The 115343-nt window shown below is 39.2% G+C and carries 114 protein-coding genes and 2 tRNA genes (1 of these 116 only partly in view); 57 read left to right on the forward strand and 59 right to left on the reverse strand.

The features are described 5' to 3' along the window. Nucleotides 1-610, forward strand: the 3' portion of a protein-coding gene (locus tag B7E04_RS03315; protein ID WP_080777363.1) for a phosphoglycerate kinase. It extends 581 nt beyond the left edge of the window; 610 of the gene's 1191 nt are visible here — the last part of the coding sequence; the start codon falls outside the window, past its left edge; the stop codon is at nucleotides 608-610. Nucleotides 611-1098: 488 nt separating this feature from the next. Here B7E04_RS03315 and B7E04_RS03320 read toward each other — a convergent pair whose 3' ends face one another. The 6 genes from B7E04_RS03320 to B7E04_RS03345 form a co-directional block, all read right to left on the reverse strand. Continuing rightward, a complete protein-coding gene (locus B7E04_RS03320) occupies nucleotides 1099-1920 on the reverse strand; it encodes a class I SAM-dependent methyltransferase (protein WP_080777364.1) in 822 nt (273 codons plus the stop codon). A gap of 117 nt (nucleotides 1921-2037) precedes the next feature. Beyond that, a complete protein-coding gene (gene mnmG, locus B7E04_RS03325) occupies nucleotides 2038-3900 on the reverse strand; it encodes a tRNA uridine-5-carboxymethylaminomethyl(34) synthesis enzyme MnmG (protein WP_080777365.1) in 1863 nt (620 codons plus the stop codon). A gap of 148 nt (nucleotides 3901-4048) precedes the next feature. Then, nucleotides 4049-4468 carry an rRNA maturation RNase YbeY gene (ybeY, locus tag B7E04_RS03330; RefSeq protein WP_080777366.1) on the reverse strand — a complete coding sequence of 140 codons (420 nt, stop codon included), beginning with the start codon at nucleotides 4466-4468 and terminating at the stop codon, nucleotides 4049-4051. Between the two features lie 4 nt (nucleotides 4469-4472). Then, nucleotides 4473-6629 carry a patatin-like phospholipase family protein gene (locus B7E04_RS03335; protein ID WP_080777367.1) on the reverse strand — a complete coding sequence of 719 codons (2157 nt, stop codon included), beginning with the start codon at nucleotides 6627-6629 and terminating at the stop codon, nucleotides 4473-4475. A gap of 2 nt (nucleotides 6630-6631) precedes the next feature. After that, nucleotides 6632-9079, reverse strand: coding sequence for a bifunctional UDP-N-acetylmuramoyl-tripeptide:D-alanyl-D-alanine ligase/alanine racemase (locus B7E04_RS03340; protein WP_080777368.1), 2448 nt, complete (start codon nucleotides 9077-9079; stop codon nucleotides 6632-6634). Between the two features lie 83 nt (nucleotides 9080-9162). Continuing rightward, nucleotides 9163-9753, reverse strand: a complete 591-nt coding sequence (locus B7E04_RS03345) for a thymidine kinase (RefSeq protein ID WP_034701111.1) — start codon at nucleotides 9751-9753, stop codon at nucleotides 9163-9165. Nucleotides 9754-9814: 61 nt separating this feature from the next. Here B7E04_RS03345 and B7E04_RS03350 point away from each other — a divergent pair, with 61 nt between their 5' ends. The 4 genes from B7E04_RS03350 to fabG all read left to right on the forward strand — a co-directional run bounded on the left by B7E04_RS03350 (nucleotide 9815) and on the right by fabG (nucleotide 14412). Next, nucleotides 9815-11308, forward strand: a complete 1494-nt coding sequence (locus B7E04_RS03350) for a hypothetical protein (RefSeq protein ID WP_080777369.1) — start codon at nucleotides 9815-9817, stop codon at nucleotides 11306-11308. 2 nt (nucleotides 11309-11310) lie between these two features. Next, nucleotides 11311-11985, forward strand: a complete 675-nt coding sequence (gene rsmI / locus B7E04_RS03355; RefSeq protein WP_080777370.1) for a 16S rRNA (cytidine(1402)-2'-O)-methyltransferase — start codon at nucleotides 11311-11313, stop codon at nucleotides 11983-11985. A gap of 5 nt (nucleotides 11986-11990) precedes the next feature. Then, entirely contained in the window at nucleotides 11991-13496 is a 1506-nt protein-coding gene (locus B7E04_RS03360) for a WG repeat-containing protein (protein WP_139785328.1), read from the forward strand. Between the two features lie 172 nt (nucleotides 13497-13668). Next, nucleotides 13669-14412, forward strand: coding sequence for a 3-oxoacyl-[acyl-carrier-protein] reductase (gene fabG / locus B7E04_RS03365; RefSeq protein ID WP_080777372.1), 744 nt, complete (start codon nucleotides 13669-13671; stop codon nucleotides 14410-14412). 88 nt (nucleotides 14413-14500) lie between these two features. Here the strand turns inward: fabG and B7E04_RS03370 are convergent, their stop codons facing one another. From B7E04_RS03370 to surE, 3 genes are all read right to left on the reverse strand, one after another. Continuing rightward, on the reverse strand, nucleotides 14501-15541 hold the full coding sequence (locus B7E04_RS03370) for a GMP reductase (RefSeq protein ID WP_080777373.1): 1041 nt from the start codon (nucleotides 15539-15541) through the stop codon (nucleotides 14501-14503). A gap of 467 nt (nucleotides 15542-16008) precedes the next feature. Next, nucleotides 16009-16674: a GNAT family N-acetyltransferase gene (locus B7E04_RS03375; protein ID WP_080777374.1), complete on the reverse strand. Its 666-nt coding sequence runs from the start codon at nucleotides 16672-16674 to the stop codon at nucleotides 16009-16011. Beyond that, nucleotides 16674-17444: a 5'/3'-nucleotidase SurE gene (surE, locus tag B7E04_RS03380; protein ID WP_080777375.1), complete on the reverse strand. Its 771-nt coding sequence runs from the start codon at nucleotides 17442-17444 to the stop codon at nucleotides 16674-16676. Before surE ends, B7E04_RS03375 begins: the two co-directional genes overlap by 1 nt. Nucleotides 17445-17848: 404 nt before the next feature. Between surE and B7E04_RS03385 the strand changes: the two genes are divergently transcribed. The 4 genes from B7E04_RS03385 (at nucleotide 17849) to B7E04_RS03400 (ending at nucleotide 22281) form a co-directional block, all read left to right on the forward strand. Next, nucleotides 17849-18979: an MBL fold metallo-hydrolase gene (locus B7E04_RS03385; RefSeq protein ID WP_080777376.1), complete on the forward strand. Its 1131-nt coding sequence runs from the start codon at nucleotides 17849-17851 to the stop codon at nucleotides 18977-18979. A 396-nt stretch (nucleotides 18980-19375) separates the two neighbouring features. Further along, nucleotides 19376-21505: a carboxy terminal-processing peptidase gene (locus B7E04_RS03390; RefSeq protein ID WP_080777377.1), complete on the forward strand. Its 2130-nt coding sequence runs from the start codon at nucleotides 19376-19378 to the stop codon at nucleotides 21503-21505. A 159-nt stretch (nucleotides 21506-21664) separates the two neighbouring features. Then, nucleotides 21665-21946, forward strand: coding sequence for a type II toxin-antitoxin system RelE/ParE family toxin (locus B7E04_RS03395; RefSeq protein ID WP_394334767.1), 282 nt, complete (start codon nucleotides 21665-21667; stop codon nucleotides 21944-21946). Nucleotides 21947-21948: 2 nt separating this feature from the next. Further along, nucleotides 21949-22281 (forward strand): helix-turn-helix domain-containing protein, encoded by a 333-nt coding sequence (locus B7E04_RS03400; protein ID WP_185117062.1) that lies wholly within the window; start codon nucleotides 21949-21951, stop codon nucleotides 22279-22281. 57 nt (nucleotides 22282-22338) lie between these two features. Here B7E04_RS03400 and B7E04_RS03405 read toward each other — a convergent pair whose 3' ends face one another. Next, complete coding sequence (locus B7E04_RS03405) at nucleotides 22339-22842, reverse strand: superoxide dismutase family protein (protein WP_080777379.1); 504 nt, start codon at nucleotides 22840-22842, stop codon at nucleotides 22339-22341. 188 nt (nucleotides 22843-23030) lie between these two features. Between B7E04_RS03405 and B7E04_RS03410 the strand changes: the two genes are divergently transcribed. The 8 genes from B7E04_RS03410 (at nucleotide 23031) to B7E04_RS03445 (ending at nucleotide 30359) form a co-directional block, all read left to right on the forward strand. Further along, nucleotides 23031-25274 (forward strand): TonB-dependent receptor, encoded by a 2244-nt coding sequence (locus tag B7E04_RS03410; protein ID WP_080777949.1) that lies wholly within the window; start codon nucleotides 23031-23033, stop codon nucleotides 25272-25274. 82 nt (nucleotides 25275-25356) lie between these two features. After that, nucleotides 25357-26007, forward strand: coding sequence for a hypothetical protein (locus B7E04_RS03415; RefSeq protein ID WP_080777380.1), 651 nt, complete (start codon nucleotides 25357-25359; stop codon nucleotides 26005-26007). Between the two features lie 132 nt (nucleotides 26008-26139). Beyond that, nucleotides 26140-27459 (forward strand): 2TM domain-containing protein, encoded by a 1320-nt coding sequence (locus tag B7E04_RS03420; protein ID WP_080777381.1) that lies wholly within the window; start codon nucleotides 26140-26142, stop codon nucleotides 27457-27459. After that, nucleotides 27459-27761 carry a 2TM domain-containing protein gene (locus B7E04_RS03425; protein ID WP_080777382.1) on the forward strand — a complete coding sequence of 101 codons (303 nt, stop codon included), beginning with the start codon at nucleotides 27459-27461 and terminating at the stop codon, nucleotides 27759-27761. Before B7E04_RS03420 ends, B7E04_RS03425 begins: the two co-directional genes overlap by 1 nt. Nucleotides 27762-27949: 188 nt before the next feature. Continuing rightward, entirely contained in the window at nucleotides 27950-28519 is a 570-nt protein-coding gene (locus B7E04_RS03430) for a methyltransferase family protein (RefSeq protein WP_080777383.1), read from the forward strand. 450 nt (nucleotides 28520-28969) lie between these two features. After that, nucleotides 28970-29266, forward strand: a complete 297-nt coding sequence (locus tag B7E04_RS03435) for a 2TM domain-containing protein (RefSeq protein ID WP_080777384.1) — start codon at nucleotides 28970-28972, stop codon at nucleotides 29264-29266. Between the two features lie 24 nt (nucleotides 29267-29290). Further along, entirely contained in the window at nucleotides 29291-29566 is a 276-nt protein-coding gene (locus tag B7E04_RS03440) for a 2TM domain-containing protein (protein WP_062651805.1), read from the forward strand. 49 nt (nucleotides 29567-29615) lie between these two features. Then, nucleotides 29616-30359, forward strand: coding sequence for a LytR/AlgR family response regulator transcription factor (locus B7E04_RS03445; RefSeq protein WP_080777385.1), 744 nt, complete (start codon nucleotides 29616-29618; stop codon nucleotides 30357-30359). 159 nt (nucleotides 30360-30518) lie between these two features. Here B7E04_RS03445 and B7E04_RS03450 read toward each other — a convergent pair whose 3' ends face one another. Further along, a complete protein-coding gene (locus B7E04_RS03450; RefSeq protein ID WP_080777386.1) occupies nucleotides 30519-31415 on the reverse strand; it encodes a hypothetical protein in 897 nt (298 codons plus the stop codon). Nucleotides 31416-31529: 114 nt separating this feature from the next. Between B7E04_RS03450 and B7E04_RS03455 the strand changes: the two genes are divergently transcribed. Continuing rightward, entirely contained in the window at nucleotides 31530-32285 is a 756-nt protein-coding gene (locus B7E04_RS03455; RefSeq protein ID WP_080777387.1) for a glycine-rich domain-containing protein, read from the forward strand. A 15-nt stretch (nucleotides 32286-32300) separates the two neighbouring features. Further along, nucleotides 32301-32654 (forward strand): hypothetical protein, encoded by a 354-nt coding sequence (locus tag B7E04_RS03460; RefSeq protein ID WP_080777388.1) that lies wholly within the window; start codon nucleotides 32301-32303, stop codon nucleotides 32652-32654. Between the two features lie 133 nt (nucleotides 32655-32787). On the opposite strand, the gene mnmA is transcribed toward B7E04_RS03460, so the two are convergent. Then, nucleotides 32788-33975 (reverse strand): tRNA 2-thiouridine(34) synthase MnmA, encoded by a 1188-nt coding sequence (gene mnmA, locus B7E04_RS03465; RefSeq protein ID WP_080777389.1) that lies wholly within the window; start codon nucleotides 33973-33975, stop codon nucleotides 32788-32790. Between the two features lie 117 nt (nucleotides 33976-34092). Here mnmA and B7E04_RS03470 point away from each other — a divergent pair, with 117 nt between their 5' ends. Then, nucleotides 34093-34620, forward strand: coding sequence for a hypothetical protein (locus B7E04_RS03470; protein WP_080777390.1), 528 nt, complete (start codon nucleotides 34093-34095; stop codon nucleotides 34618-34620). Between the two features lie 369 nt (nucleotides 34621-34989). On the opposite strand, the gene B7E04_RS03475 is transcribed toward B7E04_RS03470, so the two are convergent. Continuing rightward, entirely contained in the window at nucleotides 34990-37524 is a 2535-nt protein-coding gene (locus B7E04_RS03475; RefSeq protein WP_080777950.1) for an ATP-dependent Clp protease ATP-binding subunit, read from the reverse strand. Between the two features lie 151 nt (nucleotides 37525-37675). Here B7E04_RS03475 and B7E04_RS03480 point away from each other — a divergent pair, with 151 nt between their 5' ends. From B7E04_RS03480 to B7E04_RS03500, 5 genes are read left to right on the forward strand one after another with little or no spacing between them, the layout of a single operon-like run. After that, a complete protein-coding gene (locus tag B7E04_RS03480; protein WP_062651796.1) occupies nucleotides 37676-37900 on the forward strand; it encodes a hypothetical protein in 225 nt (74 codons plus the stop codon). Beyond that, on the forward strand, nucleotides 37900-38994 hold the full coding sequence (locus B7E04_RS03485) for a glycosyltransferase (protein ID WP_080777391.1): 1095 nt from the start codon (nucleotides 37900-37902) through the stop codon (nucleotides 38992-38994). The genes B7E04_RS03480 and B7E04_RS03485 overlap by 1 nt, the downstream gene beginning before the upstream one ends. A gap of 49 nt (nucleotides 38995-39043) precedes the next feature. Beyond that, nucleotides 39044-39463, forward strand: coding sequence for a SufE family protein (locus tag B7E04_RS03490; RefSeq protein ID WP_062651795.1), 420 nt, complete (start codon nucleotides 39044-39046; stop codon nucleotides 39461-39463). A gap of 50 nt (nucleotides 39464-39513) precedes the next feature. Beyond that, the gene (locus B7E04_RS03495) at nucleotides 39514-40437 is read left to right on the forward strand and encodes a glycosyltransferase family 9 protein (RefSeq protein ID WP_080777392.1); all 924 of its coding nucleotides are present in this window, start codon (nucleotides 39514-39516) and stop codon (nucleotides 40435-40437) included. Then, on the forward strand, nucleotides 40437-41330 hold the full coding sequence (locus B7E04_RS03500) for a glycosyltransferase family 2 protein (RefSeq protein ID WP_080777393.1): 894 nt from the start codon (nucleotides 40437-40439) through the stop codon (nucleotides 41328-41330). Before B7E04_RS03495 ends, B7E04_RS03500 begins: the two co-directional genes overlap by 1 nt. 58 nt (nucleotides 41331-41388) lie before the next feature. On the opposite strand, the gene B7E04_RS03505 is transcribed toward B7E04_RS03500, so the two are convergent. The 3 genes from B7E04_RS03505 to B7E04_RS03515 all read right to left on the reverse strand — a co-directional run bounded on the left by B7E04_RS03505 (nucleotide 41389) and on the right by B7E04_RS03515 (nucleotide 42860). After that, nucleotides 41389-41463 (reverse strand) — tRNA-Val (locus B7E04_RS03505). A gap of 35 nt (nucleotides 41464-41498) precedes the next feature. Next, nucleotides 41499-41573 (reverse strand) — tRNA-Val (locus B7E04_RS03510). Nucleotides 41574-41615: 42 nt separating this feature from the next. Next, the gene (locus B7E04_RS03515) at nucleotides 41616-42860 is read right to left on the reverse strand and encodes a bifunctional folylpolyglutamate synthase/dihydrofolate synthase (RefSeq protein ID WP_080777394.1); all 1245 of its coding nucleotides are present in this window, start codon (nucleotides 42858-42860) and stop codon (nucleotides 41616-41618) included. Between the two features lie 96 nt (nucleotides 42861-42956). Here B7E04_RS03515 and B7E04_RS03520 point away from each other — a divergent pair, with 96 nt between their 5' ends. The 5 genes from B7E04_RS03520 to B7E04_RS03540 are packed head-to-tail and all read left to right on the forward strand — an operon-like array spanning nucleotide 42957 to nucleotide 47167. Further along, a complete protein-coding gene (locus tag B7E04_RS03520; protein WP_080777395.1) occupies nucleotides 42957-44294 on the forward strand; it encodes a TolC family protein in 1338 nt (445 codons plus the stop codon). 1 nt (nucleotide 44295) lies between these two features. Continuing rightward, nucleotides 44296-44895 (forward strand): SprT-like domain-containing protein, encoded by a 600-nt coding sequence (locus B7E04_RS03525; RefSeq protein WP_080777396.1) that lies wholly within the window; start codon nucleotides 44296-44298, stop codon nucleotides 44893-44895. Further along, entirely contained in the window at nucleotides 44889-45971 is a 1083-nt protein-coding gene (locus B7E04_RS03530) for a mannose-1-phosphate guanylyltransferase (RefSeq protein WP_228439803.1), read from the forward strand. Before B7E04_RS03525 ends, B7E04_RS03530 begins: the two co-directional genes overlap by 7 nt. Nucleotides 45972-46002: 31 nt before the next feature. Then, the gene (locus B7E04_RS03535) at nucleotides 46003-46665 is read left to right on the forward strand and encodes a hypothetical protein (protein WP_080777397.1); all 663 of its coding nucleotides are present in this window, start codon (nucleotides 46003-46005) and stop codon (nucleotides 46663-46665) included. After that, nucleotides 46634-47167: a GNAT family N-acetyltransferase gene (locus tag B7E04_RS03540; protein WP_080777398.1), complete on the forward strand. Its 534-nt coding sequence runs from the start codon at nucleotides 46634-46636 to the stop codon at nucleotides 47165-47167. The genes B7E04_RS03535 and B7E04_RS03540 overlap by 32 nt, the downstream gene beginning before the upstream one ends. A 37-nt stretch (nucleotides 47168-47204) precedes the next feature. Here B7E04_RS03540 and bcp read toward each other — a convergent pair whose 3' ends face one another. After that, nucleotides 47205-47654 (reverse strand): thioredoxin-dependent thiol peroxidase, encoded by a 450-nt coding sequence (gene bcp, locus B7E04_RS03545; protein ID WP_080777399.1) that lies wholly within the window; start codon nucleotides 47652-47654, stop codon nucleotides 47205-47207. Nucleotides 47655-47687: 33 nt separating this feature from the next. Here bcp and B7E04_RS03550 point away from each other — a divergent pair, with 33 nt between their 5' ends. Further along, nucleotides 47688-48308, forward strand: a complete 621-nt coding sequence (locus B7E04_RS03550) for an endonuclease III domain-containing protein (RefSeq protein WP_080777400.1) — start codon at nucleotides 47688-47690, stop codon at nucleotides 48306-48308. Between the two features lie 89 nt (nucleotides 48309-48397). Here the strand turns inward: B7E04_RS03550 and B7E04_RS03555 are convergent, their stop codons facing one another. The 3 genes from B7E04_RS03555 to B7E04_RS03565 all read right to left on the reverse strand — a co-directional run bounded on the left by B7E04_RS03555 (nucleotide 48398) and on the right by B7E04_RS03565 (nucleotide 51307). Further along, nucleotides 48398-48844 (reverse strand): DinB family protein, encoded by a 447-nt coding sequence (locus B7E04_RS03555; RefSeq protein WP_185117063.1) that lies wholly within the window; start codon nucleotides 48842-48844, stop codon nucleotides 48398-48400. Between the two features lie 3 nt (nucleotides 48845-48847). Continuing rightward, entirely contained in the window at nucleotides 48848-49411 is a 564-nt protein-coding gene (locus B7E04_RS03560) for a hypothetical protein (RefSeq protein ID WP_139785329.1), read from the reverse strand. 99 nt (nucleotides 49412-49510) lie between these two features. Then, nucleotides 49511-51307, reverse strand: coding sequence for a DUF885 domain-containing protein (locus B7E04_RS03565; protein WP_080777402.1), 1797 nt, complete (start codon nucleotides 51305-51307; stop codon nucleotides 49511-49513). A 166-nt stretch (nucleotides 51308-51473) separates the two neighbouring features. Between B7E04_RS03565 and B7E04_RS03570 the strand changes: the two genes are divergently transcribed. From B7E04_RS03570 to B7E04_RS03585, 4 genes are all read left to right on the forward strand, one after another. Then, nucleotides 51474-51935 (forward strand): hypothetical protein, encoded by a 462-nt coding sequence (locus tag B7E04_RS03570; protein ID WP_080777403.1) that lies wholly within the window; start codon nucleotides 51474-51476, stop codon nucleotides 51933-51935. A gap of 169 nt (nucleotides 51936-52104) precedes the next feature. After that, nucleotides 52105-52809, forward strand: coding sequence for a MotA/TolQ/ExbB proton channel family protein (locus tag B7E04_RS03575; RefSeq protein WP_080777404.1), 705 nt, complete (start codon nucleotides 52105-52107; stop codon nucleotides 52807-52809). 67 nt (nucleotides 52810-52876) lie between these two features. Further along, nucleotides 52877-53275 (forward strand): ExbD/TolR family protein, encoded by a 399-nt coding sequence (locus B7E04_RS03580; RefSeq protein ID WP_080777405.1) that lies wholly within the window; start codon nucleotides 52877-52879, stop codon nucleotides 53273-53275. Nucleotides 53276-53310: 35 nt separating this feature from the next. Beyond that, nucleotides 53311-54198 (forward strand): ferric siderophore ABC transporter substrate-binding protein, encoded by an 888-nt coding sequence (locus B7E04_RS03585; RefSeq protein WP_080777953.1) that lies wholly within the window; start codon nucleotides 53311-53313, stop codon nucleotides 54196-54198. A gap of 15 nt (nucleotides 54199-54213) precedes the next feature. On the opposite strand, the gene B7E04_RS03590 is transcribed toward B7E04_RS03585, so the two are convergent. The 10 genes from B7E04_RS03590 to B7E04_RS03635 form a co-directional block, all read right to left on the reverse strand. Continuing rightward, complete coding sequence (locus B7E04_RS03590; RefSeq protein ID WP_080777406.1) at nucleotides 54214-54606, reverse strand: hypothetical protein; 393 nt, start codon at nucleotides 54604-54606, stop codon at nucleotides 54214-54216. 52 nt (nucleotides 54607-54658) lie between these two features. Beyond that, the gene (locus B7E04_RS03595; protein ID WP_080777954.1) at nucleotides 54659-55024 is read right to left on the reverse strand and encodes a four helix bundle protein; all 366 of its coding nucleotides are present in this window, start codon (nucleotides 55022-55024) and stop codon (nucleotides 54659-54661) included. A 64-nt stretch (nucleotides 55025-55088) separates the two neighbouring features. Continuing rightward, a complete protein-coding gene (locus tag B7E04_RS03600) occupies nucleotides 55089-56492 on the reverse strand; it encodes a nucleoside recognition domain-containing protein (RefSeq protein WP_080777407.1) in 1404 nt (467 codons plus the stop codon). A 195-nt stretch (nucleotides 56493-56687) separates the two neighbouring features. Further along, nucleotides 56688-57197: a DUF6973 domain-containing protein gene (locus B7E04_RS03605; protein WP_080777408.1), complete on the reverse strand. Its 510-nt coding sequence runs from the start codon at nucleotides 57195-57197 to the stop codon at nucleotides 56688-56690. A 55-nt stretch (nucleotides 57198-57252) separates the two neighbouring features. Next, the gene (gene accD / locus B7E04_RS03610; protein WP_062651758.1) at nucleotides 57253-58107 is read right to left on the reverse strand and encodes an acetyl-CoA carboxylase, carboxyltransferase subunit beta; all 855 of its coding nucleotides are present in this window, start codon (nucleotides 58105-58107) and stop codon (nucleotides 57253-57255) included. Between the two features lie 89 nt (nucleotides 58108-58196). Then, complete coding sequence (fbaA, locus tag B7E04_RS03615) at nucleotides 58197-59267, reverse strand: class II fructose-bisphosphate aldolase (protein WP_062651756.1); 1071 nt, start codon at nucleotides 59265-59267, stop codon at nucleotides 58197-58199. Nucleotides 59268-59338: 71 nt separating this feature from the next. Continuing rightward, nucleotides 59339-60205, reverse strand: coding sequence for an NAD kinase (locus tag B7E04_RS03620; protein WP_062651754.1), 867 nt, complete (start codon nucleotides 60203-60205; stop codon nucleotides 59339-59341). 1 nt (nucleotide 60206) lies between these two features. Beyond that, nucleotides 60207-60857, reverse strand: coding sequence for a CBS domain-containing protein (locus tag B7E04_RS03625; protein WP_080777409.1), 651 nt, complete (start codon nucleotides 60855-60857; stop codon nucleotides 60207-60209). A 187-nt stretch (nucleotides 60858-61044) separates the two neighbouring features. Then, nucleotides 61045-61575 (reverse strand): RNA methyltransferase, encoded by a 531-nt coding sequence (locus tag B7E04_RS03630; protein ID WP_080777410.1) that lies wholly within the window; start codon nucleotides 61573-61575, stop codon nucleotides 61045-61047. Nucleotides 61576-61580: 5 nt separating this feature from the next. Beyond that, nucleotides 61581-62201, reverse strand: coding sequence for a toxin-antitoxin system YwqK family antitoxin (locus tag B7E04_RS03635; RefSeq protein ID WP_080777955.1), 621 nt, complete (start codon nucleotides 62199-62201; stop codon nucleotides 61581-61583). 55 nt (nucleotides 62202-62256) lie between these two features. Between B7E04_RS03635 and B7E04_RS03640 the strand changes: the two genes are divergently transcribed. Further along, nucleotides 62257-62856, forward strand: coding sequence for a hypothetical protein (locus B7E04_RS03640; protein ID WP_080777411.1), 600 nt, complete (start codon nucleotides 62257-62259; stop codon nucleotides 62854-62856). 10 nt (nucleotides 62857-62866) lie between these two features. On the opposite strand, the gene B7E04_RS03645 is transcribed toward B7E04_RS03640, so the two are convergent. After that, a complete protein-coding gene (locus tag B7E04_RS03645) occupies nucleotides 62867-63748 on the reverse strand; it encodes a bestrophin family protein (protein WP_080777412.1) in 882 nt (293 codons plus the stop codon). A gap of 443 nt (nucleotides 63749-64191) precedes the next feature. On the opposite strand from B7E04_RS03645, the gene B7E04_RS03650 reads away from it, so the two are divergent. Next, the gene (locus B7E04_RS03650; RefSeq protein ID WP_080777413.1) at nucleotides 64192-65073 is read left to right on the forward strand and encodes a cupin-like domain-containing protein; all 882 of its coding nucleotides are present in this window, start codon (nucleotides 64192-64194) and stop codon (nucleotides 65071-65073) included. A 151-nt stretch (nucleotides 65074-65224) separates the two neighbouring features. On the opposite strand, the gene B7E04_RS03655 is transcribed toward B7E04_RS03650, so the two are convergent. Next, on the reverse strand, nucleotides 65225-65755 hold the full coding sequence (locus tag B7E04_RS03655; RefSeq protein ID WP_080777414.1) for a GNAT family N-acetyltransferase: 531 nt from the start codon (nucleotides 65753-65755) through the stop codon (nucleotides 65225-65227). A 143-nt stretch (nucleotides 65756-65898) separates the two neighbouring features. On the opposite strand from B7E04_RS03655, the gene mutS reads away from it, so the two are divergent. Next, nucleotides 65899-68490 (forward strand): DNA mismatch repair protein MutS, encoded by a 2592-nt coding sequence (gene mutS, locus B7E04_RS03660; protein ID WP_080777415.1) that lies wholly within the window; start codon nucleotides 65899-65901, stop codon nucleotides 68488-68490. A gap of 34 nt (nucleotides 68491-68524) precedes the next feature. Here the strand turns inward: mutS and B7E04_RS22075 are convergent, their stop codons facing one another. Together B7E04_RS22075 and B7E04_RS21895 are read right to left on the reverse strand one after the other, a co-directional pair. Then, nucleotides 68525-68686: a hypothetical protein gene (locus B7E04_RS22075; RefSeq protein ID WP_157884418.1), complete on the reverse strand. Its 162-nt coding sequence runs from the start codon at nucleotides 68684-68686 to the stop codon at nucleotides 68525-68527. Nucleotides 68687-68708: 22 nt separating this feature from the next. Continuing rightward, nucleotides 68709-68873, reverse strand: a complete 165-nt coding sequence (locus B7E04_RS21895; protein ID WP_139785330.1) for a bacteriocin — start codon at nucleotides 68871-68873, stop codon at nucleotides 68709-68711. Nucleotides 68874-69022: 149 nt separating this feature from the next. Here B7E04_RS21895 and B7E04_RS03665 point away from each other — a divergent pair, with 149 nt between their 5' ends. From B7E04_RS03665 to B7E04_RS03675, 3 genes are all read left to right on the forward strand, one after another. Further along, nucleotides 69023-69511 carry a TlpA family protein disulfide reductase gene (locus B7E04_RS03665; RefSeq protein ID WP_080777416.1) on the forward strand — a complete coding sequence of 163 codons (489 nt, stop codon included), beginning with the start codon at nucleotides 69023-69025 and terminating at the stop codon, nucleotides 69509-69511. A 5-nt stretch (nucleotides 69512-69516) separates the two neighbouring features. Then, nucleotides 69517-70173, forward strand: a complete 657-nt coding sequence (locus B7E04_RS03670) for a thioredoxin family protein (RefSeq protein ID WP_080777417.1) — start codon at nucleotides 69517-69519, stop codon at nucleotides 70171-70173. A 172-nt stretch (nucleotides 70174-70345) separates the two neighbouring features. Beyond that, nucleotides 70346-70744, forward strand: coding sequence for a ribosomal maturation YjgA family protein (locus tag B7E04_RS03675; RefSeq protein ID WP_080777418.1), 399 nt, complete (start codon nucleotides 70346-70348; stop codon nucleotides 70742-70744). On the opposite strand, the gene B7E04_RS03680 is transcribed toward B7E04_RS03675, so the two are convergent. From B7E04_RS03680 to B7E04_RS03700, 5 genes are all read right to left on the reverse strand, one after another. Next, on the reverse strand, nucleotides 70731-71144 hold the full coding sequence (locus B7E04_RS03680) for an energy transducer TonB (protein WP_080777419.1): 414 nt from the start codon (nucleotides 71142-71144) through the stop codon (nucleotides 70731-70733). The genes B7E04_RS03675 and B7E04_RS03680 overlap by 14 nt on opposite strands. Before the next feature lie 156 nt (nucleotides 71145-71300). Next, on the reverse strand, nucleotides 71301-72221 hold the full coding sequence (locus B7E04_RS03685) for a YARHG domain-containing protein (protein ID WP_080777420.1): 921 nt from the start codon (nucleotides 72219-72221) through the stop codon (nucleotides 71301-71303). Further along, nucleotides 72218-72856 carry a DUF2306 domain-containing protein gene (locus tag B7E04_RS03690; protein ID WP_080777421.1) on the reverse strand — a complete coding sequence of 213 codons (639 nt, stop codon included), beginning with the start codon at nucleotides 72854-72856 and terminating at the stop codon, nucleotides 72218-72220. Before B7E04_RS03690 ends, B7E04_RS03685 begins: the two co-directional genes overlap by 4 nt. Further along, the gene (locus B7E04_RS03695) at nucleotides 72857-73273 is read right to left on the reverse strand and encodes an energy transducer TonB (RefSeq protein ID WP_080777422.1); all 417 of its coding nucleotides are present in this window, start codon (nucleotides 73271-73273) and stop codon (nucleotides 72857-72859) included. Further along, on the reverse strand, nucleotides 73270-74475 hold the full coding sequence (locus B7E04_RS03700) for a BaiN/RdsA family NAD(P)/FAD-dependent oxidoreductase (protein WP_080777423.1): 1206 nt from the start codon (nucleotides 74473-74475) through the stop codon (nucleotides 73270-73272). The genes B7E04_RS03695 and B7E04_RS03700 overlap by 4 nt, the downstream gene beginning before the upstream one ends. A 323-nt stretch (nucleotides 74476-74798) precedes the next feature. On the opposite strand from B7E04_RS03700, the gene B7E04_RS03705 reads away from it, so the two are divergent. The 5 genes from B7E04_RS03705 to B7E04_RS03725 all read left to right on the forward strand — a co-directional run bounded on the left by B7E04_RS03705 (nucleotide 74799) and on the right by B7E04_RS03725 (nucleotide 79728). Then, nucleotides 74799-75293: an acyl-CoA thioesterase gene (locus tag B7E04_RS03705; protein WP_080777424.1), complete on the forward strand. Its 495-nt coding sequence runs from the start codon at nucleotides 74799-74801 to the stop codon at nucleotides 75291-75293. Between the two features lie 81 nt (nucleotides 75294-75374). Then, nucleotides 75375-76439: a thiamine-phosphate kinase gene (gene thiL / locus B7E04_RS03710; protein WP_080777425.1), complete on the forward strand. Its 1065-nt coding sequence runs from the start codon at nucleotides 75375-75377 to the stop codon at nucleotides 76437-76439. Between the two features lie 90 nt (nucleotides 76440-76529). Next, entirely contained in the window at nucleotides 76530-77348 is an 819-nt protein-coding gene (locus B7E04_RS03715) for a helix-turn-helix domain-containing protein (protein ID WP_080777426.1), read from the forward strand. A gap of 124 nt (nucleotides 77349-77472) precedes the next feature. Beyond that, nucleotides 77473-78696, forward strand: a complete 1224-nt coding sequence (locus B7E04_RS03720) for a multidrug effflux MFS transporter (protein WP_080777427.1) — start codon at nucleotides 77473-77475, stop codon at nucleotides 78694-78696. 129 nt (nucleotides 78697-78825) lie between these two features. Beyond that, the gene (locus B7E04_RS03725; RefSeq protein WP_080777428.1) at nucleotides 78826-79728 is read left to right on the forward strand and encodes a DUF6268 family outer membrane beta-barrel protein; all 903 of its coding nucleotides are present in this window, start codon (nucleotides 78826-78828) and stop codon (nucleotides 79726-79728) included. Nucleotides 79729-79810: 82 nt separating this feature from the next. On the opposite strand, the gene B7E04_RS03730 is transcribed toward B7E04_RS03725, so the two are convergent. The 6 genes from B7E04_RS03730 to pepT all read right to left on the reverse strand — a co-directional run bounded on the left by B7E04_RS03730 (nucleotide 79811) and on the right by pepT (nucleotide 84645). Next, entirely contained in the window at nucleotides 79811-80542 is a 732-nt protein-coding gene (locus B7E04_RS03730) for a LytR/AlgR family response regulator transcription factor (protein ID WP_080777429.1), read from the reverse strand. Continuing rightward, nucleotides 80526-81389 (reverse strand): sensor histidine kinase, encoded by an 864-nt coding sequence (locus B7E04_RS03735; protein WP_228439807.1) that lies wholly within the window; start codon nucleotides 81387-81389, stop codon nucleotides 80526-80528. Before B7E04_RS03735 ends, B7E04_RS03730 begins: the two co-directional genes overlap by 17 nt. Nucleotides 81390-81669: 280 nt before the next feature. After that, nucleotides 81670-82266 carry a porin family protein gene (locus B7E04_RS03740; RefSeq protein ID WP_080777431.1) on the reverse strand — a complete coding sequence of 199 codons (597 nt, stop codon included), beginning with the start codon at nucleotides 82264-82266 and terminating at the stop codon, nucleotides 81670-81672. Nucleotides 82267-82416: 150 nt separating this feature from the next. Next, nucleotides 82417-82650, reverse strand: coding sequence for a hypothetical protein (locus B7E04_RS03745; RefSeq protein WP_131797301.1), 234 nt, complete (start codon nucleotides 82648-82650; stop codon nucleotides 82417-82419). Nucleotides 82651-82817: 167 nt separating this feature from the next. Further along, nucleotides 82818-83387 (reverse strand): energy transducer TonB, encoded by a 570-nt coding sequence (locus B7E04_RS03750; protein ID WP_080777433.1) that lies wholly within the window; start codon nucleotides 83385-83387, stop codon nucleotides 82818-82820. Between the two features lie 10 nt (nucleotides 83388-83397). Continuing rightward, a complete protein-coding gene (pepT, locus tag B7E04_RS03755; RefSeq protein WP_080777434.1) occupies nucleotides 83398-84645 on the reverse strand; it encodes a peptidase T in 1248 nt (415 codons plus the stop codon). A gap of 144 nt (nucleotides 84646-84789) precedes the next feature. Between pepT and B7E04_RS03760 the strand changes: the two genes are divergently transcribed. The 11 genes from B7E04_RS03760 (at nucleotide 84790) to B7E04_RS03810 (ending at nucleotide 99133) form a co-directional block, all read left to right on the forward strand. Then, nucleotides 84790-85206, forward strand: coding sequence for an RrF2 family transcriptional regulator (locus B7E04_RS03760; protein WP_080777435.1), 417 nt, complete (start codon nucleotides 84790-84792; stop codon nucleotides 85204-85206). A gap of 84 nt (nucleotides 85207-85290) precedes the next feature. Continuing rightward, nucleotides 85291-86004, forward strand: coding sequence for a phosphoadenylyl-sulfate reductase (locus tag B7E04_RS03765; RefSeq protein WP_080777436.1), 714 nt, complete (start codon nucleotides 85291-85293; stop codon nucleotides 86002-86004). A gap of 11 nt (nucleotides 86005-86015) precedes the next feature. Continuing rightward, nucleotides 86016-86924, forward strand: coding sequence for a sulfate adenylyltransferase subunit CysD (gene cysD, locus B7E04_RS03770; RefSeq protein ID WP_080777437.1), 909 nt, complete (start codon nucleotides 86016-86018; stop codon nucleotides 86922-86924). 122 nt (nucleotides 86925-87046) lie between these two features. Further along, the gene (locus B7E04_RS03775) at nucleotides 87047-88285 is read left to right on the forward strand and encodes a sulfate adenylyltransferase subunit 1 (protein ID WP_080777438.1); all 1239 of its coding nucleotides are present in this window, start codon (nucleotides 87047-87049) and stop codon (nucleotides 88283-88285) included. Between the two features lie 2 nt (nucleotides 88286-88287). Further along, on the forward strand, nucleotides 88288-89118 hold the full coding sequence (epsC, locus tag B7E04_RS03780; RefSeq protein ID WP_080777956.1) for a serine O-acetyltransferase EpsC: 831 nt from the start codon (nucleotides 88288-88290) through the stop codon (nucleotides 89116-89118). Between the two features lie 156 nt (nucleotides 89119-89274). Next, nucleotides 89275-90186 carry a cysteine synthase A gene (cysK, locus tag B7E04_RS03785; RefSeq protein WP_080777439.1) on the forward strand — a complete coding sequence of 304 codons (912 nt, stop codon included), beginning with the start codon at nucleotides 89275-89277 and terminating at the stop codon, nucleotides 90184-90186. Between the two features lie 24 nt (nucleotides 90187-90210). Next, nucleotides 90211-91056, forward strand: a complete 846-nt coding sequence (gene cobA, locus B7E04_RS03790; protein ID WP_080777440.1) for a uroporphyrinogen-III C-methyltransferase — start codon at nucleotides 90211-90213, stop codon at nucleotides 91054-91056. Beyond that, complete coding sequence (locus B7E04_RS03795; protein WP_080777441.1) at nucleotides 91046-92755, forward strand: diflavin oxidoreductase; 1710 nt, start codon at nucleotides 91046-91048, stop codon at nucleotides 92753-92755. Before cobA ends, B7E04_RS03795 begins: the two co-directional genes overlap by 11 nt. A gap of 18 nt (nucleotides 92756-92773) precedes the next feature. Continuing rightward, nucleotides 92774-94444, forward strand: coding sequence for an NADPH-dependent assimilatory sulfite reductase hemoprotein subunit (locus tag B7E04_RS03800; protein WP_080777442.1), 1671 nt, complete (start codon nucleotides 92774-92776; stop codon nucleotides 94442-94444). A gap of 358 nt (nucleotides 94445-94802) precedes the next feature. After that, nucleotides 94803-97601, forward strand: a complete 2799-nt coding sequence (locus B7E04_RS03805; protein WP_394334768.1) for a TonB-dependent receptor — start codon at nucleotides 94803-94805, stop codon at nucleotides 97599-97601. Between the two features lie 5 nt (nucleotides 97602-97606). Continuing rightward, nucleotides 97607-99133: a TSUP family transporter gene (locus tag B7E04_RS03810; protein ID WP_080777444.1), complete on the forward strand. Its 1527-nt coding sequence runs from the start codon at nucleotides 97607-97609 to the stop codon at nucleotides 99131-99133. A gap of 6 nt (nucleotides 99134-99139) precedes the next feature. Here B7E04_RS03810 and B7E04_RS03815 read toward each other — a convergent pair whose 3' ends face one another. The 14 genes from B7E04_RS03815 to B7E04_RS03880 all read right to left on the reverse strand — a co-directional run bounded on the left by B7E04_RS03815 (nucleotide 99140) and on the right by B7E04_RS03880 (nucleotide 115008). Beyond that, nucleotides 99140-100465, reverse strand: a complete 1326-nt coding sequence (locus B7E04_RS03815) for a condensation domain-containing protein (protein ID WP_080777445.1) — start codon at nucleotides 100463-100465, stop codon at nucleotides 99140-99142. Nucleotides 100466-100469: 4 nt separating this feature from the next. Continuing rightward, nucleotides 100470-100997, reverse strand: a complete 528-nt coding sequence (locus B7E04_RS03820; RefSeq protein ID WP_080777446.1) for a hypothetical protein — start codon at nucleotides 100995-100997, stop codon at nucleotides 100470-100472. After that, nucleotides 100981-101877 carry a DUF6734 family protein gene (locus tag B7E04_RS03825; RefSeq protein WP_080777447.1) on the reverse strand — a complete coding sequence of 299 codons (897 nt, stop codon included), beginning with the start codon at nucleotides 101875-101877 and terminating at the stop codon, nucleotides 100981-100983. Before B7E04_RS03825 ends, B7E04_RS03820 begins: the two co-directional genes overlap by 17 nt. Beyond that, nucleotides 101843-103492 carry an ABC transporter ATP-binding protein gene (locus B7E04_RS03830; protein ID WP_080777448.1) on the reverse strand — a complete coding sequence of 550 codons (1650 nt, stop codon included), beginning with the start codon at nucleotides 103490-103492 and terminating at the stop codon, nucleotides 101843-101845. Before B7E04_RS03830 ends, B7E04_RS03825 begins: the two co-directional genes overlap by 35 nt. After that, entirely contained in the window at nucleotides 103493-105070 is a 1578-nt protein-coding gene (locus tag B7E04_RS03835; protein ID WP_080777449.1) for a glycosyltransferase family 9 protein, read from the reverse strand. Between the two features lie 14 nt (nucleotides 105071-105084). Next, nucleotides 105085-105453, reverse strand: a complete 369-nt coding sequence (locus B7E04_RS03840) for a hypothetical protein (RefSeq protein ID WP_080777450.1) — start codon at nucleotides 105451-105453, stop codon at nucleotides 105085-105087. Next, complete coding sequence (locus B7E04_RS03845; RefSeq protein WP_080777451.1) at nucleotides 105450-107810, reverse strand: outer membrane beta-barrel family protein; 2361 nt, start codon at nucleotides 107808-107810, stop codon at nucleotides 105450-105452. The genes B7E04_RS03840 and B7E04_RS03845 overlap by 4 nt, the downstream gene beginning before the upstream one ends. Next, entirely contained in the window at nucleotides 107794-108054 is a 261-nt protein-coding gene (locus B7E04_RS03850; protein ID WP_062651666.1) for a hypothetical protein, read from the reverse strand. The genes B7E04_RS03845 and B7E04_RS03850 overlap by 17 nt, the downstream gene beginning before the upstream one ends. Then, entirely contained in the window at nucleotides 108051-108614 is a 564-nt protein-coding gene (locus B7E04_RS03855; protein ID WP_080777452.1) for a FlmC family 2OG-Fe(II) oxygenase, read from the reverse strand. The genes B7E04_RS03850 and B7E04_RS03855 overlap by 4 nt, the downstream gene beginning before the upstream one ends. Next, on the reverse strand, nucleotides 108611-109426 hold the full coding sequence (locus tag B7E04_RS03860; protein WP_080777453.1) for a JmjC domain-containing protein: 816 nt from the start codon (nucleotides 109424-109426) through the stop codon (nucleotides 108611-108613). Before B7E04_RS03860 ends, B7E04_RS03855 begins: the two co-directional genes overlap by 4 nt. A 5-nt stretch (nucleotides 109427-109431) precedes the next feature. After that, the gene (locus B7E04_RS03865) at nucleotides 109432-111306 is read right to left on the reverse strand and encodes a S8 family peptidase (protein WP_080777454.1); all 1875 of its coding nucleotides are present in this window, start codon (nucleotides 111304-111306) and stop codon (nucleotides 109432-109434) included. Nucleotides 111307-111321: 15 nt separating this feature from the next. Beyond that, the gene (locus B7E04_RS03870) at nucleotides 111322-112785 is read right to left on the reverse strand and encodes a FlmE/OhkG family radical SAM/SPASM peptide maturase (RefSeq protein ID WP_080777455.1); all 1464 of its coding nucleotides are present in this window, start codon (nucleotides 112783-112785) and stop codon (nucleotides 111322-111324) included. A gap of 262 nt (nucleotides 112786-113047) precedes the next feature. Continuing rightward, nucleotides 113048-113245: a FlmA family RiPP peptide gene (locus B7E04_RS03875; protein ID WP_080777456.1), complete on the reverse strand. Its 198-nt coding sequence runs from the start codon at nucleotides 113243-113245 to the stop codon at nucleotides 113048-113050. Nucleotides 113246-113283: 38 nt separating this feature from the next. Next, nucleotides 113284-115008, reverse strand: a complete 1725-nt coding sequence (locus tag B7E04_RS03880) for a S41 family peptidase (protein WP_080777457.1) — start codon at nucleotides 115006-115008, stop codon at nucleotides 113284-113286. Nucleotides 115009-115343 lie beyond the last annotated feature (335 nt).

The following is a 115343-nucleotide window of genomic DNA, read 5'->3' on the forward strand; positions in this document are numbered from 1 at the left end:
TGGAGGTTCAAAAGTTTCAACTAAAATTACCATTATAGAAAATATACTTCCTGCTATAGATAATCTGATCATCGGAGGTGGTATGGCATTTACTTTTATCAAAGCTTTGGGCGGAAAAATCGGAAATTCACTTGTAGAAGAAGATAAACTTCCTTTAGCGCTTGAAATTTTAGGGAAAGCTAAAGAGCATAAGGTAAAAGTATATCTTCCTTCAGATGCTATTATTGCTGAAGCTTTCAATAACGAAGCGGAGAGAAAGGAAGCGGATATCTATGCAATTCCTGAAGGATGGATGGGGCTTGATGCCGGGCAAAAATCAAGAGACCAGTTTAACGATGTTCTTTTAAATTCAAGAACGATTCTTTGGAACGGACCGATTGGAGTTTTCGAAATGTCCAACTTTGCAGGAGGGACAATTGCTCTCGGAGACAGTATTGCTGAAGCAACTAAGCTAGGTGCTTTTTCTCTTGTTGGTGGCGGAGACAGCGTTGCTTTCGTGAAGCAGTTTGGATATGATGATAAAGTAAGTTATGTTTCTACCGGTGGTGGAGCGATGCTTGAAAGTCTGGAAGGTTTGGAACTTCCGGGTGTTGCTGCTATTAACAATTAGGTAATATTTTATTTTATATAGAAGACCGTCATAATCTGGCGGTCTTTTTTATTTCACTAAGTTTTTTTGTTCTGAAACGGATCTCAGTAAAAATGATGAATTTCTTAAAATCAGTGAGAAATTTTGGTTGTTGTTAGAAAGTTGTGGATATCTCGTTTTATATGAAATTTATTTTGTTCATACTATTTTGCTTTAATTTTCATTCTTTTATCTGATTTCTTATTTGTGGTCAGTTTGAAATTAAAGTGTTCTGAAATATGCTGGATTTATTTTTTCTTTTTGATTTCTGAATTTTCAATCTTTTTTTTGATGCTTAAGATTACGATATATTTTTTTTCATTCTTTTAAATAGAGTAGAAGGGGAATATTGTTAAATCATCAGCTGTATAAAAATCAAAACAAAAACCTGGATTAAATCTCCAGGTTTTTGTTTTTTTAGTGAAAATTGGTGAAAATTGACCTTCAGAAATGGTTCAAAAATCGATTTTCTACCTTTTCTCGATAATATATATCAAACTTGAAAATTCGTTTGAAAAAAGCGCCTTTACGTTAGAAATCGTTCCGTAGATGATAGCTTTTAGCCAAAAAAGAGGTGATTTCTTGTATTTTTCGCTCAACATGGAGATATAAAATGAGTCAAGGACCAATGGTTTGATTTTTCTCATTTTCCAGCCTTGCTTTTTGGAAATCAGATTTTCCATACCATTTTTGGAAAAATGATAGATGTGTCTTGGAACATCATAAGCTGCCCAGTATTCTTTGTAATGCTTTGCATCATAGGAAGTAGGATTGGGAACAGCAATGATAAGAAGTCCTTTTTCTTTTAGTTTCCCGTGAAATAATTCAAGCATTTCATCCTGATTTTCTATATGTTCAAACACATGCCATAGGGTGATGGCATCTAAACTCTGGTCAGGAACGGTTTGTATGTGATCCAGGACAGTAGCTTTTGATATTTTGCTGACTGCTGCTTTTCTGGCATCTGCATCCGGCTCAAAACCAAAAGTTTCAAAATCATTTTCTATATACTTTACAAATTCTCCTGCGCCGCAACCATAATCCAAAACTTTTGATCCTTTTTTTATCCTGTCGGCAAGAATATTTTTCTTGTACTGCAGATTAAAAGACTGAAGAAATTTATAAAGCTTTTCTTTAAAACTTCCGGAGTCCTGATGGTGGGAAATATAATCTTCGCTTTCATAATATCTGGAAATATTGGATGGAATAGGGGAGGTTTTGAATACTCCCTTGGTTTCTGTTTCTTTTATTTCAAATATTTCCTGCGAAAGAAAATGATCCTTTATTCTCATTTGTATGAATATTCTTGATATTTTAAAATTAAGATATTTATAAGTTGAATTTGGGACTCATAAATACCTTAATTTTTGCTTATAATTTACAAATGTTTCACGTGAAACATTTTTGATTTAACGTCCTAAATAGACCAGTAAAACGTTAATATCAGCCGGTGAAACACCACTGATTCTGCCTGCCTGTGCAATGGTTTTTGGTCTTACATTGGACATTTTCTGTTTTGCTTCTGCTGACAGGCTAGAAAGGCTTTTATAATCAAAGTCTTCAGGAATTTTTATATTTTCCAAACGGTTAAGCTTAGCTACATTTTCCTTTTCTTTTTCTATGTAACCTTTATATTTGATATTAATTTCTGCCTGTTCCCTTACTTCGTCATCATATTTTGAAGAAAATTCTTTAATAGCTTTAATTTCATCAAGCTTTTCCAGGGTAATATTAGGTCTGGTAAGGAATTGGGCAGCTTTATATGCCTGATCTACAGGATTACTTTCGGATTTTTCCAGAATAGGATTGATGATGCCTGGTTTTAAAGAAGTTTCTCTTAAAAATTCTTCAAGTTCCTGACTCTTAGATAGTTTTGTTTCTACTTTTCTTAATCTGTCCTCTTTGGCAAGCCCTAAATCAAATGCTTTTTTCGTCAATCTGATATCTGCATTATCCTGTCTTAATAAAAGTCTGTATTCAGCGCGGGATGTGAACATTCTGTACGGTTCCTCAGTTCCTTTTGTGATAAGATCATCTATCAATACGCCAATATAAGCTTCATCCCTGTTCAGGATAAAATCTTCTTTTTCATGTACTTTATTGTGGGCGTTGATTCCTGCAATTAAACCCTGTCCTGCAGCTTCTTCATATCCTGTAGTCCCATTGATCTGGCCGGCAAAATATAAATTGTCAATTAGTTTTGTTTCTAAAGTATGTTTCAGCTGGGTAGGAGGGAAGTAGTCGTATTCAATAGCGTATCCCGGGCGGAAAACTTTTACATTTTCAAACCCTGGAATCTGCTTCATTGCTTTGATCTGTACATCTTCAGGAAGTGAAGAGCTGAATCCGTTTACATAGATTTCCACAGTTTTCCATCCTTCCGGTTCTACGAAAAGCTGGTGTCTTGTTCTTTCTGCAAAACGATTGATTTTGTCTTCTATACTTGGGCAATATCTTGGTCCGAGACTTTGGATCGTACCGTTGAACATTGGGCTTCTGTCAAAACCTTCACGTAGGATATCATGTACCGTTTCGTTAGTATATACAATGTGGCAGCTTAGCTGTTTTGTTAATTTAGGAGTGTCCATATAGCTGAACTTTTGAGGATTTTCATCTCCTTTTTGTTCTTCCATTTTGGAATAATCCAGGCTTCTTCCATCCACTCGGGGAGGAGTACCTGTTTTCATTCTTCCGGCTTCAAACCCTAAACTTACCAATTGTTCTGTAATTCCGAATGCTCTTGGTTCACCCATTCTTCCTCCGCCCAATTGTTTATCACCTACGTGGATCAATCCATTTAAAAATGTTCCGTTGGTAAGAACTACGGATTTGGCTTTTATTTCAATTCCTAAAGAAGTAACCACTCCAGCAACTTTATTGTTTTCTATAATAAGCTGTTTTACCATATCCTGAAAGAAATCAAGATTGGGAGTATTTTCTAATGCCAATCTCCACTCTTCTGCAAAAAGCATTCTGTCATTTTGAGTTCTTGGAGACCACATGGCCGGGCCTTTTGAAAGGTTCAGCATTTTGAACTGAATCGCGGATTTATCTGCTACAATGCCAGAGTATCCTCCCATAGCATCAATCTCTCTTACGATCTGTCCTTTTGCGATTCCTCCCATTGCCGGGTTGCAGCTCATCTGTCCGATGGTCTGCATATTCATTGTAACAAGCAGGGTTTTTGAACCAAGGTTGGCTGCTGCAGCTGCAGCTTCACAACCTGCGTGTCCGGCACCTACTACGATTACGTCATATATTTCTGAAATCATTTTTCTATTGCTTATTTAAAGCTTTTATTTAACTTTTTCTATCAATGTTTCACGTGAAACATTTTTGAAGAATGCGCTCCAGATGAGTTGTTATTGTAGCTAGAATTGAATACTTTACGGATTAACCTTTAAGCGATTCTTCAATATATTAAGGGTTTAGTTCCTTAAATTTAGCCAGGTATAAATCTTCCATTCTGCGCATCTCTTTTTCTTCTTCCTCCGTCTTATCCTTGTATCCTGCGAGGTGAAGAATACCATGGGCAAGGACCCTTTTTAATTCTTCTTCGTAATCTCTGGATAGAGTAGAAGCATTGTCTGAAATTCGCTGCAAAGATACGAAAATCTCTCCGCTTATTGTTTTCCCTTTTACATAATCGAAAGTGATGATATCGGTATAGTAATCATGCTGCAGATAATCCTGATTAATCTTTAGCAGATATTCATCATCGCAGAAAATATAATTGATTTCTCCTGTCTTTTTTCCTTCTGAAAGAATAATATCTTCCAGCCATTTGGTGTAGTCTGTATTTACAGATTCCGGTAAGTTTTCGTAAAAAAATTGTATCATTGTATTAAAACCAGTGTCCTAAAATAACACTGAATATGCCTTTTTGATTGTTTTTAAGTGAATGGCTGAAATTGACCTTGATCTGTCCGAAAGGTGATTTGTAACCAGCTGTAAGTCCTACTGAGCTAAAATTTACTTTAACTGCATCTTCGAAATTAATGTCATCCGAAAGATTGGCAAAACTAAAATTCCCGCTTATAAAGTAGTTTTTATTGAATTTAAACTGCAGATCATTGGAAATTTGTACCACATTATTGGTATTAAGCTGGGCAAAATAGAAACCTCCGAAGCTTTTGAAATTAATTATATTCTGTTCAAAGATTCCGCCAAGCCTGTATCTGTAAAATTCAGGTAGATCATCACCAATGGTAATACCTCCATAAAGATTCAGACGGTAGGTAAATTGTTTGGATAGGGGAATGTTTAGCCTGATATCAGCTTTTACCTGTATGATTCTCTTTTCAACCTCAGATTTCAAAAGATCAACTACTTTACCTTCAGCATTGATGAAAATGCCCCTGGTAGGGAAGTCTTTGTCGTTCTGGGTATCGCTCTTTAGGAAGACATAAGGATTGAGAAAACGCATAATCCTTTCATTTTGTCCATTGATTTCTGCTGCAAAATAATCGTGGCTGATCCCGCCGCCAATGGCAAATTTATCTTTCCAGACGGATTGTATAAAAGCTTCATTTCTGAACCATTCCCACTTATCTACTATATTATTGTCAATATTTTTCAGATCGAAACTCATTCCAGAAGAATAAATTCCAAAGCCTGGAATATAACCGTTATCAATAAAATAATTCAGATAATATCTCGGTTTATCACCCACTACCACATCAAGTGACAGGTTTGAGTTTTTGAATAAAAGACGTTTTCCGGAGTAATTAAGGAGAAGTCCTGTTTTAAATACTTCATCGTAATGCAGTCCGACTTTTAAGAAATGGCGGGCTTCATCCTCAGTAACGTATAGCTTAAGATAGTTCGCATCATTGTCCGGAATAATATCGTAATTGATAAAGCGGTAATTGTTGGTGGCCACCAGCTTATCGATCTTTTTATTGATGCTTCCATACGTCTGCATGGAAGGAAGGCGAAGTCCCATTTTCCCCAGAACATAGTTTTTACCGTAAATACGGCCTCCATCCAGGGAAATGCTGTCAATCTTATATACATTGGAATATATTGGATTTACGCGCTCTCTAAGTCGGTCAAACGGCCTTTTTGGAAGCTGATCCAGAATCTTCGTGTATTTCATCCCTTCTGCATAGCCGCTGTCAAGAATTTTCTTTTTCTCATCGTAACTGGTTGCAGTCATGCCTTTCAGATTCGGTTTGATATTGATGTCCGTATATTTATACTGTCTCCTTGTATCTCTTTTAATACCGAAATCAATAACCTGATTGAGAATCGAAATAATATTGCTTAAATCCTCTCTTTTTGATAAATCCTGGTTAAGGTCCACTCCGATAACTATATCGATTCCTTTGTCCTTTAATGGCTTTGAAGGGTAGTTCACCGTCATCGCTCCGTCTATATAAATGCTGTCGCCAATTTTTACGGGGTCCATCAGGGAAGGAAAGGCGGAACTCGCCATAATAGACTGTACAAGATCCCCTTTTTCAAAAATTTCCATATTACCGCTTTCCAGATTGGTAGCCACACACATAAATGGAATGGGAAGCTTCGAGAAATCATCAATATTGGAAACATTTTTAAAAAGTTCCTTCAGGAGATATACATTTCTCTGGCCTGAGCTTATAGAAGAGGGAAGGGAGATCTTTCCGTTTTTAAGAGGAATTGATAAAAGATATTTATCTACGGATTTATTAAAGAAAGAGGATTCCTGCCTGGATTTCGGATCCATAATCAGAGAATAGAAATCCGTATCCATGACGATCTTTTCTATTTCTTTCCCCGAATATCCGGAAGCATACAGTCCGCCTACGATGGCACCCATGCTGGTTCCGGCAATATAATCGACTTTTACTCCGAGGGAATCCAATACTTTCAGTACTCCGACATGTGAAAAACCTTTGGCGCCGCCACCCGCAAGTGAAAGACCTATTCTGGGATTTTTTGGTATGACGAGATCCTTTTTCACCTGGGAATGGATCATCATAAGCTGGAATACGAAGAGAAGGATCAGGAGTTTTCTCATAGCTAGTCTTTTATATAAATCCGTTTCACCCGGGGCGAAATGGAGGTTAACACTTCATAGGTTATTGTTTTGCAGTAGTCTGCGAATTCTTTTAAACTTGGTTTGGCATTAAAAACGGTGACGGTATCACCTTCCTTTACATTCGGGATCTGGTCTACATTGATCATCATCATATCCATACAGATATTTCCTACAATGGGTGCTAATGTTTTGTTAATGCCTACATTTCCCACCTGATTCCCGATCAGTCTTGGAATGCCGTCCGCATAACCAACCGGGATGGTAGCTATTTTGGCAGCATGATCCGGTTTATATTTTCTGCTGTAGCCTACGGATTCCCCGGTAGCCACCGTTGAGATCTGTGAAATTACGGTTTTAAAACTGACTACAGACTGTAATTGTTTCTGTATTTCACTGTTTGGTGATTCTCCAAGCATTCCGATCCCGATTCTTACCATATCATACTGATGTGCGGTATAGCTTGTAATTCCGGAAGAATTAAGAATATGACGCAGGGGAGTGTAACCTAGTTTTTCAATCAGATAACCAGAATTTTTTTCAAAAATTTCAAGCTGTTTCATTGTAAATTCTCTTTCTTCAGGTACGTCAGAAGAAGATAGATGGCTGAACAGGCTCTGAACCTTTAAATTTTTCACGCTTAATGTTTCGCTGAGCTGATCCAGTTCAAAATCCTTAAAACCAAGACGGTGCATGCCGGTCTCAAGCTTAATGTGGATAGGATATTTTTTGTCATTTCCGGATTTCTGCAATGCCTCATAAAATAAGTCCAAAACCCTGAAACTGTAAATCTCAGGCTCCAGATTGTATTCTATAATCGTTTCGTAGCTGTGTTGCTCAGGATTCATCACAACAATAGGTGTAGTGATTCCTTTTTTTCTTAGTTCTACACCCTCATCTGCATAGGCAACTCCCAGATAATCAATATGATGATGCTGTAAGAATTCGGAAACTTCGTAACTGCCTAGTCCATAAGCGTTTGCTTTCACCATGGCCATCATTTTCGTTTCCGGTTTAAGCAGAGATTTATGATAGTCGATATTGTGAAGTATGGCATTCAGATTCACTTCCAGAACCGTATCATGCTTTCTGAGCTCAAGAATATCTTTAAGCCTTTCAATCTCAAATTTCCTGGCTCCCTTGAGCAGGATAATCTGGTTTTCCAGTTCCGTAATATGCTTGCTTTCAATTAATTCCTGAGTGCTGACGAAAGTAGAGGTTTTAGCTTTAAATAATTCACTGAATTTTGATATTTCATCACCGATCAGGAATACAGAATCAAATTTCTGGTCATTCACCAACTCGGAAACTTCTTCGTAAAGCTCCTGCGAATTGGTATTCACCCCAACGATATCGGTTAATACTAGGGACTTTTTAGATTTCTTATATTCATTCAGGAACTGCAGGGCAGTTTTAAGAGAATCAAGATCCAGATTAAAGGAATCATTGATGATGATATTATTTTTTATTCCTTCAATGGCTTCCAGCCGCATTTCCACAGCTTTCAGGGAATTGATCTTTTCGATGATCTTCTGATTGTCAATATTCAGTTTCTTCAGGACTGTGATCAATGCCAGAGCATTGGTTAATGTAGCTTCATCCCTCTGGTGAACAGGAAAAGAAATTTCTTCATCAAAATAAACAACCGTGATGTTTTCATCCCTGGAAATATTTTCTTTGATGAAGACCTGGTTTGTCTTTTTAAAACCGTAGGAAATTAATTTTTTACCTGAATAGAGTTCACCTATCTTTTTATCAACCAAAGCATTGTCACCATTGTAAATAATGGTTTCAGAATGCTTAAAAAGTTTTATTTTTTCGTCGATCAATGCTTCTTCAGATTCAAAATTTGCCGCGTGGGCGTTCCCGATGTGGGTCAGCAGACCGATCCGGGGATGGAACATATGTTCCAGTTTCTCCATTTCGTCCGGCTGTGAAATTCCTACTTCGAAAATTCCAAGCTCATGGGAGTTGTTGATCTGGAGCAGAGAAAGGGGAAGGCCTATTTGGGAATTAAAGCTCTTGGGACTTTTTACAGTCGGAAATTCGTTCCACAGGCACTGATACAGCCATTCCTTTAAAATGGTTTTTCCGTTGCTTCCCGTAATTCCGATAGAGTTAAGGTGAGAATTTTCGAAATGATATTTCGCCAGTTTCTGAAGAAATTCAACAGAATTTTCAACGATGATCCAGGTTACATGCTCAAACTGCGCATGCTTGTGTTCCGAAATGATCACGCTGATACCGCGGTCCACTGCAGATTCAATGAATTTTTCACCGGAATTCTTATGCGTATTGATCGCTATAAATGCCGTATTTTTCGTTGAATAAATAATTCTGCTATCAAACGCTATATTTCTGATCAACAGATCATTGTCACCCATGATTTTTGCACCGGTGATCTCTGCAATTTGTTGTACTGTATAATTCATTAATTCCTCCTTCTTTATTTTTGAATAGATGTCCGTTTTGGCATTTTGCAGTTTTGCCTTTTGGCTATTAACAAGGGTTCTTCCTATTTTTTCTTCTTTAAAAGCACTTCGTCAATAAAAACACGGCGGCTTACCGCTTCATAGCTTTCTGTTTCACCCAGCTCTACCAGGTTATTTCCCTGAGAAATTCTCATGGAGTAGTTGGCCAGATTACCCGTTCTCTTGCAAATAGCATGCACTTTTGTTACGTATTCTGCAGTAGCCATCAGATTGGGCATGGGCCCGAAAGGACGTCCCAGAAAATCCATATCAAGACCGGCCACCACCACTCTTACGCCGCTATTGGCGAGCTGGTTGGCAATATCAACAATGCTTTCATCAAAAAACTGGGCTTCATCTATTCCCACCACATCACAGTTAGAAGCCAGCAGAAGGATTTCATTGGGATTATCTACTGCTGTACTGCGGATTTTGTTCTGATTATGAGAAACCACGTCCTCTTCAGAATATCGTGTATCCAGTCTCGGTTTAAAAATTTCCACGTTCTGTCCCGCCATTTCCGCTCTGCGCAATCTTCGGATCAGTTCCTCGGTTTTTCCCGAAAACATAGAGCCACAAATAACTTCCATCCAACCACTTTGTTTGGAATGATTAATTGTATTTTCTAAAAACATTTGTTAAATTAGCCGTATATTTTTAAGATCAAAAGTAAGCAATTTTAATAAGATTCTTATTATGCAGAACATCCAAGATTTAAAGGAAAAAATTTTTTTTGAATCCAAAAATATCATCGATATTTTGGAGAAAATAAACAATGTAGACGAATTACTTTCCAAGCAGGATCTTGTAGATGAGCTTGCCAACAGGATCTCTTTTTTGAGGCTTTTGGAGAAAAATATAGAGTATTTTGTAACGGATCATCCACAGCAGAACTCAGAAAACCAGCTGAGTTCCCTGAATTCTGATGATGTACATGAGTCTCATCATGAGGTAACGGAAGAAGAAGCTATTTTCAATAATGAGTTCAATGAAATTGACGAAAACGAAGGTGAAAATTTTGCTGCCGGATCATTAGATGAAGATGAAAAATTCAACCATCAGGTGGAAGAAATCATGGAAAATGAACTTCACGAAAGCATGATCAACTTTGCTGAAGAAAACTATGGTTCTGATCAGGATAAAAGTGTTCAGGCACAGGCATTGGATAATGTTACGGAAGAAGAGGTAGTTTTCAACAACCAGCTGAATGAAATTGATGAAACTGAATCTTTCAATCCTGATGAAAAAGTATTCAGTTTTGTTGATGAAGAAAGGATTCTTGCAGATGCCAAACCGGATAATGATGAAGATCTCAATGAAGATTTATTCATCAGCGAGGTTACTGAAGAAGAGGCCGTTTTTAACAATCAACTCAATGAAATTGACGAAGATGTAGAAAATGTTTCACATGAAACAACTGCTTTACATGATTCCGAAAAAGATACACAAAACCATACCAATAAAGACCAGACAGAAAGAATTCCAAGTATTTTCGATACCGAGATGCTGGAAGATGAAATCCTGATCGAGGAAAACGAAGAGCAGTTCGTAGTATCCAGTGCTGCGGTGGAGCAGGGAGAAATGCTTACCGAAACCTCTAATGTAGAAAATATTCTGAGCGAAATAAAGCATGATTTTCCTTCCGAGGAAAAAGAAGAAACCATTCTTGCGGAAATACACGACAGAAGAAAAATCGTTGAAATAGACAAACCACTTCCTGAAACCGAAAAAGAAAAGCCGGCTTCTGACGAAAGCTTTGAAGATCTGGATGCCTATCAGCAGGAGAAAAAAATAAAACTGGCCAACATTAAAGGATTGAAAGCGGTGCAAACTCTTTTTGATGATGACCCTCTGGAAAGGGAAATCCCAAAAGAAAAACCGGCTCCGGAAATAGAAGTAAAAGAGGAGACCGGAAGTATTCTGAAAACAAATATCCCTACCAATTTTATGGAGGCAGATAAAGTAAAACCGCAATTCAGGCTGGATCTCAATGACAGGATAGCGTTTTCCAAAATGCTTTTTGGCGGCAGCCAGTCGGATCTCAACGAAACTGTTTCCCGTTTGAATGAATTCAGAAACCTGGAAGAAGCAAAAGAATATCTCAGCGATCTGTATTATGAAAGAAAGTGGAGTAAAGTAGATGAATATGCCCAGAGACTCTGGATATTGGTAGAAAATAAATTCTTATAATTTTGAGCGGAATCTTATATTTTGTTCCCACACCCGTCGGGAACTTAGAAGACATGACCTTCAGGGCAATAAAAACCCTAAAGGAAGTTGATTATATTTTATGCGAAGACACAAGGACTTCCGGAATACTTTTAAAGCATTACGAGATCTCAAAACCTTTAAAATCATATCATCTTCATAATGAACACCAGGCCACTGAAAAAGTGATCGCTGATCTTAAAAACGGGCAGAATATTGCCATCATTACAGATGCAGGAACTCCGGGAATTTCAGATCCGGGGTATCTTTTAGCAAAAGCAGGAGCAGACCATCATATTGAAATGATCTGCCTTCCGGGAGCAACAGCTCTGATTCCGGCGCTTGTGGTTTCCGGTCTTCCCAACAATGAATTCCTGTTTGCAGGCTTCCTTCCGCAGAAAAAAGGAAGACAAACCAGGCTGAAACAGCTGGCAGAAGAGAAAAAAACCATTGTTTTATACGAAAGCCCGCATAAGATCAATACCACTCTGGAGCAGATCAGGGAATTCTTCGGTGAAGAAACCAAAGCCAGCCTAAGCAGGGAAATTTCTAAAAAATTCGAAGAAACCAAACGGGGAACGATCAGTGAATTAATTGAATTTTCCAAAAGTAAAACTTTAAAAGGCGAGATTGTTCTGATCGTAAATAATTCCATTTAAATTCATTGAAAAAGTTAGTTTTCGCACTGTGTTCATCAGTGTGTATGGCCCAGACCAACCAGTATACCAAAATTCTTTTATCAAAAAAGATTGGGAAAGAAGTATATTCCTATTCTGAAGGATATGGAACAACTTATGATTCAAAAAATAAAAAACAAAGTATTGTAGATTCATTGGGGAATATCACTTTTGAATCTCCCTACAGCATTTCACATATCTTTAAAAACAGATTTGTTCTTACTTCCGCTCAATCTGCCAGAATTCAATCTGCTATTATTGACGAAAAAGGGAACGAGCTGTTTCCTCTGGCTGAACAAAGCTTTAATACTCCATGGCTGAGCAAAAAGTGGATCATTTCTTCAAAAACAGGAAAAGAAGCACTTTACGATTATAATGGGAAAGAAATTATTGCTCATGCAGAGCGTATCCAGTTTGCAGGAGAAGACCGTTTTTTTGTTCTGAAGGACAAAATCTGGAATTTATATGATCTTAATGGAAAACAGATCAGCAGCAGAAATTTTAAAGAGAATTATCACTTCGAAAACGGCAGGACTTTAATCGTTAATGAAGATCAGCAAAGCGAAATTATTGACCTGAATGGCCAAACCTTACACAAATTTTCAGCACAGATCTATAGTCTGGCTGCTTATCCCTATCTGATAACTAAAAATAAAGCAACCGGAAAATACGGGCTTGTAGATCCTGAGGAAAATATCCTTGCTGAAGAGATTTTTGATGATGCCGCACCGGAATATTTTGGAGCTAAAGAATATGTTTATCTCAGAAAAAAAGGAAAGGCAACAATTTTTAATAAGAAGGATAAAAAGCTTTATCCGAATAATTTCAAATACTTAACTCCTCTATTCAATGGTCTTTTCAGTGTTTATCATGATAAATTAAAGAAAAGCGGTGTTGTGAATCTTCAGGGTGAACTTGTTGTTCCCCAGGAGTATGATTTTGTACAAAGTTTCAGTATTTCCGGAAGAGATTTTATCTACCTAAAAAATGAAAAAGAAGAAAAATTCCTGGATAAAGACCTGAAGAATATTCTGGAAAGCAATACACAGGTGATTGCTTTCTATCCCGATCAGCTGATCATCAGAAAACAGGATGCTTACTACAGGTTTTCAGTGTCAGATGGGACTGTATTACCGTTAAAGGATATTATTTCCATCAAAAAGCAGGAACCGGATTTCTTTAATATATTCAACCTGTATTCTAAACCGGTAGTCTGTAAAAACAATGCCAATCTGTACGGGATAATGGATGAAAACGGTAAAGAAATCGTTCCGTTTATCTACGATGATATTATTGTTTTTGAAAATTCGGAGAATGAAATTGTAGTCAGGAAAAATGATAAATATGGAGTTGTAAATTTTCAGAACGAGCCTTTGAAGGAGATTATATACGACAAATATTACTGGCAGAAGGAAGTTTTGAGGCTGGATAAAGACAAAAAACAGGAGATCCTGTATTTCACAAGATTTAAGAATAGAGGCTCACTGTTATGAACTATGATAAAAAGCAGTTAAAAAATTTAACTAATTTGATGATTTGGAATGCATTGAATAACAATTTATAATATCTTTGCGCACTGCTTAATTAGTATAAAATTAAATATGCTAAATTGCCGTTTTTTTAAGACGGAAGTATTTACTAAGAATATAATTATCAAGAGATATGATGAAACTATTAGAAGGAAAAGTAGCACTAATTACCGGAGCTACAAGAGGAATCGGAAAGAAGATCGCTGAAATGTACGCTGAACAGGGTGCAAAAGTAGCATTCACTTATGCCGGCTCTGTAGAAAAAGCTCAGGCATTGGAAGCGGCTTTAAGTTCTGTAACCCAGATCAAGGGATATCAGTCTGACGCATCAGATTATAATGCAGCTCAAAAATTAATAGATGATGTAATGGCAGAGTTCGGGCAAATTGATATTCTGATCAACAATGCAGGAATCACAAGAGATAACCTATTGTTGAGAATGACTAAAGAAGACTGGGACAAAGTAATGAGAATCAACCTGGATTCCGTATTTAACCTTACAAAAGCGGTGATCAAGCCGATGATGAAAGCTAAATCAGGATCTATTATCAATATGACTTCCGTAGTAGGAGTCAGCGGAAACCCTGGACAGTCCAATTATGCAGCTTCTAAAGCGGGAGTAATCGGATTTACAAAATCTATCGCACTGGAACTGGGATCAAGAAACATCAGATGCAACGCCATTGCTCCTGGCTTCACAGAAACTGAAATGACAGCCGATCTGGATGAGAAAACACTTCAGGCGTGGAGAGACAGAATTCCTATGAAGAGAGCAGGGCAGACCAGCGACGTGGCCAACGCCTGCATATTCTTAGGAAGCGAAATGGCTTCTTACATTACAGGACAAACTCTGCACGTAGACGGCGGAATGCTGACCTAATAAAACTAAAATCGGCTGTACATCCTTTGTACAGCCGGTTTTATTATGATGATCTGCTTTATATGCAAAATCAGCGTGATTCCAGTTTTTAATCTGTAAAGATCTGGTTTTCCTGCTCCTGAACCCTGATAAAAGTAGTCCTTTTGGACAGTTCTTTCAGCTTGGAAGCGCCCACATAGGTACAGGTAGACCGAACACCGCCCAAAATATCTTTTACCGTTTCCGAAACAGGACCTTTATAATCTGCCTTTACTGTTTTTCCTTCTGAGGCACGGTACTCAGCAACCCCTCCGGAATGCTTGTCCATTGCAGTTTTGGAACTCATTCCATAAAACAGGCGGTATTTCTTTCCGTTTTCTTCAATGATTTCTCCGCCGCTTTCATCATGCCCGGCAAACATGCCACCCAGCATTACGAAGTCTGCACCTCCACCAAAAGCTTTGGCTACATCTCCGGGAACTTTACAGCCTCCGTCAGCAATAATATGGCCACCAAGCCCGTGGGCCGCATCAGAACATTCGATAATGGCAGAAAGCTGAGGATAACCAACCCCTGTTTTTACGCGGGTTGTACATACAGAACCGGGGCCGATGCCTACCTTAATGATATCTGCGCCCACCAGAAGAAGTTCTTCCACCATTTCTCCGGTCACTACGTTTCCTGCCATAATGATCTTATCAGGAAAATTAGCCCTTGCCTTCTTCACAAATCCTACAAAATGCTCAGAATAACCATTCGCTACATCAATGCAGAGAAACTCGATTTTTGGGTGCTTTTCGAGGATCGTTTTAAGTTTTTCTTCGTCTGCCTGTCCGGTACCGGTACTTAAGGCGATATATTGGTAAATACTTTCCGGCTGACTTTCCAGAAACCGGGTCCATTCATCCGGGGTATAATGTTTATGAACGGCTGTAATAATTTTGTCTTTGGCCAGCTCTACGGCCATTTCAAAAGTTCCTACCGTGTCCATATTGGCCGCAATCAGGGGAACACCGCTCCATTTCTTTTTAGTATGTCTGAAAGTGAATTCTCTTTCAAGATTTACGTCTGAGCGGGATTTTAATGTGGAACGTTTGGGACGGAACATTACATCCTTGAATCCAAGCTTTATATCATATTCTATTCTCATAATTCGCGAAAAATTAATAAGAATAAATGTAGGGAAAAGTTTTCAGGAAAAGCAGAGAAGGGAGGGTTTTATGGATTTTTTAACCTGAAGGATTAAAAAGGCTGGGAGTGGGAGGATGGGAGCGAGAAGTTCTGGAAGGATTCAGATCAAATAACTCACATTTCTCACCAATTTCTGCAACTCCATATAAATATAAACATCTGTGAAAATATAGGCAACTATGGAAAGAAAATTAATAATAAAAGGAAATAAAATTTAAAACCACTAACGAGAATTTAAGTTTTTAAGAATATTAAGTTTGAGCTTTGTTTTAAAAGAGCATCGCTCAAAAAATTTTTAGATTTTCCTTAATAATTCTTATCTCCTTCATAAATCTTAATGTTTAAAATCTATCCGCAACCATCTGTGAAAATCTGTGTAATCAGTGGTTAAAACAAACAATTTCAATATAAAAAAGGGCAGGAAAATTATCTTTTCACGCCCCATAAGTTTATTATTCCTCTATGCCTAAAGCCAAGCTTTTCATACAGTATTTTAGCACCGGTATTGCTTTCCGCCACATGAAGGAATGGTGTTTTTCCATCCTCAAAAATTTTCCCGGAGACAAAAGCCACCAGCTGTTTGGCCAGTCCTTTTCCAAGATGATCCGTATCTGTAATCACCGCACTTACTTCCGTCATGTCATTCATCTGCATTCTTTCACCGGTAACGGCAGCGAGTTTTCCGTCTTTAAAAATCCCGAAATAACGGCCCAGTTCCGGAGTTCTGGCTTTAAAATAATAAGGATAGAATTTCATCACGAACGCCAGAAGCTCTTCATGATTCTCTTCTTTCAGCTCAATAATTTCTTCTGTTATATCAATCTGAATGGGATTTTCAAGAACGTACTGATCACACACAAGCTGTGACAAATCTGTCTTTGAATTCTTGAAATCGGGCTTCGCGCCAAAAATCAGAAAATCATTGCAGATCTTTGCATACTCATTGATCTCCTGTTCTTTGGAAACCACAGCAGCTCCACCAAAAGAAGCTACTTCAGGATTGTAGAATTTCGTATCTCCAAAATTGAAGCAGAACTTTTTATGGTATTCATTAAGCGAATGATAAACAGGATTGTTCAGCTTTTCGTACATCAGTCAAAATTCATTACTTCCTCAAGAGTTTTCATGTATTCGTAAGCCGTAAGGTCGAACTTTACCGGAACAATAGAAATGTATCCGTTAGCAAGAGCCGTTTCATCAGCATCTTCGGATTCATCCATATTGTTGAAATATCCGGTCAGCCAGTAGTATTTTTTTCCATGAGGATTTACTCTTTCATCAAAGCTTTCTTCCCATTTGGCATTGGCCTGTTTGCAGACTTTGATTCCTTTGATTTCTCCAGCGGTAAGCTTAGGAATATTTACGTTCAATACAATTCCTTTAGGCATAGGATTTTCCAATGTCCTTCTTACAATATTCTGGATGTGTTCTTTGGCCTGTGTAAAATCTGCTTCCCAGCTGAAATCAAGAAGGGAAAAACCAATCGCAGGGATTCCTTCCACACCCGCTTCTACTGCGGCAGACATCGTTCCCGAATAGATCACATTGATAGAAGAATTGGCTCCATGATTGATCCCGGAAACCACAATATCCGGCCTTCTGGTCAGGATTTTGTCGAGGGCCATTTTTACACAATCTACAGGGGTTCCGCTGCATGAAAAATCAGTCTGCGGACCATCCAGGGTTACTTCTTCGTAGCTTAAGGTAGAATTGATTGTAATAGCGTGGCCTTTTCCACTTTGAGGAGAGTTGGGTGCTACCACAACAACTTCTCCGATTTCGTTCATAAATTGTATAAGATTTCTGACACCAGGGGCAGTGATTCCATCATCATTCGTTACCAGAATAAGCGGTCTTTCCATAAAAAGTTTAATTTTAAAAGGGTATTTGGCATCAAGTGCCGTAAGAAAACTCCTTTTTGTCTATCCTGACAAAGAAGAAAAATTTTCCGCACTTCAAATTTAGCTAAAAAGTTTTGAAGATAAATGGAATTGAGGAAATATAGTTTTGCCTGATGATCCTTTTAGGCATATTCTGTAATTTTCTGATTGATAATAGCTTTTGAGAAAATCAAACTTACAATTCATTATAGAAATTTGTACATCAGATTTACCAATCAAAACTGTGGGGATGAATGTATAGTATGGAAGTTCATAATAAAAAAAGTAATCGGCTGGAGTTAGCCGTCATTAATTCAACCAAAACGTAAACATGCTTAAGCTTAGCAAAAGCCTACCAGAAATATTGAACATAAAACATAAACCTGATGAAAAAATTGAAAAGAATACTCAAAAGAATAACCGTTGGTGTTCTTTGTATCATCACAGTACTGGCAACGGCGACTTATTTTTATATGAAGCAACCTCAGTTTGGAGCTTTGCCGGAAGGAGAAAGACTCGAACTCATAAAAAATTCTCCCCATTATAAAGACGGCAAATTCCGAAACCTTGTAGAAAAACCAACGATATCGGAAGGCTATAGCATCACAGGAGAAATCTGGGAAGTGCTTACCAAAAAATTCCCTCGTACAGAACCGGTAGACGCACTGCCTTCAATAAAAACCGATCTTAAAGCTCTTCCCCGGAACAGAAATGTGATGGTTTGGTTTGGGCATTCCTCCTTCTTTTTGCAGGTGGATGGGATCCGGATTTTGGTGGATCCCGTATTCAGCGGACGAATTTCTCCGCTTCCCGGAAAACCCTCAGCATACAAAGGAAGTGACATCTATTCAGTTGCTGATATACCGGAAATAGATTATGTGCTGCTTTCCCATGACCATTATGATCATCTTGACTATGAAACCGCAAAAGCACTACAGCCAAAAGTAAAATATGTGGTTTGCGGTCTGGGCGCCGGTGCCCATTATGAAAGATGGGGCTATACTGCGAAACAGATCATTGAAAAAGACTGGGGAGAACATGTGGATGTGAAACCCGGCTTTACGATCTTCACCGAAAATACCCATCATGACGGCGGGAGAGGATTTAAAAGTTCCCAGGCGCTGTGGCTGTCATTTTACATTCAGTCACCGGATATGAATATTTATTACAGCGGAGACGGAGGTTACAGCAGCCGTTTTAAAGATATCGCGGCAAAACATCCACGCATTGACTGGGCTGTGATGGAATGTGGCCAGTATAACAAGGCATGGCAGTCTGTGCATGAGCTGCCTCAGGAGGTAGCATTGGCTACGACAGAGCTTAAAGCTAAAAACCTGATTCCGGTGCATCATTCCAAATTCACTCTTGCCAAACATCCATGGGATGAGCCTTTGAAGGAAATTACAAAATATTCACGGGATAAAAAGTACAGGCTGGCTACTCCTATGATTGGGGAAGTTGTGAACCTTGATGACAGCGCACAGGTGTTCAGACAGTGGTGGAAAAATGTTAAATAAAGTAAGGAAGTTGGAAGAAGGGGACGGAAATTATCAGGGATATAAGAACACTTATGGCAGCTTTTTCATTTTTTCAGCATGGTTCAATTCTGGAATTTTAAGAAATCTATTTCCAATCATAATTTAAGCATCCATTGTGTTGATCATAGTTTTCATAACCCAAGCTCAGGTTAAAATAAAGTCAATAGATCAATGGGTAATCGTTTGATTATGAATTGTATATTGTCATTCTGAGAAAATGATGTTCATCATGTGGAATTGCTTTTGGTAAAAAACAGATAAAACTAGTCGATAATTATAAATAAGGTATTAAATTTGATAGTTTGTAACAGCGAATTATTTGCTGCTACTAATTGTAGTATATATTTTAAAAAAATTAATAAATAAAGACAGTTTATGTGGAAAAATTTCAAACTGAATAAATTTTTACTCCTGATTCCATTGACAAGTCTAATGTTTTGTTTCAACTCGCCAAAGAATGACGACGAAAAGATGCAGACGATCATGGTGAGCGTAAAGAATACACTTTCTTATCTACATTACAGCCCGAAACCCATCAATGATGCCTATTCAAAGGACGTTTATAAACACTATTTCGAGCTGGTAGACCCCGCAAAAAGATATTTTCTTCAGTCTGATATGGATGAATTCAGCAAGCACGAAACAAAGCTTGATGACTATATCAGCCAGGGAGACCTGATATTTTATAAAACAACCATCGACAGGCTTTATCAAAGGGTGGATGAAATTGATAAAATCACCCAGGATATTTTCAGCAAGCCTATCAATCTGCAGGAAGATGAAACCTATGTTTTTGAACCTAAATTAAAGAAAGCTCCTGCCAATAAGCAGGAACAGTACAATGAATGGAGAAAATACATCAAGTATTACATTCTGCAGGAGGTAGAATCTATGAACAGCAAAGAAGAAGCTCAGAAAGAAAAGAAAGATTCTGTTCAGAAATACAAACTGAAAGATACCATCAAGTTTCAGCCGCTCACTCAGGATCAGAAGATCAAAAAAGCGACCGATGAAGTGAAAGACCTTGTGAAAGATACCTTTACAAGATTCAAGAAAAGAAAGAAAATGGATTGGTTTACGGTGTATATGAATGCCTATACAGAAGTATTTGATCCGCACACCAATTATTATTCTCCAAAAGACAAAGAAGATTTTGACACTCAGTTTACAGGAAAAGTAATCGGTATCGGAGCGATTATCCAGGAGAAAAAAGGAAACCTTTATCTGGGTGCTCTGACCATCGGCGCGCCGGCATGGAAATCGAAACAGCTTAGCGAAGGAGATAAAATACTAAAAGTAAAATCCAAGCCGAAAGATGATGCCGTAAATGTAGTGGGAATGCTTTCCGATGAAGCCGTAAGACTCATCAGAGGTGAAAAGGGCACACCGGTAACATTAACCGTTCAGAAAAAAGACGGAACCATCAAGGATGTAACGATGATCCGTGAAGAAGTTGCGATAGAAGATACGTTTGCAAGAAGTATCGTGGTGAACTCTCCAAACGGAAAAAAATACGGATTTATCAACCTTCCGAGCTTTAATGCGGATTTCGAAAATGCCAAAGGAAGAAACGCTTCTGATGATATCAAAGCTGAAATCCTGAAGCTTAAACAGCAGAATATTGAAGGAATTGTTCTAGATCTTAGAAATAACGGTGGAGGATCATTAACGGAAGTAGGAGATATCATGGGACTGTTCATGGATGCCGGACCTTACGTACAGGTTAAAGACGGAAACGGAAAGATCCAGACCTTAAAAAATAAAAATGAGACACCGATCTGGACAGGTCCACTGGTGATTATGCAGAACGAGCTTTCAGCATCTGCTTCTGAGATTTTAGCAGGAGTAATGCAGGATTACGGAAGAGCAATGATCATCGGTTCTCCGCAATCATTTGGAAAAGGAACTGTACAGACGTTCGTAGACCTGAACAGATTTTTGAATACAGAAGATGATTTTGGATCTTTAAAACTGACAATTCAGAAGTTCTACAGAGTTACAGGAGAATCTACACAGAGAAAAGGAATTGTTTCAGACATTCAGATGAAAGACTTCTTTACTTACGCAGAAGTAGGAGAGCGTTATGATGATTTTGCTTTGGCTTGGGATAAAATTCCGGGAACGAAATTCGAAAAACTGAATTATTTCAATATCCAGGCCCTTGAAAAAGCAAGTGCAGACAGAATGGCTAAAAACAGCAATTATCAGCTTCTGCTTGAATCGGCACAGTGGAGAGAGAAACTGGATAAAGAAGAAAGCATTACGCTTAACATTAATAAATTCAATGAACTCATGAAGCAGAGAAAAGCCCAGATCGAGAAGTTCAAAGCTTTAACCAAGTTTGAGAACGGTCTGAAGTTCATGATGTACCCTGGTGAAATTGAAAGAGAGAAAAAAGATGAAGCTTTCAAGAAAAAATCTGAAATGTGGATCAAGAATCTTAAAAAGGATCCATACTTACAGGAAGCTATGAATATCGTTTCCGATATGGGAACAAAATCATAAAACAAAAAAAACGCTGATGAAAATCAGCGGTTTTTTTTGTACTCTTTAAAAAATTTAAATAAAAGGCAAAAGTTTCCATATTTGGAAACTTTTTTGTATTTTTGATAAAAACACAATGAGATATTTTCAAACCATTTTTTAGAAGAGGTTGATGATTTCCTGTCGGGCCTTAATAAAAAATCAGCAGGAAAAATAATTTATAATATTGATTTGGCTGAACAGACTAATGATCCCAGGCTCTTAAAAAAATTAAGTGGAGAAATCTGGGAGTTCAGGACAAGATATTTGGGAAGCCAGTATAGGCTATTGGCATTCTGGGACAAAAGAGATGGTGAAAATACCCTCGTAATTGCTACTCATGGTTTTATTAAAAAAGACAGTAAAGTACCAAAGAAAGAATTGGAAAAAGCAGAAAAAATAAGAGAAAAATATCTAAAATAGTTATGGCAAAGAGAGAAATAAAAAAATATACCCTTGCCGATATAAAAGATCGTTACATCGGCAAAGAAGGAAGTGAAGAGAGGCAGCAATATGAATATGAACTGAGAATGGATGTGTTGGGACACTTGATAAAAGCAGCACGAAAAGAAAGAAACCTCACACAGCTGGAACTGGGAGAATTGGTAGGCGTACAGAAAGCTCAAATCTCTAAAATCGAAAATAATATAACAAATGCTACGGTGGCTACAGTTATGAAGGTATTCGATGCGCTGAATGCAGAGCTTAAGTTTAGCATTAAACTGGAAGGCAAAAGATTGGAAGCAGAATTACATTAACAAAAAAAGGAGCCAGAATATGGCCCCTTTTTTATATGACATTTTGAAAATAAATCCTTATTTAATTTCCACGCATCCCACTCTTCCTCCCGCATTTCCGGTAGGCTGGGTATGGAAATCATCTGCCGCCGCATGTACAATCAGCCCCTTTCCAATGATGTTTTTAGATTCGTCCGTACATCCCAGGCACCATTTATCGGTTTTGAAAGTAAGCACCGCTTTTCCGCTTGCATCCGCAGTAAGGTTACCGATATCTCCCATATGGAAATGTTCGGCACCCCATTTTCCGTGGTCGTTTTTGGATGGATTCCAGTGACCTCCTGTAGAAGTTCCGTCTGCCGCAGAGCAGTCTCCTTTCTCATGAATATGCACGGCATGGATTCCAGGAGTAAGATTCGTTACTTCAAGTTTCATGGTTACCTCTTCTCCTTTCTGGGTAAACTTGGCTGTTCCGCCAGTCTCTGTTCCACTCTTAGCGTTAACCGTGTACGTTTTCGTTGTGCAGCATGAAGCCGCTAAAAATGCACAACCCGCCAGTAATGCTAATGTTTGTCCTTTCATTTTTAAATGATTTAAAGTGATTTTACGATAAATTTATAAAAGATTTTCCGAAGAACTTTATGATTTCAGTCTTTTTTCAGAAAACAATCCCATCAATTTCCCATTCAGAAGCCAAACTATGCCTTTCAGTAAAATTTATTTTAAAGAAAGGCATTTTCCGTATTATTTTTGACCCGAAAATGAAACCCATGAAAGCACAAGGAAAAAAACTTTTACTGCTGATCACTTTTCTCACCTTTATTGCGGGCTATTCGCAGGTAAAGATCTCGGGAAAGGTCACTTTTAAAAGCAAAGGCATTAATGAAATCAATGTCACACTAAAAGACACTTATGATGGTGCAACTACAGATGCACAGGGAAATTTTTCCTTTGAAACAAGTGAAAAAGGAAATCATATCCTAACTTTTACCCATCCCAAATACCAGAGCATTGAAAAAGCAGTTGTGATTGAAAATCAGGATATCTCTGTCAATACAGAACTTAAAGAACAGATCAGTGAGATTGATGCCGTTGTGGTATCTGCAGGTTCCATAGAAGCCAGCGATAAGAAAAGAGCTACAGCGCTGCTGACTCCCATTGATATTTATACCACAGCGGGTGCAGACGGCCAGATCTCTTCTGCCTTAAATTATCTTCCGGGCGTTCAGAAAGTAGGCGAGTCAGAAGGTCTTTTCATCCGGGGAGGGACCGGAACGGAATCCAAGATTTTTATGGATGGAAGCTTAATTAACAATTATTTCTCAAACTCAGTTCCCGGAATTGCAGGAAGGGACCGTTTTAATACCTCGCTTTTTAAAGGGAATATTTTTTCCAGCGGCGGATATTCTGCATTGTACGGGCAGGCGCTTTCAGGCGCGCTGATGCTGGAAAGTGTAGATCTTCCGGACCAAAGCTCTTATGATTTTGGAATTTCACCCATCTTTTTAAGTGCAGGATTTCAGAAACTGGGATCAGATAAAAATCATTCTTTCGGAGCAACTTTGGGCTATTCGCTCCTGAGCGTTATGCAGAATGTTTTTAATTTTAATACCGATTTTATTGATGCTCCGCAGGGCCTGAACGGAGATTTTAATTTCAGAATTAAAACAAAATCAGGTGGATTCCTTAAATATTACGGAATGTATGATTCCAATAAAATGGGGGTAAAAACACAAAGTCTGGAGCCGGAGTATGATTTTGCACTGGTAAGACTGAAAGGAAAAAATACCTACCACAATCTGTCTTTTAAGCAAAAATTCGGGAAATATCTTCTGAATGCCGGAACGTCTTATTCCTACAACAGATCCGATCTGAATTTTTCCACGGAAACAAATGATCAGGAATCAGATCCGTCCCAGCTTTTAACTGAAGGAAATTACATCAATTTTAAAGCAGTTATTGAAAGGAAGATCAATAAAATAAGCGCAGTAAGAGCAGGTTTTGAACTGAATAACACAGATGAAAAACTAAACTTTACAGAAGTCCGCAAGCATTATAAAGACCTGATTTCTTCCGCTTTTGCAGAAACAGATCTGGGTTTCAGTAACGCATTGTCCGCAAAAATTGGGTTTAGGGCAGAGCATTCTTCTTTCTTAGGAAAAAGCAATTTTGCACCGCGCTTTGCATTGGCTTACCGTCTGGCTAAGGACTGGACAACCTCCATTGCGTATGGATTGTTTTATCAGAACCCAGAAAGCAGATACATCAACGGCCCTGCGGATCTGGATTTCCAGAAATCACAACATTATATTTTTCAGGTGCAGAGGGCATCGGAGGGGAGAAGCCTGCGTTTTGAGGCTTTTTACAAAAAGTATGATCAGCTGATCAAAACATTCAATATCACACCGGACAGCCAGCAAAACCAGCAGATACAAAGCGCATTGAACAATGACGGTTACGGGTATGCAAAAGGACTCGAATTGTTCTGGAGAGACAAAAAAACCTTTAAAAATATAGATTACTGGCTCAGTTACTCATTCCTGGACTCTGAAAGGGACTTCACCAATTATCCCGTAAGCCTGAAACCGAATTTTGCATCCGCTCACACACTTTCAGCAGTAGCCAAAAGATTTATCCCGGAATGGAAATTAGGAGTCAATTTATCCTATACCTATGCGAAAGGACGCCCTTACTACGATATTGCAACGAAAACGGAAAACAGCAATGTGGTGAATTACATCAGAAATGAAGGAACCCTGAAAGATTATAATGCGCTTAACATCAGCTTTAATTATCTTCCGAACCTCGGAAAAAAAGATGCCAAAGCCTTCATGGTATTTGTTCTGAGTGTTTCCAATGTTTTAGGATCTAAAAATGTCTACGGCTATAATTTCTCGATGGATGGAAGCAGAAGCTCTTCGGTAGTTCCACCGGTAAATACCTTTGTGTTTGTAGGCGCCTTCATCAGTTTTGGTGTAGACAGAACAGAGGATGCCATCAATAATAATTTATAAAATAACAGCGGCGGATACCACAATCGTTGCAAAATACATAACTTAGGATCAACAATTAAACTAACTTCAAAAAATTGATATAATGAAAAAATACCTTTTAAGTTTTGCTTTAGCTTTTATGAGTTTAACAGCTTTTGCACAGGCAGATTATGAAAAAATAATGGCCGAGAAGATTGCTAAAACAGAAACGTGTAAAACCCCGGAAGAGTTCCAGACCCTGACCAATGATTTCCAGAGAATAGGGAGCAAGGAAAGCTCAAAATGGCTTCCTCCGTATTATGCTGCATTTTCCCAGATTCAGAAAGGAAGACTGATGATGAGGAACGGAAATATGCAGGCGCTGGATGAAATAGCAGGAGAAGCAGACAAATATCTGGCTTCGGCTCAGAATCTCGCAGGCGCAGATAATGCGGAGATCCATCTGCTGAAAAAAATGGCTGCTTCTTTAAGAATGATGGTCAACCCGGCACAGCGTTATATGACGGATGGTGCCAAGGCTTCGGAAGAAATGGCTATTGCCGAAAAACTGGATCCTTCAAATCCGAGAATAGCACTTATCAAGGCTGAAGATGTTTATTTTACCCCTGAACAGTATGGCGGAAGTAAAACAAAAGGAATGGAAATGTTCAAGGAAACGATTAAGAAATTTGATAACTACAAACCAAAATCAGCTCTGGATCCGAACTGGGGAAGAGCAGAGGCGGAATATTTTGTCAATATGCCGGGAAAATAACAACAAAATCCAAACCCTTCCATAGCCGGAAGGGTTTTTGTTTCCGTTCAGGAAGGAAAATCAGCCCTTCGGTAAAAAATAATTTTCGATACCTTTATGATGAACTAATTTTGAGCCAGGAAATCTGATGACATGAAACGTAAGGGATTTATAATATTACTTTGGGTATCGCTGGGAACGGCGCTGTTTTTCTTTTTATTTTTTACCAAAGAGAAAAACTTCCACAATTTTCTGATCACGCTGCTGATCTCATCGATGTATTCATTCGTTCTTGGCCTGGGAAACGCCCTGATTAATGAGTTTCTCAACAGGAAGTTTCCCTGGTCGGAAACTACGCGGATCAGGGCCGTATTAAGCGTCATATCCATCATTATCGGAAATTTTATTCTGGTCTATTTCTGTAACTATATGAACTATGTGGTGATTCAGAAAACAGCAACAACAGAAGCTTTTTTTTCTAAAGAATACGGCACCACCAACTGGTTTATGATCAATATTGCCCTTCTGATTTCAGCGTTTCTTCATGCCAAAAGCTTTATGGAAGAGCTCAAGAAAACCTCAAGAAAGGAAGTGGTGGAACAAAAACTGATCGCGAAATCCGCCAATGCCCAGTTTGAAAGTCTTAAAAACCAGCTGGACCCGCATTTTCTGTTTAATTCTTTAAATGTGCTGAGCTCTTTGATTGATGAAAACCCTAACCAGGCGCAGAAATTTACAGCTTCTATGTCAAAGATCTACCGGTATGTATTGGAACAGAAAGATAAAGAGCTGGTAACCGTAGAAGATGAGATCGAGTTTGCGAAGACTTACTGCGAACTTTTAAAAACCAGGTTTGAAGACAGTGTAGATTTTATTTTTGATGTGAAAAAAGAAGATTACAAAAGATATGTAGTCCCTTTATCCCTGCAGCTTCTGCTGGAAAACTGCATCAAACACAATTTTGCAACCTCTGCACGACCGTTGGTGATTAAAATCTTCTCGGATAATGATACGCTGTGTATTGAAAATAACCTTCAGGCACGGGAGCAGATGAAAGAAAGCGCAGGAATTGGTCTGGCCAATATTGTCCAGCGGTATGCCCTTTTGACAAAGAAAAATGTTTTCATTGAAAAATCTGAAGATTATTTTAAAGTAAAAGTTCCGATATTGTCTGATAAACCCAGTAATATCAATGCTAAAACCGATATTGAAGACGGATCTTATGAAAAAGCAAAGAAACGGGTGAAAGAATTAAAGGGCTTCTACGGAAATCTGATCTCTTACTGTACAGTAATCCCGTTTTTGATCATTGTCAACCTGCTCACCTCCCCGCATAATCTCTGGTTCTATTTTCCTATGCTGGGATGGGGTGTTGGGGTTGCTTCCCATGCATTTCAGGTTTTTGGAGTCGGGGAATCCTGGAAAGAACGAAAGATCCGCGAAATAATGGAAAAACAAAAAAACAGAAGATAATGGAAAGCTATGACGAAAATGATATCCGCTATGAGCAGGCCAAAAGGCAGGTAGAACGATTAAGAGGATTTTACGGACACTTATTTACCTATATTGGGATAAATGCTTTAATTGTCCTCTACAATTACAATCATTTAGAACCCGGAGAAAGCTATTTCCAGTTCAAAAACTTCTTTACAGCCACTTTCTGGGGCATTGGGCTTGTTGCTCATGCGATCGTTGCTTTTTTACCCAATATAAGCTTTATCAAAGACTGGGAGGAGAAGCAGATCAGACGGGTGATGGAGAAAAAGAAGAAGTGATTGGGGCTAAAGTGCGAAATGGCAAATTTGCAAAAAGGCAAAACTGCTAAATCACTAATTAGCCGGTAATTAAAGATAGCTGGTATAGGAACAGTTGTTTTTTGAAGTATAATTCTATATCCACTCACAAAAGCCCTTTTGCAAATTTGCCTTTTCGCCATTTTACCTTTTCACCAAAAAACTAAAGTATGACTACACTCCAAATCCTCTTCACCATTTCAATGGCCGCCTGGTTCCTCTCCGAATTCTTTTACAAAAACATGTTGAAATCCGGGAAGGATGACAAAAAAGATAAGGATAAGTCTACCCTGAATATTTTATGGATGGCCATTCCATTTTCCATTGCTGCTTCAGTAACTGTGTCTTATGTGACCAAAATTCCTATTGCTGAGGGGCAGTGGATATTGTACTTAGGAGAAGCTTTTATTTTAACAGGGATTATTTTCAGATATGCTATTATCAGGTCTTTAGGGAAATATTTTACGGTAGATGTCACAATAAAAGAAGACCATAAGATTAAGAAGGAGGGATTCTACCAATATGTGAGGCAACCTTCGTATTCATTTTCTCTTCTAACATCTTTAGGATTAGGCTTGTATCTCAATAACTGGCTTTCATTAATTCTGGCCATCCTGCCGCCTTTTTTAGCTTTTACGTACCGGATCAAGGTTGAAGAACAGGCTCTGATTGAACAATTCGGGGAAGAATATCTCGAATACAGAAAAAAGACAAAAAAGCTCATTCCGTTTATTTACTGATCATCAAACTTCAGTTTAAAATCTTCTATTAAATAATCATCTGAGAGACTTGTGGAATCTGTGGGAGATTTAAAAGCAGATTGTTGGTCATTCGCAAAAACGCGAAAGTATTTACCTGCGATCTGTTGTAAGGCGCAAAGATTTTATTTTCGATAAAATTTCACTCACCGTCATTGCTAGGAGCCTGCGACAGAGCAATCTCTGAACACAATTTCCCGGGCAATGCCTTGTTTAAAAATCTTTGATTTTATTGCGTCTTAAAACAGCATACAGGTCAAAAACCTTGCGCCGTTGCGTTTAATCAAAACAACGGCAAAAACTATTAAATCCAACTTTTTACCATTCAGCATTCATAATCTACCGTTCAGTCATATTAAGTTGAAAGGAGGCCCTTTTCTGACCTACCTTTGATTCAACAAAAATGACAAACTCATCTTTAAAATAAAAATTATGGAAACTACATCAATCGACAAAGAAACTTATGCATACAGAAGAGCATCAAGAAGAGTAAAAGAACTGAAAGGATTTTACGGAAACCTTACTTCTTACTGCCTGGTTATTCCTTTTTTATTTGTGTTAAACATGATTACAGCTCCTCAGCACTTATGGTTTTACTGGCCGATGCTTGGATGGGGAGTAGGGATTGTAGCGCATGGAATCAGCGTTTTCGGGATCGGAAAAGAATGGGAAGAAAGAAAGATCAGAGAGCTTATGGAGCAGGACAATAAGAATACAAAAACACTTTAATCATCTAAAAAGCAATTAATAATCATGGATTACAACAGCGCACAGGAAAGAGTGAACCAGCTTAAGAAATTTTACAAAAGTCTTTTGTGGTTTGGAATCGTAGCCGGAATCATATTCTTTGATGATATTTTTGAAGAAGGAAAATTTAATTTTTCCCTGTTTGACGGATCAATTATTCTTGCGATATGGGGAATTGTCCTTACCGTTAAAGCCGTAAAACTGTTTGTTTTTGATGCAGACTGGGAAAATGATATTATTGAAAGAGAAATGAGAAAAGACAAAAAGAACATACATTTTTAATCTGTCTTTTTTTATCTAATTTTATTCCCGACTAAAAAACTGAAACCCAATGATCAAAACGGTTATTATCGAAGACGAAAAACCTGCTTCAAGGAAATTGGAAAGAATGCTCAGTAATTTTCCTGAAATAGAGGTAGTTGGCAAAATAGAATCGGTGGAAGAAGGAATAGCCTGGTTTTCTGAAAATGAACATCCGCAGCTGATCTTTTCTGACATTGTTTTAGGAGACGGCCTGTCTTTCGATATCTTTGAAAAAACACCTACGAAAGGGTTTATTATTTATACCACAGCGTTTGATCAGTATACATTAAAAGCGTTTAAGCTGAACAGTATTGATTATCTTTTGAAGCCCATTCTGGAAGAAGATCTTTCCGGGGCAATAGAAAAGTTCAAGTCCTTTATTCCTGCCAATAATATGACCGGCTCGGAGGACATTAAACAACTGATCAGGAAAGAAAAATCTACACTTTCGCGGGTTTTGGTTAAAATTGGGTATAATCTTAAAATTGTACAGACCCATGAGATCAGCTGCTTTTTCAGCGAAAACAAAATCGTTTATCTTCAGACGGAGGAACGGGTTTATCCGTCAGATTTTACACTGGATGAACTTGAAGATATTCTGGAAGAAAAGAAATTTTTCAGAGTAAACAGACAGTTTATCATTAATTCCGACTATATCAAAAACATTCATACATCGCCTTACTACAAGGTCGAGATGGAATTTCAGCCGCAGGAAGAAATCACCGTTAGCCGTGACCGGGTGAAGGATTTTAAAGAATGGCTGGTAGGGTAGAGGAGACACTAGATTTCAGATACCGGACATCAGATTTTAGATTAAGGTTGAGGGTGAGTTTAAGATGACTAATTATGGTTTACAACAATTTTTAAAAAGCACCCCATTAAAATTCTCCGACTCTATCACCCTAAAACTCTCTCACTCTCCAACCTGGAACTATCTGTAGTCTATTCTGTTAGATTCAGTATCTTCAAGCTGTTTTATAATAGACTGTGGAATCTCGTCACTGTCAATCGGGAAGCTGATGGAGTCTGAAATAAAAGTTTTCCGGTCTGCTTTCCGGAAAATTTCAAACAGGGCAATAGGCTCCTGGTTAAAGCTGATGCATGTACTTATAAAATGAACCTCATGGAGCTTGTATTCTGGATTTTTAAGCTTTTCCTTGATATCTTTTATCCTTGAGATAAAGTGTCGCTGGCGGATGAATGTATTGCTGTTCATAATGATGAATACGTAATCTGAATACGCCGTTACTTTTCCGAAATATTTGTGATGATCACCGCCACTGCGTTCGATGAAATATTCTCCGGTAGTTTCAGACTTATAAATCTCCATGGCAGAACGCCAGATCCGCTCTTCACCGGCCTTAAGAGGATTTTCCGGAAGATTCCTGTTGTAGGAATACCAGCAGCCGACCAGGCGGTCTAAAAGGGCTGTATTCTGTTTCACATTATTCATATCTATCCTGAGATCATTGAAGTTGAAAGATTCGGTATTGGAATTGATAAAATCAATATAGCTCGAATAACCCAGTACTTTCACAATCTGGCTCAGCTTCGCAAGATTGGCTTTACTGACCGCTGCATTTTCGTTGTGATAAAACTTTTTCAGCTTATTGATGATCAGATGCTCATACAGATAATTGGAACCCAGAAGATCAGGTTCTTTTTTTATTCCTTTTTCAGTCTTATCTGCAGTGATGAGGTCATTAAGCTCTGCGCTGATGTAGGACCATTCTGTTTTGGAAACATCTTCCCAGCAGTTTTTTTTCAAAAAATGAAGGCTTAAAAAATTCATCAGCTTCTCCAGATGCAGGATATCCTCTTTTTTCATTGGATTGTTTTATAAGACTAATATAAGACTTTTGTAACTCTAAATAAGATTTTAACAAGACTTTTATATTCTAAAATCAAATGATATTTGAGTAGAAAAATAAAAGTTAACACAATGGAAACAACCATCCTATTAAAAGACGAAAGCCTTTGGAATAGAATTCAAAGTTTTTCATTAGATGCTTCAGATGCTGCTTTTCCTTTTTCGAAGAAACTGGCTAAAGAAGAGCGCTGGACTTTGGATTTCACTCAAAAAGCAATCCAGGAGTATAAAAAATTTGTTTATCTCTGCTGTATCCTCCCGAATGGAGCCTCGCCAAGCGAAACGGTAGACAAAGTATGGCATATGCATCTGATCTACACGCAGAACTACTGGGAAGACTTCTGTCCCAACATTTTAAAAAGAAATCTTCACCATCATCCTTCAAAAGGAGGTTTTAATGAAAAGACAAAACATCAGAACTGGTTTTCCGAAACACTGAAAAGTTATCGTGAGATTTTTCAGCACGAAGCTCCAAAAGAGATCTGGGAAGATGAATCCGTAGAAAAAAGAAAGCCGGCATTCTGGACAAAAGGATTCAGGTTTCTTACGCTGTTCAGCCTTTTATTTCTGGTGTACTCCTGCTCTGGAGGCATCTGGGGAGGGGTACTGCTGACTGTTTTTTGCATCGTTGGTTTCTTCAGCTTCATCAGTTTTATTTCATGGATTTTTTCAGCAAACATCAACAAAGAACAGGATAAAAATGTCAGCAGTAATTCTGATGGCGGGTCTGGTTGCAGCGGAGGTTCCAGTTGCAGTGGAGGAAGCAGCGGTTGCGGAAGTGGTTGTGGTGGCGGCTGCGGGGGCTGCGGAGGAGGTTGTGGCGGATAAATAAAATTAAAAACTATGAAAAAGTTGATCATTCACTCAGTACCGGCAGCAGTAAGTTGTATATGGCTTGCGGTGTGCTGTAAGACCAGCAACCCGATTGCTTTAACAGGTCCCGGATTTCTTAAATTTTATCTGATCCTGACAGTGGGGTTTTATATATCTGTTTTCTCCTTAAAATACTTTGATGAAAACGTTTCAAAAATTTCATTTTACTTCATGTTCTTTATTTTCGCTTTGGGTATGATAAAATTAATCCGGGGCCTGAATTTAGACAGACCTGTAGGAATATTGTTCAGTATTCTTATTGCTGAAATCCTGGTAATCATGGTTGTTAAGTCCACTCATTTAAATCATAGGATAAAAAAATAATAAACCTAATAACAAAAATAAAACCCGAAACAGATGCTTCGGGATTTTATAATATATCAAGTTGATTGATTATTTACAGAATAAGTCTGACAACTCAAAATATGTTACAGAAAATGTTCAAAAAATTTTTGATTTATGAAATAACGCCACTTCCAATCAGCTCGTCACCAATATACCAGGCCGCAAACTGGCCCTCTGCAATTGCAGATTGAGGCTCCTCAAATTTAATATAAGATGCATGTTCAAACTGATAAAGAACAGCCTTTTGTAAAGGTTGCCTGTATCTGTATCTCGCCATCACCTCCATAGAATCACCATTATTAAGTTTCAGGTCTTCACGAACCCACTGCACTTCTGAAGAGTCCATTTTAAGGGCTTCTTTATGTAATCCCGGGAAGCTGTGCCCTTCGCCCACAAAAATAATATTGTTTTCCATATCTCTGGAGATGATAAAACAGCTTTCTTTATGACCTCCGATGCCAAGTCCTTTACTTTGCCCGATGGTGAAAAACTGGGCCCCCTGATGCTTTCCGATTACTTTTCCGTCGGATTTTTTATAATGGATTTTCCTGGATAAAAATTCCAGTTCTTCCTCTTTTGAAGAAAATCCCGGTTTTTCATTAGAAAATAAAGCAGAATCTTTGAAAATTTCTACAATTTCACCTTCTTTCGGAACCAGCTGCTGTTGTAAAAACTGGGGAAGGCTTACCTTTCCGATGAAGCATAATCCTTGGGAGTCTTTTTTGTCAGCCGTTACAAGGCCTATTTCTTTTGCAATTTCCCTTACTTGTGGCTTGGTCAGTTCCCCGATGGGAAACAAGGCTTTTGACAGCTGTTCCTGGCTTAGCTGACAAAGAAAGTAAGATTGGTCCTTATTGTTGTCTTTTCCGGCTAAAAGATGGAAAATTTCCTTTCCGTTTTCGTCAAAAGTTGAAGTAACCTGCGCATAATGTCCGGTAGCTACCTTATCTGCTCCCAGAGACATTGCGGTCTTCATGAAAACATCAAATTTCACTTCCCTGTTGCACAAAACATCGGGATTCGGTGTTCTTCCTTTCTGGTATTCATCGAACATATAATCCACGATGCGCTCCTTGTAAAGCTCACTCATATCAATCACCTGAAAAGGAATTCCCAGTTTCTGGGCTACCATCAGGGCATCATTGCTGTCCTCAATCCACGGACATTCATCCTCAAGCGTTACCGATGCATCATTCCAGTTTCTCATAAACAAAGCCACCACTTCATGGCCTTGCTGTTGCAGCAAATACGCTGTTACACTGGAGTCTACACCTCCGGATAATCCTACTACTACTTTCATTATATTTCAATTTTACGAAACTCTTAACGGGAGTTCTTAGTTTGACGTGGCAAAAATACAACTAAAAAGATTCGCAAAAAAACCATAATTTTAAACATTGACAAAAACAATATTAATATGAAAAAGTTTATTATTCCTTTATTGATAATGATTTCAACACCCTTGTTTTCTCAGGTCTCCATTGGTGCTTCACCGGAAAGCAGCAATCGCTGGACCTTCGGAGGCGGAATAGGGGTGGGTTTCGGAAGCCGGAGCTCTTTTTATCTTCAGGCTTCACCGAGGTTAGGGTATAAGCTTACAGAAGACCTGGAAGGCGGAGTAGTGGGGAGTGTTTCCTGGCAGACATCGGACTATTACCGTTCAACCATGTTCGGAGCGGGTCCCTTTTTGAATTATTATATCGCGAGAACTTTTTATGTAAGTGCAAATTTCCAGCATTATTTTATCAATTATAAAGACAAATATTACGATTATAAAACCAATGAGGAGGAAAGTGCTTTGTACCTCGGTGGTGGATATATGCAGAGAATCGGGAATAATTCCTTTATGCAGCTTGGACTGATGTATAATGTCCTTTGGAAGGAAAATTCCAGTATATTTTCAAGCGGACTGATCCCGAATATCGGTTTCGTTGTGGGACTGTAGACTATTCACCACAAAAGTCACAAAAGTTTTTAAACACTTTAGTTATTTTTTAGCTAAAAGTATTGAGAATAAGAAGTACACTTAAGCTTAAAAATCAGAAACTTTTATAAATACTATTTGAACCATTAAGTGAGATTAAGATTTTAAGATCATTAAGCTGTGCTTCGCTTTAAGGATTAGAGCTAAATAAAATCTTTAGATTTTCTCTTAACTTTTCTTACCTCCTTCAATGCCCTTAATGTTTCAAAAAAGATGCAATCAGCCGTAGTAGTTTAATAAAACAGCATCAATAGAAACGGGCTTTAGCCAAAACATAAAAAAAGCACCGGAATTTTTCCGGTGCTTTTCATTATAATGATATTATTTGTATTAAGACTGAGAAGATTTCTCTGTGGTCTTCTTCGGTTTTGATGTTTTTCCTATCAATCCGTCTTTAGCTTCATTAAGGTCAAGAATTATGGTTTCTCCTTCATTCAATTGTTTGTTCACCAGCATTTCTGCCAGCAGATCTTCAATATACTTCTGGATAGCACGTTTCAATGGTCTTGCACCGAAGTCTTTATCCCATCCTTTTTCAGAAATAAAGTTCTTAGCATCTTCAGTTAAATCTACTTTATATCCTAATTTTTCAAGTCGGCCATAAAGCTTGTTCAGCTCAATATCAATGATTTTCTTGATATCATCCTGTACAAGAGAGTTGAAGATCACAATATCATCAATTCTGTTTAGGAATTCAGGGGCAAATGCTTTTTTAAGGGCATTTTCAATGGTGCTTCTTGCTCTGGTATCTGAAGTGGTTTTCTTCGCTGAGGTTCCGAATCCTACACCGTCTCCAAAATCCTTAAGATCTCTGGTTCCGATGTTTGAAGTAAGGATAATGATCGTATTTCTGAAGTCGATTTTTCTTCCTAAACTGTCGGTAACGTGGCCTTCATCCAGAATTTGTAACAGAATGTTGAACACATCAGGGTGAGCTTTTTCAATCTCATCCAGAAGAACCACAGCATAAGGTTTTCTTCTTACAGCTTCCGTTAATTGTCCACCTTCCTCGTATCCTACATATCCCGGAGGCGCCCCAACCAATCTGGAAACCGCAAATTTTTCCATGTATTCACTCATGTCAATTCGGATCAGGGATTCATCAGATTCGAAAAGTTCTCTTGCCATTACTTTCGCCAGCTCGGTTTTACCAACCCCGGTAGTACCAAGGAAAATAAAGGTACCAATCGGACGGTTCGGATCTTTAAGACCGGCTCTGTTTCTCTGAATGGCTTTCACCACCTTCTTCACAGCATCTTCCTGACCGATTACTTTTCCGTTCAGCTTATCATCCATCTGAGCTAATTTATCAAGCTCATTTTTACCCACTTTCGTTACCGGAACACCACTCATCATAGAAACTACTTCCGCTACATTTTCTTCCGTTACGGTTTCTTTTTTCTCTTTTACATCCTTGTCCCATTTATCCTGAGCAGCATTCAGTTCCATCTGAAGACGTTCCTCCTCATCTTTAAGCTTTCTGGCTTCAAGATAATCCTGAGCTTTTACAGCTTTCTGCTTCATTTCTTTGATTTCCTCAATTTTCTTTTCAAAATCAATGATCTCAGTAGGCACTTTCATATTCTTGATATACACTCTTGAACCTGCTTCATCCATGGCATCAATAGCTTTATCCGGTAAGAAACGGTCTGTAATATATCTCGATGTCAGGTTGACACACGCCAGAATTGCTTCCGGAGTATACACTACATTGTGATGTTCTTCATATTTATCTTTAATCTGATTCAGGATCTGAATGGTTTCATCAATATTGGTAGGTTCTACCATTACTTTCTGGAACCTTCTTTCCAACGCTCCGTCTTTCTCAATATACTGACGGTATTCATCAAGCGTTGTTGCCCCGATGCATTGAATTTCTCCCCTTGCCAAAGCCGGCTTGAACATATTTGATGCATCTAAACTTCCTGTGGAACTTCCAGCGCCAACAATGGTATGAAGCTCGTCAATGAACAGGATGACATCCCTGTTTTTCTCCAGTTCCGTCATAATGGCCTTCATTCTTTCTTCAAACTGACCACGGTATTTGGTTCCGGCTACTAAACTCGCCAGATCTAAAGTGATTACACGCTTTCCGTAAAGAACTCTGGACACTTTCTTCTGCTGAATTCTCAAAGCCAGTCCTTCTGCAATGGCAGATTTACCAACTCCTGGCTCACCAATAAGAAGCGGGTTGTTTTTCTTTCTTCGTGATAAGATCTGAGAAACACGCTCAATTTCTTTTTCACGCCCGATTACAGGATCCAATTTTCCGTCTCTTGCCAAAGAAGTTAAGTCACGCCCAAAGTTATCCAGTGTAGGAGTTTTACTTTTTGCAGAACCTAAATTTCCTGAAGGCTTCCTCATCTGCTCAAATTCCTCTCTGTCGTCATCATCATCATACGCACTGTTTTGTGGTGCCTGCCCGGAATTTTTAAGCATCGTCTGGTATTCTTTTGAAACTCCTTCATAATCGATATCATAAGCTCCCAGAATATTTGAAGTAGGATCCTCATATTTGTAAAGAATGCCTAAAAGCAGATGAACGGTATTAATCTCATTGCTTTTATACTGTCTGCATTCAAGTTCCGCACGTTTAATAGCATGATCTGCCATCTTGGTGAAAGAAATATTGGTAACCTCTTCAGAAATAGGATTTAGACTCGCTGTATTTAAAGTTTCAATTTTTCTTCTGATTTGTGTTAAATCCGCATTAAGGTTTTGAAGGATTTCTTTCGCAGAGTTTTCCGTTTTTATAATACCTAAAAGTAGATGTTCTGTATTGAGAAATTCACTTTTCAGCCTTTTAGCTTCGCTTTTGCTTTGTTTGAACACCTGGCTCAAACCTTGTGAAAACTTATAATCCATAATATATCTCATTAGAATAAAGGCAACAGCGCCATTTATTCATTATCTAAATTACAAATATTTTACCAAAAATCAATTAATGACTTTATGGCAGAAAAAATTTTATTATCTTATTGAAAATGATTAAGTTTGTTCTCCTTAAAATTTTTCCATGAATCCCGAAATTACTACTTATATTGGATATTCTGCATCCGTTTTCATTGTGCTGAGTTTCATCCTTAAAGATATAAGAAAAATCAGAATTGTCAACATGATAGGCTGCATCTGCTTTGTCATTTATGGTATTTTTAATGGTTTATTGTGGCCGGTGATCATCCCGAACGGACTGATTTGCCTTATTCAGATCTATCATTTGCTGGCCGGAAAGAAAGCATAATGAAAAAAAAGATCATTACATCTGCCTTCAGCAACTTATACACGGATCAGCGTATAGAGAAGGTTTGCGGAACCCTCCACGAAAGCGGGTATCAGGTAGAACTGATCGGAAATGACTGGAACGGGGCAGAGCAGATGGAACGTCCATATCCGTTTTCGAGAATCCATTTAGTTTCCACAAGCTTAAAAACGGCTTATTTTGAATTTAACTGGAAACTGTATCATCTGCTGAAAAAAAAAGCAGATCAGCATACCATTCTTCATGCCAACGATATTGACGCCCTACTTCCTAATTATTTAATCGCAAAAAAGCTAAATATTCCTCTGGTTTTTGACAGTCATGAAATTTTTTCAGAAATGCCTGCAATTCAGGGCAAAATGTCACAAAAATTATGGAGGTATCTGGAAAAAAGCATTGTTCCCAGGGTTAAATTGATGATTACTGCCAGCAGAGGTTATGCGAACTGGTTCCAAAAAAAATACGGAGCAGATCCCGTTGTGGTTCAGAATGCACAGAGGAGACTGGATTTTACTACAGAAATTCCGGACAATCATCCTAAAATATTTTTATACCAGGGAGCCATCAATCCCTTTCGGGGAATTGATAAAGCTATTCTTGCGATGCACCATCTTGACGGTGTTGTTTTAATGATCGCAGGAGACGGACCCCGGAAAAAAGAGTATGAAAACTTTGTTGTTAAAGAAAATCTCCAGCATAAAGTACAGTTTTTAGGAAAACTGAAGCCTGATGATCTCAGAGCTATCACATTAATGGCCGATGTAGGCATGAGTATTGAAGAAAATGGAGGAGACAGTTACCTTTATTCCCTGCCAAACAAGGTTCTGGACTGCATCCAATGCCGGGTTCCTCTCGTATTGGCAGATCTTCCGGAAATGAGAAATATCAAAAACCAGTTTGATGTAGGCGAGATTCTTAAAAGCCATCAGCCTGAACACATCGCAGAAGCTGTAAAGAAAATTCTTGATAAAGGAAGGCTGGGTTATCAGCCGGAGCTGGAGAAAGCCGCGAAATTTCTCTGCTGGGAAAATGAGGAAATAAAACTGCTGAAAGTATTTGAAAAAGTATCAGAATAAATATTCTTTATAAAAATGGTTATCTTTGCATTAAAATTTTGTTAAAAACATGACCATTAAGGAAAAACAGCAGGAAATAATTGACGAATTTGCGTTTCTTGATGACTGGGAGCAGAAATATGAATACATAATAGATCTCGGGAAAGAGCTGAAGGGCCTTCCAGAGGACAGAAAAACTGATGATAACCTGATCAAAGGCTGTCAGAGTAAGGTATGGATTGATGCTGAATTCAAAGACGGAAAACTTTTCTTTAATGCAGACTCGGACGGTATCCTTCCTAAAGGGATCGTTTCTCTGTTAGTGAGTATTTACAGCGGTCATTCTACCCAGGAAATTCTGGATTCTGATTTTGAATTTATTGCAGAAATAGGACTTCAGGAATTTCTTTCCCCGTCCAGGGCGAACGGATTAATGGCGATGACCAAACAAATTAAATTTTATGCAGTTGCCTATCAGCTAAAATCTTAGCCGTGACCAGAATTTTAGCATATCGTTTTTCAGCTTTCGGCGATGTCGCCATGACGGCTCCTGTCTTCAGAGAATTTCTGGAGCAAAATCCTGATGTGGAAATTGTAATGGTTTCCAGAAAGAATTTTGAGAGCTTATTTACTGATATTCCGAACGTTATATTTAAAGGAGTCAACCTTGATGAATATAAAGGATTCTTTGGATTGAGAAGGCTGGCCAATGAACTCATCAAAGAATTCAACCCGGACCTGATCGCGAATCTCCATGATGTGATCAGAACAAAAATCCTTGATAAAATCTACAGAAGAAAAGGACTGAAAGTATTTAAAATAAATAAAGGGAAAGAGGAAAAAGAAGAGCTAACCGATGTCTGGAACCTTAATAAAGTACAGTTAAAGAGAACAGTTGAGCGTTATGCTGATGTTTTCAGGGCTATGGGTTTCTCCGTTGAACTGTCACATAAGCTCAGGCCGGTATCCGGACAAAAAGAAGGAATTGGCTTGGCCCCTTTTGCCCAGCACAGAGGAAAGATGCTTCCTTTGGAGAAATCGTATGAGCTGGCCAGGATCCTGGCTCAGAAATACAAAATTTACTTTTTCGGAGGCGGGAAAAAAGAAACGGAAACCCTTGAAAAATGGGCCCATGAGATCCCGAATACCGAAAGCCTTTCCGGAAAATTAAACCTTTCACAGGAGCTCCGGAAAATCTCAGAACTGGAATTAATGATCTCCATGGACTCTGCCAATATGCACCTGGCAAGCCTGATGGGAACCAGATGTGTGTCGGTTTGGGGCGCAACACATCCCTACGCCGGTTTTCTGGGGTTTGGACAGAGCGAAAATGATGTAGTTCAGGTGAAAGACCTTACCTGCAGGCCTTGTTCCGTGTTTGGAGATAAAGAATGCTACCGTGGAGACTGGGCTTGTCTTGAAGAACTGAACGTTCAGAAGATCGTTGAAAAAATCCTTGTATAATGCTGTTGTCAGTATGCATTCCTGTCTATAACTTTGATGTCCGCGGACTTGTCTCCGATTTAAAAAAGGAAATCAGCATTAACGGAGTAGATGCAGAGGTCATTCTGATTGATGATGCTTCGGATGAAAGATTTAAAAATACCTATCAAAACCTTCAAAAAGAGGTTGAAACCTTCATTTTTCTTGAAAAAAACATCGGAAGATCCAGAATCAGGAATCTTTTTCAACAATATGCATCCGGAAAATATCTGCTATTTCTGGATTGTGACGGAAAAATTACAGAACCTAACTTCTTAAAAAACTATACGGATTTTATTCAGAAACATCCGGAAACCGATGTTATGTATGGGGGGAGAATTGTTTCGGCAGATGCGCCGGATGACGAACATTATTTAAGATGGAAATTTTCTGTTGAACGCGAAAACCTCCCGCTTGAATTCCGACTGAATAAACCTTATTTAAGTTTTCAGACCAATAATTTTGTCATTAAAAAAGATATTTTTGAAAAAGTGGGTTTCAACCCGGCTTTTCAGAAATATGGCTATGAAGACCTTCTTTTTGCGATGGATCTGAAATCAGCACAATTAAAGATTGACCACATCAGCAATCCCATATTTAATAATGATCTTGAAAGCAACAGTGTGTATCTGGGTAAAGTAGAGGAGTCTATAGAAAGCCTCGCTGCCATGCTGAAGGATAAAAATCTCGCTGAAAAATTATCAGAAGTAAAATTGGTCAGGCTGTATAGTAAGCTTCCTTTTAAGCCGTTATTTGGGCTTATTCTGAACGATTTCACTATGAAAGCGGTAAAGAAAAAATTATCAAAAAGAGGAGTGGATCTGAGATATCTTGATGTGTACAAACTGGGACTTCTGCTCAAAAAGATGAAATAATATTTTTTTTATATCATATCTGAAAATAAAAAATCTCCCAGTTTCCTGAGAGATTTTGTGGGCCCTGAGGGATTCGAACCCCCGACCCTCTGGGTGTAAACCAGATGCTCTGAACCAACTGAGCTAAGAGCCCTGAAATTTTTTGAAAGGCTTCAGTATCCTTTTCTGTGGGTCCTGAGGGATTCGAACCCCCGACCCTCTGGGTGTAAACCAGATGCTCTGAACCAACTGAGCTAAGAACCCTCTATACTTGTATTCTCGTTTAGAGTGGTGCAAATATACGACTTATTCGGAAAACTCCAAATTTTTTTCTAAAAATTCTCCAACTACAAAGTTGCTTCCGCCCACAAAAATCATTTCTTCGTTTGTACATCGCTCTTTTGCAGAAAGATACGCTTCCTGTACGGAATTGAAAATTGTATAGGAAATTTTTGCTTGCTGCAGTAGATTTTCATAATCTTCCGGATGTCTTCCCCTGTTGATGGATGGTTTTGCAAAATAGAACTCAGAGTTTTCAGGAAGAAGAGCCATTACTTCATCGATCTTTTTATCATTCACAAATCCCAGAATAACGTGCTTATGACGATTAATTGTATTCAATTGTGAAAATACATACTCAAGGCCTGCCTGATTGTGCCCGGTATCGCAAATGGTAAGCGGATCTTTTGAAAACTCAAACCAACGGCCAATGAAACCGGTGTTTTGATGAACGTGGAGGAGTCCTTTTTCAATCTGTTCATCAGAAACAGGGACATTTAATTTTTTTAATTCTTCGATGAGGGCAAGAACAACACGGATGTTTTTTTGCTGGTAATTGCCTTTAAGATCAGAACCAAGTTCCGATTTGATGACCGTAGCATCAACGAAGGGAGCATCTTCGGCAAGAGCTTTCTGTCTGATGATATTTTTCACCGAATCATTTTCGTCTCCGGAAATAATCGGGGTATGATGTTTTATGATACCTGCTTTTTCCGCAGCGATCTGTTCAATAGTATTCCCTAAAATATTCTGATGGTCCAGCTGTACATTGGTGATCGCAGAAAGAAGAGGCTTAATGATATTGGTAGAATCCAGTCTTCCGCCGAGTCCCACTTCAATAATGGCAAAATCTACTCCCTGCTGATAAAAATATTCAAAAGCCATAATGGTGGTAAACTCAAAAAACGATGGAAGGATGTCTTCAGGTAGGGTCTTTAGCTTTTGAATAAAATCAAAAACAAAGTCCTTATTACAGTTGTTACCGTTCACTTTAATGCGTTCCGTGAAATCAATCAGGTGCGGAGAATTGTAAAGCCCGACTTTATAGCCTGCTTCCTGAAGAACAGAAGCCAGCATATTACTGGAAGAGCCTTTCCCATTGGTTCCTCCAATGTGGATGCATGATATCTTTTCCTGAGGATTTCCAAAGAAAGCACAAAGCTTTGTAATATTGTCTAACCCCGGTTTATAGGCCTTCAGGCCATCGATCTGATAGTTCGGAGCCTGTACGAAAAGCCAGTCTACCGCTTCCTGGTATTGTCCATTTGTCATGATGCAAAATTCATAAAAGTTTTTTAAAATGAAATATTAATTTTTAAAACTGTAACTTTTTTATATTTGGCTCGTCTAATATTGAAAATTATTAATATGAAAAAAGTTTGGATTATCGTTTTTGGATTAAGTTGTCTGGGACTAAGCGCTCAGAAAAAATGGTCCTTAAGAGAATGCGTAGACTATGCTGTGGAACATAATCTCCAGGTTATCCAAAATCAATATTCCAAACAGATCCAGGATTCTAATCTTAAAATGGCTAAAAAGGAATATCTGCCATCAGTATCTGGAAACATGAGCAATAATGTGAGTTTCGGGCAGACTTCATTCGGAACCGGAAGTTTAAGGAATGACCGGTTTAGTAACAGTGCCAATCTCGGAGCCGACATTTTAGTTTACAATAACGGCAGGTTAGAAAAAAACATCAGAAAGATCCAGTTTGATGTAGAAGCCAGCCAGTATGACATAGAAACCATTAAAAATGATATTTCCCTGCAGATTGCCCAACAGTATCTAACGGTTCTCCTGAATAAGGAAATTGTAAAGATTTCTCAAAGTGCTGTAGAAAACGCTCAGAAACAATATGACAGAGCGAAAATAACCACGCAGGTGGGAACCACTGCACAAACCATTCTTGCGGAAGCGGAGGCAGCACTGGCAAGAGAAAAACAAAACCTTAAAACCGCAGAGATTAATGTGGGGAGAGCTTTGTTTGCCATCGTTCAGCTTTTGCAGCTTCCGGATTATAAAGGATTCGATGTGGAAGATGTGGCTGTAGGAGAAACACTGCCTTCTCAGCTTAAATCAGTGGATGAAGTTCTTACTACTGCCTATGAAAATCAACCGCAGATCAAGGCGGCAGAAAGCAGAATCAGATCCGCAGAAGCTCAGACGGAAGTTTCAAAAACAGCATTCTGGCCTACATTAACGGCAAGTGCAGGAATTGGAAGTTTTTATAACAACCTGTTGAATAAAAGCTATGATCAGTTTGGTAACATTGTGAATGATCCTTCTTTTTTCCAGCAGTATAAAGATAACTTCGGTCAGCAGGTAGGAGTTTCCCTGAATGTGCCTATTTTCAATAAAGGGATTACAAAATTACAGGTTGAGCAGTCTAAAATCAACCAGAGTATCGCCAAAAACACCCTGGAGCAGCAGAAAAACACGGTAAGACAGAATGTTCAGAAGGCCCAGTTTGATGCGGATGCTAATTATGAAACATTCCTTTCCGCAGTGGAAACAGAAAAGAGTACAAAGCTTGCTCTGGAGTTTGCAGATAAGAGTTATACGGCAGGAAGATCTACCATTTATGATGTGAACGTGGCCAGAAATAATTATGCGAATGCTCAGGGATCGGTTGCCCAGGCAAAATATAATTACCTTTTCAGCCTTAAACTGCTGAATTTCTATTCAGGAATTCCATTAACTTTGTAAAATGCCGATCCAGTCATTAGAAAAATACTTACCTCAAAATACATTAAAATACCTAAGAATTTGGTTTGCAGATTACTATATCCATATAAAAGTAACCCGCAGCCGGAATTCAAAGCTGGGAGATTACAGGAAACTACCGGATAATTCGCATGAAATTACTGTAAATTCTACCCTTACACCACCGCTTTTCTTCTTTGTGCTGACCCATGAGCTGGCTCATCTGATCGCTTTTGAAAAATACGGACGAAGAATATCTCCACACGGCAACGAGTGGAAAGAAACCTTCAGAAATATGCTTCTCGAAAGTATTGAGGTATATGATGAAGATCTGCGGCCTATCATTATCCGGTTTTCAAAATCTCCAAAGGCCAATTTCATGGCCAGTCCGGATCTTGTAAGATATTTTCATACTGAGAAAGAAGACGATAGACTGAATTTTATAGAAGAACTTCAAAAAGGGGAATTTTTTATGTACCGGAACGAAAAGTATTTATTAGAAGGTCTGATTAAAAAAAACTATCTTTGTAAGAATCTGGCTACGGGAAGGAAATATTCTTTCAAGCCTCTGGCTAGGGTTGAAAAATGTAGGCAAGAATGTTAAAATCAGATAGATACTGTGTTATTATGGCGGGAGGAATCGGGAGCCGGTTCTGGCCTATGAGCACACACAAATTTCCAAAACAGTTTCAGGATATTTTAGGAACAGGGCGTACCATGATTCAGCAGACTTATGACCGGATCAGCCGCATCATTCCTAAAGAGCAGATATTCGTGATCACGAATAAAGAGTATGTGGCACTGTCCCATCAGCAGCTTCCGGAAATTCCTGAAGAGAATATTGTGGGTGAGCCCCTGATGAAAAATACAGCAGCATGTAACCTGTATATGGCGAACAAAATTGCTGAAATTAATCCGGATGCTACCATGATTGTGCTTCCGGCTGATCATTTAATCTTAAAAGAAGATGTTTTCCTTGAGAAAGTAGAGTTGGCCTTCGACCTGGCAGCAAAACATGATTATCTGGTGACCCTGGGCATTACGCCTACAAGACCTGATACCGGATACGGCTACATCCAGTTTGTGGAAAAGAAGGGATCAGATTATTTTAAAGTAAAAACCTTCACGGAAAAACCTATTCTGGAGATTGCCCAGAGCTTCCTGGAAAGCGGGGATTTCCTCTGGAATGCGGGAATATTTATCTGGAATGTGAAAAGTATTCATCATGCATTCGAGCTGTATCTCCCGGAAATGATGCAGCACTTCATGGCCTGTGAATACAATTCTGCAAAGGAAAATGGCTGCATCGAAATCATTTATCCGAAAGTCCAGAAAATTTCCATCGACAACGGAATCCTTGAAAAAGCAAAAAATGTATACGTCATTCCTTCGGATCTGGGATGGAGCGACCTCGGAACCTGGACTTCCGTTTATGAAAATACAGAGAAAGACAAAAACGGAAATGCGGTAAAACTAAAGCACTTCCTGAATTATAATTCCAAGGGAAATATTATCCGTCTGAAAAACAATAACAAAGCGGTCATCATTGACGGACTTGAAGATTTTATTGTGGTAGACACGGATAAAGCATTGCTGATATGTCCCAGAGACAACGATCAGCTGATCAAAGATTATGTTCTTGACCTGAAAAGTTTCAAGAAAGGAGATAAATTCATGTAAAATAGTGCTATATTTCTGCTGATTTTGAATTATGATGAACACTGTGACACGATCAATAGCTTTTATATTCCTTATTTTAGGAGTTTTAGGATATTCCCAGAAAAAGAAAAACTTTTCCGGTATTCCCAATATTTTACAGCAGATCATTCCCAATGACCGGGTAGATTCCTGGGTGCTCGTCCATAACAGCTACGGGAAAAACCAGGAGGTTAAAATATCGGGAGGAAAAACAGATTATACCCCGCAGTTTTCCGGATTTGATCTGTTTCCGGAAGAAGACAGCTTTTATTACATAGCCTACGCAGCAGGGGGGAAAGTAAATTATATCACAGACCTTGAAGGGCTGAGAAAATTCGTTGGAAAAATTGATAATGCAGAAGAAGCGGCCATTATCCTGACTGCTGACGGATATATGGTAGACAGTGAATTTAAAGATATTGCAGGCAACTATTATGAAGATGCCACCCATTATTATCTTGATCTTGGAAAGGTTACTTCAAAGGAATGTCCTTATCAGAAAACCCATTATACTCTAACGGTAAATAAAGCTTCCGGTGCTGTTTCCAATGCAAAGGAAAACGGAACCTACATTGAGCTGTACAATAAAAAATGCCCAAATAATCCAAGGCTTTTAAAAATTCAGAAAAAAGAAGAACCCAAAGATGAGCCTAAAAAACCAGCCAAACGAAAATAGCGTTTACGAAACGGAAAGACTGATCCTCCGGCCGATGTCTGTAGAGGACAGAGACTTTATTTTTGAGCTTTACAACAGACCCAGCTTTATCAGGTACATCGGGGACCGTAATCTTAAAACGGTGGCTGATGCTGAGAACTATATCAGAAACAGATTTATGCCACAGTTTGAAAAACTGGGTTTTGGAAATTATCTGATGGTTACCAAGGATAAAGGTGAAAAAATAGGCGGGGTAGGAATCTTCGAAAGGGAAGGGCTGGATGTGGTAGATATAGGGTTTTCCCTGCTGGAAGAGTTTGAAGGCAAAGGATATGCCTATGAGGCCGCTCAAAAGGTGAAATCGATCGGAATGGATGACTTCGGTTTGAAAAAAATCTCTGCCATCACTTCAAAAGATAATTTTTCTTCCCAGAAACTGATTCAGAAATTAGGACTTGAATTCAAGAATTACGTTAGACTTTCGGGTGATGATGAAGAATTGATGTACTTTGAAACAAAATAGGCAAATAAGCAAATTCGCCTATTTGCCTTTTCGCTTTTTAGCCTTCTAATATCTGTTCCGCCGCCGTTTTAGACGTCACTTTTTCAATGACTCTTGTGCAGATTCCTTTTTCATCAAAAATAAAGGAGGTTCTTACGATTCCCATATAGGTTTTCCCGAATGTTTTCTTTTCCTGCCATACTCCGAACTGATCAATGATATGGTGGTTTTCATCGGCAATAAGATCATAGGGAAATGCAAACTTGCTGTGAAAGTTTTTCTGCTTTTTTACCGTATCCCCGCTTACGCCCAGCAGCTGAAACCCCTCTTTTTTAAGCTTTGAATAATTATCACTCAGATTACACGCTTCCACAGTACATGTAGGAGTATTGGCCTGAGGGTAAAAGAATACCACTAATTTCTTACCGGCGAGTTTTGATGAGGTTATCGTTTTTCCGTCCTGATTTATTCCTTCAAATTCCGGTAATTTATCTCCAACTTTCAGCATAATGATTTAATTTTGTTCAAATTTAATGGTTACATGACAAAAAAGCAAAGAGCGGAGCTTGTTCAGAGAGAATTGGAGAAATTATATCCTGCAACACCTATTCCGTTAGATCACACGGATCCTTATACCCTGATGGTGGCTGTAGCCCTTTCTGCACAGACGACGGATAAAAAAGTGAACCAGGTGACACCTGATCTTTTTGCCGTGGCAGGAACGCCGCAAAGAATGGCCAAGCTGGAGGAATATCAGATCAAGGAACTCATTAAAGAGATCGGGCTTTCGAATACCAAAGCTAAAAACCTGAAAAGAATGGCTGAGCTTTTACTGGAAAGACATGACGGAATTGTTCCTCAAACCTATGAAGAGCTGGAAGCACTCCCTGGTGTGGGTCATAAAACCGCTTCCGTAGTGATGAGCCAGGGCTTCGGATTTCCTGCTTTTCCGGTGGATACACACATTCACAGGCTGATGACCCAATGGAAGCTCACTTCCGGAAAAAACGTGGTAGAAACGGAAAAAGATGCCAAAAATCTTTGGAAAGAAGAAGTCTGGAATAAACTTCATCTCCAGATCATTTACTATGGCAGAGAGTATTCTCCTGCAAGAGGAAAGGGAGAGAAGGATTTCATCACGAAAATGCTGTTTGAAAAATAAATGATATTCCTGATGCACAAATCTGTCCCTTCATAAAGGAGGATTTGTACATAGAAATAGGGGGAAATAAAAAAACGATTAATCAGGAATCAGGAATCCAGTAACCTTCTGTGGTAGTTAATCTGGCCCAGATGATAATCCAGATGGGCAACCAGGTGAATCAGAAAATAGTCTGTGGTCATCTTAGCTTCAAAAACAACAAGCGGGTATTCTTTTTTCAGATCGTCTTCCGATAGCTGGCTTAATACCGTATCAATCATAACGATGGTGGATTCTATTTTTTCAATAAGTTCGGCTCTGGGAACGTCTTTTAGTGAAAACTCAAGGTCACGGTGCCTCACATAACCGGTATTTCCGAGCTGTGCTCCTATGAAATGGTTGAGGTTTCCCACCAGGTGAAGACAAAGATTTCCTGCAGAATTGGCGATATTTTTATCAGTTTTCCAGAGATTTTCCTCGTTCTGGTAGGCTTCTATCTCTTTTTTTAATGTATTTAAATCCCTGCTGTAGAGAGATTTCAGGCTTTCTGTGATCATTTTTTACTGTATTATAGTTTTGAAGTATCCACTGAACTGTTTTTCAACCAAGCTGTCTATTTTACATCTGTAATTGATGAAACCGTAGATACTGTCTTTTTTATTATAACTGTTGCTGTTAAGAATCAGTTTTTGAGCAATGAGTTCGGCTTTAATAAATTTTACTTCATTTTTCATTGTTTTTGGGCTGATATTATTGACTTTGAAATGATGATCAAATATCTGAATTTGAACGCCGTTTCCAAAATAACCATTGTAATTGTTGATCCATAATTCCAGGGTATCTCCTTTATAAAAGGCTTTAGCTTTATAATCATCGAAACGTATTATTCTTTTTGTTCGATCGAAAAAAATGGCATTTTGTATAATATGTGCTGTTCTTGTCTGACTTTCCAGTTTTTCGCTGTTGAATAATTTCAGTTCGGGATAATCTGATAAAATTTTTATTGTTTCGCTTTTAGAAATATTTTTATCAACAGTTATTGTGCCCAGATCAATCGTATTTTGGCGATCAGATTTACAACCAATCATGGATAGTATAAGCAAAAAGATAAATGTTTTCTTCATTGATAAAGACAGATTAAATCTTTACAAGATCACCCAAAAATAAATAAAAAAGATGGAATAAATTACTTATCCCATCCTTGATATTTTATTTGCATTGTTCTATTTCTGCTTTTTAGCCCAAAGCTCCATCTTTCTGTTCAGCACATCAAGCGGAAGACATCCCTGGCTTAAAATTTCATCGTGAAAGTTGGCCAGATTGAACTTGTTTCCAAGTTGCTTCTGATATTGGTCTCGCAGCTCACGGATTCTTAAAGATCCTATTTTGTAGCCCAAAGCCTGTCCCGGCATCGCCATATACCGTTCTACTTCAGCTGTAGCACTCGCTTCATCGTAGGAAATATTGCTTAAAAAGTATTTGATGGCTTCTTCTCTGGTCATGGTTCCGGTATGAATTCCGGTGTCTACCACCAGTCTTACCGCTCTCAGCATCTGATCACTCAGGTAGCCCATTTTCTGATATGGGTCTGTATACAAACCAAATTCAGGGCCTAAAGTTTCACAATAATGTGCCCAGCCTTCGCCATAGGCTCCAAACCAGCCAAATCTCATGAATTTAGGAAGCTTGGTATTCTCCTGCTGCAGAGAAACCTGGTAATGGTGCCCCGGGATCGCTTCATGAAGGAAAAGAGATTCCATTCCCGAAGTTACATTGAACTGGGCAGGATCTGGCAGCGGCATATAGAATATTCCCGGTCTTTTACCATCCGGAGTTCCCTGGGTATATTCCGCACTGGCACTTGCTTCCCTGAATTTTTCAGTTTGTCTGATCTCAAACTTGGTTTTAGGCGTTACGCTGAACATTGTTTTAAGTTTCGGGGTGATCTTGGCTAAAATCCCGTTGAATCCATTCAGGACCTCTTTGGAAGTCTTGTAAGGCATGGCTTTAGGATCTGTTTTTACGTAATTAATAAACTCTTCCAAAGTTCCTGAAAAGCCTAATTGTTGTTTTACTTTTTCCATTTCCGCACGAAGCATAGCCACCTGCTGTTGCCCGATTTTATTGATCTCTTCAGGTGTTTTCTTAGTGGTAGTCCAGCTTTTCGCGTAATATCTGTAAATTTCGTTTCCGTTCGGAAGACTGTTGTAGCCGTCCGTATCTCTGGCTTTCGGAAGGTATTCTTTCTCTAAAAAGGCTCCCATTTTAGTATAGGCGGGAATGATCTTCTTGGTAATGGCTTCTGCATAAAGTGCTGAAAATTTGTCTTTCTGGGCTTGCGTAAAATCCTTAGGGAATTTTTTTACGGGACCATAGAAAATATTTTTGTCCAGATCCGGGGTTGTGATCTCTTCAGCTTTCATCTGAGGAATCATCTTGACCACCAGTTTTTTAGGAAGAACGATTTTATTATTGATCCCTTCGCGGAAATTATCTGCAGCAGCATTCATCCATTCAGGGAATTTCTCCATTCTTTTCAGCCAGTCGCTGTAATCTTTTTCTGTTTTAAAAGGCTGGCTCCCTTCTCCGCTTCCATACAGTGGGAAATTCAGAGGAAGGCCTCCAAACTGGGTAAAAGGGATGTATTCAGGGTGGTAGGCATACGCCTCGATTTTATCTTTTAAAGTATAATCCAGGACATCAAAAACCACTTTGTCCTCATCAGAAAGACCTTTGTAATCAACGCTTTCCAGCTGTTTCTGTACAGAATTGTAAAAAGCAATCTCTCCGGAAATAAAATCCTTGTCGATATTGATAGGAAGCTGGTCATTATATCTTGTATCTCCCTGAGAAGTAGCCTCTAAAGGGTACAATTTAAGATACTGCTCATAATAGTTGGCTGCAATGGAATCCAGATTGCTGGGGGTCACCTTCGTGAGCGGAGAATCGGATTTTTTGCAGGATGCCAGGCCTACAGCCAGTCCTACGGCTAGAATACCTTTTGTTACAATGTTTTTCATTTCAGAATCTTTATACAGCAAAAGTAAGTATTATTGCAGATACGGAATAGTCAATCATAATGATTTAAAAAAATAATTTTGAAAATATTTTCAACTTTGAATCAATTTTTTATCTTTGTCTAAAACGTTTAACAATCATATTATTACAGCTCTTTTTTAAGAAATAATGAAAGGGATTTTAAAAATTTACCATCCGGAGGAGACCCTAAAATACAATATTAGAAACACTTATTGTAAGGCAGTCTACAGCAACCAGCAACATTTTTTAGAGGTTGAAATTATAACGGATGACAGTTTGGATCATGTAGATGATGATTCATTACAGTACAACTTTCCGCAGCTTTCGCTTGAAATCTTTGATTTTCCTATTGAATCAAAAGAAATCGAGGGAAAAGCAATCACCATTAACGATTCTGATGAGGAAACCTACACCGAAGTGGATTTATTCGATGATGAGGAAGCCTTTATTTATGATAATGAGCTTCTGTTTGAGAAAAACGAAGAAGGTGAACTTCAGGTAATCTGGAAAGGAACGATCGACGATTTCTACACAGGATCAGATACCCCGATCCCATTCCGTTTAAAATGCGAATTTAAGCAGGACGATATCAACATAGACGAAGACTAACCGTTTTCTCCATATTTTATATCAGATTTCTTTTCAAAGCTAGTTTTGGAAAGAAATTTGCTATCTCTGAACCATAACAAACTTTAAGTTGTTTTTAAGCATTTTTTAAGAGAGCAATTCATAATATTCCACTACATTTGTCGTTAAATTTTTATAAAAATTCACATTAATGCTGTTAACGGAACTTACCCAGATTTTATTTGCACAAATTACTGCTCCGGCAGTGGCAACAGACGATTTAGAATTTTCATTTTGGAAGATCATGTTCCACGGAGGAGCTTTCGCTAAAATAGTAATGTTTGTCGTTCTGGCTTTAGGTGTATTTTCATTATACCTGTTTTTTGAACGTTTTTTCTTTATTAAAAGGCTGACGTCCAAAACAGATTCCAATTTCATGGACAATATTGAAGATTTTATCAAGGAAGGCAAGATAGAATCAGCAGCAGATTACTGTAAAAGACAGAATTCCCCGGAAGGAAGAATTCTGGAGAAAGGAATTTCCAGACTGGGAAGACCGGTTTCAGATATTGTAAGTGCGATGGAATCCCAGGCTCAGGTAGAGGTTGCCAATATGGAAAAAAACCTGAACCTTCTGGCTGTAGTACCGAGTATCGCACCGATGCTGGGGCTTCTGGGAACGGTTATCGGGATGATTATTGCATTCTTCAACCTTTCTCATGCAACGGGATCTTTCTCACCAAAAACATTGTCTGAAGGTATTTATACTGCATTGGGACAGACCGCAGTAGGTTTGGCAGTGGCCATTCCTGCCAACTTTTTCTATAATATTCTTTTAACAAGAATTGACAGATTTGTTCTCAAAGCACAGAATATGTCAGGAGAGTTTTTAGATCTAATCAACAAACCTTTATAAATCTTTCTTATGAAATTGCTTATAGTCGAGCGATTCCATCTGACCATTAAAAAAGAAAAGTAAACAGATGAAAATTCAGAGAAGAAATAAAGCGAATCCCGAATTCAGTTTAGCTGCGATGACAGACGTTATCCTGCTGATGCTGATATTCTTTATGATTACTTCATCAGCCGCCAATCAGAGTGCCATTGATGTGAAGTTACCTAAAGCAGGAGCGGTTGAAGATAATATTCCTAATCCTCTGACGGTAAGCATTAAACCGGACGGGACCTATTTTGTAGATGATAATCCTGTGACAAAGGATCAGCTGGAATCCGTAATTGTCAGTAAATTAACAGGCCAGACGAATAAATCCTTTACCATTCGTGCAGATGAAAATACCATGCATAAAGACGTGGTCTTTGTCATGGAGATTGCTGAAAAAAATAAATTTAATATTGCGATTGCAACCGTTAAAGATAAATAATGTCTCCGGGCCATCCGGAGAGAATCATTTCTAAGATGAGAAGTTACAGTGTAAACAAAAGCGAGCAAAACAAAGACAGGGTAAAAAGTGCAGTACTTTCTATCCTGATCTGGTCTGGAATTTTGCTTTTTGTTTTTCTTTATAAACTAAAACCGGAACTGGATAAACAGCCTGATGAAGTGGTGACAACCATGCTTGTGAATTTCGGGGACAACAGAAATGGAAATGGGATTGAAGAACCGGCAGATCAGCCGGGAAGCCTTGCTGCTGCCACTGAAGAAGTAACTCCCGAACCTGCCGAAACACCCGTACCGGAAACCAAAACGGTCATAAAACCTGAGCCGGCACCGGAACCCAAGAAAACGGAAGTGAAAGAAAAGGTGCTCACAGGGAACAATTCCAAAACCAGTGTTGCGAAGAAAGAGGAATCAAAAAAGAATACTAATAAAACAGCTACAAGTACAAGCGCCTCAAAAAGTACTAAAAAATCCGGCGCCACTACCTCGAATTCAAAAACAGGAAACGGGGACGGAAAAGGAAATGCAGCCATCGGAAACCTGATCAGAGGAAGAGGGACAAAAGCCGGAAGCCAGGGAACAGGTACCGGAATAGGAAACGCTGGAGATCCTTTAGGCGGAGACGGAAACGGCGACAGTAAAGTAGGAATAGACCGTAAACTGACCGGCTATATCCCCGGAACCATGGGTAGAGGAGGATCACAGCCTTCTCACAACTGTACAGCCGGAGGATCCATTACGATTGCGTACACAGTAGACAAAGCGGGTAATGTAGTTTCTGCCAGAAGAACAGGAGGGACTTCAGATCCTTGTGTAGCTTCTACATCGGTAGCCTGGGTCAAAAAATATGTGAAAGCTGAAAAAGCTAACACATCCTCTACCGGAACGTATAAAATCACCTTCTAAAAATACAAAAGCACTTTATTCAAGTGCTTTTTTTATTTCGTTAATTCTGTTGATCACCGGAAGGGCAAAAATTCCGCTGGTCTGAAGATACAGTTCATAGAAAGTCTTTGCTTTATCAAGGAAGTCATTATTCTGGTCCTGCTTACCGGTAAAGTAGAAAAGGTTGCCAAGCATTTCATAATAATCTTTGTGGTCTCTTTCCTGCCTTTCATTAACGATGGCAATAATTTCTTCTTTCGTTTTGGAAGATATTTCCGTGAAATTCATCTTAAAAATATCCCTCATTAAAGTATCGAAGTCCAGTTCTTTCTGCATCATGCTTTCCTCAGGCTTGTCTAAAATCAGTTTTTCCAGTGCCTGGGTTAGCTGGCGTATCAATCTTAGGGTGAATTCTTTATCTGTGATCATAATTGCTTTAATTTTGTTGCTGGATGCTGGTTTTTAGTTATTTCGTATTATTTTATGTTCGCCAGCTTAGTTGGACATATTTTATAAAGTTATTAATTTTTCCTCCTAATAGTTGGTATTGGGCTACTTTATCACTTAAGTCTACACTTACATCGGGGTATAGTCTTATTATTTTTGATAAATGGCTTACCGTTTCATCACAACTTGTCTGCGAATAAATGAGAAATCTTATAAAATCTCCTTTATAGTTTTTTCTTCCATAACCTTCTGCTATATTGGTAACAACAGAATCTGCAGACCTTCTCAACTGGCTTCCAGGCTCATATAATTCATATCTGGGTAGCTTTAGTAAAAGCCCATGCGTCTCAATAAAAAGTTCAAATGCAATATTATAAATGTCAAGTTTTTGGTAGCTCATCAATTGTTGTTTTAATAAATGCCGCGGGAAACTAAAAAACCAGTAACCAGCAACCGCCAATAAATTACGCAAAAAACAAATAAGCCAACCCAATAGCCGTAATAACACCCACCAGATCCGCCAGAAGCATGGCAATTACCGTATATCTCGTATTCTTCACGGCTACGGCCCCAAAATACACAGCAATCACGTAAAACGTCGTATCTGAGCTTCCCTGAAGAACTGCAGCCAGTTTACCCTGGAAACTATCCGCTCCGAATGTGCTCATCGTATCCACCATCATTCCTCTTGCTCCTGATCCGGAAAGAGGTTTGATCAGTGCCGTAGGAAGTCCGTCTACAAATCTTGGGTCAAATCCAGCCGTATTGGCAACCCATTTCATACCGTCAATAATTACGTCAAAAACTCCTGAAGTTCTTAAAAGCGAAATAGCGATCAGCATTCCAACCAGATAAGGAATGATTTTCACGCAGGTTGTGAATCCTTCTTTAGCTCCATCAATAAAGGCATCAAAAACATTGATCTTTTTATACACTGCCCCCAGTACAATGGCGAGGAAGATAAAGAGGATCAGTCCGTTACTTAAAACTTTACTGAAAGTATCCAGTTCATCCTTGCTTAATTGAACCAGATAAAGAACGAGAAGTGCAATAACGGCAGAAATTCCTCCCACATAAGCAATAACAATAGGTTTTAATAAATTTATTTTCTGATACAGAGAAACAATAATCATCGCCGCCATTGTGGCTGCGAATGTAGCAATCATACACGGAAGAAAAATATCTGTAGGTGTTTTTGATCCCATAGAAGCCCTGATCGCAATAATGGAAACAGGAATAAGCGTCATTCCTCCGGCATGCAGACACAGAAACATGATCTGCGAATTGCTGGCTGTATCTTTATTGGGATTTAAAGTCTGTAAGCTTTCCATGGCTTTTAAACCGAACGGAGTGGCAGCATTGTCCAGCCCCAGAAGATTTGCACTGAAGTTCATCAGCATATGTCCGAATGCGGGATGGTTTTTCGGAATATCAGGAAATAATTTCGAGAAAAAAGGCTGGATAAAACGGCTTAACAGATTAATTCCGCCTGCCTTTTCAGCAATACTCATAAATCCCATGAACAAAGTCATGATCCCGATTAAACCGATGCAGATTTTTACCGCAGTTTCGGAAGTTCCGATGACCCCGTCTGCTTCCTGAACCCTGTAGACTTTTACATCCTGTTTTAAAGAATCGGTTTTATAATGAATCCTGCTGTCGGGAAAATCATTTTTTTTCATCAGGCTGTCCCTGATAATCGGGGTGAGGGTATTCATCGGCTGTGATGCGATCTGAACCGTATCACCACCTTTTCCCACCACCATATCATTGAAAATGGTTTTGTAGTGGCCTGATGAAATGTATTTTATACTGGCAATGGTAATGGCAATGATGATAAAAGCCGACCAAATTCTGCTGAGGACCATTCGATTAAATTAAAATTTGAGAAAAGATAATAAATTTAATGTAAAACCTGAAAAACTTTATGGTGGAACCTTTATTTTTTATCCGTATTGAAAGCGCTTCAACTCCGCTCAGCGTGACAAGGTCCATTATTCCACACCTAAAAAACAGTTAGTATTTGTAATGTCATGCTGAGTGAAGCCGAAACATACTTAATTTTATTCATCCAGGTAGACGAGGTGCCCTTCAAAATCATCATCCAGGCTTTTTAAAATCTTCGCATCATCCATCTTCTTAGCCAGGCTGTCTATAAAAAATCCCTTCTCAAAAAACTGGCGGTGGATTCCCGGCAGTAGTTCCATGAAATAATCCATCCCGATTTTGTTGTTGTGAAGATCCATTTTAGTTTCCAGAGGCTGATTCGGAAACAATTCTTCATGCATATCTGTGATTCTTTTGCAGAAATCCAGTGCTTTTTTGGGTGAAGACACCTTGCAGCAATACATCATGATAAAGCAGCACCACAAAGCATGTCTGAAAGCATTCCCGACCCCGTTATTAGATGCTGTTTCCGGGAACTTTTTCTGCGCGATGGCAAAGGCCTGTACCGTTGCATGAAAGCTTAATAAGGCAAAAAGAGGATGGGGAAGAAGGAGCGATAAAAGACGGGTAATCTTTTTAAAGCTCATACTCCGGATGGTATTAAAAAATATCTTGAAAGTCCTCATCAATAAAAAATCTCTCCCTAATTAGAGAGAGACTGTATAGTATTTGTTACAAGCCCTATGCTTTTACAGCCAATAAATTAACTGTTTTAGCGACTGTATCTTTAATTTCAGTTCTTTTTACAATAAAATCCACGAATCCTTTTTCCTGTAAGAATTCAGAAGTCTGGAAACCTTCCGGAAGATCTCTTCCGATAGTCTCACGGATTACCCTTGGACCTGCAAATCCGATTAATGCTCCCGGCTCAGCCATGATAATGTCCGCAGTCATCGCGAAAGAAGCCGTGATTCCTCCAAAAGTAGGATCACACAGATAAGCAATGTATAAAAGCCCCGCTTCCGAAAGCTGGGCCAGTTTAGCCTGTACTTTGGCAAGCTGCATCAGTGAATACGTAGCTTCCTGCATTCTCGCTCCACCGGACTGGCAGATGATCATGTACGGAAGTTTATTGGCAATACAGTAATCTACTGCTCTTCTGATCTTTTCACCCATTACGGAACCTAATGAGCCTCCGATAAAGGCAAAATCCATACAGGAAACCACCATTTCAGTTCCTTTTACAGTTCCTACTGCGTTTCTGATAGAATCGGTAAGTTTTGTTTTGGCTTTTACTTCTTTTAAACGGTCTTTGTATGCCTTTGTATCCTTGAAGTTTAAGATATCAATACTTTCAACATTGGCATCCAGCTCTGTGAACTTTCCTTCGTCAAAAAGGATCTCAAAAAATTCTGCACTTCCTATTCTTACGTGAAATCCGTCTTCAGGAGAAACGTAGTTGTTTCTTCTGAGCTCATCATGCTCCACAACTTTTCCTGATGGAGTCTGATGCCAAAGACCTTTGGGAACATCCTTTTTTTCATCAGTAGAGGTGGTAATGTTTTTTGCTTTTCTTTTAAACCAGTCGAATGCCATTTTGCTTGTATTAATGTATAAATGTAAATTGTATTAATGTAAACCATATCCTCATGAATACTTTTTACATTAATACAATGCTACAGTTTTTATTTTAAAGTATTTACGTTATTTAAATCCTCAAACGCCTGAACCAGTCTTGTAGAGAAAGTTTCCTCACCTTTTCTTACCCAAACTCTTGGATCGTAGAATTTCTTGTTAGGCTTTTCTTCTCCTTCAGGGTTTCCGATCTGGGCTCTTAAATAATCAATATTGTTAACCATATAATCTCTAACCCCTTCTGTGTAAGCGAACTGAAGGTCAGTATCAATATTCATTTTAATTACTCCATAGTCAATGGCTTCTCTGATCTCTTCTAAAGTAGATCCTGAACCACCATGGAATACAAAGTTCACCGGCTTGTCTGCTGTTCCGAATTTCTCCTGAACGAATTTCTGAGAGTTGTCAAGGATTTTCGGGGTAAGAACCACGTTTCCTGGCTTGTAAACTCCGTGTACGTTACCGAATGCAGCTGCAATAGTAAAGTTTTCAGAAATAGCCTTTAGCTTTTCATACGTATACGCTACGTCTTCAGGCTGTGTATATAATTTTGAGTTGTCAACGTCTGAGTTGTCTACTCCGTCTTCTTCACCACCTGTTACTCCGATTTCCACTTCAAGTGTCATTTTAAGCTTAGCCATTCTTTCGAAGTACTGAGCAGAGATTTCGATGTTTTCTTCCAAAGGCTCCTCAGAAAGGTCAAGCATATGAGAAGAGTAAAGGGATTTTCCGGTTTGTCTGAAGAATTCTTCATTAGCATCCATCAAACCGTCAATCCAGGGCAATAATTTCTTAGCGCAGTGGTCTGTATGTAAAATTACAGTGGCTCCGTAAGCTTCAGCAAGCGTGTGAATGTGCTTTGCTCCGGCGATAGCTCCTAAAATAGCAGCTTTCTGTCCGTCATTGCTCAATCCTTTTCCGGCATTGTAAGCCGCTCCACCGTTTGAAAACTGGATAATTACAGGAGAGTTGAGTTTCGCTGCCGTTTCCATGACAGCATTTACATTGCTTGAACCAATTACGTTTACTGCAGGAAGTGCAAATTTGTTTTCTTTAGCATACTGAAAAATATCAGTAACTAGCTGACCTGTGGCAACTCCTGCCGGAAAAATTCTGCTCATGTTTTACTTTTTATTTTAAATTATTAGGCGTTTTTAAAATTCCTGTAAAGGTAATCATTTTTGAGGAATTCCTAATTTCTTTTGTCCTTACCCCAAAGCAGCTTCTGACGGATCGTTTCGTAGAAACTTAAATGGTTGGGCTGCACCAGGAGGATCTGAAAATCGGCCTTTTTGATGATAATTTCTTTGTCGGTTTCAATATGCACCAGCCTTGAGTCCAGCGAAAGGGAGTATTGAGGGACTCTGCTTTCCACTCTGAATTTTATTTCTACCCGGTCATTAACCACTAAAGGTCTCACATTCAGGTTGTGGGGAGCAATAGGAGTAATGACGAAATTTTCGTTGTTCGGAGAAATTATGGGTCCGCCACAGCTTAAAGAATAGGCAGTAGATCCCGTGGGAGTAGAGACAATAACGCCGTCTCCCCAGAAGACATTCAGAAACTCATCGTTGATATAAGAATCTACGGTGATCATAGACGTGGTTTCTTTTCTTGAAACGGTAACATCATTCAGCGCATACGGGAAAAAATCGTCTGACCTGGGTGAAACAACTTCAATAACGGCCCGGCGGCTTGTTTTGACGTCTCCTTTTAAAATGGCATCAAGCTCTTTGAATGCTTCTTCTTTGGTAAAGCTGGCCAGGAAACCAAGTCTTCCGGTATTGACCCCAACAATTGGGATTTCAAGATCTTCAATAAAAGTCAATGAATTCACGATGGTTCCATCGCCTCCGAAAGTAAAAAACAGGTCTACTTCTTTATCCAGAAGGTCCTGCTTGCTGTTGAATGTTTCAAATATCTTTGAGAATTGAAGCGCTTCAGCCATTTCATCATACAGAACAGATTTTACGCCCCGGGTTTCAAGTTCAGAAATAAACTTGCTTAAATATAAAAAAGTATCGAGGTCTTTTTTCTGAGAGTATATGGCTGCCTTCATGTTATATTTCTATGAATTTTTGGAAAAATCCAAACCGGTCTTTAAATAGGTCTGATTTCTCATCAGAATAGTATTTCTGAACAACTCTGTAATCGTACCGGTCAAAAGTAGCGTCTATTGAGGAAAGATTTTCATTGCTGATCTTAATGGTCACCTGAATCACCTCATCAGACATTAATGTAATAAACCCGCCATAGAACTTGGAATTGTTGCTTTCCACAATATTGGCGATTTCCGTCATCGAATATTTTCTGGCCGGCGTTTCTATGGTAAGGATGGCCCCGGACTCTGAAAATAAAGGATAACGGGAAAGGTTCTGAAAGATATCCTCGCACGTAATATACCCCAGGTACTTTTCATTCTTGTTGATCACCGGGATCACGTTGGCATTGAACGTATAAAACAGACGGATACTGTCCATTATATTGTTGTCTTCCAGAATAGCAAACCGTTCGATCTGGTGTTCCAGATCCTTCAGTATTCCGTCTCCTTCATATAGGAAATCTTCTGCAAGAGCTCCGTAGAAATGATGGGATTTTTTAATGAAAATATGGGAATATCCAAAATCGTCTAATGTATCCCTCGCTGATTCTATCGAGTCAGTCAGGCTAAAACATGGAAAGTCTTTTGAGATATAATCCTTGATAAACATTGTGCTAATTTATAAAAAATTAAATGAAACTTTTTCTCAAAACATCACTTTTTTTCGTGAAAAATAAAAAAAGTGATGTTAAAATTTGTTTGTAAAGAAAAAAAAGGTACCTTTGTCGCCTTTCATTTTTACTTTTTATTAGATTTATTTCAAACTGCACTGTCTATTAAGGACATATGCAGTTTTTTTATTTTAGGGCTTTGGCAAATTCCCACATCACAATTCCGCCGCAGACACTCACATTCAGGGAGTGCTTCGTTCCGAGCTGAGGAATTTCAAGAAATGTATCAATATTCGGTAGGGCCTCGTCGCTTATCCCATCCACTTCGTTGCCCAGGATCAGGGCATATTTTTTAGTTTTTTCTATGGTGAAATCCGTGATCATTCGGCTGTCTGTGGTCTGTTCAATACCGATGATCTCGTATCCAAGGCTTTTATATTCATCAATCGCGGTGTTGATATCACTTTCATGGCTCCAGTCCACACTTTCTGTAGCCCCAAGTGCTGCCTTATGGATTTCGCGGTGAGGAGGCTGAGGAGTAATGCCGCATAAAATTATTTTTTCAATCAGAAAGGCATCTGCCGTCCTGAAAGATGCCCCTACATTATGCATGCTCCTTAGATTGTCTAAAATAATGACCAATGGAATTTTCTCAACCTTCTTAAATGTTTCTACATCTATTCTGTTAAGTTCTTCCAGTTTTAATTTTTGTACCAATTGTTTTATTTTGTTGAGATTAATTTTCCGTCTCTGTATGTTTCCGTTTTTTCAACTTTGCCGTCTTCACGGTAATGCACCCGGCTTCCGTTCCATTTGTCGTTCACAAACTCTGTTTCACGCTGTAATTTTCCGGATGGGTAATAAACCTTCCATTTTCCTGCAGCCAGCCCGTCCTGATACTGCCCGATCTGTTTTACAGACTTTCCGTCTTCATGATACAGTTTGCTTTCACCATGCAGCTTGCCCATTCTGTAATTGGAAATTTCGGTTATTTTTCCGGCAGGAGTGTAAAAAGTAGCCAGAGAACTGTCATCATAAACATTCTTCTCCCCATTTCTGAAAGTCTCTTTGGAAGTCAGAACTCCATTTCTGTCATAATAAGACCACTCTTTTGCTTTATGGCCTTTTTTATTTTCTCCTTTTGCCTGTACCTTTCCATTATCATAATAATAGATTGCTTCGCCTTCTATTTTCCCCTTTTTCCATTCCACGACCTGTTTTACCTGCCCGTTTTCGTAGAAATCCTTGCAGGATCCTTCCTGAAGTCCGTCTTTATATCCGCATGGTTTTTGTGCTATAGCCCACGATGATGCGGTAATCAATAGCAGAAAAGTGTATTTCATAGATTTTTTTGTTTCAAATATAGGTAATTTGCTATTTTTGAAATAAAAATACGACATGAAAAAAGTATCCACTTTATTGCTGTTGATATTCGGGTTTATATTTTCGCTGGCACAGAATACCTATTATCCACAGGCTTTTTTTGATAAGAAAATGGCGCGTGAGATGCTTGGTTTTGGAAACTCCACCATCGAAGGAGTGGCTTCTACAAAACAGAAAAACAATTGGGGCATCAAACCTTTACTTGGTGCTAAACACTATGCACCTAAAGGAACGGTAGTGATGCTTTTTCCTGTAACCCCTTACTTTGAGGAGTTCTACAGTATGAGAAAGAAATATGAAAACAGAAAAACAACGGTGTATATGTCTGAGGAGGCATTCAAGTATAGAGTAGAAGCATTAACCGACGATCATGGCAGGTTTAAATTTGAAAAGCTGAAACCGGGTAAATACTACCTTGAAACCATTGTGAACTTTACGGCAACGGCAAGTTACCAGCAGCAGACAGGAACCACAAATACATTTAACGGGTATGGAAACTATCTGTATTCCACCCCGATATACAGTACTTTTTTCTATGGATATGATGCTGCCAACAGGGAAAGCAAGTTTGTAGAAATCAAAGCTGACGGCGAACTAAAAGAAATCAACCTCTAAGGTTGATTTTTTATTTTTTCAGCCCCATGATCTGGTGAACGTTTTTTTCAATATTCTGGGCCAGGGTTTCCATTGGAATGTCATTTTCGTCATTGTTGAAGGGATCTTCTATTTCTTCTGCAATCAGTTCCAGACTCATCAGGACATAATAGACAAATACGGTAAGCGGAATCATCAGCAGCCCGATGGTAATTACATAAGCAACGGGAAGCGCCAATACATATAGAATGATAAATTTCTTTACAAATGAGGAGTAAGAATAAGGAATAGGCGTGTTTTTTATTCTCTCGCACCCTCCGCACACATCCAGAAATCCGGAAAGCTGGGTGTCCAGATACAGCATTTCAACATCAGAGATTTTTCCTTCCTTTTTGAGCTGATTAAGTTTGTGACTTAAAAGAATGATAATTTCACTCGGACCGTGGTGTTTCAGGGATTTCTCAATTTCAGAATAGTCTTCATCCAAAGCCAGTCTTGTAGATTCCTTGGAAAGATGTTTGGCAAGGAAATGCGGAAAATACTTTAAATACCGGGCAATCTGTTCCGTATTCTGACGGTCATCTCCAAGAATGGTACTGATCTTTATGGCAAAATTCCGGGTGTCATTTACCAGTTTCCCCCAGAGCTTCCGGCCTTCCCACCATCTGTCATAAGCCGTATTCGTCCGGAATACCAGCAGCAGCGAAAGAACAAAGCCCAGCAGGGAATGGATCATTCCTACATTACTCACTCCCGATTTTGCGGTAAGGTGGAGATATTCTACCTCCAGAAACTGGATTCCCCATGAATAAAGCCCCACAAGGATCATCGTAGGGAAAAGGATCTTCATGGTATCACTTTTGTGCATACTGAACAGGATCTTCAGGAAATGCTTGGTGTTGTAGGCTCTCATAAACTGTCTTAGTCTTACAAATATAATTTTTTCATTTGAGCCATACTTTATCAGGGGTAATTTTTTACCACAGATTCCACGAATTTTCACAGATGATTGCGCATATTTTTTTGAATCATTAGGAGCATTGAAAGAGGTAAGAAAAGTTAAGATAAAATCTAAAGATTTTTTAGCTCTAATCCTTAAAGTGAGGCTCAGCTTAATGATCTTAAAATCTTAATCTCACTCTTAATGGTTCAAATAGTATTCATAAAAATTTCTGATTTTTAAACTTATGTGTACTTCTTATTCTCAATACTTTAAACTAAAAATAGCTAAAATGTTTAAAAAATGTTGTCCCTTTTGTGGTTTAAGCCAGGCTCCTGGAACCCGTTACCATTTTTTAATTTTCCCAGATTTCAAAAAAACACTATTTTTATTTCACTTTAAAATAACAGAATAAGATGATCCTCGAAAACGTAGATGTAGTAAACGATATCAGTAAAGAAGATTTTCAGAAGAATTATTTCAAAAAACACAAGCCGCTTCTGATTAAGAATTTTGCGAGCCGATGGGATGCATTCGATCAGTGGAATCTTGCTTATATCCGTGAAAAAGCAGGTGATCAGGTAGTTCCATTGTATGATAATAAACCCGCCGATGCTTCCAAAAGTTCGGATGCCCCGGTAACGAATATGAAAATGAAGGATTATATAGACCGCATCAAAAGCGGACCATCAGATCTCCGTATTTTCTTCTACATCATTACTGACCGGCTTCCGGAGCTGCTGAAAAACTTCACCTATCCGGATCTGGGGATTAAATTTTTTAAGAGGCTTCCCACTCTTTTCTTCGGTGGCAGTGAAGCCCACGTACTGATGCATTACGATGTGGATCTCGGGGATTTTCTTCATATCCATTTCGAAGGTAAAAAGAGAATCCTGCTGTTTGATCAGAAACAGTCTGCTTTCCTGTATAAAGTCCCGCTTTCTGTGCATACGGTCTACGATATAGATTATGAAAACCCGGATTACGAGAAATTTCCCGCTTTACAATATGCAAAAGGATATGAAATTTTTATGGAGCATGGCGATGCCCTGTTTATTCCCGGGGCATTCTGGCATTTCAACAGATACCTGGAACCGGGATTTTCCATGTCACTGAGAGCACTGCCGAATAAGCCCGGTGTTTTCGCCAATATGATGTACCATGTATTCATTATGCGGTACACCGATAAACTTCTCCGCAAACTGTTTAAAGCTAAGTGGGTGAATTTCAAACAGAAATGGGCCTATGAAAAAGGGGCGGAAGCTTTTGAAAAGAAGAGAAAACCGGGAAGAATGTAAAGGCTGGAAGTCAGGAGAGGGAAGCTGGAAGTTATTGTGTTTCGCAATACTTCTTGCAGTGGAAAGACAAATGCTAAAAATTAATTAAAAAATATTCAGTGGTTCCATCGAACTTCAGAACCTTCCATCTTCAGACGTCCCATCTTCCATCTTATTCATTAATCAGTCCAAAAATCTTCGCATCCACAAATTTTCCTTTTTCGAAAAAATAATCACGGAGGATTCCTTCGGCTTTAAAGTTTAAGGATTCCAATAATTTTTCTGAAGCTATATTGGCCGGATCTGTAAAGGCATCCACCCGGTGCAGCTGCATTCTTTCAAACCCGAATATCAGAATAGGAAGAATCGCTTCCTTCATATAAGAATTTCTCCAGAATTTAGGATTGAGCTCATAACCGATCTCTGCACGGAAATGACCAGGAAACCAGTTGTGGTAGCCGCAGGTTCCTATAACCTTTTTTTCAGATTTCAGCTCCAGTGCCCAGCGGAATCCCTTTCCTTTTTCAAATTCACCGTTAAAGTAATTGATGATATTTCTGGCATCTTCCAAGGTTTTGAAAGTTTCCAGGTCATAATATTCCATGACTTCATCCAGGGAAAAATATTCAAAGAGATCTTCTGCATCATTTGGATTCAATTGTCTTAAAATAAGCCTTTCAGTTTCTAAAACCGGATAGATCATAGATTTTATTTTACTGAAAAATACGATAAATATTTTGTTCAGAGCACTATGGGATGGAATTTTGCTCTCCAGGGCGAGATTAATTTCATGACAAATTCCTGCTCTCCATATATTTTATTTAAATTTGGGGCTCATTTTTTATTATGGCAAAAGCAGCGAAGAAAGAAACCCCGTTAATGACGCAGTACAATACCATCAAGGTAAAATATCCTGATGCGCTTTTGTTATTCAGAGTAGGAGACTTTTATGAAACTTTTGGGCAGGATGCCATTAAGACTTCCCAGATCCTGGGTATTGTTCTTACCAAAAGAGCCAATGGAGAAGGGCATATAGAGCTGGCAGGATTTCCTCATCATTCGGTGGATTCTTATTTGCCGAAACTGGTACGCGCAGGAATGAGGGTTGCGATCTGCGATCAGCTGGAAGATCCGAAAATGGTGAAAGGGATCGTAAAAAGAGGAGTTACCGAACTGGTGACTCCCGGGGTTACATTCAATGACCAGGTTTTGAATTCAAAAAAGAACAACTTCCTTCTTTCGCTCCATAAAGATAAAGAAAAGTACGGAATCGCCATGGTAGACGTGTCTACCGGTGAATTTCTGGTCAGTGAAGGAAATCTGGAAAAGATCCTGCATATCATTACCACTTTTGATCCCAGTGAAATTATCTATCAGAGAAGCGTCCAGCTGCCGGACCTGCTGAAAAATAAAAGTGCTTTTAAACTTGAAGATTGGGCTTTTCAATACAATTTTGCCTACGAAAAACTGACTTCCCATTTTAAAACGAATTCGTTAAAAGGTTTTGGAGTTGAAAATCTTCCTTTGGCCATTACGGCAGCAGGATCTATTTTCGCTTATCTGGTGGAAGATACCCACCACAACCTTCTGGCCCATATTACGAAACTTCAGATCATTCCACAGGAAGAATATCTGATGATGGATAATTTCACCCTGAGAAATCTTGAAATTGTGTATCCAAGCAACCCACAGGGGAAATCACTGCTGGATATTATCGATAAGACCTCTACTCCGATGGGGGGAAGACTGTTGAGAAGAAGGATTATTCTTCCGCTGAAATCAGTGGACGAAATCATGAGAAGACTTTCCCTGATTGATTTCCTGAATGAAAATGACCAGCTGAAATACGAAATCTGCCAGCTTTTGAAATCTATTTCGGACTTAGATCGTCTGATGGGGAAACTTGCTGCAGAAAAAATATCTCCGAAAGAACTGGGGTATCTGCGTCAGAGTCTTATTAATATTCACCAGATCAAAGCATTACTCCATCCGCATGCTGATGTAATGGCCTGGCTGGAACCTTTATTTGATATGGAAGAGTTGACCAAGTTTTTACAGAATCATCTCAATGAGGAGCTTCCGGTGAATATCTCCAAAGGAAATATCATCAAATCAGAAATATCTGAAGAGCTGGACAGGCTGAGAAATCTCCAGAGCAAAGGGCGTGGTTTCCTGGATGAAATGTGCCAGCGGGAAATAGAAAGAACAGGAATTTCAAGCCTTAAAATTGATTTTAATAATGTATTCGGGTACTATATAGAAGTAAGGAATACCCATAAAGATAAGGTTCCGGGAGACTGGCTGAGAAAACAGACCTTGGTGAACGCAGAACGCTATATTACTGAAGAACTGAAGGAATATGAAAGCCAGATTTTAGGTGCCGAAGAGAAGATCAGTGTCCTGGAAAATGAGCTGTACAGAAATGTATGTGCCGAAACAATGGTGTATATGGACCAGATCCAGGGAAATTCCAATATCATTGCACAGCTTGATGTGGCAGCCGGACTTTCCGAATTGGCCGTTTCCGAAAGTTATACAAAGCCTGTCCTTAATCAGGGATATGGCATAGACCTTAAAGAAGCGAGACACCCAATTATTGAGAATGCACTTCCTTTAGGTGAAAAATACATTCCGAACGATATATTTTTAGATAAAGATTCCCAGCAGATTATTATGGTTACAGGACCGAACATGGCCGGTAAATCGGCTATCCTGCGTCAGACTGCTATTGTCTGCCTTCTGGCGCAGATCGGAAGTTTTGTTCCTGCAAAACATGCTGAAATCGGGGTTCTGGATAAAATCTTTACCAGGGTAGGAGCTACGGACAATATCTCTGCCGGAGAATCTACATTTATGGTGGAAATGAATGAAGCCGCCAATATCCTGAACAATATTTCTGAACGAAGCCTTATTCTTCTGGATGAAATAGGTCGCGGAACATCCACCTATGACGGGGTTTCCATCGCATGGGCCATTGCAGAATACCTGCATCAGCACCCGACACAGGCTAAAACACTTTTTGCAACACATTATCACGAGCTGAATGAAATGACCGTGAACTTTGAAAGGGTGAAAAACTTCCATGTTTCCATCCAGGAAAATAAAGGAAATATTATCTTCTTAAGAAAGCTTGTTCCCGGAGGAAGCGAGCACAGCTTCGGGATTCACGTGGCTAAGCTCGCAGGAATGCCTTCAAAAGTAGTTAACCGGGCCAATGAGATCCTGAAAACCCTTGAAGCCAGCCGTACACAAACGACCAGTACTGCAGAAAGCATCAAAAGGGTGACGGAAGAGAATATGCAGCTCTCTTTTTTCCAGCTGGACGATCCCGTTCTGGAAAATATCCGCGAAGAGCTTACGAAAATAGATATCAATACATTAACGCCGATCGAGGCACTGATGAAACTGAACTCGATAAAAAAAATGATTGGAGGTTAATCCAATCATTTTTTCTTTTAAATCCTGTTATTTTTTAGCAGCAGTAGCCGTCTCTGCCTCTTGGTCCTACAATCATAAAATGACTGCTTACTCCCCTGAGTTTGCATAGATCTCCGGTGCATGAAGCAGCTCCACCGTTGATTTCTTTCAGCTCCTGCTTAGTGAGCTTTCTGTTTCGAATAGTTGGATTCTTCATTGTTTTAGTATAAAATTAAACCTTAGCAGCAATAGCCATCCTGAACACCGTACACTCCATACAGCTCTTCACCCGTTGCCGGATCAATGCAGCTTACTACTCTAGGGCAAACCGGTCTTGCTCCTCCACTGATTTCCTTCAATTCTTTTTTTGAAAGCTTTCTTTTTGAGAAATTTGATTTTTTCATAATATTTTAATTTGATTGTCATGCTAATTTACATTTTATTTCATATAATTCAAGTGAATGTGAAAAAATAATTGAATGATTTTAAAGCTCTTAACAAAGTTTAACATATTGATATTCATAGAAAACCGGAGCATTTACTAATTTTAAGCATGAAGAATTTATTAAGTATACTGACTCTTTTCATAAGCTTTGCGGTATGTAGTGCACAACAGGCAGAAGTACCTTCCATGAAATATGAAGATCTTGAGAAAAGGCTGGAAAAAGAAAATGATAAGCTGCTGGTGGTCAACTTCTGGTCAACCACCTGTGCGCCTTGCGTAAAAGAACTGCCCCACTTTATGGAAGTCAATGATCAGCATAAAAGTAACCCAAAATTTAAAATGCTTCTGGTTTCGCTGGACAGGCTGGTGGACAAGGAAAGGGTAATAAAGTTCATCAAAAATAAAAATATCGGGGCAGAAGTGATCCTGCTGGATGATATCAAAAGGATGAATACCTGGATCCCGAGGTTTGAGAAAAACTGGGATGGAAATATTCCGATCACCATTTTCTATAAAAATGGCGAAAAAATACATTTCAACGACGGCGAAATGAGTAAGGAAGACCTGGAAAAGACAATCAATGAAAATTTAAAATAAATAATATGAAAAATCTGAAAATTTTAATAGCAGTATGTATTGCCGGTCTTGGATTGCTGAGCTTTACAGCAGCAGATCATGAGAGGAATGGCTCTTCCCGGATTGAAAATCCTACCGCAAAAGGATATGAAGTAGGCGATGAGGCTGCAGACTTTAAACTGAAAAATATCGACGGTAAAATGGTTTCTTTAAGTGATTATAAAAGTGCCAAAGGATTTATCGTCGTTTTCACCTGTAACCATTGTCCTTACGCCAAAAAATATGAAGACAGGATTGTAGAGCTCGATAAAAAGTTCAAAAATCAGGGGTATCCGGTGATTGCCGTGAATCCCAATGATCCAAACGTACAGCCGGAGGACGGCTACAAGCAGATGATAGAAAGAGCAAAACAGAAAGGCTTCACCTTCCCTTATCTGGTAGATGAAGGACAAAAAATCTATCCGCTTTACGGAGCTACTAAAACACCACACGTTTTTGTCCTGCAAAAAGAAAACGGGAAGAATATCGTAAAATATATCGGCGCTATCGATAATAATTACGAAAACCCGAATGATGTCTCCGAATATTATGTTCAGGATGCTGTCAATGCCCTCATTAAAGGAGAACCTGTAAAAATGACCAAGACGGTAGCCATTGGATGCACCATAAAGGTAAAGAAATAATATCTTTGCTTTATCGTTTATAAAAAAATCGGTGTTCCTGGAATACCGATTTTTTATGACCAAAATTGAATGATAATGTATAAGTTCAATAGGAGCGGGCTTTAGCCCGCTTACGCTTAATTGTAATTTAAAACCAGCCATAAAAAGGCTTTAGCCAAAACCTAAACACAGCATGAAATTTAAATTCAGTCTTACCTATCTCCTTCTCACCATCTTTATTTTTCTGATTGAAGTTCTGATCGCTACAAAACTGGAACATCTCTTCTTTGTTCGGGCTTATCTTGGGGATGTTATTGTTGTGATGCTCCTCTATACTTTTGTCAAAACTTTTGTAAGAATAAATGATGAAAAACTGATTCTGGGAATTCTGATTTTTTCCTGTATCGTGGAATTTGCCCAATACTTTACGGTAGCAGAAAAACTAGGCCTCCGTCCTGGAAGCCTGATGTATATTGTGATTGGAAACTCTTTCTCGTGGATAGATATTCTGTGTTATGCCGCAGGATGCCTGTTGCTTTTCCTCTGGGTGAAGTTAAATACCGGAAAAAGCAAACAGTCTATTCCAGACTGAACACCAAGGGCTGTCTCATGAAATTCCGGACTTTTTTACCATCCTGTTCAGCAGGAATCCACTTTGTTTTAATCATTTTCAGTGCCCGCAGAAATTCATCTTTCACCAGTTTATGCTTATAGGACTCAATCTTAATATCCACCATATTTCCGTCTGTGTCCACCAGAAACGTAGCTACTGCTTCGGCACTCATGATCTCGGCTTTTACCAATGGTGAGGTTCTGAAATTTCTTAAGATCTCTGCAACAAATGCTTTATGGCCGCCGGGAAATTCAGCGGCTTTTGTGAAGGTAGTTTCAGCGACAGGAGCAGGTTTTGGCCCGGCCACTACAGTAGAATCCTTCTGAGCTGCAATAAAAACAGCCTGGAATATCAGAATAAAGAACAGATACTTTTTCATACTTAATTTAAATAGAGATTCTTATAAAACCCACAAGTCAGAATCTTAAAAAAGGGAGATTATTTAAGCTGTCAATCCGTTTTATGATAGCTGTAAAAAATATTCAGCCCAATAGCAACTCACAGCTTCCCTCTTCCAACTTCCTGTCTCTTAAACCTATCTTCCGAAACTGTCATATTTATCTTCCGCATATTTAATAAAGCGGTTCAGCAAAGCTACATTGTCTTTTTCCATAGGAGAAAGTTCCTTGTCCACGTTATTGGAAACAGGGATATACCAGTCCGTCTGCTCAAAGAAATACCGGTAAGTTTCCTTTTTGAAGGAATATCCATGTCTCGCAAAAACAGAATTCTTAATGATTTCAAGGTCTAATTTCCTTAAATTTTTGAGTTCTTTTTCTGTAAGCTTCTGTTTGGAGGCATTCAGCTCAAAAATAGCTTCGGAAGCCACTCTGTTTTTAGAGGTCGTGTAGCTTTCCGTTTTTCCGGTTTCCTCATCAGTATATTTCTCTACAAAATCTTTCGGATTTGACCAGTCTACCAGATCGGAATTTTTATCCAGCATAAAGTTCGGATTGTATACGAATTCCTTTTTTGATAGTTTAATCGTTTTTAAAGGTGATTTTACGGCAGTTTTGTTAAAGGCATTCCATTTTCCGGTGATGCTGTCACCTTCTAATTGTACTTCAAATCTGCCGTCCGTTTTATCATTTCCCGGCTCATCCAGCACAAAAGACTTGGTACTCTCATTGAAAACCCCTCTGAACGGGCGCTGGTTTCCATTCACAATGCTCTGCCCGTAGACGCTGTCTTTCGTGATCCTGTTGATTTTTAAAGAGATTCTTTTCTTAATACTTGCATCATACTCAGAGCCGTCGGTTTCGTCCACCATTTTTTCCATGCCCGCAAAATCTCCGGTGTAAATCCCGTAATATTCTTTATAGATCTCTGGAATGACTACAGAATCTTTTTTAGCGATTACAGAGTCTTTTCCTGTTTCATTGATCTTTCCTTCCTTTTTGCAGCTTAAAAGAGAAACTGCCAGTAAAGAGACCAGGGTGTAATTTAAAATTTTCATATCTGTTTTTTTGTGATTAAATATTCAATTAAAAGGATATTCGGGATCCAGCCGAGCCAGGCGATGATCTGGTAAACATCCATTGGATTTGGGTGGAATAAATATACGATAATAACTTTCCAGATCCGCAGGGTAAGTGCAGATAAACTGAGAACAAAGCTCCGCCACATCCATTGTTTATGTTCCTTAAACCGTTTTTGACGGGCAGCCTGATAGGCTTTATAGGTCGTAAACCACCAGAGCGTTCCAAGAATAACGAAAGAGATCTTGGAAAAAAAGCCTCCGTTCGCAAAAAATCCCATATAGATTCCTGATGGCGCTGTGAGAATGAGAATTAGAAAAATATAGATTTTACCCATATTTTTATGAAAGTTTTTAATGCCGAAATCCTTCCGGAGGATAGCCAGGAAACCTGATAGCAGGACAAAAATGCTCGTATAGACGTGCGTATAGAAAAAAGAAAGATATTCCGGTCTGTCCTGGACCTCCGTCTGCTTGATCATCAGAAAACTTACATTCGGATTGAAAGGAATATATTCCAGGGTTATTTTAAGCATTAACCAAAAAAAATATCCGAACCCAATGATCAAAAGGGTTTTTAATAAAAGGGGAATATGTTTTTTGGTGGTGAGCATTTATTGAAGGCTTATGGTCATCGGGATTTGGTACTCTGTCTCAATGGGTTGTCCGTCGCGGGTTGCCGGTTTCCATTTTGTTCTGATGGCTTTAATAACCCGGGTCATTTCTTTATTCATGGAAGGATTATCTCCGGTTGTCGAAATTGAACTCATACTTCCATCCGGGAGAATCAAAAGTTTGGTGACAGATTTGAATGTGCCTGAACCCTTAATTATGGATGGATCAAATGTACTACTGATATGACTTCTCAAGGCAGCCATTCCCCCGGGAAATTCAACGGGAGTCTCTTTTACACTAAGTTTCTGAATACCTGGTGCAGGATCTTTCTGCTGTGATTCTTCTTTTTGTATGCTTTGCGAAAAAACCAACTGGGTTCCTAAAAGCAAAAGGATTACTGAAATTTTTTTCATCATGATAAGTTATTTAGATATTGTGAAATAAGCCACGCTTCACTCCAGCATGCCTGAAAATTAAAACCTCCCGTCACCGCATCAATATTAAGCACTTCTCCGGCAATATAAAAATTGGGGAGAAGTTTTGACGACATGTTTTTGAAGTTAATTTCCTTTAAATCAATGCCTCCGGCGGTTACAAACTCGTCTTTAAAAGTGGATTTTCCCGTTACCTTCAGTTTCTTTTGGCAGAGGTTTTCAAGGATCTTCTGCATTTCCTTCCCTGAAATATTGGAAACCTGTTTATTAAGATCCACCTGCGAAACATCCAGTATTTTCTGCCAGAACCGGTTAGTAATTTCAAAGATCTTCGACTGTCCGATTGTTTTCTTCGGATTGGACTGCTTAAAATTCAAAAAGCTTTCCTCAGCCTCATCCATCGTTCTTGAAATAAAATTCACCTCAATTTCAAACTGATATTTTGCTTTTGCCAGACTGATGGCTTCCCAGGCTGAAATCTTCAGAACAGCAGGTCCTGAAAGCCCCCAGTGCGTGATCAGCAAAGGCCCGCTTTCTTCCGTTTTTAAGGCAGGAATTGAGATTTCCGCATTCTCAAAGCTGGTTCCAGGCATATCCTTTAGCAGCTCATCTTTTATATTGAAAGTAAATAGCGACGGAACAAGATCCACAATTTTATGGCCCAGATTTTCAACGATCTTCAGCGATTTAGGAGAACTTCCGGTGGCATAGATGATATGATCTGCTTCAAAATCCCCAAGACTGGTTTTTACAACATATTTTTCATCCTTTTTTTCAATGTCTTTAACGGAGCATTTGGTTTTAATTTCTGCCTTTTTGTTTTGAATCTCGTTCAGAAAAGTATTGATAATAGTTTGTGACGAATTCGTTTCCGGAAATACCCGGTTGTCGTTCTCAATTTTAAGCGGAACATGGCGCTGCTCAAACCAATCCATGGTATCTCCCGGCTGAAATTTCGTGAAAACACTTAAAAGTTCCTTATTTCCTCTCGGGTAAAACTGAACCAGTTCTCTTGGGTCAAAGCAGGCGTGAGTCACATTGCAGCGGCCGCCTCCCGAAATTTTTACTTTCTGAAGGACATCCGAGTTTTGCTCCAGAATTGAGATTCTGTATTTTTTTTCGTCAAGATTCGATGCGCAGAAAAAGCCCGCAGCACCGCCTCCGATAATGATGATCTGTTTCATATAATGCTAATCCTATGCGGAAGATTATTTTTTCAAAAGTACAATTTTTATAAACCATCTTATTTGAGTAATTTTGAAGATTATAATTTTTGAACTTTAAAGTTTTAAATATTAACCACAAAAGAGCCAAAAGCTTTGGCAATGCTTAAGGATTATTGATGAAGTTAAAAGAACATTTAAGTTTTTGAAAATCTTTGATTTTCTTGTTATGTGAACTTCTATGCATCCTGATGGTCAACTTAGCTTTTTTCCATAATGTGAATATCTTATGTGACTTTTGTGGTTGAGAATAAACTTTACAGATCATATTAAACCCATTTTAAATGATTTTTTACCATAAATTCGAAGTACGCTGGAGTGATCTTGACGCAAACAAGCACCTGGCCAACTCATCATATGTACAATACTGTGCCCAGACCAGAATGGCTTTTATGACCAAAGAGAAAATGGGCGTTACCCAGCTGAGCAGATGGGGAATCGGGCCGGTAATCCTGCATGAAAGGTATTCTTTTTTCAAGGAGATCTACGCAGACCAGACGGTTATTGTAAGCCTGGAGATTGATGGATGCTCAGAGGATTCTTCCATTTACAGATTCGTTCATAAGTTCTATACACCGGATGGGGTACACTGTGCCACAGCAGAGGCTACCGGAGTATGGATTGATATGATGCTGAGAAAAATGACCAACCCGCCTGATGATGTAGTGGAGGCGATGAATAAATACAAAAGCCCGGAAACAGTGGTGTTGAGCAGGGAAGATTTCAAAAAACTTCCTTTCCATCCGAATAATGTGGATCCGGCAGAATTTACGAAATAGTTCAAAGTTTAAGGCGTATTTCAGGATTTAAAGTTTAAAATCATGAATACATTTTACATTGGACATTAATACAGAAATATTATGTTTGAAGATAAATCACAGGAGCTCACGCCCATTTCAAAATTAGGGGAATTCGGTCTTATAAAACATCTGACGGAGCATTTTCCGCTTTCCAACGAATCTTCGGAACTTGGGGTGGGAGATGATGCGGCAGTTATCAATCCGGGTAGCAAAAAAGTGGTTCTTACCACAGATGTGCTTGCCGAAGGCGTTCACTTTAATTTAGGCTATGTTCCTTTAAAACATCTGGGCTACAAGGCTGTTGTCGTAAATCTCAGTGATATTGCGGCCATGAATGCAGTTCCTTCACAAATCCTGGTTTCTCTGGCAGTTTCCAACCGTTTCCCGGTGGAAGCTTTGGAAGAGATCTATTCCGGAATTCAGGCGGCATGCTCAAGATACAAGGTAGATCTGATCGGAGGAGATACCACAAGCTCCAATTCCGGATTGGTAATGAGCATCACTGCCATAGGAATTGAAAACGATGAAAATATCGTGAAAAGAAGCGGCGCAAAACCGAATGACCTGCTGGTAGTAACCGGAGACCTTGGCGGAGCTTATATGGGACTTCAGATCCTTGAAAGAGAGCACGCCGTTTACCTTGCAGATCCCAATATGCAGCCCGAAATGGAAGGCTATGATTATATTCTTGAAAGACAGCTGAAGCCGGAAGCAAGAACCGATATTAAAACGATTCTGGAAGAACTGGATATTAAACCGACTTCGATGATCGATATTTCTGACGGCCTGGCCTCTGAAATCCTTCACCTTTCTGACCAGTCAAAAACAGGGTTCAGATTGTATGAAGAAAAAATTCCGATGGACAGTCTTACCATATCCACAGCGGACGAAATGAACCTTAATCCGGTAATGACGGCACTGAGTGGTGGGGAAGATTATGAACTCCTGTTCACTATTTCTCCGAATGATTTCGATAAAATTAAAAACCATCCGGATTTTACCATTATCGGACATGCTGTAGACCATGAAGAAGGAAATTATATGGTGGCAAGAGGGTCCAACCAGCTGGTTCCGCTGACGGCACAGGGCTGGGATGCTTTCCTGAACAACCAACAAGGTGAATAAAAATTATATTTAATTTTGAATATTGTAGAAAACCGCAGCATCTTTTTTGCTGTGGTTTTTGTTTAATCCTGTATACATCCAAGAACACTGATGAACTCACCGGAAAGAAATATACCCGTCCATCACCTTACTTCCGAGCAGTTTCAGCTGACTACTCTGGAGACCGGGCATCCTGAAAATTTTAATGATGTTCACCGGCATAACTTCTTTGAAATCATCTGGTTCAGCCATGTGAAAGAAAATAGCAGCTTAGAACTCGATTTTGAAAATCATTTCCTAAGAAATAACCAGATCTGTATCATTGCACCGGGACAGGTTTTCAATATGAAACTGAAAGGGGAAAAAGGCTATGTGCTGGCCATAAGCCGTGAAATATTTAAAGAAGCCTGCGACGCAGAAACCTTCCTCACGGCAGGAACATGTCCCTTCACATTAGATCCTCAAAGCGCAGCAACCTGCAGTACAATCATCTCCCTGATGGAAGAAGAATATAACGGTGCCTCAAGGATAGGTTTATTAAAAACATACCTGAGGGCATTCTGCATCATCATCACCGGACAGATTAACAGCCAGGACCCTACCATTAATGACAGACAGCGTATCCAAAAGCTGGTAAACCTCATTGAAGAACATTATACTGTGGAAAGAGAAACTGGGTTTTATGCAGATCAGATAAAAGTGAGTACACACCACCTTAATGACATTGTACGACTGTCCCGTGGAACCACCGTGAAAAAAATGATCGCCCAGCGCCTTGCCCTTGAAGCTAAAAGGGAACTTACTTTCGGAGCTTTAACCGTAAAAGAAATTGCTTTCAAACTGGGATTCAGTGATGCTTCTTATTTTTCCCGGTTCTTTAAAAAGCATACAGGCCGGAATCCTGAAAGTTTCAGAAATGTAAAAGAATAGTCTTCGGTGAAATCCTCAGTTTGTGCTGGTGTTCCTTCAGTTCCTGTATTGAAAAGCATTGTTTTTTAGTGGAATTTTGCTGGAAGAAAAACAATTGTAAGAATTGTTTATTGACCATTCATTTATGAGAAATTTAAGCATTGTAGTGTTTATTCTGGCACTACTCAATACCCTGGAATCATTAAGTATAGACCTTTATTTGCCGGCTTTCCCAGGCATGGCGAAGATTTTTCAAACAGATATCGGGCATATCCAGATCTCAATTTCCGTATTTTTTGCAGGCTTTGCTTTTGGACAGCTTCTTTGGGGACCCTTGTCGGACAGAACCGGACGGAAACCGATGCTGTATTGCGGGCTTTTGCTTTTCATCATAGGAGCCACGGCCATATTTTTTACTGAAAATATTTATGTATTGTGGGCCATGCGTTTCCTTCAGGCTTTCGGAGGCAGCGCAGGAATTGTGATTGGACGGGCTATTGTGATTGACCTGTATGACCGTCAGAAATCTGTTGCCATCTTTTCCCGGCAGTCGCAGATCAGTGGTATTGCTCCCATTATTGCCCCGCTCCTGGGAAGTGTATTCCTGAAATTCTGGGGCTGGAACAGCTCGTTTGCTTTTTTGACGATCCTCGGGCTTATAACTTTGGCCATGGTGTATAAATATGTTCCTGAAACCCATTCAAAACCGGGAGTTTCTGATCAAGAGGAAGAAGAAAAGAAACTGAAAGATCATCTTAAAACCATTCTTTCCAACAAAGAGTTCATCAACAGTACCATGATCGGAAGTATCGCCTTTGCCTCTCTGATAATTTATATTTCCAATGCCCCATTTTTATTCATGAAACTTCGCGGATTTTCCAGCGGTGTTTTCAGCCTGATATTTGGGTTTAATTCATTGGCATTAATTGTGGCTGCTTATATTACGCCCAGATTGATCAAAAGAATAACAGATACAAAGCTTCTGCTGGCAGCTACCATTTTATTGCTGGCAGTATGCGCTTTTCATATGCTGATTGCTGCCGCAGACCTCTCTGTAATACTGGAAATTGTAATGCTGCATCTGTCCTTGCTGGCCATAGGAATCCTGTTTCCCATTACCTCTGCCCATGCGTTGTCTCCGTTTAAAGAAGGACGCGGTACGGCTGCTGCCATCATGGGATTTATCCAGCTGATGGTTACCTTCTTTCTTTCAGGCCTTGCCGGTTTGTTGGAGGCAGATTCTATTATTCCAATGGTGGGCATGCGTACCGGAATAGCATTGATTGCGGTTTGGTTTGCCTACCGGTCATTTAAGTCTGGAAGAAGGAGTATAGATTACAGACAGGGGAGCCCCGAAGGGGCGGCTTAATTCAAAACAGGATGCAGTCCTGTTTTTAGATCATCTTATTTTTTCGCTTGGTCATACCATCCGGACACTTAATCAAGTAATTTTTGTGTCAAAAGGCCAAAGGTCTCTCTTTGCAGAAAAATTTAAATTATGAAGAGAAATCTTTTGGCAGTAGCATGCTGTCTGTCTGGCTACTGTGCCCTTGCCCAAACCGGAATATCCGCTGAGCTCAAAACCGAATACATCCCTTTTTCCAGTTATATCCGTCCGGAAGACAGTGTTAAAACCAATTCGAAGACAGATTTTAAAAGGGCAGACATTAACCTCAGCATTCCATTGTCGGTAAAAAAAGACAGTGCCGGAAAGATAAAAGCATGGTCCCTGCTGTTGAGTGGATCTTATGCGAAAATGACCCATAAAGATTACGAAAAGCAGTTGTTTCCTGATGAAATACTGAATGCGCAGGTGGGAATCCAGCACATGAGGCCTCTTGGGAAGAAGTGGAGTATGATGATGGCGGCTTCCGTAGGAATTTACTCAGATCTTGAGCAGATAAGTTCAGACGATATACTGGGGCAGGGAGGAATCCTGTTTATCAGACATTTCAATCCTAATCTGGCTCTGGGTGCAGGCCCGGTGCTCACAACGGCTTTCGGGGTTCCTATGATATTGCCGTGGATCTATTTCGACTGGAAAACCAATGGAAAAATCAAATTTAAGATCAATTTCCCCGAAGGAATGGAAGCCGGCTACCTGTTTTCTGATAAGTTTGCGTTGAAAGCAGTAGTAAACCTCAGCGGGATGACCGTAGAGCGGAATAAAGACGGAAAATCTATGCTGCTGGGGTATCAGCAGATCACGGCAGGACTCAGACCGGAAATAAAAATCAATGAAAAGCTCAGCCTTCATCTCACCGGCGGAACAGCTCTTTTGAGAGGCATCAGCGAAAATGACCGGAAGATAAAAAGTATTTTCCGGGATAAAAAAATCGCAGATCCCAGATTCGCCACTACATTCTATGCCGCAGTCTCACTACGTTGGAACCTTCCGTGAAAAATGAGCTCCCGTTGGTATCCATGTCGAGGTTTTAAACCTTCACATGGATACTTTCACAAAATGTTTTATTCTATTCTTATTATTTACTGATAAGCTTCTTGTAGACCACCTGATTCAGCAGCTCCTCCTTTCTGGTTCGGGAGATCGGGAGTTCGGTTTTATTAATGAAAAGGCGTCCCCCGGAGATCATGTCAATGTGTGTGATATTGATCAGAAAAGACTTATGGATCCTGAAAAAATGCTCTGACGGGAGCAGTTCTTCAATGGCTTTCATGGTCTGGTGGATGACCAGAGATTTATCTTTAAAGTGAAGTTTCGTATAATTTTGCATGCTTTCAACATACAGAATGTCTACCCAGGAGACTTTTACAAAAGTATCCGATTGTCTTACATATAAAAAAGGATCATCAAAAGGAGAATTCTTTTTCATTTTTTCAGAAACAATAAACTGCTGCTGAGCTTTATTGACAGCCTGGTAAAAGCGGTTAAAAGCAATAGGTTTCAGGAGATAATCCACCACCTGAAGGCGGTATCCTTCCAGGGCGTGCTCAGAATATGCTGTTGTCAGGATAGATAAAGGCGGGTTTTCCAGCTGTTCCAGAAATTCAAGACCGCTTAAATAAGGCATATTAATATCCAGAAAAAGGAGATCAATTTCCTTTTCCTTTACTATAGTATCGGCTTCCAGAGCTGTTGCGCAAGTATCTTCAACGGATAGAAACTCAATCTGGTCAGCCAGTTCTTTAAGATGAAATCTCGCAAGGGGTTCATCATCTATAATCAGGCATTTTATTTTAGGAATAGGATTCATATTTATTGGATAATTTTAGTGCTAAAGTTATTTTGTATACATCATGACCGGATTCAATGGTAAGGGTATGGGAACCCGGATATTGGAGGTTTAAACGTTTTTGAACGTTTTGAAGCCCGATGCCACCCGCTCCTTCCTTTTTTTTATATTGTACAGCATCTGAATAGCTGTTTTCTACATCAAATAAAAGCTGTCCGCCTTGTTCTTTGCATGAAATCGTTACATAACCCTTGTGACCGGGGAGCCTGCAGACATACTTAAATGCATTTTCGATGAAGGGAACAAGAAGGAGAGGAGCTATAAAAGCATTCTCATTTTCTATGTTCCATGTGGTTTTTACTTCCAGTTCATTTCCCCACCTTAATTTTTCAACTTCCACCAGATTTTGCAGGTGTTCAATGTCTTTATCCAGAGGAACCAGGTTCTGGTTACAGTGGTAGAGCTGATAACGAAGAATATCTGAAAACTTGAGCAGTAAATAATCCGCTAGTTTGGTATCCGTTTTCATTAAGATATGGATGTGGTTTAAAATATTGAATACCACGTGAGGATTGATCTGGTCCTGCAGCAGCTTGAGCTGGTTTTCAAGATGTGCCTGCTGAAGCAGGATATGATCGCGTTCTATTTTTCCATGTTCCTGATAGAATTTAATCCCGCAGGCTGCGCCATTGATGAGAAAAGAGGCAGGCAGGGCCAGATAAAAACCTTTCCAGATAAATGGAAGGTGGCTCGCAAAACCTTCAGGCAGGGGAGCTTTTGCCCTCATTCCAACGTAAGTGAAGATCAGGGAATAGATAAAGCTCAGCAGAAGGATAATGAACAGGGCCTCAATTAAAAAAAGTTTCATTTTCTTTAACCGTAAAGCCTTGGGAAGCATTTTAGTCGTTAGAAAATGAGTAAAAAGAAAAGAACTTATCACGAGACCAATCGTCTCAAACAGGGCTGTGTTTTTTTCCGATGAAGCCTGAAAGTTAATCCAGACAGCAACCGCAAAAACAAGCCAGAAAATAACAACAAAAATGTATTTTCTTAAAACAAAATGTTTTGTCATGGGAAATCAGGTAGAGTTATAAAAAATTAGAAACTGCCGGGGATGCAGTTTCTGGAAGTAAAGATAATTTAAGTTTTTAGAATAAAAAATAGCCTATCCCCAGGCTAAAGGTGTGCGGTTTAGATTTGAATTCCTTGCTGATACTTGAAAGTCCCGTTTCATACCGGAGATCTGCCGTGAAATTTTTATAATCTACACCAATCCCTCCGGTAACTCCGATATTGGATTTGTCAAACTTTTTGAAACCCTCCCGTAGCGCCTGTGACGTCGATATATTATTTTTAAAAGCATAGCTGTAAACACCTCCCGCAAAAGCTCTCAGGTTAAAATCCTTCATATTGACCAATTTATAACCGATAACAATCGGAATATCAACAGAACTCCAGGTCAGTTTAGGTGAGCTTCCCTCCTTGGAATCATATGAAGTTTTTCTTTTGTTGAATAAGGCTTCTCCCTGTACATAAAGGCTTCCGATATCCATTCTGGTCATAATTCCTCCGTGGTATCCCAAACCGTATTTTCCTTCCAATGCTGATGATTCTGCTGAGGTTTTCGTAAAATTGGCACCTCCCTTGATCCCAATGTGAAAAGCGGGAACCTGTTGCGCTTTGGTTTCAACTGAGCAGGTAATACATAATAAAAATGAGCTGAGTGCTAAAATCTGTTGTTTCATAAATTGTTGTTAAAAATCTGATGCAAAACAACAATTATCAGAAGGGCAAAGAAACTTTATTTGATGAACGGCAGGGACCCTATGACGAGGTTCTGTTTTTAATGGAAAGAAAATAAAAAAACCGGAAGTTCATGCTTCCGGCCGGTAATATTAATAAGGCTGTTCTTCACAGATAGAAGGAGGATTACATGTGGTTCCGCCTCCACCGCCAGGAAACCCCACATGGATGCATGATCCCGGATTTCCGTCATCAGCCATTTCACAGGCACTTCCAAAAGTACAGTCACAGTCTGACCAGCAGTACGCAGAATTACCGTTCATATGACAGCCGCCTGGGCCTGCACCGGAAATCGTTGACAACTCTTTTCTTGAAATTTTTTTCATTTTTTTCATAATAAATTGGATGTTATGTATTAATAGTCTGATGTTTAAATATAGTAAAAAAACAAACTCATTTCATCAGAAGGAGAAATATTATGATAAAAGATTGATTACTATTGGAATATTATACAAAAAATAAACCGCTGCTCTCACAACGGTTTACATGGTATTTATTTGCTGAAATTCAGTTGTAATGGAAGTGTGACCACTGAAAGGACGGGTCTCCCGTTTGATTCTGCAGGTTTCCATTTACCTTTATCCCTGATGCGGTAAAATCCGGCTTCAATAAAGGCATTTACATCCTGGTTGTTGCCTTTCACTCTTACGTCATAGGCATTTCCTTTAGAATCCAGAGTGAACTTTAATGTTATTTTATAAGGATTAACTGCAAAATTCAGAAAGGTAAGATCAACGGCCTCATTTAAAAGCTTCTGAAAAGAGGCTTTTCCGGCTTCATATTCGGCTTCTTTGGTGATCTTCGGTGCTGAGGGTGGCGGAACATCCGTTACGGTTTTCTTTTCTTCTTCAGAAATTTTCTCTAAAGCACCTTTATAGCTGGAAATTTTTTCTTCCGTAAGAAGCCATTCCTGCTTGGTTCTTTCATCATTAGGCTTCGGATATTTCTTGTACAGGGACTTGATTTTTCGTTCATACCTGGAATCGGCTTTCTCAAATTCAGAAACCTGCGCATTGCTGAAAGCAAAAACCAGAATACATGCTAATGCTGAAAATCTTTTCATCAGGATTAAATTAAGCTTTTACGATATTGACGATCACCTCGACGGCCTTTTCCATACTTTCCAGAGCAACATATTCATAAGGCCCATGGAAGTTCATGCCTCCTGCGAAAATATTCGGACAGGGAAGTCCCATATAAGATAACTGAGCACCATCTGTTCCTCCTCTGATCGCTTTGATCTTTGGTTCAATGCCGGCTTCCTTCATCGCTTTGGCAGCAAGGTCAATGATGTGCATTTTTCCTTCAAACTGCTGCTTCATATTTCTGTACTGCTCTTTGATTTCCACCTCAGCAGTTCCTTCGCCATGCTTTTGGTTAAATTCAGCTACTTTTTCTTGCAGGAATTTCTTTCTCGCTTCGTACTTTTCTTCATCATGGTCACGGATGATGTATTGAAGTTTGGCCTCAGAAATATCAGCAGTAATGTCCATTAAATGATAAAATCCGTCAAAGCCTTTTGTCGTTGCCGGAGTTTCATTCGCAGGAAGCAATTGTATAAATTCCGCTGCCAGAAGACTGGCATTGACCATTTTTCCATATGCATAGCCCGGGTGAACGCTCAGTCCGTGGATTTTTACTACAGCACCTGCTGCATTAAAGTTTTCATACTCAAGTTCTCCCACTTCACTTCCGTCCATAGTATAGGCCCACTCAGCACCGAATTTAGCCACATCAAATTTATGGGCACCTCGGCCGATTTCCTCATCAGGTGTAAACCCTACAGCAATTCTTCCGTGCTTAATTTCAGGATTTGCAATAAGGTATTCTGCAGCCGTTACAATTTCTGCACATCCAGCTTTGTCATCAGCTCCAAGAAGCGTATTTCCGTCAGTGGTGATCAGAGTTTGTCCTATATAATTTTTTAAACTCTCAAATTTTGATGGAGATAAGGTAAATCCTGTCGTTTGGTTCAGGATAAGATCACTCCCGTCATAGTTTTCCCAAACCTGCGGCTTTACATTTTCACCGCTGAAATCCGGAGAAGTATCATAATGCGAGATAAAACCAATGGTAGGTCTGTCATTATTTTCCAGGTTGGAAGGCACATAGCCCATAATATAACCGTTGTCATCAATAGAAACATCTTCCAGTCCTATGGTTGCCAGTTCTTCAGCGATATATTTGGCGATATCCCACTGTCTGGAAGTAGAAGGTGTGGTTTCACTTTCTGCATCGCTGGTTGAATATATTTTTACATAAGCGAGAAAACGGTTCAGTAATTTCTCTTTCCACATCTGGTTAAATTCTATTGCGCTCATCAAATTTAAATTTCAACAAATATACAATGTAATTATTCAAATCCGGACTTTAAAGGATATTTTCAGGTTCTGATCCATATGGATTTTTTTAATCTGAAATCGCAATTTCTATAATCAAATAAATTGTCATAACTTGCATGAATTATGATGTCCAAACGTTGTAAATATGCTTTGAAAGCAATGATCAGACTGGCAAGAAACTACAATCAGGGATTTTTGTCCACCGCTGTTATTGCACAGGAGGAGAATATTTCCAAAAAGTTTTTGGAACAGATTCTTCTAGAATTAAAAAGAGCCAAACTGGTCAACAGCAAACAGGGAAATGCAGGAGGCTATTATCTCCTGAAATCACCTGATGATGTTTCACTGGCTGATATCTATCGCATTTTTGAAGGTCCCATTGCCCTCACTCCATGTATTTCATTGAATTTTTATGAACCTTGCGACGACTGTGTTGACGAAGCAACCTGCTATCTCAGAAATGAACTGATCATCGTAAGAGAGAAAACCAGAAAAAGCATGATGGAAGCAACACTTACTTCTTTTCTTAAAAACAGCTGAAATTTTTTTTAAATTTTATATCCTAGTAATTTGGTAGGATAAATAGGATTTATATATATTTGCAGGACTTAGATTCAATTTGATATGGAAAATAGTCTGAAAACAGAATTTGAAAATCTACTGGGAGAGGCTTCTGACGCTGCTTTCAGTACGGATTATTTACAAAAACTGTCCGATAGGTTTCCTGGCGAAGTGATCTTTTCTACCAGCTTCAGCTACGAAGACCAGGTAGTCACTCACCTGATAAAAAACCTGGAGATTGATATTTTCACGCTGGATACGGGAAGGCTTTTTGAGCAGACCTATGAAACATGGGCTTCATCCAGAGCGTTCTTCAAAAAGAAGATCAAAGCCTATTATCCGGACCCGGAAGCACTGCAGCATTTCGTTTCAGAAAACGGACCGGATTCTTTTTATCAATCCGTGGAAAAAAGAAAAGCATGCTGTAATATCCGGAAAGTTCAGCCCTTAAAACAGGCGCTTCTGGGCTACAAAGTCTGGATCACAGGATTACGCTCCGAACATTCTGTCGGAAGGGGACAGATGCCGCAGCTGGAATGGGATCCGGATCATCAGATCATTAAATTCCATCCCATCCTTCACTGGACCACACAACAGGTGGCAGAATATGTTCAAAACCATCATCTGCCTTATAACCATCTTCATAAAAAAGGCTTTGTAAGCATTGGATGCGAACCCTGCACAAGGGCAATCAAAGAAGGGGAAGATTTCAGAGCGGGCCGTTGGTGGTGGGAAGATGCCGATAAAAAAGAGTGCGGTTTACATGTTCATCAATAAAAAATACAAATATGTCAGTATATCATTTAAATTATTTAGATCAGTTAGAAGCCGAATCCATCTATATTTTACGGGAAGTGGCAGGGCAGTTTGAACGTCCGGCTTTACTGTTCAGTGGCGGAAAAGACAGCATTGTCCTGGCCCATCTTGCAGCAAAAGCATTTCCTCATGGAAAAATACCGTTCACATTTGTTCATGTAGATACCGGACATAATTTTCCGGAAGTTTTAGACTTCAGAGACAAGCTTGCTGCGGAACTCAATGTAAGTCTTGTAGTAAGAAAAGTGGAAGACACCATCCGGCAGAAAAAACTCACAGAACCCAAAGGAAAATTCCCGAGCCGCAACTGGCTTCAGACTTTTACATTACTTGATACCATTGAAGAATTCGAGTTTGATGCATGCATCGGAGGGGCAAGGAGGGATGAGGAAAAAGCCCGGGCAAAAGAAAGAATATTTTCGGTAAGGGACGAATTCGGACAATGGGATCCTAAGCTGCAGCGTCCGGAACTTTGGAATATTTTCAACGGAAAAATCCACAAAGGAGAAAATGTACGGGTTTTCCCGATAAGCAACTGGACCGAGCTTGATGTCTGGAATTATATCAGAAGAGAAAATATACAGCTGCCTTCTATCTATTTCTCGCATGAAAGAGAAGTGGTAGATCTCAATGGGCAATGGATCGCTAATTCTGAATTTGCTGTTCTGGAAGAAAGTGACACCATCACGACCAAACGGATCCGCTACCGGACCGTAGGCGATATGACCTGTACAGCAGCCGTGGAGTCTGAAGCTGCTACCGTTGACAGGGTAATAGAAGAAATCGTAGCTACCAGGATTTCTGAAAGAGGAGAAACCAGAATTGACGACCGTGTTACCGAAGCGGCAATGGAAGACCGGAAAAAAGGAGGCTATTTTTAAATCAGTAATAAGCAATCAGTAATAAGCAATACATCCATTCTGGAAAATAAGTGTTAGCATAAATATTACTCATTACCAATTACTTATTACTCATCATTAATCACTTATCATTTATAAAAATCGTGGATATACTAAGATTAATCACAGCAGGAAGCGTAGATGACGGTAAAAGTACCCTTATCGGAAGGCTCCTTTACGATAGCAAGAGTATTTTGCAGGATCAGCTGGAAGTACTTGAAAAGCATTCTAAAAACAAAAATGAAGACGGTGTGGATCTGGCCCTTTTAACAGACGGCCTCCGCGCAGAGCGAGAGCAGGGAATTACCATTGATGTTGCTTACCGGTATTTCTCCACATCCAGAAGGAAATTTATCATTGCGGATGCACCGGGACACGTACAGTATACCCGGAATATGATTACCGGTGCATCCAATTCCGATCTGATGATTATCCTGATCGATGCCCGAAAAGGAGTTATAGAGCAGACCAGAAGACATTCTATCATTGCATCATTACTTAAACTGAAAAAAATAGCGGTTGCCATCAACAAAATGGATATGGTAGACTATTCTGAAGAAGTTTTTGAAAATATAAAAGAGGAATATTCCAAAATCGCGGAAGAATTAGGACTCAATGATGTTACCTATTTCCCTATTTCCGCATTGAAAGGAGATAATATTGTTTCCTTATCACCGGTTACAGACTGGTACAACGGAAGTTCTCTTCTCGAATATCTGGAAGAAGTACAGATTGATCAGGAACAGAACAGCGGAAGCCGTTTTCAGGTTCAGTATGTGATTCGTCCGCAGACCGAGGAATTACATGATTACCGCGGGTATGCAGGGCAAATTGTAAGCGGAAATTTTCAGAAAGGAAATAAGATCGCAATACTTCCAGCCGGAATTATTACGGAAATTACATCAATAGAAGTGAATGGGGCTGAAGTTCCGGAAGCTTTTGAAGGGCAGCCGGTTGTGATTCAGATCAAAGATGATATAGATATCAGCAGGGGAGATTTCTTCACCTCAGCAGAAGAGCTTCCCAAAGTTGAAAAAGAAGTAGAAGTTCTGCTGTGCTGGCTGGATCAGAAAGGGCTTCAGCCGGGGAATAAATATGTGTTGCAGCATCACAGCAGGCAGCTTAAAGCCATCGTGAAGCAGGTAGATTATAAGATCAATGTCAATACGCTGGAAAAGGAAACGGCAGATGAAGGAATTAAATTGAATGAGATTGCAAAGGTTAGCATACGGACTGCCCAGCCTTTGGTATTTGATGATTTTATAAGCAATAAGAAAACGGGTTCGGCTATTTTGGTGGATGAAACGTCCAGTGCCACTGTTGCTGCGTGTATAATTCAGTAGGGATGGGAGTTTCAGATCATTTTATTAAGAAAATCCTTACAAAGAAGAAGAGTGCTTCAACAGGGTTCTTTGATACCATTAAAATGGAAAATTTCGTGAAGGAATTGTACAGTCTACTGTTTCTTTCACAGAAGATCAATACAGAAGATCAGCTTCAGGATCAATTTAAGCAATTAGGCGTGATTCTCTTTGATTTGGTTAAAAGCAGTGCTGATGATGAGGTTTCCGCTGAGCATCACAAGGAACAGTTTTTTCTTGCGCTTCCGGAGATTTATGATAAACTGATCCTGGATGCCGAATCTATATTGGAATTTGATCCGGCCACAGAATCCCTGGAAGAGATTCTTCTGTCATATCCCGGCTTTTTTGCCACGTATGTCTACAGGATTTCGCACCAGCTGTGGATTCAGAAAGTGAAGACACTACCCCGCGTAATATCTGAATATGCACACAGCAGGACAGGAATAGACATCCATCCCGGAGCAGAAATCGGAAAACATTTCTTTATAGATCATGGAACAGGAATTGTGATCGGGGAAACCACACAGATCGGGGATCATGTGAAACTGTATCAGGGAGTTACTCTTGGAGCATTAAATGTTTCAAAAGATAAGGCGACTAAAAAAAGGCATCCCAATATTGAAGACCATGTCATCATCTATTCCGGAGCAACCATTTTAGGAGGAGAAACAACCATAGGCAGGGACAGCGTCATCGGAGGAAACGTCTGGATCACACAGAATGTACCTTCCAGTTCGCTCGTCTATAATAAAAGTGAAATAAGAATAAAAGATAACGGACCTCTCCCGGAATCTTTAACATTTGTGATATAAAATATAACCATTAAGATTGATTTAGAAATTAAGAACGTTAAGCTCAGCTTACTAAATATCGAAGATATTCTTCTTAATATTCTTAATCACTTAATGAATCTTAATGGTAAAAAATTAATGTTTATAAGTTTAAAAACAACATAAAATTGAGTCGGTATGAAGTTCCAAAACACATTAGAAACCATCGGAAATACCCCGGTCGTAAAAATTAACCAACTTTTCGGTACGGACCATGAAGTCTGGATCAAACTGGAAAAAGCCAATCCCGGCGGAAGCATCAAAGACAGAATTGCTTTGGCCATGATTGAAGATGCAGAAGCTAAAGGTCTTTTAAACAAAAACAGCATCATTATTGAGCCTACAAGCGGGAACACCGGAATAGGTCTCGCATTGGTAGCTGCTGTAAAAAATTATAAGCTGATCCTTGTGATGCCGGAAAGTATGAGTCTGGAACGCCGCAAAATTATGGAGTCATACGGAGCAGAATTCGTTCTTACCCCCAGAGAGAAGGGAATGAAAGGAGCCATTGAAAAAGCTGAGGAACTGGCTCAGCAAAACCCGAACTCATGGATACCGAGACAATTTGATAATCCGGCCAATGTACAGGTACATGTTGAAACGACTGCTCAGGAGATCCTGAATGATTTTCCCGAAGGATTGGATTATCTGATTACAGGCGTTGGAACTGGAGGGCACATCACCGGAATTGCAAAGATCCTGAAGCAAAAATTTCCTGATATCAAGGTCATCGCGGTAGAACCGGAACTGTCTCCCGTTCTCAGTGGAGGAAGTCCCGCCCCGCATCCGTTACAAGGGCTGGGTGCCGGATTTGTCCCGTCTATTCTTGAAACTGGGCTTTTGGATGAAATTGTTCAGATTGGAAAAGAGGAAGCTTTTGAGTACACAAAGAATGCTGCTAAAAAAGAAGGGCTTTTTGTTGGAATTTCCACAGGAGCCGCTTTGGCTGCCGTAGCCAGAAAACTGTCCGAAATTCCGGCAGGAGCCCGTATTTTGACTGTAAATTATGATACCGGCGAGCGGTATCTGTCCATCGAAGGACTTTTCTAGACGTCACTCATAAAAAGATTTAAAATGAAACAAAATAGTCATTCGCCACAGGTTTTTCTTGTAGGCGCAGGGCCCGGCGACCCTGATCTGATCACTGTAAAAGCTGTAAAAGCCATCGCTGCTGCTGATGTTATCCTATGTGACCGCCTTGTAAGCCCCGAAATTATAGATCGTTATGCCCGTAAAAATGCCGAAGTGATATATGTGGGAAAGGAATGCAGTAAAAATGCTTCTACTCCGCAAGCCCATATTAACACTTTGATCGTAGATTACGCTTCTCAGGGTAAAAAAGTGGTAAGGCTCAAAGGCGGAGACATCTCCTTTTTTTCCAATGTGCTGGATGAGCTGAAAGCCTTGAAAGAAAACCAGATCACTTATGAAATCGTACCGGGCATTACAGCAGCATCGGGAGCAGCAGCCTATGCCGGAATGCCATTAACAGCGAGAGGATATGCCACATCGGTACGCTTTCTTACCTATTACAAAACAGAAATTCTCAGTGATGAATACTGGAAAGAGCTTGGAACATCAGAGGATACCCTTGTTTTTTATATGTCTAAAGGAAATCTGAACGGGCTGGTTAAGAAACTTTTAGCCTTAGGAAAGAGCGAAGGGAAAAAAATAGCAATTATTGAACAGGCGACCACACCGTATCAGAAAGTATATACCGCTTCTCTGGAGGATTTTCATAACCGGTTTGGAAATAAAGATTTCGTATCCCCTTCATTGGTCATTATCGGGGAGGTGGTGAATCTTCATGAAGAATTTTCCTGGCTGCAGGCACCTTTACAGGAAGGGATCTATTTTAAATCTGTAACAAACGGAACCTTAGTCTCAAACCATCAAAACGTATTCGAATATGCTGTCTGAAACAAAATTAAATGCCCTTAAAGAAATATCCGGCGGTTTCTCCAGAGATGAAGCCGTCTGGGCCAGTGGTTTTCTGGCGGGCCTTGCCGGATCATCAGTTGCAGTACAGGAAGCCGTTCCGCCGGCTGCTCACGCTGAATCTGTTTCTGCTAAAAAAATTACCCTGGCTTACGGTACAGAAACCGGGAACAGTAAAAAATTAGCCGTAGAACTTGCCGGGATTATTAAGAAAAAGGGGGTTCAGGTAAAACTGGCTGATCTTTCCCAGTATAAGCCGAAGGACCTGGCAAAAGAAGATTATTTCTTTATCATCATCAGCACTCAGGGCGAAGGGGAACCACCAGCTCTTGCAAAGAAATTTTATGATCATCTCCATGAAAATAATCCGGATCTCAGCAACGTGAAATTTGGGGTTCTTGCTTTGGGAGACACCAGCTATCCTCTGTTCTGCAAAACAGGGGAAGATATTGATGCGCGCATTGAAGTATTGGGTGGTCAACGGATTCTTCCCTTAAAAAAATGTGATATTGATTACGAACAGGAATCCCATCAATGGGTAGAACACGTTCTGAATGTGGTTCGCAAAACTGATGAAAGTAATCAGAAAAGTACGATAGCACCCACAGTTTCAGCAGGAAGAAAAAAATACCAGGGGAAGATTTCAACCATCATCAACCTGAATGATATTGAATCTGATAAAGAAACCTACCACATCGAAATAGAAACAGAAGAACCTTTGGTTTACAGCCCCGGAGATGCATTAGGCGTTATCGCTTTCAATCCGAAACATGAAGTGGATGAAATCATTTCTTTAACCGGAATTGACCCACAGAAAAAGATAGCAACCTCAAAAATAACCGCCGGTGCTGAAGAGTTGTTACATAAGCATCTCAACATCAGCTATCTCCTTAAATCTACGGTGGCCCAGTATGCCCAGTTCACGGGACATGCTATTCCGGAAGTGAGATTAAGTTTACTGGACCTTCTGAGAATCTATCCGGTAAAAAATGCAGATGAATTTGAACACGTGATTGGTATTTTAACCGGCCAATCACCCCGTCTATATTCCATCTCATCATCACTGGAAGCCCATGGAGACAGTGAAATCCATATCACTGTGGCTAAATCTGAGTTTTTGATCGGGGATAAAAAGCAAAACGGACTGTGCAGCGGTTTTCTGGCAGAATTTAATGAAGGGGATGAGCTTGAATTTTATATCCAGGAAGCTAAACATTTCAGGCTTCCCAAGCAGGACAAAGATATCATCATGATTGGTCCGGGAACCGGGATTGCGCCTTTCAGATCTTTCCTGTACGAACGCGATGCAACCGGAGCAGAAGGAAGAAACTGGCTCTTTTTCGGGGACAGGAACTTTGTCTCAGACTTTCTTTATCAGGCTGAACTGCAGGATTTCCTGAAAACCGGAACATTAGCCCATCTTGACCTTGCCTTTTCCAGAGATACCGCAGAAAAAGTGTATGTACAGCACAAGCTGCAACAGAAAGCCGAGGAAGTCTATCACTGGCTGGAAGGAGGAGCTTCCCTGTACGTATGCGGAGCTAAAGAGCCTATGAGCAGGGACGTTGAAAAAACAATCCTGAATATTCTCCAGAGCAAAGGAAAACACAGTCCTGAAGAAGCTCAGAACTATCTGGAAGAATTAGAGCTCAGCGGCAGGTATGTAAAAGATGTGTATTAAAAACATAAACGGATAACAATGACAGATAAGAATAACCTTTCTCCCGTAGAAAGAATAAAAACAAGCAGTAACGGTCTCCGGGGAACTTTAAAGGCCAGTCTCCTAGATGATTTTACCGGAGCGATTAGGGAAGATGATCAAACGCTGATCAAATTTCACGGAATGTATCAGCAGGATGACAGGGACAGACGTGAAGAAAGAGTAAGGAAAAAGTTAGAATGGCTTTACTCCTACATGATCCGCCTCAGGCTTCCGGGAGGATTTTTAACCCCGGAACAATGGGTAGGGCTTAATACCATTGCGGGAGAACATTCTACGGGAGTGATTAAAATAACCACACGCCAGACCATTCAGCTGCACGGGATTTTAAAATCTCATGTTAAACCGACCATTCAGAGTTTCAATCTTCAGCATCTGGATTCTATTGCTGCCTGTGGTGATGTGAACAGAAATGTAACCTGTACCTCAAATCCTTCCGAATCTCCCTTACATCAGGAAGCCTATGAACTGGCAGGAAAGATCAGTGAAATGTGTCTGCCGAAAACAAAGTCCTATTATGACTTATGGATTGATGATGAGCTGGTTATAGACCGGAAAGAAGAGGAAGATCAATTGTATCAGGACCGTTATTTGCCGAGAAAACTGAAAATAGGAATTGCCGTTCCGCCAAATAATGATGTGGATGTTTTTATCAATGACATCGCCCTGATTGCGATCATTGAAAACAATACAATTATCGGTTATAATATTGCGGCAGGAGGAGGACTTGGCGCCACCCACGGAAACGAATCTACCTATGCCCGCCTGGCATCCGTTTTAGGCTTTGTGGCCACGGAAGAAAAAGTATTGAAAGCGGTCTACGAAATCATTACCGTACAGCGCGATTTCGGAAACAGAAGCGACCGTAAATTATCAAGGTTAAAATATACCATAGATAAGCTAGGCATTGAAGGATACAGGGCAGAAGTTGAAAAAAGATGCGGCTTCAGCTTTGAACCTGCACGGGAATTTAAATTTGAGCAGAGAAAAGACCGCTACGGATGGGTACAGAATCACGAAGGAAAATGGTTTTACACCTTGTTTGTAGAACACGGAAGAGTTCTCGACACAGAAGAATATCCTTTAAAATCAGGGCTTTTGAAAATTGCAGAGACTGGCAAAGTGAACTTCCGTTTTACCTGTAATCAAAACCTGATCCTGTCTGATATTTCTGAACATGATAAAACAGAAATTGAAGTTTTGCTTAAAGAATCAGGAATTTCCCGATATACTGATGAGGTGAGTGCCCTCCGCAAAAACTCTGTGGCCTGTGTGGCATTGAATACGTGTTCATTAGCTCTGGCGGAAGCGCAGCGGTATCTGCCGTCTTTAGTCACAAAAATAGAACCCGTTCTTGAAAAATACGGGCTTCAGAATGAAGACATTACCATCAGGATGACAGGCTGCCCCAATGGCTGTGGAAGATCTCCCAATGCTGAAATAGGATTCGTAGGGACCGCTTACGGAAAATATAATCTCCATATCGGAGGCGACAGACTGGGAATGCGCCTGAACACAAAGTTTAAAGAAAATATCAGCGAAGAAGAGATCCTGCAGACGCTTGATGAGCTTTTCGGGATCTATTCGGAGCATAGAAATCCGGAAGAAACATTTGGGGACTTCTCATGGCGGTATTTACAAACCGTTTAATACTAATTTTTAACCGTTTGATTTTGAACCATTAAGATGAATAAAGAGGATAGGAATAATTAAGAAATATCTGAGATATTTTTAAAAAGACGCGCTTTTTTTCACGTGTGAAAACCTTAACTCTCCTTAATTCCTTCATTAATCTTAATGGTTTAAACTTATCTCGTAATATCCTAAAAATAATATATGACTAACCTACTTTACCTACCGCTTTCAGGGCAACGAATGTGTATGTGCTGTTCATTCAAAGACGACGCATAAATCATTTTCAACCCTAAATTGTATACAAGTGAAATCCATATCCCACAAATATTTTAAATATGCACTATTCTTATCCGCACTTTTCGTAACAGGGCTTTTGCAGGCTCAGCAGCTTATTGAAGTGACCGGAATCATTAAACATAACGACACTCAGAAAGGCATTGCCGGAGTACAGATCCATGCTGAAAAAACAGAAGATACGGCCATAAGTGATCAGGATGGAAGTTTTAAACTGAGAACCAGGGTGAAAATACCCTTCAGGATTGTCATTACCAAAGAAGGATATTTAAGTCAGACGGCTGAAATCCTTTCGGTTTCCCATAAAATTTCAATAGATCTGAATCCCCAGAATACCATCATCAACGAGGTGGTTATTTCCGCTTCCCGTATTCCTGAGAAGATACTCAGATCACCGATTGCCATTGAGAAGATCGATATTAAAACTATCCGTGAAAGCCCGGCTGCCTCATTTTACGAAACCCTGGAAAATGTAAAAGGACTGCAATTGTTAACCTCCAGCCTTACCCTGAAAGTTCCCAATTCCAGAGGATTCAATTCCCCGAATAATTTCCGCTTCATGCAGCTGGTAGACGGTGTAGATGTGCAGTCTGCCACGCTTGGTGTTCCGCTGGGAAATGCCATAGGCCCTACAGAACTGGATATCCAGTCGATGGAAATTACGCCCGGAGCGGCCTCGGCTCTGTATGGAATGAATGCGGTTAACGGACTGGCCAGCCTTCAGACAAAAGATCCCTTCACCTCGGAAGGCGTAAGTCTTTATTTCAGGGGAGGCGTTAATCATGTGGATAATATAAACCATAAAACAGCTGCTTTAGGAGAAAGCGCATTCAGGATCGCAAAGGTTCTTCATAAAAACCTGGCTGTAAAGATCAACGGATCGTATTTCAGCGGAGTAGACTGGATTTCGGATAACCGGACAGACCAGAATCCCAATTCATTAGTTACTGCTAATTCCAGCTTTTCTTTAACAGATAACCCGGCAGAAGATCTCTGGAACAAATATGGTGATGAAAGGAATAACCGGACCACCGTAAAGGTGAATTACAACGGAAAACCAACGACTTTTAATGTTTCAAGAACAGGGTATTACGAAAAGGACCTCGTAAGCCCGGAAGTTAAAAATATAAAGTTTGATGCAGGATTATACTACCGTTTTGGAGATCAGTGGAGAACTTCCTACGTGTACCGTTACGGCCTCATCGATGGCACTTTTCAGCGGGGAAACAAGATCCGTTTACAGAATGCCACCGTCCAGAATCATAAAGTGGAGCTGACGGGTAAAGAATTGACAGTCAGAGCTTATATGTCGATAGAAAATACCGGAGATTCCTATAATCTTAAACCGCTGGCAGACAACCTGGATCTTACCAGTTTTTCCAATAACAACTGGAAAAATATATTCCAGTCTGTTTTGCAGGACCGGCTTAATTCTGGAGTGAATTTAAATGATGCTTTTGCTCTGGCCAGACAGGAAGCCGATAAAAACAGGGTAGTTCCCGGAACCGTGGCTTTTGAACAGCTGAAAAATACAATTATCGGGATTAATAACTGGGATTCTGCCAATTCCGGGATTGCAGGAGCTCCGGCCACCGGAGGGGCAAAGCTTGAACAAAAGTCAAAGTTTTACCAGGGAGAAATCACGTATGACTTCAGCAGGTTTATCAAGATATTCAGCCTTCTGGCAGGAGCGGATTACCGTTTATACAGCATCACTCCGGACGGGAATAATTTTGTTGATTTCGAAAGACCGGTGAATGAGCGGAATATTCCTCTTTCTGACGGGACTTTCGGGAAAAATGTGATTTACGAGAAGTACGGGGCATTTGTCCAGCTTACCAAACTTTTTTTCAATAATAAACTGAAAGTGAACCTCGCACTGCGAGCGGACAGGAATCCGGAGTTTGAAACTAAATTCAATCCAAGGATCAGCATCGTTTATTCTCCTATGAACCAGCATAATTTCAGAATGTCGTTCCAGAACGGATACCGTTTTCCGTCCCTGTTTGAAGCCCTGTCATTTGTGAATAATGGAAATGTGAGACGTGTAGGAGGTCTTTCAAAAGCCAATGACGGTCTGGGTTATCTTGAAAATTCCTATACGCTGGCATCCATCGATCAGTTTATCGCATCCGTCAATAAAGATGTGGATGGCGGGCTGAGCCAAAATCAGGCAGCCTTAAAAAACAGAAATCTTTTAACCGCAGCCAATCTGCCCAAATTGGAGCCTGAAAAGGTAAATTCTTTTGAAATTGGGTATAAATCAGCTTTATTTAACAGTAAACTGGTCCTCGACTGGGATTTTTATTATAATGTGTATGAAGGTTTTCTGGGACAGGTAGAAGTAGCCGTACCTAAAAATGAAAGCATAGGCAGTGACAATGCGGTTCTGGCGATGCTGGACAGAAGTAAGCAGGACCGCTACAGGGTGTATACCAACAGCACAAGTAAATACAAAAGCTTTGGAACCTCTTTAGGAATCCGTTATAATCTGGTGAAAAACTATAACCTGAATGTCAACATCTCATACAATGATCTTCTTTCTTCCAATACCTCCGATCTTTTCATTACGGCTTTTAATACACCCAAATGGGCCGTCAATTTAAGTGTAGGAAACAGGGAGATTGTTAAAAATATCGGCTTTACGGTGGCGGCAAGATGGCAGAACAGCTTTTTATGGGAAAGTCCGCTGGCTTCGGGAAATATTCCGGCTTACTACACCATTGATGCACAGGCGACGTGGAGGATTCCTGAAATTAAAGCAAGTGTGAAGATCGGAGCGACTAACCTTATGAACAGGAGATATTTACAATATGCCGCAGGTCCTGAAATCGGAGGGCTGTATTATCTGGCTTTTACGTATGATTTAAAACTGTAAATGTAATGACCAATACCTTATATCCCATATTTTTAAAGCTTGAAGATTTATCACTGCTTGTTATCGGCGGCGGAAATATCGCTGTGGAAAAACTGAATTCCGTTCTGGCTAATTCTCCCGGAACCCGTATTAAACTTGTCGCCAGAGAAATCAGTGAGGACGTGAAAACACTAAAGCTGGATTACCCTAATCTGAGTCTGCATGAAAGATCTTATACCGACAATGATTTTAACAGCGCTGATATCGCTATTGTAGCAGTTAATGATATTTTCGTTGCAGAGCAGATCCGCGACAGGGCCCATCAGAATAATACCCTGGTGAATATTGCTGATAAACCGGAATTGTGTGATTTCTATCTGGGGTCCATTGTCCGGAAAGGAGATCTGAAAATAGCCGTTTCTACCAATGGAAAATCGCCCACGGTTGCCAAAAGAATGCGCGAGATCTTAACGGAAGCCATTCCTAATGAAGAAATGGATGGACTTCTGGATAATATGCAGCATATCAGAAACCAGCTGAAAGGAGATTTTACCTACAAAGTGAAGGAGCTGAACAGGCTCACCACAGAATATCTGGATGAAAAAGAAATTCAGCCCGCTGAAACCAGACTGGAGATGGAAAAACTGATCAACATCACTAAAACCGTGCAGCGTAGAGCGAATATCTATCTGGGAATCATAGGCGTTCTGACACTGATCGGGGTTCTGGCCCTGATTATTTACCAGTTCAATCTGTCCGGAGATATTCAGAGTTTTCTCAGCCAGGATGGCTATATTTTTTACTGGATGCTGCTGGCGGGCTTTCTTGCAGAAATTGTGGCAGGGTCCATGGGAATGGGCTATGGAGTGATCTGTACCACCATTCTGCTTTTGCTGAATGTGCCGCCGCCGGTGGTCAGTGCAAGTATTCATTCTGCCGAATCATTTACTTCAGCGGCGGGAAGTATCAGCCATTATAAGCTGGGAAATGTCAATAAAAAAATGGTGTGGGTTCTGTTTCCCGTGGCGGCGGCAGGAGCATTTATAGGAGCATTTGCATTGTCGCATTTCGGAGAGAAGTACGCTCATATCGTAAAACCGGTTATTGCCTGCTATACGCTGTATCTGGGAGTGAATATTCTTAGGAATGCTTTTAAGGGAAAAGAAAAGAGAGCCGAAAGCAGAAGGCAGAAAAAAAGAACCAATCTCAGAATTCTGGGACTGATTGGTGGTTTTATTGATTCTTTTGCCGGGGGAGGATGGGGGCCGCTGGTGACCGGAACCCTGATCAAAGAAGGGAGAACGCCGCGGTATGTAGTGGGAAGCTCTACTATGGCCAAGTTTTTACTGACCATTGTAAGCGCCCTGACCTTTATTTTTACCATCGGGATCCATCACTGGAATATTGTCCTCGGACTTCTTCTGGGAGGTGTTTTTACGGCTCCGTTTTCAGCGATGTTTACTTCCCGGCTGCCTGCAAAGAAAATGTTTGCGGTGGTAGGGGTTGTGGTGATTATCATGAGCCTGATTACCATTGTAAAATCACTAACCTAAGGAATGCTAAATCATCGTATTCTGCAAGGTCTTCTGATGCTTTTCCAGACAAGAACTTAAGCATTTCCGGAAATTACCGGTAAAATCTTCGGCTATCTGGATCATGGTCTGTTCGCTGATTTTTGACGTATTAAACCTCCAGTTGATATAGACCAGTCCATCAGATTTTGATAGGAATAATAAAGGTTCCAGTTCAAGGAAAATTAAATCAATAGCTTCAAATTTTTTCAGTTTTCCTTCTTCACAGCTGAAACCGTCCATAATCGATAGGTTGATGAATGATTTGCAGATGTTCCTGAAAAATTTTTCTTCGTCCCAGTTCAATAAGGCATAATTAAAAATGAGGTGTTTGGATACCGTCATAAAGGAATTGGTTGTAGCTAACAGGTTTTCATAATTTAAATCCTGATCTTCAGCAGGGTAAAAGGATTCCCCGGAATATTCCCCGATGCTGTTCATGGAGAATACATCATTTTTGCCGGAAACAAGGAGCCCGATCAATGATTTCCCCTGATAGGCATAGGCTGTTTTGGAAAAAGCCAGCATGAATACACTGATCCAGCTTATTTTCATTTTCTGCAGGGCAGACTGGATCTCCGCGAAGTTGTCTATCATAAAACTGTCGTGATAAGATTTCCCCTGTCTGGAATATTCATCGGTAGGCGTATAATAGGATGCGTGGACCAATGATGCTATTTTCTCCCCATAGCTTTTGGAATTGAAACCTGCAAAGTCTATAGGAGAAATGACGGAATCATCATATGCTGAAAGAACATTTTTCCAGTATCTGTAATTGTCCTCCAGTGATTTAAATAATCTGTTGTTTCTTTTCACGGAATATTCCCCGAAATTATAGGTCTCCGTAACTTCAGCGCCATTATAAAAGCTGATGAAATCATTCTTGATTTTCTGCAGGCCATTGGCGTCACAAAGCATGTGATGGGCAAAGATTTTAAAGATCATCACCTCATCATTTTTGTAGAGATGATAATAGATTAAAGGCACATTGTGAATATCCAGAGACTGATTGATAACCCTTTTGGGATGGAAATAATCATTCGGGTTTTGGATGCTGTTGTTTTCAGGAAGTTCTTTAAAATAACCTTCCTGATTTTTTACCGAATCATCAAAATAGAGCATATCTTCCTTCAAAATAAACCGGCAGTTCAGCAGGCTGTATTTCTGATGAAGTTTGCTGATAGAAGCATTGATTTTATTGAGATCTGCTTTTCTGAAATAGACATCCACTTCCAGAAAAATGTTGCCCTGGGCCCGGTAGCGGTAAAAATCTTTGATCTGGCGGATGAAGGGATAGTGATAGATTGCTTCCATGATGTTAATGTATTACGGGAGTGATAAGGAAAAAGGATAAAAATCTTTTCAGGATATATTCGTAAAAACCTTCCCAGTATTCCTGGTGCTCAACGCCGTTTCTTTTAATACTCTTTTCTACCAGATCGGCGCCGGAAAACCCTGCGGGTAATGAATAAAACTGGGTGAAAAACCTTCTTTCGTAGGTAAGGTACAGCGGAAGGATCTTAGGTTCTGCAAAAGCAATGAATTTAGGGATCAACGCGATGGATTTTTCAGTCCTTTCGCTGTTGTAGGTATATTCACTGTTAAATAAAAGAACAAACGGATTGCATTGAAACTTAACGTTCAGGAAATCTTTTTGGGAAAGATAAAGAATCCGGTTGGCTTCCGAAAGATGGTCTTTTTCAAATGAGAAAAGCTGATCATCGGTAAGCGGCTTCATCTGATTCCTGATTTCATCCTGCATTTTCCCGATCTCCTGTTCTATGGAAGAATGGGGGATGTTATTTTTAGTCCAGGCGGCTGTTAATTCGTTACACAGTAGTTTCATACGCGTTATATTTTTTGATGATTTTATCATAATACTCAGGGAATTCCTGCCACAGCGTTTCGGCTACAAGGCACATATTATGGGCTTCTTTTTTATGGTCTCCTATCAGGTGAATGAATAAAACATTCTGCTTATCATGAAAATCCAGGAGGCTGTTGAAATTATCCAGAGGCGTGTCAGATATAGGCAGCAGGGTTTTAACCTCAATTTGTTTTTGATGCGCAAGACAGGAGAACAGGTACTGTTCGAAAATACACGGGAAGCAGATGTTTTCTCCTTTCAGATCATTTAAAGTATCCAGATTATTGTCGATGAATTTAAAGGCCGTCCGGCAGAATTCCTGGAAAAACGTAATATCGGTTCCGCCGATAATCCCTGCATTGTACTGGGAACCGTCTTTTAACATATCCGAATCCGTGTTAAGAACTTCCGGGAAAAATGCCAGCTGCTTTTTTAGCTTTCTGAGATTATACAAATGGTGTCCGTTATTCCGTTCAAAAGACTGGGCAATCACGGGTGCATCATGGAAATCATGGAGTGGTTTACAGATAAACGCATCATTATCTACATGATAAAAAGGCTCATCCTGTAAGGAATAGGTGTAGATTTTCCCGAGTGCCCAAAGATGGCTGTATTCTCCGTACCTCTCTGTAAGATCATCCAGACAGACATGAACCTTCGTATACGGTAGTTCCAACAGGTCGATAAGCAGCTCTTTTCCAACGTTGTCGGTATACAGCTCCACCTGATCGTAGTATTTTTTTGCTCTTAAAACACTAAGGGCAAATGTCATATACTTATTAAGGTTGAGTTTGATAAACTCTCTCTGATTTCGGGTAGACAGGTCAGGATGTGACCAGTAGCTTTGTATTATTTTCATGGGTTATTTTTTCAAAATCTATTATTTCGTCACAAAATTCATTCAGGTTATTCCGGTGTGAAATAACCAGGATGATGGCATTGGGTAGTTTTTCTTTTATACTTCGGATAATGCTGTATTCCAGGTTAATATCCAGCGATGCAGTCGCTTCATCGAAGATGATGATATCCGGCTGCTTGTGAAAGGCCCGTGCGATGGCAATTCTTTGTTTTTCTCCGTCAGAAAGCGTGCTGCCGCTGAAAGTGATGGTAGTATTTTCTTTGTCCTCCAGCTTATGAACCACTTCCGTCAGGCTGCTCATGCGGAGGATTTCTTCAATCTCTGTATTTTTATTTTCTTCCGAGCCGTAGCGGATGTTATTGCTCACCGTATCATGGAAAAGCTGGTTTTCTTTTTCAATAAGGGCGGTGATGGCGTAGAGGTTTTTAACCCTTTCGAGAGGAATATCATTGATGTAAATTTCCCCGGAATCACTTTTAACGAATTTCATAATGAGATTGGCCATGGTGCTTTTCCCGATTCCGCTTTTTCCTTTTATTCCATAGGTTTTCCCTTTTCTGAAGGTGTAATTGAACTTATCGAGGATCACCTTATCATGATACTGTACACTTACTTCTTTCAGGACAATAGAGTGTACATCCTGAACTTCTTCACCCTCAGGCTCATTTTCCTGGCTGGGATCGATATTATCGTAAATCCTCTTCATGGAAACCTTGGACTGGAAAAACTCGTTCACGCCTGCTGCAAGGGAAATGACCGGGGCATATATCCTGTTTAAATACTGGATAAATGCGATGAGTGTTCCTATTGTCAATACTTTTGAATAGACCAGTTTGCCGCCGTATAAAAGCACGATCAAAGGCCCGATTGCAATAAGAAACGTGGTAATATTGGAGCTGATTCCGTTCCAGTAGGTATTTTTTACGGCATGCTGTCTCCACTGATCATGATAGCCGTCAAGGGTCTGTATTTCTTTAGGGAAAGCATTATAGCTTTTCAGTACGCGGATGTTTCTGATCCTTTCGAGGAAATAATTATAGATATTTCCTTCAATATCTACTAACTGGTGATAGCTCTCTTTTATTTTTCCCTTTAACAAAAAGGTGTTGATGATCACGAAAGGCAAAATAGCCAGACTCACTACGGTAAGGCTCACATTAAAATAGAACATCACACTTATGACACCCACTACTACCATTGTATTGTTGATGTAATTCAGCAGCGTTGAAGAGAAGAAGTTCTGTACCTTGTCTACATCACTGGTTAGAAAATAGATGAGTTCTCCGGTTTTGCTTTCCTTAAAAAAAGAAGTGTCTTTGTTGAGCAGGTTTTTGTATAAAACCCTTCTGATGTCTGCCACAATTCTCCGGCTTACATTCACATACAGAATCCCGGAATAAAAAGAAAATCCGATCCTTATGATATAGCAGGCTAAAAGTACCAGAATAATCTGAACCAGATCGCTGTACGTTCCATGCGGGATGGTTTGATCAATGATGATCTTCAGCGCATACGGAGTTACCAGTGACAGGGCATTGGTAATGGTAAATAGTATGATCAGCAGCAGATAGCGGCTGGCATATTTTTTAACGATATGGTAGTAAAACTTAAACATTTAGGATAGAATAATTTCGTCAATTTTATCTCTCAGCATTCCATATGGGATTTCTCTGGTCGGGACAGAGATGTCATCAAAATTCCTGATATTCAAAAGGTCTTTTTTCCCCGCCAAAACATATTGGTTATCCGTATAAACATAGGAGAGGCAGTCTACAAACTTGAAATTCCACCATTTTAAAGGATGATAATCATTCGTATAGGTTTGTTTGCCAGTGTACACGATGCATTTTTTCCTGTTTTTTCCTGCAATATGATGGAGATAGTAATTGATTCCGTTGAATAAATGGGCAAGACCAGTGCAAGGTGACAATAAGCCATGGACATAATCTGAGGCCATCAGCGCCATTTCTTTCCTTAATTCTAATGTTCCGGGAAAAATAATGTGGTTGTAGAGTCCGGAATCCAGAGAATTTTTAAGATGTTCCTGTACGGTAAGGTCTTGACTAAAGAATAAAATTTTGTATTTTTTCTCTTCAACAAGCCACCGTATGATATTGGTAAAGGCGTCGGTATCAATAATCTTTTCAGATTGGGATGCAGCATGAGTCAGGGCAAATATCTCATCTTTTTTTTCTGCTCCTTGCGTTTCCAGCCAGTGATTTGCCCACTCAATTTCTTCGTCTCGGATCTCGATATTATTATAGTATTTTTTGTTGTACTGCAGCTGGCTCTTCATATCGGGAAATGGAAAATGTTTCGCGAAAGAGACGTTCTGTATATTTTTTAACTTATCATGAGCCAAAGGGAAAGTATACGTTAAAACATTATTCTTTTCAGGATCTGTAAGGGCTTTTACATCGGAATACAGCAAATATTCTACAATGACTAAATCATAGGATTCAAAGTTGATACTTTTAACAGAAGAATTATAAAGCTTTACATTTTCAGGCAGTGAACCACTAAAAATTCTCTTTATTTCCAGATAATTCCGGACGCTTGTTATGTAAATGTCTATATTTTTTGGAAGCGCATTGATCCGGTTCAAAATATAAAGCTTCTGATTCAGGTCATAGTACCAGAAGCAGCTGTCTCCAATGAAAAACTTCTGGTTAAAATCACAGATCAAACAAATCTTTGAAATTTTCTCTTTTTCCAGGACGATGTCAGCGAAATCTGTATGTACAACCGGTTCCAGCTTTTTTGTAAGATGGTGAACCTGTTCATTAATAGCTTTCAGATCAAAAGAGATCTTATTTTCTTTGATATACCGGGAAATGCCGGGAAAAAGTAAATTGTGATTTGATTTGTTATTAAAAAAATAGAAGGAATTGAGTGTTTTATTATCGGTTAAAGGGATAAATTCTGCTTCCAGTTTATAATGGGCGATAATCAGATCATAGTCATGCAGTAAAGCCTGATCAAAATGATTTTTTTGTACAATATGATCTGCTTGTATGTGCTCAATTTTAGGAAGAATGGTCCTGAACACCTTATGGTCCCTGTCAACGATCGTTATGTTGTCCTGCTTAAAAATATATAATACTGCAATAAGCTGGCGTAAAATATCATGATCCCATCCGCCTTCCTTGAAAAGGCAGTGAAAATCCAGCAGTATTACTATATTCTTTTTCAAAATTATCCGGGGTTTTAGTTGGTTCTGATCACAACAGATCCGGTGCCTCCTTTAGAGCTGATCTGTACTACAAAACTTCCATTGTAATCCAGTGAAACTTCTTTTTTGGAAATTCCGCTTAGCTCGGCACTTTGGATCAGTTTTTTGCTTTTGTTATAAAAATTCAGCTTTACTGTTTCATTATTCAACTGGTAGTCTATCACGAATTTTTTTGTCTGGGATTTGCAGGGTACTTCAAACTCCTGGGTTTTGCGGAGCTTTACGAATTTCATCCTTAAACCGCATTCCGTTATTTCATTTTCCCACTGATTCTGATGATCCGTGAATGAGGTGCTGAAAAGACTCAGAAATAATACAATAAGTATGGTGGTCAGGTTTTTCATTTGTTTAATCTTTTTTGTTGTTCTTCATTAGTATTGTCAAATTGTTCCCTCTGGGTATTCTTTTTGCCGGCGCTGAAATTATAGGTGATGCTGAGAGAGTAAAAGGTAGTTGGCAACCTGTTCAGGATCTTTCTGTTAAAATCACTCTCAGAGATATCAATTTTTATTTTCCTTAAGCGTAAAGGGTCAGAGGCATCAAAGGTTAAAGACAGCGCATCTTTAAAAAATGATTTTCTCAGGGTGAAATTCAGGCTTTGCTGGTTTTCCAGGAAGTATTTGTTCCACAAAGATTTACCTTTATAATCATAATTAATATCCAGATAATATTTTGATGGAAGAGTTAGTTTCGCTGATAAAGAATAATAAGGCGATAATAACGAGATTTTTTCATTATTGGTCATTAATTCTTTGTAGCTGTTGCTGGTGAAAATATTAAGCTTCAGCCATTTCGTGATATCTACAGGTATATATACGTTCCAGTAGACTTCTTTCTCTTTATTTAAGTTCGCGTAGGTTTTATAGGTAATATTTTCTACAGGATCCAGATAATATACTTCATTAATGACCCCTTTCGTGGTGCTGTACCCTAAATCAAAAGAGTATTTATTGTTCAGCAGGTAAGAGATTTTATAATTGTTTTTGAAGAATGGCATCAGGGATGGGTTTCCCATATTGATAAACCGGGTGTCTTCAATATCTTTAAACGGATTCAACAGTTGAAAAGAAGGACGGGTGATCTTTCTGTTATACGAAACATTGATGTTGCCGTTTTTAAGGTTTTTCTGAACAAATACGGATGGAAAAAAATTCCACCGGTTTGCTGAGATTTGATAATTGGAAAAATAGTCTTCCCCGTTATATTTTGTATGCTCCAGCCTTCCCCCAGCATTGAAAATCAATGATCCTATTTTCCCCTGATAGGAAGAATAGACTGAAAAAATATTTTCTTTATAAATGTAATTGGAGCTTTGATACCTGCCGGAATACTCAATTTCATTTTTACTGTCAGATGAACTGTATTTTGTTCCCAGCTGTATCTTATTATTTTCATTCAGTACATAGCTTAGGTCGGCATAACCAATGTGCAGGTTGATGTCAAGCGGATTGTTGATGCCCAGGAAATCCGAAGGTCTTCTTTCTGAAGCTGCATTGGTAAAATAAGAAGACTGTATGTCCGAATCGTACTGGTTGAAATAGCCGATATAATTGTATCCGGCTTCCAGCTTACTTCCCAGCGTATCCAACTTATATTTATAGCTTATATTGAACAAATGGTTTTTTAATTTAATTTTTTTATCATTTCCTATATAATCCAGGGAATCCAGTGTGTTCCGGAGGTAAGCCAGATCTGTTTTTCCTGATGAGTTCGTTTTATTGACCGAGTAGGTATAATCTGCTGCCAGAACCTGACGGGGAGACAGCTCGTAATCAATTCCGAATTTGAAATCCGTATAAGACGGCGATTCTACATATTTTTCTTTCTGAACCGTTGATAACCCTGAATTCAGATACAGCTGGGTTTCATCATTGTCTGAATAGTTTTTCCCGAAAAAATTATTGTGGCTGATAAAATAGTTCAGCTTACGGGTCTTGTAATTAAGTCCAAACCCTGAAGAAAAACTCGTATATCTATGCTGCTGCGTATTCTGATATATATAGCCGCTCAGGCCGTAATTATAATTTTTTTTAAGAATAATATTCACCACTGCATTTTTTTCATCCCCTTCAAATTCCGCTCCCGTTTCTGAAGTAAATTCAATTTTCTCAATCGATGCGGAAGAAAGCGTTTTCAGGTAATTCTGCAACTGCGCCCCGGACATTCTTACTTTGGTTCCGTTGACGTATACTGATACGCCCTGCTGGCCGCGGTACTGGATGCCATTGGCGATATTGGCATTGACGCCCGGAATCACATTCATTAACGTATATCCGTTATCGCCTGATTTGTAGATGGAGTTGGAGATATTAATTGTTGTTTTATTAAGCTCCCTTGTCATGAATCTACGCTGGGATTTTAAGACAATACCTTCAATAGCCGTTTCCTTTCCGGGGTTTACCGGAATATCCAGCTGCACATTGTTTTCCAGACTGATATCCCTGAACTGTTCCTGTTCAGAAGCCAATATCTGAAGGATATAATTTCCTTCGGGAATATTTTTGAACAGATATCTCCCATCTGCTGCGGTTACAGCGTTGGCTACAATAGAAGAATCTTTTTTTGCTCTTAAAAACAGGGGGACATCTGATATTTTTTTGGATGACCCATCCGTCACAGTTCCGGAAACAGAAAATTGCGCATGAAGGGGTATCCCCATGAAAAAGAAAAAGAGAATGAAGGTTTTAAGCAGTCTTTTCATTTACATGATTCCTAATCGCATGGGTAATATTTTCAAATGATTCAAAGAAAGAAATATCCAGTTCCTCATCCTCAAATTCGATGTCAAATTCCTCCTCCAGATACGTTACAAACTGCAGGGTAAGCATAGATTCAGAAGGCAGCATCTGAATTTTTTCTTCATCAGTCAGGTTATTGAAAAGCTGGTTTTCGCCGGTAATGATTCCAAGGATTTCACTTACTTTTTGTTCTATCGTGTTCATCATAGTTCTAAGTTTTTATAACAGTACTTTATGGCCAAGGTATATCTTGGTATTTTGCAGATTCTGGAAGGAAGACCGCCTTTGTGTTCCACATCTCCGTTGAAGACAATGAATCTTCCGGGCTTGGGAAGCACGCAGAATTGGGAATCTCCTTCAGAATAGAAAATCGTTTCGCCTTCATAGTTTTTCTCCCAGTATTCGTTGACATAATACAGGATGGTGATATCTCCGCGACCCTGCGGACAATCCCTGTGCGGAAACTCTACATCCCCGTAAAGAGAAAGATTGATGTAAGCCCTGAAAACCTTGTAATTTTCAGAATCTTCCACAAACTGTTCCAGAAGCTCTTTCGATTTTTTTCCGAGAAAAGTGGTGTTTTCAAATTTTTCAGGCTCAAAATTCACTACATATTTGGGAAACTGGTCCACCTGAATGCTTTTTTCCGTTCTCGCATAGCTTAGGGAGGAGGCAAACTTGTGAAAGGAATTTACCTCGTTTTCGGTCAGTATATCATCAATGATGTATATATTTTTGCTGTCTATAACTTCCTGCCTGAGTTTCATAGGTTTTTTATTTTTAAGTGCGTCATGCCGGTTGCAATAATGCTGTTGATAAATTTTTTATTATTGGAATTATCAGATTTCGCGAAATACTGTTTTACATTTTCATAATTGGTTTCGTTCATAAAATTTCCGGTGTAGGCCATTGAGGCTTCCAGATTAATGACAAAATGAAAGGTATCACTTGGAACATACATCATTTCCCCCGGATTCTGAACCGCGATAAATGGCTTTATTCCTCCATCCATCAGCGTTTCAATATGATCAATACCATACTTTTCCTTGTTTTCCCTGATAATGGAATTGTACGCTTTCGGATAGATAAACCATAGTTTTTTACCCTTCAGCAGGAGAAGCCAGGAATTGAACTTCCAGATGTCTGTGTGGATGTTGGTAAATGTATTTTTATTGCCGTAATACAGCCATACCAGCTCCTTTTTTTCCTTTTCCGTAGGATAGGCCCTGTACCAGCATTTAAAAAAATCAGGGTAGTCTATATGGAAGTCAATATCCCTTATATTCGTTTTAAGATAGTATTCGCTGGTTTCTTTCTGAAGATAGTCTTTCAGGAACATTTCGGCTCCTGGCTGTTCTGTAGTGGAATCAAATTTCCATTCTCTGGAATCGAATTTTTCATCTAATGCGTCGAAATCAATACTTTGGTGCAGCTCATTGAACCTGGCTTTTAACAGGACCGGAACTTCAGGATATCCATATCTGGTTTTGAACTCCGATTCTGTAAGATCTGATGAGGTATTGGTTTCTATTTTTGGGAGAATGTCCTTTATGTTTTCAAAAAAATGATTATAATCCATGGTTTTTATCTTTTAAAATAGTTTTGAATCTGCCTGATGATCAGGTCAGAATTTTGGTCATCCTTGATGTCGATAACCGGTTTGTTCAGCTTCTCTGAAAAAAAATCCAGTTTTTCTTTATACTCTTCGGGCGAAAGTTTCACTTTTAAAGTAATGCCTTTTTCATGTTTTATCACCCATGGGGTAAGGCAGTAAAAAAGGACCTCACAGAAGTTGTAGGACTTTACAGCAGAGGTTGTTCTTTCAATAAAAGCTACGGTATCATCCGGACTAATGGTGCAGATCACGGCATCCGGATAAAAAGCATTCGTATAGATCAGTTTTTCCGGAAGCTTACTTGTATACACTGGATATTTCGGGATAATGCCGCTTTGGATGCCTGTGATAAGTATATCAGGATTTTTTTTCTGTTTTGAATAATTCTTTAATGCATTAATGACATGATACCATTCTTCCGCATCGATATTGACTGAGCTTTTGTGCCCGAACGGGAATACAGAATCTGCACCCAGAACAGCTCCCTGTGGCTCCGTTGAGATAAATGAAACCTTATAATTATTGCTTTCAAGGATCTTTTTAATTTTCAGCTGGGTCGTGAATTTTCCCTGCCTGCTGTTGGTTCCTATAACACATATCGATGGAATGGTGGTTTCAAAAGAAGAAGAAATATGGGCATACATCTTCTTTTTGATGCCGTTATCAATATGAGTCAGAAATACCTCTCCTTTGTAATCTATATTTTCGTTTTTAATAAGCGTTTTAATAATGTCCTTTACCGATCTGTCCCATAGAATAAAGTTTTTATTTCTTAATAAACATTCCCGGATAAGATTCAGCCCGAAAAGGGTATTGACTTCATCTTTTAAGTCATTAAAATAACCGGTAATAAGCGTATCGAATAAAGCAAAGTCTTCTTCTTCAAGTTTTTTCTTTAACGGAATTCCTTTGGTGTCTTTTTCTTTATTGATGATGTTCCTCGGGGTATCTATAATTAAAGAGACTTCATATTCCGAATGCTCTTTGTTCTCGATGATGGATTGTATTTCCTTCTCATCAAATGGAAATAACGCTGTTTTTTTTACTTTTTCCGAAGGCTTTAACAGCTGGTCCAATGCTTTAATATCTTCCTTGATGTATTCCCTTATGCTTAATAAATTACGGGTTACAGGCGTATCATGCTTTGTAAGGCTAAAAATGCTTTCATCAGAGTTTTCTTTCAGCCAGGTTTTAAGGTCCGGGATGGTTTTCCATTCATTTTTTATATAGGCATTGCAAACAATTCCGGTGATATGGGCAGTTGCCAGACTTGTTCCTACACTGAATGCGAAGGAATGGTCAGGAACGGCCACCCTCTGGAAGCCTCCTTTTGCGATAATATCAAAGTCGTTATTAAGAACTTTGAATTTTTGTTTTTCTTTAATGTACCCCGTTCCTATGGAAAAGGTATTGGAAAAGTTAGCCGGAAAACACTGTTTTGTAGCATCATAATAATTGGCTGCAAAAATGGGAATTCCTTTTTCGTGGCACAGATTTACGGCTTTCTGCATTTTCTCAGGAATGATTTCCGAATTGATTCCCATGCTGATGTTGATAATATTCACCTGCGAATCCACCATCCGGAACAGGGCTTCAGTCAGAAGATCTTCCGAGATAAAGCTGTTATACGAATCCAGTTTTATCACATATATATTACACGACTTCAGATGAGAATTAATGATAGAAGCGATCCCTGTACCATGTCCCTTATGATCACTGAAGTCATTGCTTTTTGTGATGATATTACCATGTGCATCTTTAAATAAGGTGATTCCATCAATATTACACATCTTAAGCCTTTGGTGAGTATAATCTACCCCCGTATCAATAATACCGATAGTCATAAGTCTTTACAATATTTATTTTGCAGAATGTCCCGTGTTTTCCAAAGCAAATACCTGAGGGCGGGAAATGGTTTCCGGGGAATACAGCATGTTGATATACTGTTCTTTAAGATAATCTTCCAGCTTGTATTTCCATGAGCTACATACCGGCACATTGGCTTTTATGGCTTCATGTGAGCAGGTAATGGTATCACAGATCGGCAGAATTTTGCAGTTTGTACAGACTTCATTGTGATTAAAACGGTTGAATGAAGAATGCTTCGTGAATTTTTCAGCATTATAGCCGTCAAATACCGATGCAGGCGCCTGGGAATCATCATGAATGGTTTCCCAGCATTTATGGATGTATCCGTTTGGATCTATGGTCATACTGATAGGGGATGCCCACGTAGCACAGGTGGTCTGGTAGGTAGGAAGGTCCCATTTTAATTTTGATTTTATTTTCAGCTCCGTCTGGTCACTCCAAGCATTAAACCTGTTCATGATGTTTTTTCTGAAGCTCATTTTGAAGTCAAAAAATTCATCCAGGTTCATTCTTTTATCAAGTTCTTCCTCAGAAGTATCAATCTCATCATAGGTTCTCAGCCAGGCCGGATCAAAAGAAACTTTTTTGAACCTGTTCGGCCAGATACCATAATCTCCCATGTCATCTAAAAAACGATCTATGGAAGCGGCCACTTCCTTATCTACGTTCACCCGGATCAGAAAATTGATTTTTGAATCCAAAGGAACTTTAGAAAGGTTTTCTAAAATAACTTCGTAGTTTTTTTTGTTGACTTGCTTTAATGGTCTTTTTTTGTCGTGTGTTTCCTTAGCTCCGTCAATGGTGATCTGTACGCTGTGTACATTGCAGTCTTCAAGAATCTTTACATTTTTTTCGGTCAGATAGATCCCATTGGTGATGATATTGGAAACATATTTAAGGTTGTATTTCTGAGCGACCTCCGTAAGGCTTACGGTAAGATCTTCTATTGCCTTGACATTAATGAGCGGTTCACCGCCGTACCAGGTTATTGACAGGGTTTCAATGCTCTTCCCCGATTTTAAAATCAAATCTTCAATATAGTCTTTAATCCCTTGTTTTACTTTGTCGTCTTTTAGTGTATGGTTAGGCTTTACAAACTCAAAGCAGTATGAGCACCCCATATTACAGGTGATGGTGGTTCCTATGGTAAGGTTGATGGTTTTGGCAAATTTATATTGGTTTTCGTCCGTATAACGAGAGAATAGTGTTTTTATATCTTTATCATGATCTATCAGATATTCTTTATTATATAAATATTTGATAAGCTCATTGTATTTTTCTTGTTCATCATCATATTCAAAGAAAGAGTATTGGCTTTTTTCCAGGAGAAACTGCCCGCTTTCAAAATTTAATATTTCCAGCCCGCTTGTAAGAGAATTGTATAATATAATCTGATTTTCTTCTTTAACAGGGATAAGAAAATTGTAAGGATTCGTTTTGAGTTTTAACATCATAATGATTAGAATTAAAGATTTAACAAGCTAAATGTGGGTAATACAATCAATTATAGAATATCTCGTTGGGTCGCTTTTATAGCCCGTTCCATCATCATAATCCTAATGGAGCGCAGAGAAAGTTGCAGAACTCCCTTTTAAGTAAAGGAATTTTAGGTTCTTTCTTACACCGATAAATTCAATAAGTTATGTTTTGGTATTTTGGTAAATATGAAAATAAATAGGCATTTAGCATTGCTAAATGCCTATATATCTTCTTGGATTAGAATAAGATATCTGTATCTTCAGTAGTATCTCCGCTTCCTTTAGCAACGTTATAACCACATCCGAAAGACTCGCATAAAGCTTCCACTTCGTTAGACAGCATCGTGTCAATTGGAGTTGGCTTTACCAATTCAGTTCTTTCTAATTCAATTTGTACGTTTTGTACAGTTTCCGGGTTGTTAATTTCTGTTTTCATTTTTTAATTTTTGAAATTTGTTAATAAATAGTTTATGCTTATTTCGAAATAGCCGTCATTAAAACCTTATCATCGTAAGGCTGTAGATCTTTTACATTTTTGATATTCACATGAATATCCGGTTGTATTCCTTTTCCTTCAATGCTTTTCCCGTCCAGCATGATTATGCTTCTGCTGAAAGCATTCGTTCTGAATTTAATATTCCTGTTTTTCTCCAGAAAAACTTCATACAGAACCGAAAGAGCGCCTGCCGTATTCTCAATGCCGATGATCTTCGTATTTTTTGAATACTTTTTTAAGTTGTAAGCAATCAGCTCGGCAACACAGGAGGTATTTTTATTCACAAGAACCCTGATCTCCAGTGGCGGAGAGGTTTCCAGGGCCAGTTTTTTATCACTCACAATAACCTGGTCTGTCTTGTCTGAAAACTTATCTTTCAACTGATAATAGCTGAATTCATTTTTAATAAAAAGAGACAGAATCTGCGCACCTATTAAAAAATCTCCGCCACCATTATTACGCAAATCCAGGATCAGTTTTTTTTTGTTTTTCAATTCTTCCTTATGCGCAATCAGCTCATATAAAGCTTCCTTGTCGATATGTCTGATCTTCATATAGGCTACTTCATCTCCAATACTTGAAAATTCCGTCTTCTGAATAAAATTCGAAGGAATTTTATATGCGGTGTGATGGGAGTAATCTATTTTTTTTCTCTTCCCGTTTACATCTTCAATCTCCAGTTCTGTCCTGTTTTCGGGGATCTTGGCCAATAATTCATTCACCTTCTCATCAGAAATTTTTTTCAGATGTATTCCATCTATCGCCACCAGGGTTTCCCCCAGGTTTATTTTTTGACTTAAGCTGTCATCCAGGATTCCGGAAATTTTATACTCTCGTCCGATTTTATAGACAAAGACCGGCGTATTCTTTTTTTTAACCGGGCACTCATTGTCTTTTACAGAAAAATGAGGATCATTAAACTTTTGCCGGAAATAGGTATTAAGCTCAGAAACATAGCTGCAGACGCTTTTAGTGGTGTCTTTAGGCTTCAATATTTCTTTGTTAACCGTTCTTCCGGAATAGAAAGGATAATTTTTTTCTATAACTGCCGTAAGATGATCCAGATCTTTATAAAGAGATCCGGGATTATTTTTTATCCCGAAATAAAGCGTTCCTTTATTGTCTTCTTCCTTATCAAATCCTGGATAATAAGCATATAATCCATAAGAATCATACGGTATTCCCAGGCTTTTCCCAGATACGGTATTTGGTGTAAATTCTCTTTTATTGATGCTGGTATACCCAAGAAATACATTTTTTATTTCACAAACAGCATTCCCGTCACCGTTCTTAATGACCTCTGCCTGAATAGTTCCAATATCTTCAAACGGAGCTTCTATTTCCGTAAGACCGTCTTTTGGAGAAATGCTCCATAAAACAGCTTTGGTTGTAGCGTCCAGTAAACTGATCTGTTTGATATTTTTACTGAGCAGCTGAAACCTGATATTCGGTTTTTTACCAGGAAGCGGACTCGTCTTTTTGCTTCTGTTTAAAACAAGTGTATTCTGATTGAGCAGATTCAATGTCCCGCCGTTGATATTAAAATCATCTACACTTGGAATATGATAATTGACGTATCCGGAATTAGAATAATATAACGTATCAACCTTTTTTTCAAGAAAAGCAAAATGGTTTTGAGAATACCCAAAAATTGATCTAAACAGTAATAAAAGTAAAATTAAATTTTTGACCAAAGCATTCATAAAACAAAATAATAAACTCTCTATGCGTTGAATTAGTTATTCTTCATCCTAATGAATATCGTTTTATTTAACGATTATCATTCGTTTTTTAATAACGATATAGCCAAATGTACAAAGTTAATTCATTCGAAAGAGAGTTTTTTTATTATGTTAAATTCCCTTTGTGTAGAATTATTATGGAGGTTGTAAAATTTTTAGTCTTTTGAAATAAGTCAAAAAATGGTGACATAATGGATGTGTTTAATACAAAAAAGTAGAGTTATAGCATTTTTTTAATTTAAAAAATACGTGAATGGTTTTTTACTAATTAAAACGAGGCTAATTCTTTTTTTCAA

Origin of the sequence: Chryseobacterium phocaeense (assembly GCF_900169075.1) — a bacterium.
GTDB classification, from domain to species: domain Bacteria; phylum Bacteroidota; class Bacteroidia; order Flavobacteriales; family Weeksellaceae; genus Chryseobacterium; species Chryseobacterium phocaeense.

Bases quoted from the DNA above. Each gene is read 5' to 3' on its own strand.
- B7E04_RS03550 (WP_080777400.1), top strand. From the start codon at position 47,688: ATGACAAAAAAGCAAAGAGCGGAGCTTGTTCAGAGAGAATTGGAGAAA.
- B7E04_RS03540 (WP_080777398.1), top strand. From the start codon at position 46,634: ATGAGCCTAAAAAACCAGCCAAACGAAAATAGCGTTTACGAAACGGAA.
- surE (WP_080777375.1), bottom strand. From the start codon at position 17,444: ATGGAAAGACCGCTTATTCTGGTAACGAATGATGATGGAATCACTGCC.
- B7E04_RS03750 (WP_080777433.1), bottom strand. From the start codon at position 83,387: ATGAAAAGATTTTCAGCATTAGCATGTATTCTGGTTTTTGCTTTCAGC.
- B7E04_RS03635 (WP_080777955.1), bottom strand. From the start codon at position 62,201: ATGAAATACACTTTTCTGCTATTGATTACCGCATCATCGTGGGCTATA.
- B7E04_RS03880 (WP_080777457.1), bottom strand. From the start codon at position 115,008: ATGAATGCTTTGGTCAAAAATTTAATTTTACTTTTATTACTGTTTAGA.
- B7E04_RS03600 (WP_080777407.1), bottom strand. From the start codon at position 56,492: ATGGTCCTCAGCAGAATTTGGTCGGCTTTTATCATCATTGCCATTACC.
- mnmA (WP_080777389.1), bottom strand. From the start codon at position 33,975: ATGAAAGTAGTAGTAGGATTATCCGGAGGTGTAGACTCCAGTGTAACA.
- B7E04_RS03875 (WP_080777456.1), bottom strand. From the start codon at position 113,245: ATGAAAACAGAAATTAACAACCCGGAAACTGTACAAAACGTACAAATT.
- B7E04_RS03370 (WP_080777373.1), bottom strand. From the start codon at position 15,541: ATGAGAATAGAATATGATATAAAGCTTGGATTCAAGGATGTAATGTTC.
- cysD (WP_080777437.1), top strand. From the start codon at position 86,016: ATGTCAGTATATCATTTAAATTATTTAGATCAGTTAGAAGCCGAATCC.
- B7E04_RS03590 (WP_080777406.1), bottom strand. From the start codon at position 54,606: ATGATCACAGATAAAGAATTCACCCTAAGATTGATACGCCAGCTAACC.
- B7E04_RS03375 (WP_080777374.1), bottom strand. From the start codon at position 16,674: ATGTACGAAAAGCTGAACAATCCTGTTTATCATTCGCTTAATGAATAC.
- B7E04_RS03665 (WP_080777416.1), top strand. From the start codon at position 69,023: ATGAAGAATTTATTAAGTATACTGACTCTTTTCATAAGCTTTGCGGTA.
- B7E04_RS03765 (WP_080777436.1), top strand. From the start codon at position 85,291: ATGGAAAATAGTCTGAAAACAGAATTTGAAAATCTACTGGGAGAGGCT.
- B7E04_RS03820 (WP_080777446.1), bottom strand. From the start codon at position 100,997: ATGAAACTACTGTGTAACGAATTAACAGCCGCCTGGACTAAAAATAAC.
- B7E04_RS03725 (WP_080777428.1), top strand. From the start codon at position 78,826: ATGAAGAGAAATCTTTTGGCAGTAGCATGCTGTCTGTCTGGCTACTGT.
- B7E04_RS03800 (WP_080777442.1), top strand. From the start codon at position 92,774: ATGACAGATAAGAATAACCTTTCTCCCGTAGAAAGAATAAAAACAAGC.
- B7E04_RS03870 (WP_080777455.1), bottom strand. From the start codon at position 112,785: ATGATGTTAAAACTCAAAACGAATCCTTACAATTTTCTTATCCCTGTT.
- B7E04_RS03815 (WP_080777445.1), bottom strand. From the start codon at position 100,465: ATGGAAGCAATCTATCACTATCCCTTCATCCGCCAGATCAAAGATTTT.
- B7E04_RS03460 (WP_080777388.1), top strand. From the start codon at position 32,301: ATGAAAAAGTTGATCATTCACTCAGTACCGGCAGCAGTAAGTTGTATA.
- B7E04_RS03625 (WP_080777409.1), bottom strand. From the start codon at position 60,857: ATGTTTATCAAGGATTATATCTCAAAAGACTTTCCATGTTTTAGCCTG.
- B7E04_RS03645 (WP_080777412.1), bottom strand. From the start codon at position 63,748: ATGAGAGCCTACAACACCAAGCATTTCCTGAAGATCCTGTTCAGTATG.
- B7E04_RS03490 (WP_062651795.1), top strand. From the start codon at position 39,044: ATGACCATTAAGGAAAAACAGCAGGAAATAATTGACGAATTTGCGTTT.
- B7E04_RS03555 (WP_185117063.1), bottom strand. From the start codon at position 48,844: ATGATCACAGAAAGCCTGAAATCTCTCTACAGCAGGGATTTAAATACA.
- B7E04_RS03565 (WP_080777402.1), bottom strand. From the start codon at position 51,307: ATGAAAAACATTGTAACAAAAGGTATTCTAGCCGTAGGACTGGCTGTA.
- B7E04_RS03720 (WP_080777427.1), top strand. From the start codon at position 77,473: ATGAGAAATTTAAGCATTGTAGTGTTTATTCTGGCACTACTCAATACC.
- B7E04_RS03715 (WP_080777426.1), top strand. From the start codon at position 76,530: ATGAACTCACCGGAAAGAAATATACCCGTCCATCACCTTACTTCCGAG.
- B7E04_RS03570 (WP_080777403.1), top strand. From the start codon at position 51,474: ATGAAAGGGATTTTAAAAATTTACCATCCGGAGGAGACCCTAAAATAC.
- B7E04_RS03655 (WP_080777414.1), bottom strand. From the start codon at position 65,755: ATGATCTATCCGGTTTTAGAAACTGAAAGGCTTATTTTAAGACAATTG.
- B7E04_RS03500 (WP_080777393.1), top strand. From the start codon at position 40,437: ATGCTGTTGTCAGTATGCATTCCTGTCTATAACTTTGATGTCCGCGGA.
- B7E04_RS03420 (WP_080777381.1), top strand. From the start codon at position 26,140: ATGAAACGTAAGGGATTTATAATATTACTTTGGGTATCGCTGGGAACG.
- B7E04_RS03320 (WP_080777364.1), bottom strand. From the start codon at position 1,920: ATGAGAATAAAGGATCATTTTCTTTCGCAGGAAATATTTGAAATAAAA.
- B7E04_RS03810 (WP_080777444.1), top strand. From the start codon at position 97,607: ATGACCAATACCTTATATCCCATATTTTTAAAGCTTGAAGATTTATCA.
- B7E04_RS03860 (WP_080777453.1), bottom strand. From the start codon at position 109,426: ATGGATTATAATCATTTTTTTGAAAACATAAAGGACATTCTCCCAAAA.
- ybeY (WP_080777366.1), bottom strand. From the start codon at position 4,468: ATGATACAATTTTTTTACGAAAACTTACCGGAATCTGTAAATACAGAC.
- B7E04_RS03745 (WP_131797301.1), bottom strand. From the start codon at position 82,650: ATGAAAAAAATTTCAAGAAAAGAGTTGTCAACGATTTCCGGTGCAGGC.
- thiL (WP_080777425.1), top strand. From the start codon at position 75,375: ATGTTTGAAGATAAATCACAGGAGCTCACGCCCATTTCAAAATTAGGG.
- B7E04_RS03840 (WP_080777450.1), bottom strand. From the start codon at position 105,453: ATGAAAAACCTGACCACCATACTTATTGTATTATTTCTGAGTCTTTTC.
- B7E04_RS03400 (WP_185117062.1), top strand. From the start codon at position 21,949: ATGGCAAAGAGAGAAATAAAAAAATATACCCTTGCCGATATAAAAGAT.
- B7E04_RS03335 (WP_080777367.1), bottom strand. From the start codon at position 6,629: ATGAGAAAACTCCTGATCCTTCTCTTCGTATTCCAGCTTATGATGATC.
- B7E04_RS03445 (WP_080777385.1), top strand. From the start codon at position 29,616: ATGATCAAAACGGTTATTATCGAAGACGAAAAACCTGCTTCAAGGAAA.
- cobA (WP_080777440.1), top strand. From the start codon at position 90,211: ATGAAACAAAATAGTCATTCGCCACAGGTTTTTCTTGTAGGCGCAGGG.
- B7E04_RS03705 (WP_080777424.1), top strand. From the start codon at position 74,799: ATGATTTTTTACCATAAATTCGAAGTACGCTGGAGTGATCTTGACGCA.
- B7E04_RS03735 (WP_228439807.1), bottom strand. From the start codon at position 81,389: ATGAAACTTTTTTTAATTGAGGCCCTGTTCATTATCCTTCTGCTGAGC.
- B7E04_RS03410 (WP_080777949.1), top strand. From the start codon at position 23,031: ATGAAAGCACAAGGAAAAAAACTTTTACTGCTGATCACTTTTCTCACC.
- B7E04_RS03685 (WP_080777420.1), bottom strand. From the start codon at position 72,221: ATGAAAATTTTAAATTACACCCTGGTCTCTTTACTGGCAGTTTCTCTT.
- B7E04_RS03830 (WP_080777448.1), bottom strand. From the start codon at position 103,492: ATGTTTAAGTTTTACTACCATATCGTTAAAAAATATGCCAGCCGCTAT.
- B7E04_RS03560 (WP_139785329.1), bottom strand. From the start codon at position 49,411: ATGAAGAAAACATTTATCTTTTTGCTTATACTATCCATGATTGGTTGT.
- pepT (WP_080777434.1), bottom strand. From the start codon at position 84,645: ATGAGCGCAATAGAATTTAACCAGATGTGGAAAGAGAAATTACTGAAC.
- B7E04_RS03575 (WP_080777404.1), top strand. From the start codon at position 52,105: ATGCTGTTAACGGAACTTACCCAGATTTTATTTGCACAAATTACTGCT.
- B7E04_RS03825 (WP_080777447.1), bottom strand. From the start codon at position 101,877: ATGAAAATAATACAAAGCTACTGGTCACATCCTGACCTGTCTACCCGA.
- B7E04_RS21895 (WP_139785330.1), bottom strand. From the start codon at position 68,873: ATGAAAAAATCAAATTTCTCAAAAAGAAAGCTTTCAAAAAAAGAATTG.
- B7E04_RS03535 (WP_080777397.1), top strand. From the start codon at position 46,003: ATGATGAACACTGTGACACGATCAATAGCTTTTATATTCCTTATTTTA.
- B7E04_RS03760 (WP_080777435.1), top strand. From the start codon at position 84,790: ATGATGTCCAAACGTTGTAAATATGCTTTGAAAGCAATGATCAGACTG.
- B7E04_RS03440 (WP_062651805.1), top strand. From the start codon at position 29,291: ATGGATTACAACAGCGCACAGGAAAGAGTGAACCAGCTTAAGAAATTT.
- B7E04_RS03865 (WP_080777454.1), bottom strand. From the start codon at position 111,306: ATGACTATCGGTATTATTGATACGGGGGTAGATTATACTCACCAAAGG.
- B7E04_RS03530 (WP_228439803.1), top strand. From the start codon at position 44,889: ATGTTAAAATCAGATAGATACTGTGTTATTATGGCGGGAGGAATCGGG.
- B7E04_RS03405 (WP_080777379.1), bottom strand. From the start codon at position 22,842: ATGAAAGGACAAACATTAGCATTACTGGCGGGTTGTGCATTTTTAGCG.
- mutS (WP_080777415.1), top strand. From the start codon at position 65,899: ATGGCAAAAGCAGCGAAGAAAGAAACCCCGTTAATGACGCAGTACAAT.
- B7E04_RS03585 (WP_080777953.1), top strand. From the start codon at position 53,311: ATGAGAAGTTACAGTGTAAACAAAAGCGAGCAAAACAAAGACAGGGTA.
- B7E04_RS03340 (WP_080777368.1), bottom strand. From the start codon at position 9,079: ATGAATTATACAGTACAACAAATTGCAGAGATCACCGGTGCAAAAATC.
- B7E04_RS03650 (WP_080777413.1), top strand. From the start codon at position 64,192: ATGATCCTCGAAAACGTAGATGTAGTAAACGATATCAGTAAAGAAGAT.
- B7E04_RS03845 (WP_080777451.1), bottom strand. From the start codon at position 107,810: ATGAAAAGACTGCTTAAAACCTTCATTCTCTTTTTCTTTTTCATGGGG.
- B7E04_RS03520 (WP_080777395.1), top strand. From the start codon at position 42,957: ATGAAAAAAGTTTGGATTATCGTTTTTGGATTAAGTTGTCTGGGACTA.
- B7E04_RS03475 (WP_080777950.1), bottom strand. From the start codon at position 37,524: ATGGATTATAAGTTTTCACAAGGTTTGAGCCAGGTGTTCAAACAAAGC.
- fbaA (WP_062651756.1), bottom strand. From the start codon at position 59,267: ATGAGCAGAATTTTTCCGGCAGGAGTTGCCACAGGTCAGCTAGTTACT.
- B7E04_RS03450 (WP_080777386.1), bottom strand. From the start codon at position 31,415: ATGAAAAAAGAGGATATCCTGCATCTGGAGAAGCTGATGAATTTTTTA.
- B7E04_RS03605 (WP_080777408.1), bottom strand. From the start codon at position 57,197: ATGAGGACTTTCAAGATATTTTTTAATACCATCCGGAGTATGAGCTTT.
- B7E04_RS03430 (WP_080777383.1), top strand. From the start codon at position 27,950: ATGACTACACTCCAAATCCTCTTCACCATTTCAATGGCCGCCTGGTTC.
- B7E04_RS03640 (WP_080777411.1), top strand. From the start codon at position 62,257: ATGAAAAAAGTATCCACTTTATTGCTGTTGATATTCGGGTTTATATTT.
- B7E04_RS03455 (WP_080777387.1), top strand. From the start codon at position 31,530: ATGGAAACAACCATCCTATTAAAAGACGAAAGCCTTTGGAATAGAATT.
- B7E04_RS03700 (WP_080777423.1), bottom strand. From the start codon at position 74,475: ATGAAACAGATCATCATTATCGGAGGCGGTGCTGCGGGCTTTTTCTGC.
- B7E04_RS03595 (WP_080777954.1), bottom strand. From the start codon at position 55,024: ATGAGCTACCAAAAACTTGACATTTATAATATTGCATTTGAACTTTTT.
- B7E04_RS03495 (WP_080777392.1), top strand. From the start codon at position 39,514: ATGACGGCTCCTGTCTTCAGAGAATTTCTGGAGCAAAATCCTGATGTG.
- B7E04_RS03415 (WP_080777380.1), top strand. From the start codon at position 25,357: ATGAAAAAATACCTTTTAAGTTTTGCTTTAGCTTTTATGAGTTTAACA.
- B7E04_RS03350 (WP_080777369.1), top strand. From the start codon at position 9,815: ATGCAGAACATCCAAGATTTAAAGGAAAAAATTTTTTTTGAATCCAAA.
- fabG (WP_080777372.1), top strand. From the start codon at position 13,669: ATGAAACTATTAGAAGGAAAAGTAGCACTAATTACCGGAGCTACAAGA.
- B7E04_RS03620 (WP_062651754.1), bottom strand. From the start codon at position 60,205: ATGAAGGCAGCCATATACTCTCAGAAAAAAGACCTCGATACTTTTTTA.
- B7E04_RS03385 (WP_080777376.1), top strand. From the start codon at position 17,849: ATGAAAAAATTGAAAAGAATACTCAAAAGAATAACCGTTGGTGTTCTT.
- B7E04_RS03740 (WP_080777431.1), bottom strand. From the start codon at position 82,266: ATGAAACAACAGATTTTAGCACTCAGCTCATTTTTATTATGTATTACC.
- accD (WP_062651758.1), bottom strand. From the start codon at position 58,107: ATGGCATTCGACTGGTTTAAAAGAAAAGCAAAAAACATTACCACCTCT.
- B7E04_RS03855 (WP_080777452.1), bottom strand. From the start codon at position 108,614: ATGAAACTCAGGCAGGAAGTTATAGACAGCAAAAATATATACATCATT.
- B7E04_RS03695 (WP_080777422.1), bottom strand. From the start codon at position 73,273: ATGATGAAAAAAATTTCAGTAATCCTTTTGCTTTTAGGAACCCAGTTG.
- B7E04_RS03470 (WP_080777390.1), top strand. From the start codon at position 34,093: ATGAAAAAGTTTATTATTCCTTTATTGATAATGATTTCAACACCCTTG.
- B7E04_RS03390 (WP_080777377.1), top strand. From the start codon at position 19,376: ATGTGGAAAAATTTCAAACTGAATAAATTTTTACTCCTGATTCCATTG.
- B7E04_RS03485 (WP_080777391.1), top strand. From the start codon at position 37,900: ATGAAAAAAAAGATCATTACATCTGCCTTCAGCAACTTATACACGGAT.
- B7E04_RS03580 (WP_080777405.1), top strand. From the start codon at position 52,877: ATGAAAATTCAGAGAAGAAATAAAGCGAATCCCGAATTCAGTTTAGCT.
- B7E04_RS03425 (WP_080777382.1), top strand. From the start codon at position 27,459: ATGGAAAGCTATGACGAAAATGATATCCGCTATGAGCAGGCCAAAAGG.
- B7E04_RS22075 (WP_157884418.1), bottom strand. From the start codon at position 68,686: ATGAAGAATCCAACTATTCGAAACAGAAAGCTCACTAAGCAGGAGCTG.
- B7E04_RS03795 (WP_080777441.1), top strand. From the start codon at position 91,046: ATGCTGTCTGAAACAAAATTAAATGCCCTTAAAGAAATATCCGGCGGT.
- B7E04_RS03850 (WP_062651666.1), bottom strand. From the start codon at position 108,054: ATGATGAACACGATAGAACAAAAAGTAAGTGAAATCCTTGGAATCATT.
- bcp (WP_080777399.1), bottom strand. From the start codon at position 47,654: ATGCTGAAAGTTGGAGATAAATTACCGGAATTTGAAGGAATAAATCAG.
- mnmG (WP_080777365.1), bottom strand. From the start codon at position 3,900: ATGATTTCAGAAATATATGACGTAATCGTAGTAGGTGCCGGACACGCA.
- B7E04_RS03670 (WP_080777417.1), top strand. From the start codon at position 69,517: ATGAAAAATCTGAAAATTTTAATAGCAGTATGTATTGCCGGTCTTGGA.
- epsC (WP_080777956.1), top strand. From the start codon at position 88,288: ATGGGAGTTTCAGATCATTTTATTAAGAAAATCCTTACAAAGAAGAAG.
- B7E04_RS03675 (WP_080777418.1), top strand. From the start codon at position 70,346: ATGAAATTTAAATTCAGTCTTACCTATCTCCTTCTCACCATCTTTATT.
- B7E04_RS03480 (WP_062651796.1), top strand. From the start codon at position 37,676: ATGAATCCCGAAATTACTACTTATATTGGATATTCTGCATCCGTTTTC.
- B7E04_RS03515 (WP_080777394.1), bottom strand. From the start codon at position 42,860: ATGACAAATGGACAATACCAGGAAGCGGTAGACTGGCTTTTCGTACAG.
- B7E04_RS03345 (WP_034701111.1), bottom strand. From the start codon at position 9,753: ATGTTTTTAGAAAATACAATTAATCATTCCAAACAAAGTGGTTGGATG.
- B7E04_RS03525 (WP_080777396.1), top strand. From the start codon at position 44,296: ATGCCGATCCAGTCATTAGAAAAATACTTACCTCAAAATACATTAAAA.
- B7E04_RS03435 (WP_080777384.1), top strand. From the start codon at position 28,970: ATGGAAACTACATCAATCGACAAAGAAACTTATGCATACAGAAGAGCA.
- B7E04_RS03730 (WP_080777429.1), bottom strand. From the start codon at position 80,542: ATGAATCCTATTCCTAAAATAAAATGCCTGATTATAGATGATGAACCC.
- B7E04_RS03680 (WP_080777419.1), bottom strand. From the start codon at position 71,144: ATGAAAAAGTATCTGTTCTTTATTCTGATATTCCAGGCTGTTTTTATT.
- B7E04_RS03690 (WP_080777421.1), bottom strand. From the start codon at position 72,856: ATGCTCACCACCAAAAAACATATTCCCCTTTTATTAAAAACCCTTTTG.
- cysK (WP_080777439.1), top strand. From the start codon at position 89,275: ATGAAGTTCCAAAACACATTAGAAACCATCGGAAATACCCCGGTCGTA.